This is a genomic window from Candidatus Acidiferrales bacterium (genome assembly GCA_035934015.1).
Lineage (GTDB): Bacteria > Acidobacteriota > Terriglobia > Acidiferrales > UBA7541 > DAHUXN01.
This window is the reverse complement of sequence record DASYYH010000028.1, coordinates 1-90,767: the sequence shown is the minus strand read 5'-3', so window position 1 is coordinate 90,767 and position 90,767 is coordinate 1. Positions and strand designations below refer to the sequence as shown.

Here is a 90,767-nt window from a genome sequence, read left to right as displayed (position 1 = left end):
CGCCCGGAATTGCACCTTGGGGTTGTGCTTCGAAAGCACTTTGGTGATCGCCGCCGTCAGCGTCGTCTTCCCGTGATCGATGTGCCCGATCGTCCCAATATTTAAGTGCGGTTTGCTCCGCTCAAATTTTTCCTTCGCCATCGTTTCCTACCCTCAGTCGAATTCTTTGCTGCCTAGTGCGCCGGTCGTGATGGAGCGGGGGACGGGATTCGAACCCGCGACCATCTGCTTGGAAGGCAGAGACTCTACCCCTGAGTTACCCCCGCCACCTGACTGCAATCCTGGAGCCTGGGACCGGGATTGAACCGGTGACCTCGTCCTTACCAAGGACGCGCTCTACCAACTGAGCTACCCAGGCGTCCACCCGTTCGCTGGCTTTGCGCTGCGCTGCCCCGCCAACGATTCCTTGGATTTCCATCCGCCAAATTTTTCGAGATCGAGCTGTTTCCCTGTCTTCCGCACTTCCGCGCTCCGGCGAGCATGTATGGTGGACGGGGGAGGATTCGAACCTCCGTAGCCCGCAAGGAGCGGCAGATTTACAGTCTGCTGGTTTTAGCCACTCACCCACCCGTCCCGCGAGAACTACGGCGCATGATCCGTTGGTCCCGACCGGAGAACTTCGCAACGCAGAAAGGGCTCGTGTCCAGAGACACCAGCCCGTTCGTTTGTAATACGAGGAATCCGCCGATTTCCAAAACCAAAATTCCGATCCCTCAAAACTCAGCTGGCGGAGGGATTTGAACCCCCGACCCTCTGATTACAAATCAGATGCTCTACCAACTGAGCTACGCCAGCAGAAGCAAACCTGTCGAAGGTATCACATGGGCAATATAATTGCAAGGCCCGGGAACACCCGCGCACGACGCTTGCCACTATGAATTTTATGTTCTTCTTACCATCCAACTTTACACCATTCTCCGGCAACTTTATACTGCAAAATTAATCCATACTCGTCCGCATGAAACGCGCCCTCACAATCATTTTGGTGCTTCTCGCCTTTGCTGTGGCAGGAATTGCTTATTTATACCTTCGCAGCGAAAGAAGAGAGCGCGCGCTGGCGCTCAGCGACGCTTCCCTAGCTGCTCCCAGTCCAACCGCCACGGGCAAGGCAGCCGCCGCCGTCCGTGTTTCCGTGGACTTGGTTCATCAATTACCGCCCGGCGCCACGGCCATCGTATTTGCGAATGTCGGCGCGCTGCGCGACTCTCCCCTTGCCAATGAACTTACTTCCCTCGCCCCATCGGCCGCACAGGATCCCGAGTACACGCAATTCGTCAAGGACACGGGCTTCGATTATTCGCGCGATCTCGATCGCGTGGCCGTGGCTTTGTGGCCCGCGAATTCCCCTACGAGCGTTGTCGCGGTGGCGCAGGGAAAATTCGATGAAAGGAAGATTGAGCGATACGCCCTAACTCATGGCCACGCGGTAAACCAGGGCGACTCGAAAATCCTCGAGGTTCGCGAGGAAGGCTCTTCCCGCACGGTGCGCTTTGTCTTTCTCGCACCGGACGAAATCGCTCTCGCCGACGGTCCGGAGATCTCGTACATGCTCGAGCCAAATGCAAATCGCCTGGATCCTGCCATGTCCCAGCGAATTGCCAAGACTGCCGCGGCGCCGATTTTTGCCGTGGCGCGAACGCAAGATCTCTCCCGACAGCTCGGCATTGACGCAACCCATGACGCGCAGCTCGCTGAGATTCTCCAAAGCATTCAAAATATTTCGATCGCAGGATTGCCCGCCGGCGCAAATTTGAAAATCGCCGCCGCGGCCGAATGCGATTCTACGGTTGATGCTCTCAAGCTCTCCACGACTTTGAATGGCCTGCTGCTGATGGGCCGCATGGCTCTGGCTGATTCGCGCACCCGGCAGGAGATCGGCCCGCAGTGGCCCGCGCTCGATGCGCTGCTCAAAGCCGCAGACATTTCCCACGATAGTCATCTCGTGCGCCTCCACATCCAAATCACGCCCGAAATGATGCACGCCGCGGCCGACTCCGCCTCCAAAGAAGTTAATTCAAGACTCAAATAGTAAGGAATCCCACCGTCAGAAACATCGCGAGGAATCTTCGAAGAGAAATTTCAAATGTCCGGCGCCGCTTGCTTCAGTCACCGCCGCCGGAAATCGCACCACCGTCATCGGCTTGATGCAGATAGCGCCACGGATTCACTGGCGCGTTGTTGATGCGCACCTCGAAATGCAGATGTGGTCCCGTGGCATGGCCGCTATCGCCTTCATACGCGATTACGTCGCCGCGCTTCACGCGCATTCCGACTTGCGCTACATACGCGGAAAGATGCGCGTACCATGTCGTGATTCCAAACCCGTGATCAACAATTACGACTCGGCCATACCCTTCCCGATCCCCTGTCCAAACCACCACGCCATCCGCCGCCGCCCGCACGTCATCGCCATAGTGCGACGCGATGTCCAAGCCCGTGTGAAATTCACCCTCGCCGTCGAACGGATCCAGCCGTTCGCCGAAGCGGCTCGTGATTCTGCCCATCACCGGCCACAGCGAAGGCACAAACGGCGCATTCAAAATGTTGTTTCCGGGAAGCAAACGAACGGTGCCCGTCGAGGCAAGCTCCACGGCGGCTGCATTCTGCTCGAGGAAATTGAACTGGTCGAGTGTCTGTTCGTATGCCGAATTCGATTGGCTTGAGCTGTCCTTCGACCCGAACGGCACCTCTGCGACCGGCGCCAAACCGTAGGCTACGGCAACCTGGCTCGCAAGGGATTGTAAGGAATTCAGTCTCTGGTTCGCGTCCTTCACCTGCGTCTGCAACTGATGATACTGAGCCTTCAGATTGTCCTGGTCGCGCTGCAGTGAGTTATATGCCGCCGCCTTCCAGAGCATCCGCGAATACGAAGCCGTAGCCACAAGCACTGTAATCCCGCCGACAACTGCAAGAATCCCCAGGAAGTGCAGAACATAGTGCGGTATCTGCAGACGCCGCATCTTTCCGGAGTCCGTGGAAGCAATAAAAAATGTGTAATGTTTCCTTCTCATGGCTTGAGTTTAAAAGTCCTGAGCTGCTCTCTGCGCTGGACTGGATGACCGCTGGCCCCTCATAACGGTCTGCGCATGCTCAAAAGCGTTTGAACCGCGAGACTTGGTTCGAAACCCGGCCCGACTATAATTGTGCTACCCCTCGAGAGTCAACCGAAAATTCTCTCTCTTTGAGACAGGCCGCTCGCTTTATCCACCGAATCACCTCTATAATCCGGTGGGCACAATCGTGCCACTGGATAGAATTATACAACGCGCCATGAGCCCCATTTCAACTGGCCTGAAGGACAGGGAAAACACGCTAATTAAAAGACTTACACGCGCGGTTCCTTCCATTTTGGAACGCCATGGACAGTCTGGCATCCCTTTGGGAATCGGCGATGACGCAGCGGTACTGCGCCCCTCAGGAAAGACCGATTGGGTCTTGAGCTGTGATTCATCCCTCGAGGGTATCCACTTCCTCGATAGCGTTCATCCACCTGAGTCGATCGGGTACAAGTCCCTTGCGCGCGCGGTGAGCGATCTCGCGGCCATGGGCGCGCGTCCGCGCTACTTCCTGCTTGCGCTCGCGCTCCCATCCCAAAAGACGCACGACTGGCTCGCCCGATTTGCCCGCGGAATGGCTCGCGCGGCTCGGGAATCGCGAATTCGTCTTGTTGGCGGCGACATTTCGAAAACGCAGCGCGTGGCAATCAGCATCACCGTGCTGGGAGAAATCGCGCACGGTAAGGCCGTCACTCGGGCTGGAGCACGTCCCGGCGATCTCCTCTACGTCAGTGGACGGCTCGGTGCCGCACAGTTGGGCCTCGAAATCGTCCTTCGCGGCTTGTCTCGCCGGCCTTCGCTGAAAAAGCATCTGCGTCCGCATTTCTACCCGCGCATTCCGCTGGACCTCGCCGAATCGTTGGCCCGTGACAGCATACCCAGCGCCATGATGGATATCTCTGACGGGCTTTCGACCGATCTGGCCCGTCTCTGTGCGGCAAGCGGAGTCGGCGCCCGGCTTTGGGCTCCGCAAATCCCCACTGTGAGAGTTCCCCAACTGTTGAAACGTACGAGCCTCACTCCGCTTGAGCTGGCGCTTCACGGCGGTGACGATTATGGCTTGCTCTTCACCGTCCCGCCGAAATCGCTTTCGCGCCTTCGCCGTCTTGCAGCTATGCAGCAAATCACCAAAATAGGCGAAGTCACTCGGGACACAAAACTGAGGCTCATTCGCGCTGACGGCACTCAATCGTTACTGGAACCAGGAGGCTGGCAGCCGTTCTGAAGCTTGCAGGCACGAAGCCAGCTTCGGTCAGGCCGCCGCTGCTGATTCGGATCCCGCCGACTTTGCTGGCGCGAGGGCAATCAGAATAACTCCGATGATAATCAAGGCGAGAACGCCCCACAGCTCACCATACTCAACAAAGCCTCGCAGCGCCTGTACTCCCATGACCGCGGCATGCACAAAGCTCGACCATGCCGTAAATGCAATCAAGCTGCGATTGGCTGATGGATTCCGAACCGCGAAAAGCAAGAAAACGCCAAGGGTCACATAAAGGCTGAGCATCATCGCCAGCGCTGCCTCGTGTTTGAACAACAAGAGCAGTGGGTAGACGCCTGCCACAAAGAGCAATCCAATCAGCACCAGGGCAATCTTCAGTGCACGCTCTCGCCCCATTTTACCTCCTCCGAAGACTTCGGCCAGCCCTCTGCATAACGGTCCTTGAAAGAGAATACGCACTTGACGACCAATTTGTTTAATGAACTGCTGGCGCCGTGTTGGGCTTGCTTGCCGCCTTCACCGGCTGATTGGGAGCCGATGTCGGCACCGGCTTCACAGGCGACTTACGAAAAATCAACGGTTCGCCGCGCCGTAAATGGAAGGCGCGCCCGGCGTGATCGGCGGCTTCCCTGTCGCGTCGGGTCCGCCAGGCTTCGGCTTAGGTGGTTGCGCAGGCTCTTTTGGAGCTTCGCCTTGTTCGCTCAAATCCGCGGGCGGTGCCGTATCCGGCACGTCCACTTCCTCATGCTGAGTCTTTGCGAGGTCTTCGAGCGACTCCACGTTGGCAAAATTTTCGACCGGCATTCCCTTGCTCGCCTGCTGCATGAACTCCAGCCAAATGGGCAGCGCCGCTCGTGCTCCGGTTTCCTTTGGGCCCAGCGAAGTTTTCGGATCGTCATATCCGACCCAAACGCCCGTAGTAATCTGCGGCGTGAATCCGATGTACCACGCGTCCGTGAAATCGTTCGTCGTGCCGGTCTTTCCGGCCGAAGGCCTGTCCAGCGCCTGCGCGCGCACGCCCGTCCCAAAGTGGACGACATCTTCGAGCATCGCCACCATCGTCCGCGCAACCGTCGGCGGAATCGCGTCGGTCACTTTCGGCCGTGCTTCTTCCAGAATCGCGCCGTCGTATGACGTCACCCGGCGAATCATATGCGGCTGGATGTGCACACCGTCGTCTGGAAACACCGAGAACCCCGAAGTGTGCTCGAGCAGCGTCAAATCCGCCGCGCCGAGCGCCAGCGGCAAATACGGCGGCAATGGACTCGTAAGGCCGCATCGCCGCGCCGTGTCGATCGCATTTTGAATTCCGACTTTGTCCAGGATTCTCACGGCGGGCACGTTGCGTGAGTCCGCCAGCGCGCGGCGCAGCGTGATGCGTCCTTCGAACGTGTCATCGTAGTTCCGTGGCGTGTAGATCTGGTCGCCGCTCGTGTAGGACACTGGCTCGTCCAAAACGACGTCAAACGGCGACATACCCTGCTCCAAGGCCGTCGCATAAACGTAAACTTTGAACGAGCTTCCCGTCTGCCGCATCGCCTGCGTGGCGCGATTGTATTTGGATAGCTCGAAGCTGTACCCGCCGACCATGGCCTTGATTTCGCCCGTGGCGTTGTCGATAGTGATTAGCGAAGCTTGCGCCGCGGGAATCTGTTCCAGTTCGACTTTTGCCGTCGCCCCGTTCAAGCTTTCGATGTGGAGATTGGCCAGATCGCCAACGTGCAGCAAATCGCGCGGCGATTTCGCTTCCGTCCATGCAAAGTCCGGAGCGGTAATTACCGCGCGATAGTCTCCAATTTTCGCCACTGCCGCGTTCGCGTCCACTGCGGTGATCAATCCCGTGACGTAATCTCCTGCTTGAATCGGTTCGCGCCATCCCGGCGATTCATAGCTGCGCAGCGTGCCAAGATGCTGCTGAAAAATATTCGGCAGGTTGCCGCGCCAGCCGTGACGCCGGTCATACGCATGCAGCCCGTCGCGCACAGCCTGCACCGCATCCCGTTGCATTTTCGCGTTCAGTGTCGTATAGACGCGCAGGCCTTCCTGATGCACGGCTTCCGAACCGAATTCCTGCTCAAGCTTCTGCCGAATTTCTTCGACGAAATACGGTGCCAGATTGTTGTTCTGCGAATACGTCAATTGCAGGCCCAGCGGCGCCTGTTGCGCTTCCTTGGCCTGCGCGCGAGTGATCTTGTCGTTCGCAGCCATTAAATCCAGCACCAGATTGCGCCGCGCCAGCGCGCGATCAGGATGCAGGACCGGTGAATAAAATGGCCCGCGAATAATCGCGGCCAGCGTCGCCGCCTCGGGCAGCGTTAATTGCCCCACGGGCTTATCGAAATAAAATTCCGAGGCTGCCTCGAACCCATAATTTCCCGCTCCGAGGTAAATCTGGTTGCAGTACATCGTAAAAATCTGCTGTTTCGTGTAATGGCGCTCGATCTGAATCGCCAGCATCGTCTCTTCGACCTTGCGGCTGAATTTTTTTTCGGGCGAGAGAAACAGCACGCGCGCGAGTTGCATCGTCAGCGTGCTCGCGCCTTCGGCTCTTCTTCCCGTAATCAGATTTTTCCATGCGGCTTCCGCCACGCGCGGAAAATCCACGCCCCAGTGCTGCATGAAGTGCCGGTCTTCGGTGGAAATGATTGCGTCGCGAAGAATCTGAGGAATCTGGTCGTAGGTCAGCAGGATGCGCCGCTGTAGCGCAAAGCTTCCAATCGGCGTGCCATCGTCGGCGTAAAGTTCCGTGACGACGTCGGGATGATAATTTTCCAGCTCCTGAATTTGCGGCAGATCGCTGCTGTAAGCGAACAGAAGCCCCGTGGCCGCGCCGAACGCAATCGAGCAGAGAACCAGAATGATCAGCGCGATGCGGCTAAATGCCTTTCCTCCTTCGAGGAGGATTCTTCCCTGTGGCGGATCGCCCATTTCATTTTCATTGTAGCGCATCCGCACAGCGCGGCGCGGGTCCCGCGCGGCACCGTTCTCAATCGTTAAGCTCAGCGACCTCTGCGCCGGAGTACGATTTCGCTCATCCCATGCTCATTTCGGTGGCTCCGTCTAAATTTTCTGTCGACCAATTCACTTTCCGCTTGTGATCACCGCATCCGCTTCGATTTCCACCAGCATGTCTGGCGAAACGAGTCCCGAGACTTCCACCATCGCGCATGCCGGCCGGATTTTCCCAAATACTTCTCCGTGCGCGCGGCCGATCTTCTCCCACTCCTGGATATTCCTGACGAAAATTCGCGTGCGTACGACATGCTCCATCTTTGCGCCTGCTTTTTCGAGCGCCGATTGGATGTTCTTCAGAGTCTGCACCGTCTGCGCGTACGCATCGCCCTTGCCCACAATTTCGCCCTTCGCATTCGTCGCCGTCGTTCCCGACACCCATATCTGCGCGCCCACCTTCACCGCGCGCGAATATCCCACAATCGGCTCCCACGGCGCCCCGCTCGAAATATTCTTCCGTTTCACTTGTTTCTCCCTTTCTCCCACCCTTGATTCAGCAATTTTTCTGCAAGAACTCGTCGCTCAGCTCCGCTGGACTTCGCATCGCAAAGTCCGTAACCTTATCTGTAGCACTCATAGCTCAAATCGAGGTCGCTGCTTCAACATGCTTTGCAAAAACATTCTCGAAGCCATCGGCAATACGCCGCTCATTCGCCTTCATCGCCTGACCAAGGATATCCACGCCGAAGTCTACGTGAAAGCCGATTATCTCAATCCCGGCGGCTCGGTGAAAGACCGCATCGGCGTCTGGATGATTGACGAAGCCGAACGCAAAGGCCTGCTCAAACCCGGCGGGACGATCATCGAAGGCACTTCAGGCAACACCGGCATGGGTCTCGCGCTCGTCGCCGCCGTGCGCGGCTATAAAGTCGTTTTCACCATCACGGACAAGCAGTCGCGCGAAAAAATCGATCTGCTCAAGGCCTTCGGCGCTGAAGTCATCGTCTGCCCCACGGCCGTCGAGCCTGAAGATCCGCGCAGCTACTATTCCGTCGCCAAGAAACTCGCGCGCGAAATCCCGAATTCGTTTTATCCCAATCAATACGAAAATCCCATGAACCCCGAAGCCCATTACAACACCACCGGCCCGGAGATCTGGAAGGACACCGACGGCAAAATCACGCACTTTGTCTGCGGCATGGGCACCGGCGGAACAATCAGCGGCGTCGGGCGCTTCCTCAAGGAAAAAAATCCCGCCGTGAAAATCATCGGCGTCGATCCCATCGGCTCGCTCTACTACGAATTTTTCAAGACCGGCAAAGTCGGCAAGGCGCAAACCTACGTCGTCGAAGGCATCGGCGAAGATATTTTCCCGTCCACGATGAATTTCAAAGTTCTCGACGACATTCTGCAAGTCACCGACGAAGAATCCTTCGTCTGGGCGCGCCGCCTCGCCAAATCCGAAGGCATTTTCACCGGCGGTTCTGGCGGCAGTTGCATCTCCGGCGCTTTGCGCCTCGCGCGCGAATGCAAAAAGGGCGATGTCGTCGTCGCGTTCCTTCCCGATACCGGCATGCGCTATCTCAGCAAGGTTTTTAACGACAGTTGGATGCGCGAGCACGGCTACGTCGAATCAGAAGTCCCGCTCTGCGCCGCCGACGTCGTCCGCTTCAAGCATCAAAACGGCAAGCATCGCGAACTCATCGTCGCGCGCCCCTATCAGACCGTTTTCCACGCCCTGCACACCATGCAGCAGCAGGACATTTCGCAGCTTCCTGTCTTCGAAGAGGAAAATCCCATCGGCACGATTTACGAAGATCAAATTCTCAATCTCGCGCTGCAGGGCAAAGATCTGCGCAAGCTCGTCATCCGCGAAGTGATGGGCGAAGCGCTTCCGCGCGTTCCGAGCGACGCTCCCGTCGAGCGCGTGACGCATCTGCTCAGCCATTCCGGCCCGGCCGTTTTCGTCGAGATGTCCAACGGCAAATTCGAAATCCTCACCAAATTTGATTTGATGGACACTATCGCAGGCCTCATGGAACAGAAACGTTGATGGTAACAATGGCATCCAAAAAGATTAGGTCTCGACTATTGCAAGCGATGCGCCGCAGGCAGTTTGTTCGATTCCACCGACGATTCGAGAAATCGCCTATCTGCGGTTATGTCCTTGATGTCGGTCCTCGCTTTTTTCTTCTTGCACCTGTAAGCGACCGATGCTGGTTTGATGGATTTGAGTGCTTTCGCACTAGCGATGTAAAAGACTTGAAGCGAGATCCGTACGCCGCATTCGTAGAGGCCGCACTGAAGAAACGGGGCGAACGGAAGCCTAAGAAGCCACATGTAAACCTTGCGAGCATCGACAAGTTGATCTTGTCGGCCAGTCTGGTCTATCCATTGGTGACGATCCATCGCGAGCAAGTTGACCCCGATGTTTGTTGGATCGGCCGCGTAAGCGACATGAAACACGGTTACGTCACGCTGCGAGAAATCAGTCCGGGAGCAAGATGGGAATCCGGAACGACGAAGTATCGACTGAGTGAAATTACACACGTAAACTTTGGCGCAGACTACGAAGACGCCTTGTATCTAGTGGGCGGAGAGCCACCTTCATCTTAGCTATGCCTGCGGTCAGGCCCTAGAGAACGCCGGTCTCATGGAACAAAAGCGCTGAGGCACTCATGCCTGTCATCATCTCCCTGCTCCGTGGCGTCAACGTCGTCGGCCGCAATCAAATCAAAATGGATCAGTTGCGCGCGCTCTATGAATCCCTGAAATTCACCGGCTGCCAAACCTACATCAATAGCGGCAACGTTGTTTTCTCCACCCGCGAGCGTGACGTAACCGCTCTTCCCGCGCGCATCGAAAAAGCCATCGAACGCAAATTCGGCTTTCGCCCCAGCATCGTTCACCGCACGGCTGACGAACTTCGCAGCGTCATCGCGCGCAATCCCTTCGCGAAGCGCCTTGAAATCAATCCCAGCAAATTCCTCGTCGGTTTCATGGCAGGCGAGGCGAGCACGGAAGCCTGCGCCAAGCTTCGCGCGATCAACGTCGGCCCCGAGGAGATTCACTTCTCCTCGCGCGAACTCTACATCTATTTCCCCAACGGCGTCGGCCAGGCGGAACTCTCCTGGTCGTCCATTGATCGCGCCATGAAAATCCCCATCACCGGCCGCAACTGGAACACCGTCACCAAGCTCCTTGCTATGGCTGAAGCGCTCGAATCCTCGAAATAATCCGCCATTCTGAGCGAAAATGACGACGTCATTCCTGCCATTACCGGCCTAAATGTTATACTGCCGGTTCGTCTTTCCGGGCTTGCGCAACCCGTAGGGAGCTCACTGCAAAATGAAAATCGAGGAATTCAACGAGCGGCTCCGCGATTCGGTCCTCATCGCCGATGGCGCGATGGGCTCGATGCTCTATGAATTGCTCGGCCCGCAGCGCTGCCTCGACGAGCTCAACTCCACGCAACCCGAAGCCGTTTTCCGCGTGCATCAGGCGTATCTCGAAGCTGGCGCGCAAATTCTCGAAACCAACACGTTCGGCGCCAACCGCCACAAGCTTGCCGCGCTTGGTCTCGCCGACCGCGTCGCCGAACTGAACCACCGCGGCGTGAAAATCGCCCGCGAAGCGCGCGAAGCCTCGCCACACGAAGTTCTCGTCGCCGGCTCGATCGGCCCTCTCGGCATCCAGCGCCACGCGCAGCAGCTTCTCCCTGCGGAGATGGGCGAGATTTTCCGCGAGCAGGCGGTCGCCCTCGAAGAACGCGGAGCGGATCTCTTCATTCTCGAAACATTCAGCCAGCTCGACGAGCTTCTCGCCGCCATCGATGCCATTCGTTCTTTTTCGCGTTCGCCAATCGTCGCGCAACTCACCTACACCGAAGAGGGCAGCACGTTCGACGGCACGCGCCCCGAAGAAGCTCTGGCAAAACTGAAATCGAAGCAGGTTCAGGTCATCGGCGCGAATTGCACCATCGGCCCGCAGCTTTTGCTCCCCGTTCTTCGCGAACTGGCCAATGCTGCAAGAGATTCCGGCTTGCCCTTGAGCGCCATGCCCAATGCCGGATTCCCCAAGCGCGTCGGCGACCGCATCGTCTATCCGAAATCCTCGCCGGGATATTTCGCGCAATTTGCCCGCGACGCCGCTTCGCTCGGCGTGCGTATTCTCGGCGGCTGCTGCGGCAGCACACCCGAACATATTCGCGCCATGGCTGAAGCCATGAAGAATTTCCGTCCGTCGCGTGCTGCGCAGGTCGCTCCTGTGAATGGCGCCGTCGAAGAGACTCTCGAACCGCGTGAGAAAACTCTTCGCCTTGCGACGCGCGAGCCGGAAAGCCGCCTCTGGCGCAAAATTCAGGAAGGAAAATTCGTCGTCTCTGTCGAGATCGACCCGCCCAAAGGAACCGCGACGGATCGCGTGTTTGAGCAAGTGAAACGCGTGATGTCGAGCGGCCACGCTGACGTCATCGACATCAATAGCGGCTCGCACGCGCGCGTCGAAATGGATTCCCTGATGCTCGCCGGAGCGCTCGAGGCGCAAGGAATTGAGACGATTCCCCATCTCACCACGCGCGACGCGAATATCATCGGCCTGCAAGCGATGCTTCTCGGCGCTTGGTCTCTCGGCGGCGTTCGTAATGTGCTCGCCATCACCGGCGATCCTCCATCGCTCGGCGACCATCCGGAAATCAGCGGCGTGTACGAAGTGGATTCCATCGGGCTTGTGAAAGTGCTCGCGCGTCTCAATCAGGGCATGGGCTGGGCCGGAAAAAGCCTCGGCAGCGCCACGAATTTCACCATCGGCGTTGCCGTGAATCCCGTCGCGGAAAATCTAGAAGAAGAAATTCATCGCTTCCACGCGAAGGTCGAAGCCGGCGCGCATTTCGCGATGACCCAGCCGATCTTCGATCCTGCGCACTGGCACGCATTCCTGAAAAAAATCGGTGGCAAGTCGCCGATTCCCGTGCTCGTCGGATTATGGCCGCTCACCAGCTACAAACAGGCCCTGCGCTTGAATAACGAAGTCCCCGGCATCGTGATTCCCGAAGCCACTCTGAAGGAATTGGAATCCGCCGGAGCGGCGGCGCGCGACCGCGGCTTTGCCCTGGCGCGCCGCATGCTCGATTGGGCGCGTTCGGAAATGAACGGCGCCTATCTGATTCCGCCGTTCAAGCGCTACGAGGAAATTCTGGAGCTTTTTTCGTGAATGCCGCCGGGCGCGCGATTTTTCTCGCTCCGCGAATTGCTTCCGCGCATCCAGCGGCCAGTTTTTTCGTGCCCGCCGTTAAAAAAACCAGAATCGCTTCCGCGGCTTGCCCTCGCGCGGAGCTTCTTTCCACTGCGCCGGCTCCGGCAAATAGGGCAGCGGCCGCCCCTCCAGCGCCGCGCGCGGATTGGATTCAAAAAGCGCCCGCGCCATTTCCTCGCCTTTTTTTTCCGCGACCGCTTCGAACGCGGCTTTCAAGCGCAACGGCCGGGTCGTCAGGTTATGTGCGTCGCTGGCAATGAAATGAATCGCGCCCGCATCCAGCAATCGCCCCGCCGCGGCCTGCGCGCGCGAACCGAATCCTCCCGTGATCGCCTGCGCCGTCACCTGCACCAGGCATCCTTGCCGCATCCAGTTCCAAAGCAATTCCCACTGCGAACGAATCAGCGGATTGCGCTCCGGATGCGTGATGATGAGGTGCAGGCCCAAAAGCTGCAATTCGTGAAGCGTTCTGTCGATCGCCGGCGGAATCGAAAAATCGCCGAACTCAACGAGCAGGTAATTTTTCTGATTCAAAGTAAAGCGCAGTGGATCGGCGCGCAGCGCTTCGATGTTTTCGAAGGTCAGATGAAAATCGCAGCCTGTGGCGATCGCCAGTCGCTCGCCCAGTTTTTCCTGCAGTTCCTCGCGCCGTTCGCGCATCAGCTTCGGAGCGAACGCATATGTGCTGTTCGCGTGCGGCGTTCCGATGACGTGCGTCACGCCGTCTTCGATGGCCATCTCCGCCATTCCCAAAGACGTCTCCATCGAATCCGAGCCGTCGTCAAGGTCCGGAAGAATATGGCAGTGAATGTCGATCATGAAATGCCGAAGATAACCCACGAGCGCAAGAATGGAAAGAGTAAGCGCGATTTCAGATTCGAATTGCAGCGCCGCCGCACATGTGCGAATCTTTTTCGTCATGAAAATGCACAGGGCATTTGCCCTTCTCGCCCGAATCCCGCGCAAATGAGAATTCCTCGATGAACGTCTTCCTCTTCACTCTGCTGATCCTGATCTGCTCGCTGGCCGCGGGGTTGCTCGGATCGCTCACCGGCCTGGGTGGCGGCGTGGTCATCGTTCCTCTCCTCGTGCTCGTCTTCAAAGTGAATATTCACTATGCTGCGGGAGCGTCGCTCATCTCTGTGATTGCCACGTCCTCGGGCGCGGCTGCTGCGTACGTCAAGGAAGGCTATTCGAACGTGCGCATTGGCATGCTTCTCGAAGTGGCCACGACGCTCGGCGCGCTCTATGGCGCCTATCTCGTGGCTAAAGTTTCTCCTTCGGCGATTGCCGTCATCTTCGGGGTTGTGTTGATTTTGTCGGCTTATCTGTCGCTCCGCAAGCCGCCAAATATCAGCGACGCTCGGTCACCGGACCGCCTTGCTGCGTGGCTGCGACTGAACGGAGATTATCCGACCCCACAGGGACTCAAGGCCTATACGGTTCGCCGCGTGCCAGTCGGATTTCTCGTTTGCAACGTCGCGGGAATTCTTTCCGGCCTGCTCGGAATCGGCAGCGGCGCTCTCAAGGTTCTGGGAATGGATCAAGCCATGGAAACGCCGTTCAAGGTTTCCACCGCCACGAGCAACTTCATGATCGGCGTGACGGCCGCGGCCAGCGCGGGAATCTATTTTCACCGCGGCTACATTGACCCCTCGCTGGCCATGCCGGTTATGCTCGGCGTTTTGTTCGGTGCGTTTATGGGAGCGCGTATCATGCCCGGCGCGGCCACGCATTATCTCCGCGTGCTGTTTAGCGCCACGATTGTGGTCTTGGGAATCGAAATGCTCGTAAAGGGCTTGACGGGAAAACTCTAAATGGCCGAAGCGAAGCATGGATGGACCGACGAGCGTATGGACAGCACCATCTCGGTGCTTCTCCGCACCGGAGTCATAATTTCGTCCATCGTCGTCTTGGCCGGCGGAATCCTTTATTTATTCGAATACGGACTCCACATGCCGGATTACCGTGTATTTCAAAGAGAGCCCGCGAGTTTGATGTCATTTCACAGGATTCTGACCGGCATTCTTTCCTGGCATGGCCGCAATTGGATCCAGTTTGGACTTGTCTTGCTGGCACTCACGCCCGTTGCGCGCGTGGCTTTTTGCGTTTTTGTATTTCTGAAGGAGAGAGACTGGACTTATGTTTTTCTGACTCTGATCGTTCTTTCCGTGCTGGTTTTCAGCTTTGTCGGAAGATAAAAAACATGTCTGATTGGACCAAACGAATTCAAGACGAGCTTCGCGAAAGCGCCAGAGTGAAAGAAAGTTTTTCCGCTGAACTGCTCGCGCGCATCGCGCGTTTCGCCGAGATCGCCGCCGCGGCGCTGAAGAACAATCGCAAAATGATTTTCTTCGGAAATGGCGGCAGCGCCGCCGACGCGCAGCACATCGCGGCGGAGCTTGTCGTGCGCTTGCATCGCGACCGGCCCGGACTGTCGGCGATTTCTTTGGGAACAAATGCATCCGTGCTGACCGCCGCGGCGAACGACCTCGGCTTTGAAAATGTTTTTGCGCGCCAGATCGAATCGCTCGCTTCGCAAGGCGATGTCCTCGTGGCGCTTTCGACCAGCGGAAACAGCGCCAATATTCTTCGCGGTGCCGAGGCCGGACGGGTGCGCGGCGCTTCGCTCGTGGGCATGACCGGCGAGACGGGCGGGCATCTCGCCTCCAAAGTGGATCTGCTGATCAATGTGCCTTCGCGAAATGCGCAGCGCATTCAGGAAGCGCACATCACCATCGGGCATATCGTGTGTTCGCTCATCGAAGAAATGTGCTTTCCTGCGTCTCGCGCGTGAGGATATTTTTCTGCCTGCGTTAATTCCCTCCTCTGTTAACTGAAACGTATTGCAAATCGCTGAGTCGTTTGCTGTCGAGCCGCAGCGTAGCTAAGGTAGAAGGATGCCGAATGTATCAGAATCCGGTTCCTTGATGCCGGACAAAGGCCGCCGCCGCAGCCTGCGCGTGATGCTCTCTGTGACCCTCATTGTGCGCGGAAAAGGCTCCGACGGAAAAGAGTTCTCGGAAGAGACGAAGTCTCTGGTCGTGAATGCGCACGGCGCGTTGATCCAGCTTCGCTCTGAGGTCAAGGCCGATCAAAAAGTCACCATGATGCACAAAGGCACGAACGAAACGCAGGACTGCAGGATTGTCTACGTAGGTGCGATGCAGGGCGGAAAAGCGCAGGTGGGAATCGAGTTCGCCAAACCATCGCCGCAGTTCTGGCAGATCAGTTTCCCGCCGGAAGACTGGAACGCCGTAGAGGACTAACAGCGTTCTCCCGATTTTGCGCTTGCTCGCCGGAAGTCAATTCCACGCGGAAATTTCCCAGCGGCAATTGCGCGTCCAGGCGAACCGGCGTCTCCACCGTATCGTTTGCGAGCCACAGCGTGAAATGCTCGCCCGGAACTTCGCGGCCACTTTCGAGCAAGCGAATCGTAATTTTTTTCGCGATGTACTTGCCCGCTTCCACGGACACTTCTTCAGTTCCGCCGCTGCGCGCGACCATTTCATAGAGATCATCGCCGTCGTAAACAGGAATGCGCACTTCCGATGCAAGCCGCCAATCCATTTGACGAAGCGAATAAACCGCACTAACAGGATCGTGCGTGCCTTCTGGAACGATGATGCGCGTCCATCGCGCGTCAGAAACGTCGCCGGAAGAAATCAGCTCGGCGTAAGTGTCTTCGGGCTTTCCGGCCTCGTCGAAATGTTCGCGAAAACGAAAACTTGCGAGGCCGGCGAGTCGCGCATAAGAATCAGCTTCGTCATCAACGGGAAAAAGCGCGCGGGCCGGTTCCGCGGTGTGAACGGAGGCTCGAAAGTGCCACGCATCTTCGCCGAAAAAATTCCCGCGATCCACCACGTCCAACTCTGCATACGCTGCTCCGGCGTAACGCTGCCAGTCCACGCGATAGCGAAGCTGCTCGCCGATGCGAAAGAACGGAACGCCGTGAGAATCAGCCGGCGAATGCGCGCGAGCATTTGTAAGCTCGCAGAACAAAAATCCGAAACCGAGAAGGAAGAGAGAAAATAGGAGAACGCGGGCCGCGGATTTGTCACGCGAGGAAATGCGAAACGTGCTGTCGTTCATTTCGGAATATATCCCGGCAAGTCCGCGAGACTGTCGAGCAGCAAATCCGGCGGGCACTGATGCAGCTTGGCGCTGCCGAGGCCGTATGTCACGCCGCAGGCCCACGTGCCGGCGTTCCGCGCAGTGTAAACGTCGACATCCGAATCGCCGACCATCATCATTTCCTGTGGCGCGGCGCCGAAATCACGCAGCAGCGTTGTTAGTCCGATTGGGTCGGGTTTTTTCTTGTCGAAGCTGTTTCCGCCGTAGACGAACCGGAAATACTGGCTCATGTTCAAGCCATCGAGAATGGCCTGGCTGAATTTCACGGGCTTATTGGTGAGCACGGCCAGCGAGCGTCCCGCGAGCGCATCGAGTCCTTCGAGCACGCCGGGATACGGAATAGTGTTATCGAGAATGTGCTGGCGATAGTAATCGAGGAAAAATGCGATGCCGTCGTTGATTTCGCTCTCGGCGGCATCTTCGCCGAGCGCGCGCTTGATGAGCAAAGGAACTCCGCCCCCAACGTAGCCGGCGATCTGTTCGTGCTCCAGAGGCTCGCGGCCCAGATGCACGAGCGTGGCATTCATCGAGAGTACGAGATCGAGCTTCGAATCGACGAGCGTGCCATCGAGATCGAAAGCGAGCGCCTTGACGCCGGATATTTTTTTGCTGTTGTTGGAAACCGTGGACATTTTTGATAGTGGCCTGGAAATGGCTCCCTGAATCTTCCATTGTAGCGAAGCTCGGCGCAGTGCGCTGGCGTTTTTGCGGCGATGTTGGCGGACATTGGAGAGTGGCGTCCGCACTGCTACAATCGAATATTTCCGCGACGCGCGATTTATTCGTCCGAGGAAACGATGGCTGAGATTTTTCCATTCCGCGCAGTGCATTATGACGCTCATCGCGTCGCGCTGGAAAAGGCGCTGACGCAGCCGTACGACAAAATCACGCTGGCGATGCAGGACGCGTATTACGCGGCGAGTCCTTACAATTTGATTTCCATCGAAAAAGGCAAATCGCTTTCCGGCGATTCGCCGGAAAATAATGTTTACACGCGCGCAGCGAAAAATTTGGAAGATTGGCTCGCACAAGGCGTTCTTGTGCAAGACGCCGCGCCGGCGATTTACGCCTATTTTCAAAACTACGAAGTCCCGGGAACCAATCGCCATCTCGAGCGGCGCGGATTCATCGCGCTGGGACGATTGGCGGGCTACGAAGAAAAAATCGTCTTTCGCCACGAACGCACGCTTACCGCACCAAAAGTCGACCGACTCGAATTGCTGCGTCATCTTCGCGCGCAGACCGGCCAGCTTTTTCTGCTCTACGACGATCCCGCGAAGCGCGTTGATGCGCTGCTGCAAGAAGCAGCGAAGCAAACGGCGACAGCAGAGATGCGCGATGAATATGGTGTGGTGCATCGTCTGTGGACGATTTCCGGCGCGCCAACGATTGCGCGAATCACCGCGACGATGGCGGATCAAAAGCTGATCATCGCCGATGGGCATCATCGCTATGAAACCGCGCTGGCCTATCGCGACGAATGCCGCGCGAAGGCCGGGCGCGTCGACCCGGATGCGTCATCCGAGAAGGCGATGTGGACTTGCTTCAACATTCATCAGGAAGGGCTGACGATTTTGCCGACGCATCGCTTGCTGCGAAATCTGGCCAGCTTTTCGATGGAAAAATTCCTCAAGGCGGCGTCGCAGTATTTCAACTGGTACGCATATCCTTTTGCTTCGGCGGAGGAGCGTGCGGAAATCCTCGCCGATTTTCGGCGCGACCTCGAACGCCGCGGGCGCGCTGGACACACGATCGGAGTCTACGGCGGCGGCAAGGCGTTTTTTCTGCTCGTGCTGCGAAATGCGGCTGCGCTCGAACAATTGCTGCCGGATATTTCGCCTGCACAGCGGCGGCTTGACGTTGTCTTGCTGCATCGTTTGCTGCTGCACAAGTGCCTGGGAATCACAGCGGAGAAAGTCGCAGCGGAATCGAACATCACGTATGAGCGCGAAATGGATGCGGCGCTGGCGGCTGTCGATCGCGGCGAGGCGCAGGCGGCGTTTCTGCTCAACGCCGTGGGAGTCAAGCAAGTCGCGGAAATCGCGCTGGCTGGCAACGTCATGCCGCAAAAATCCACCGATTTTTACCCCAAACTGCTGAGCGGGCTGTGCATTTACGGGCTCTGAAGACGATATCCGCAAGGCAACCAAATACGTTGGACAAAGTGCTTATCTCTGTCGATTAGAAACAAGGTCGAGGGTTGTTTTGTTGGAGTTACGGGCGATTCTAATAATTCATAGGTCTGTCGATTAGAACTGCCAGTCGGGGGGAATTTCTCCGCGTTGGGGGAAATTGTGAAGGCTTACGCGCGCCTGCGGCGGATGCGCGGAAGGGTTCGGTTTACGCGGAAGTGGCGAGAACTGAAATCCGATCGATGGTCGCAGGTCAAGCGGGCCGATGGTGAAGGCGGTCGGCCCTACAGAAACAACGCGATTCGGGGAGTCGCGACGGGCGGGGTAAACCCCGCCCCTACCAAAGGCAACGGGCGCGGCAAGCAGCGCGCCTACAAACATAAGAGAGGCAAGGAAATGCGCCGAGGCGAGATTCTTCGGCGCAAAGCGTGCCTCAGAATGACAGATGAAAACCGAAGGCAGAGTACGTTATGCCAAAACGCGGAGACGCCAGCGGCGCTTCGCGCGGGCGCGGCAAGCGGCACCTCGCCACGGTGAGGAAGCCCTACAAACATAAAAAAGGCAAGGAAATGCGCCGAGGCGAGATTCTTCGGCGCAAAGTGCGCCTCAGAATGACAGATGAAAACTGAAGGCAGATTACGTTATGCCAGGACACGGGGGGCGTTCGGCGCAGGCGAACGCGAGTTGGGAGCCGCAGCAGGCACGAGGCGAGATCCTTCGAATTCGCCGAATGCGCTCAGGATGACAACAGAAGCAGGATCGAGTCGCTGCGCACCCTACAAAAAGCGAACAGCAGATTCCTCGTCGGATGCTAATCGCATCCTCACTCGGAATGACAAGTTACGGAGGGATCATGCCAAGATGCGGGGAGGCGAGCGGCGGTTCGGCGGGCGCGGCAAGCAGCGCCCCTACGAACATAAAAAAAGGCAGGGAAATGCGTCGAGGCGAGGTTCTTCGGCGCAAAGCGCGCCTCAGAATGACAGATGAAAACCGAAGGCAGAGTACGTTATCCCAAAACGCGGAGACGCCAGCGGTGCTTCGCGCGGGCGCGGCAAGCAGCGCCCCTACGAACATAAAAAAAGGCAGGGAAATGCGTCGAGGCGGGGTTCTTCGACGCAAAAGCGCGCCTCAGAATGACAAAGGAAAAGCAGAAGGCAGATGCGTTACGCCAGGACGCGGAGGGGACGCGATGGAGGCGGAGGCGCGGCGGAGCCGGGGGCGCGGCGGGGATATTTTGCGGCGACGTAATCATCGAGCAATTTGCGGAAAGCGGCGGCGAGTTCGTCGTACGTGCCTTTCAGCGTGACGGATTTTTCGCCGTCGATGTAAACGGGGCAGCTTGGTTCTTCGCCGGTGCCGGGGAGGCTGATGCCGATGTTGGCGGCGCGGGATTCGCCCGGGCCGTTGACGATACAGCCCATCACCGCGAGCTTCAGTTCCTCGACGCCTTCATACTGCGACTTCCATTCGGGCATTTTGTCGCGAATGTATTGCTGGGTGCGCTCGGCCAATTCCTGGAATGTGGAGCTGGTGGTGCGTCCGCAGCCGGGGCATGCGGTGACGCTCGGCGCGAAGGAGCGCAGGCCGAGAGCCTGAAGCAATTCGCAGGCGGCGTAGACTTCGTCGCGGCGGTCGCCGCCGGGGCGCGGAGTGAGCGAGACGCGCACGGTGTCGCCGATGCCTTCGCTGAGCAAAATCGCCATGGAGGACGCGGACCAGACGAGTCCCTTCGCGCCCATGCCGGCTTCGGTGAGGCCGAGATGCAGCGGCTGATCGGTTTTGCGCGCGAGTTCGCGATAAATGCTGACAAGATCGCGCGGACGGGAAACTTTGCAGGAAATAATGATTTGATCCTTGCGCAGACCGCAAGCGAGCGCGAGTTCCGTGGATTGCAGAGCGGAGATGACCATGCATTCGTTGATGATGTCTTCGGAGGCGAGGCCGAGATTGCGGTCGGTATTCTCCTGCATTTTCTGCATGACGAGCTCTTGATTGAGCGAGCCGCCGTTGACGCCGATGCGCACGGGCTTGCCGTTGTCGACGGCGACTTTGCAAATGGTAGAGAACTGTTCGTCGCGGCGCGCGCCTTTGCCGACGTTGCCGGGATTGATGCGGTATTTGTCGAGGGCCTTGGCGCAGTCGGGATATTTCGTGAGCAGAACGTGGCCGTTGTAGTGAAAATCGCCGATGAGCGGCGTGTCGCAGCCGGCATCGAGCACACGACGTTTGATTTCGGCGACGGCCGCAGCGGCTTCAGGAACGTTGACTGTGACGCGCACGATTTCCGAGCCAGCTTGCGCGAGTTCAAGATATTGCCGGACGGTGCTCTCGACGTCTGCCGTGTCCGTGTTGGTCATCGATTGCACGACGACGGGCGCGCCGCCGCCGACCTGGACTTTGCCGACCTTTACGCCGACCGTTTTGTGCCGCTGCGCGATTGCTGGTTGCATGGAGCCATCCCGGCGAAAAACTGCTTCCGCCGCATTGAATAGAATCATTCTATCGGAATTCAATGGAAGGATGCCAGTCGGCGAGGGTGTTTATTGCGAAACTATTCGCGGACGTGCTGGAAGAGACCGTAGAGGGTGATGCCGAGACCCAGGAAAAAGAAGAGCGGGAGGAAATAGGTGGTCAGCAGGGGCAACAAGGGAGCAAAGGGAACGTTGAATTTGTAGGGGCTGCTGGGAGACAGAAAATAGTCAATGGCGGCGACGAGCAGCATGTAGAAGAGGCCGCGGCGGATCGTACCCCTCTTCTGTGCGTAAGAGCGTGCACCGATCTGGGGCACACCAGGCACCGTTTCATGACAGTGCGGACAATCTCTGAATGAATCAGAGATCTTCCACCCACAAAATGGACATTCGCGAATACCCATATGCCCCTCGATGAGGAAGAGCGCCAAAATACAAGCGCAAAGTACTATGTTCAGGCTAGGTGACGAGTGTCACAGGGTCAAGCAAAGCGCTGGAGAATGACGCGTGAGAGGAAATCCCTGTACGAAGAGACAGGTGCGAGGGAGCGATGCAGACCGGGAGTCGCGCCGGCATTTCGCCGGCTTAGCCGTAAAAAACTCTGCCGAAAAAATCAGTGCGAGCCCGGAGCCACAGGAATGTGGACATCAGCGACGATTTTCTGAAATTCGGGATCGGAACGAAGCGAATCGAAGGCCGGGTCTATGCCGATATAGACCAGCCAGTCATTGCGATCCTCGTCCGCTTTTCGCAGTTGAGCCAGAGCTTCCTGCTTTTTCCCGATAAGCGCATTCAACATGGCCAAATGGTAGGGATTGATCGTTCCGGGCTCGGCCTCTTCGTGCATGGTGTCGATCAAAGCCTGAACAGACGCGTCGAAACCGCCGGTGCGATTCGCTTTCTCGATGATGGCGATGCGAGCAATTTGGCCCTGGCTGCGTAAATCGTTTTCGAGAGCCTGAAGCGCCTGCGGATGCTTGCCATCGCAGGCATAGGCGAGCCAGAGCTTGGTGCTTGCCGACGTGAAATTAGAGTCCTGCTCCAAGACCTTGAGAAACTCCGCTTCGGATCTGGCGAAATCGTGCTGATAGTAGTGCACCCATCCGACATTCGTTTGAATAATGAGCGACAGCGGATTCAATTCCCCGGCGATTTGCAATTGCCGCGACGCTCCGGAGAAATCGCGCTTCGCGGCGAGAAACAAGCCGTACCAGTGGTGTGCATGAGCGTCATTGGGATTGAGCGCCAGAGCGCGCAGAAATTCGGCATCGGCAGTTTTCCAGTCCCAATCGTAATGCCAGAGAGCGAATGCCAAGGCGGCATGGGCGGAAGCCAACGAATCATCGAGCGCGAGAGCGCGTTGTGCAGCGGTCTTGGCTTTGGGTATGGCGTCGCGGCCGGGTACGACGCCGTAATCGCTCAACAGATCGAAGCTATTGGCCAGCCCGGCGTACGCGGGCGCGAAGGCCGGATCCAGCGTGGTGGCTTGCGTGAAATACTCGACGCCCTTGTTCAGAGAGTCTGCCGTGCGCCGGTTTTGCGCGCTGAGGCCGCGAAGGTAGGCTTCGTAAGCCTGGACGCTGACAGGCCGGGCGTTTTCGAGGCGCGCTTGCTCTCCCGGCTGCAAGACGAGCTGGATGGTCTGGGCCACGGCGCGGGCGACGTCGTCCTGCAAAGCGACAATGTCGCGCGCGTCGCGCTCAAAACTCTGTGCCCAGATGTGACGATCATCGGCGGTTTCCACGAGCTGGGCGTTTATGCGCACGAGATCGCCGGAGCGCGCGACGGAGCCTTCCACGACGGCATCCACATTCAACTGCCGGCGGATCTCGGCGATGGGCTGATCTTTACCTTTGTACTGCATGACCGAGCTGCGGGATGTGACGCGCAGGAAACCGAGCTGGGCGATGTCGGTGGTCAGCTCGTCGGTCATGCCATCGGCGAAATAATCCTGGCCCGGATCTCCGGAAAGATTTTCGAAAGGAAGCACGGCCAAAGAGCGAATGCGTTGTTCTGCGACCGGAGGATTCGCGGCGCGATGACGCCAGTAAAGCCATCCCAAAACGAGGCCCGCGCAAATCACGACGATGACAACAGCGAAAACCCGGTCGTGAATTTTCGACTTGGTTGCCGAACCTCCAGCGGTTCGCTGCGGCATAGCGGAAACTGGACTCGCCGGTGGGTCGCCAGTCGGCTCGACCGTGACCGGCGCGATAAAACGGTACCCGCGGCGAGGAACCGTCTCCACAAAACGAGGATTTTCGGCATCGTCTCCGAGCGATTCGCGCAGCTTGCGGATGGCGGTGTTCAGACCGTCTTCAAAGTCGACGAACGTATCGGAGGGCCAGATGCGCTTCTGAAGTTCCTGGCGCGTGACGATCTCGCCGGGTCTTTCGAGAAGCATGGCGAGAACGTGGAAGGGCAGCTCCTGAATTTTGATTTTGGAGCCGCGCTTGCGGAGTTCCTCGAGGCGCAAATCTGCTTCGAAAACGCCGAATCGAGCAATCCTCTGAGGCGATGAGAGAGACATTGGCCAGAAACCGTTAGTCAATTCCTGCAGGTCGGTTGCAGGCCGTGATTCTATCACGAAGGACGCCGAGGGTCATGCGTCCAGTAGAGGCAATAAGCCTTTGAGGCCAGGCCGGTTGCCAGTACAGGATCCGTCGAGCAAATGAGCTTTGGGAGCCGATCCGACCTTGCGGAGGAGCAAAGCAAAATCATCAAGGGAGCTGACGATTTGGAGGGAACCATTCGCGCCGAGGGAATCGATTCGCCACGCTCTGCGAATTCAAGGGCCGAAACCGGCGCCCTTCGGCGCTAAAATGAAGCGGAATTGGCGCCATCCGGCCCGAACCCTATTGCATCTAAAGGCTCTGTGAGCGAAACATCCAATGCGCCTGCGGGCAAGTACTTCAGATGGAGGAATTCCATCCATGGATAAGAACGTGCCGCAATTATCGTACTCGGAGGTGACGCCGAAGGGCGTCTACACGAACCGGCGAAATTTTCTTTTTGGGCTGGCAGCCACAGGAGCCGCGGTCAGCGGATGGAAGAGCTTTTCGCAGTGGATGAGCGGACCGGCGACAGGGTCTGTGCCGGTGCAACTGAGCGGGTTCACGAAATGGGCGGGCAGCACGACGGAGCCCGTCACGCCGGAAAAAGACGTCACCACCTACAACAACTTCTATGAATTCGGCACGGACAAGGGAGATCCATCGGTCAACGCCAGGAATTTCCGCACGACGCCGTGGACCGTATCCATCGAAGGCGAAGTGAAAAAACCGCTCAAGCTGAACATGAACGACATCATGAAAATCGCGCCGCTGGAAGAGCGCATTTACCGGCATCGCTGCGTGGAGGCATGGTCGATCGTGGTGCCGTGGATCGGATATTCACTAAGCAATCTGATGAAGGTGGCGGAACCGACGCCGAAGGCGCGCTACGTGGCGTTCGAGAGCTATTACAACGTCAGCCAAATGCCGGAAGGCCCCAGCGCGGGAATTCCCCTCCCTTACGTCGAAGGCTTGCGCATGGATGAGGCAATGAATCCGCTGGCGCTATTGTGCGTCGGAATGTACGGCGAGACGCTGCCAAATCAAGACGGAGCGCCGGTGCGCGTCGTGATTCCGTGGAAATACGGCTTCAAGAGCGCGAAGTCGCTAGTGAAAATCCGTTTTGTGAAAAACCAGCCATCGACAACGTGGAATATGTCTGCTCCGTTCGAATACGGTTTTTATGCCAACGTGAATCCGCACGTTGATCATCCGCGCTGGAGCCAGGCGACCGAACGGCGACTGGGCGATTTTTTCCGGCGTGCGACGCTGATGTTCAATGGATATTCCGACCAGGTCGCCAGCATGTACACGGGCATGGACCTGCGCAAGAATTTTTAATCGTGAAGCGCGCGCTGAATTCCATCCTGACGAGCAAATGGACGAAAGTGGTTGTGTTTCTCCTTTGCCTCGTGCCGCTGGGAGTTCTCCTGTGGAAGGGCTATCAGGATGACCTGACGGCCAATCCCATCGAATTTGTCGAGCACTGGACCGGCGACTGGACGATCCGTTTCCTGATCATCACTTTGTGCGTTACGCCGCTGCGAAAAATGCTGCACCTGCCGCTGCTGATTCGCTTCCGGCGAATGCTGGGATTGTTTGCGTTTTTCTATGTGTGTCTGCACTTCCTGTCATGGGTCGTGCTGGACCATTTTTTCAATCTTCATGAGATGTGGACGGACGTCCTGAAGCGCCGCTACATCACCGTCGGTTTTACGGGATTTGTGCTGCTGCTTCCGCTGGCGATCACTTCGACGGCCGGATGGATCCGGCGCCTCGGCGGAAAACAATGGCAATTGCTGCATCGCGCGATTTATTTCGCGGCTATCGCCGGCGTGATTCATTATTACTGGCTGGTGAAATCGGACGAAACCAAACCGTTGCAATACGCCTGGATGGTCGGGACTCTGCTTGCGTGGCGCATCGGTTACTGGATTTACAGCCGACGGCAGCGCTCGGGAGTACGGACTCTGCCAAGCAAAGAACCCCCTACTGCAGAAATGGCCTGACGCCGCACTTCGCAGAAAATCGAGGATAAAAATCGCAAACCGGCAGATCCTCGGCCGGCGAATCCGGGCCTCCTCCTGTAACGGCTCTCGCGGCCTTCACGTCTCACACTGGGACAGCTTTTCTCGCGCAGGTCTGCACGCCAAAGACCTGGCTCTTCAGAGATGATTGCGGAGGATGATTGTGCGAAAGATCGGAATTGCTTTCCTCGCGTTGCTGAGCATCTTTGCGGTCCTGCCGGCCACGGCGCAAGCGCCGTCGCAGGCCGACCTGAACGCTATTTACACCATCAAGGACATCGGCTTCAATCATTCACAGGTGATGAACATCGAGAGCTACCTCACCGATGTCTATGGCCCGCGGCTCACGAATTCTCCGAACATGCGCGCCGCCGCGCAGTGGACAGAAGATCAGATGAAGCAATGGGGGCTGGCGAATGTGCACACAGAGCCGTGGCATTTCGGGCGCGGATGGTCGAACGAAAATTTTTCGGCGATGATGATTTCGCCGCGGCCTTATATTTTGATTGCGTATCCGCTCGCGTGGACTCCGGGGACGAATGGGCCGGTCACCGCGCCGGCCGTGCTTGCCGTCATCAATAACGAGCAGGACCTCGAGAAATATCGCGGGCAGCTCAAGGGGAAATTTGTGCTGACGCAAGTGCCACCTGAAGATCCGCTGCATTTCGACCCACAAGCGGAACGTTATACAGACGCGCAACTCGCCGAGATCGCCGCCGAGCCAGTGCCGGGCGAACGAAACACGGACCGCTTCGCGCAATTTCGCGCCATGCGGGCACTACGCGAAAAATTGCAGGCGTTTTTGGCCGCCGAAGGTGCCGCGGGATGGATACAAGCTTCGCGCGGCGACGATGGCACGGTTTTCGTCCAGTCCGGCGGGTCCTATGATCCGAGCGGTCCGGCATCGCTGCCCACCGTAGCGATGGCCAGCGAATGCTACGGACGCATCTACCGCCTGCTGGAAAAGAAAATCCCCGTGACGCTGCAAATCAACATCGCCAACAAGTTTTACGACGACGATCTGAATTCCTTCAACATCGTCGGCGAGATTCCCGGCACGGACAAAGCCAGTGAAGTGGTGATGATCGGCGGACACTTCGATTCGTGGCATTCGGGCACGGGCGCGACGGACAACGGCGCGGGCTCGGCGGTGATGCTTGAAGCGATGCGGATTCTCAAAGAAAGCGGCTTGAAAATGCGCCGCACGGTGCGAATCGGCCTGTGGACTGGAGAAGAAGAAGGCCTGCTCGGCTCGCGCGCGTATGTGAAGGATCATTTCGGCGATCCCACGACGATGCGACTCAAGCCTGAGCAGCAAACACTCGATGCCTACTACAACATTGACAACGGTTCGGGGAAAATCCGCGGCGTTTATTTGCAGGGCAACGAAGCCGTCGCGCCGCTTTTCGCCGAGTGGATGAAACCGTTCAACAATCTCGGCATGACCACGCTGACGATTCGCAATACCGGCGGGACCGATCACCTTTCGTTCAACGCCGTCGGGATTCCGGGTTTTCAGTTCATTCAGGATCCCTTGGAATACGAAACGCGGACGCATCATTCGAACATGGACGTTTATGAGCGCATCTCCGAGCCGGACATGAAGCAGATTGCGGTGATCGTGGCGTCGTTCGTGTATCTGACGGCCAATCGCGACGAGATGATTCCGCGGAAACCGCTGCCGCCACCTTCGACGAGCCCGTTCTGAGAAAATGAGGGGCATAAACGTGAAAAAAATCACTGCGGTATTAATCGTGGAGCGAGTGGAGCCGTGCGTCACATTCTGGGAACGGCTGGGTTTCAAGAAAACCGTGGAAGTGCCTGACGGAGACAGCCTCGCCTTTGCCGCGCTGAGCAAGGACAACGCTGAAGTGATGTATCAGACCTATGCGAGCGTGGAAAAGGATCCGGATGCGCTGAAATCGTTCGCGAAAGGCCCGACTTTTCTTTATGTCGAGGTGGAAAATCTGGAGGATACGATCGCGGCGTTGAAAAATGCGGAGGTGGTGATGCCGGTGCGGACGACGTTCTATGGCGCGAAAGAAATCGGTGTGAAAGATCCGGGCGGGCACATCATCACATTCGCGCAGTTCGCAGCGGCGGCGCAGGGGTAGGCTGCGTATCGCAGCGGCGAGCGAAGGATGGTGGGCCCGCTAGGATTCGAACCTAGAACCAACGGATTATGAGTCCGCTGCTCTAACCGTTGAGCTACGGGCCCGCGCGTATGGCCATTTTATACTGAAACGAGTGGCGAGGCTGCGGAAGGATTGTCGCCGAGCGCTTTGCGAGCTTCGATTCCCGCGAAAGATGCGCCCGAAAAAACCGTGGAAATTGCGCTGATCGAAGAGACGCAACATCACAAATCGCGACGGCCAAAGTGATAGATTGCGATGACGAACGCAACGAATAGATAAAATCCCGCGTAGCCGATCATGGCTCCGCTCGGAATCGAGACATTGGCGAATGGCGAGAAAGGCAGCGAGCCCGCCAGCGGCGTTTGCATTTCGAACGCGGCGCGACGCCAAATCGATTCGCTCGGCATCACGAGGCTTGTGAAGATGCCGACCGCGACCAGGCGGGGACTTTCCGTGAATCCGCTCATTTGCTCGAGCCATCCTCCCATGAACGCGAGACCGTGAAGGCCGAGCACGATGACGCCATTTGTCAGCGTGGAAAACCAGGTGCCGAACATCAGCGTGGCGCTCAAGACCAGCAGGCATTCCAGAAAAACCAGCAGCGCGCCATGAACAGGATTTTCGGGCGCCACGCCGCTCAAACCATAGGCGACGGCGATTGTCCCGCCGAAAGTGAGCGCGACGAACGCGGCGATCATGCCCACAAATCCAACCCATTTGCCGAGAAGAATCTGCCAGCGCGGGACGGGCTTCGTGGCGATCGCATGAATCGTGCCGGAATTGATTTCGCCCGAAATCGTGTCGACGGAAGTCAGGATCGTCATCACGACGGCGAGCAGGTCCACGACGTAAAGCCCGATCATCAACATGGAGCTGAGCACTTCGTATCGAATGAACGGCGCAGTCGAACGCGCGTCGAAATCCTTCATTTGAAAATGCAGCGCAAGCCCAAACAGTAGGAGGAAACCGAGGCCGGCGAGCAGCGCCGTCCACAGAATTTTTTTGCGCGCGGCTTCGCGAAACGTGATTCCCGCCATGACCCAGCAGCCTCTCACAGTCCGCGATCCTCCCCCATGATGCGCATGAAGAGATCCTCGAGCGAAGCGCGTTCCGGCGTGAAGGAATAAACATCCGCGCCGGAAGCGGCGAGATGGCGGAGCACATCCGGAACAATCTCTGCCGAGCGCATCGTGACGATGAGTTGCTCGCCTTCGAGATTCACCGAAGTGGTCCACGCGGCCAGCCCGGCGATTGCCTGCTGCGAAAGCTTTCGCACACGCGCGACGGCGCGCACCTCTTCCTGGCCAAGCGCGCTCAGATTTTTTGCAGCGACTACTTCGCCGTCTTTGAGGAAGGCCACGTTGTCGCACGTGATCTCCACTTCGCTGAGCAAATGCGAATTCAAGAACACCGTCGCGCCGCGTTCGCGCTGCGCGCGAATCACGTCGCGCACCAGCCGGCGCCCCATGGGATCGAGCCCCGAAGTCGGCTCATCGAGAAAAATAATCTCCGGTTCATGAATCAGCGCCTGCGCCAGACCGATGCGCTGCATCATGCCCTTCGAGAAATCGTGAACGTGTTTGTCGCGGTGGGGCGTGAGTCCCACGAGATCGAGCATTTCCGGAATGCGCTCGCGCAGCCGCGCGGCGGACATTCCGCAAAGGCGTCCGTGAAAACGCAGCAGTTCGGCGGGCGTCAGCCAGTCATAAAAACGGAAATGTTCCGGCAGGAATCCGATTTTGCGGCGGACTTCCACGTTTCCGGCGGGCGCGCCGAGCACATAACCTTGACCGCTTGTCGGCTTCACCAGCCCCAGGAGCATTTTGATCGACGTGCTCTTCCCCGCGCCATTCGGCCCTAGAAATCCGAAGATGGAGCCGCGCGGCACGGTGAGCGAAAGCTTGCGCACTGCGACCTTGCGGCCGTATTCCTTGCGCAGATCCTGCGTATGAATAGCGAAGTTATTTGCGGCTGGCAGTTGCGTCTCCCGGAGTCATCATTATTGCAGCGAATTCGCCAGAGAGACGGCGTCGCTCGGATCTCCAAATCCCGTAAGCGAATAAACGATTCCATTCTTGGACCATAGAAGCGCGTAGGTCGGGCCGCGTCTGCCGGCCATGTTCAGCAGCGTGCCTTGAGCGCCGTTGACTTTCACCACTTCATAAGAACGCATGAAGCGCGGAATCGAGACTCCGAGCGTTGCTTGCCAGTTCACTGTTTGCAGGAACTGCCTCGCTTGCGGCGGAGTCATTCCCGCGAGTTCCAGACCGATCTCCGCGAGCTGCTGCAAGTCCAAACCAAGCGGCGCATTTACCACGGGACTTGGGCCTTCGCTGAGCATCACGCAATTGTCGTATTGCATGGTGGAAGGCGGGGGAGTCGCAACATTGGCGGTCGCGCTGGGCCGACCGGGACACGTGCCGTAGCGCGCGTGGACAGTCTTGGGAACTGTCACGGCAACTGTGGCGCCGTCGAGCGATTGCGGCAGAACCAAGTCCGGGCGCCCAGCCTCCTTCAGGATTGCCTGAAGCCGCGTGCGATCTACAGTCAGATTGAAGGCGTGCTCGCCGGCGACGGTGATTTCGGGAGCATCTTTACGGCCCGCGAAAAGCTGCACGGAAAAGCCTGCCAGCTTGCTCGCTGCTGCGGCGTCCGATGCGGGCTGCGCTTTTTCGTTGACGGTCACGGCGACCTTGTCTGAAATCATTTGCGTCACCATCTGTTGCAGCGCCGCATTGGCATTCGGCCCTACAAAATTCGACAGGTCCACGTTGACTGCCTGCGCTTTCCGCATTCTCAGGGAATCGAAGAAGTTTTGCGTCAAACGGCGCGTGCCTCCAAACCCAAACCACGCGGCAAGAATTAGGATGACAATGACGGCCGCGCCGATGGTTCTGCCGCGCGCGGAAGAATTATTCCCCATGCGTACCCCTCCTGGTTTTCACGAAGAGACTACCCCGGCCGTCCCGATCCAGCCTTAAATCAAAATTAATTTACGTTTAGCTTCTCTGTTCCTGCTTTTCCGGATTCACGGTTCGTGGTATGGGTTTGTTCCGTCTCGCTTCGCCGGAGGAATATCATGAAAACAATTACGGGAAAAAACTATTTCGCATTTCTGGCAGCACTATTCGTCCTGACGCTTGGAATGCCCGTGCGCGCAGCCGAGCCTATCGAGCTCGTAGCGAAATATCCGATGCCGGCGGATGTGAAAGGCCGCTTCGACCATCTCAGTGTCGATGTGCGCGGCAATCGCCTGTTTCTTGCAGCGGAAACCGCTCATGAAGTTCTCGTCTTCAACTTGCACACCGGCAAATTTATCCGCGCCATCACCGGCATTGGGATTCCGCATGCCATCTTTGTGCGCGAGGACCTCAACCGCATTTTTATCACCGACGGCGGCGCCGGCGAGGTGAAGATGTACAATGGCCGGACTTATCGCTTGCTCGGCGCGGCAAAGCTCAGGGTCGATTCCGATTCCATCGGCTATGATCCCGCGACGCATTTTCTGTACGTCGTCAACGGCGGCGGCGATGCGCACGAAACTTTCTCCATGCTCAGCGTGATCAATACGAATACGGGAAGGAAAGTCGCGGACATCCAGATTGATGGCGACACGCTCGAAGCCATGGCTATCGCAAAAGGCAGCGCGAAGATCTACCAGAACAATCCTTCAAAGAGCGAAGTGGACGTGATCAACCGCGAAACTCGGAGACTTCTCGCGCGGTGGCCCGTCACGATGGGCAAGCGTAATGTGGCCATGGCTTTCGATGAAGCATCGCATCGGTTATTCGTTGCATGCCGCAGCGGTGTCATCGTTGTTTTCGATAGCGAAACGGGAAAAGAGCTTCAAACCTTGCCTATTTCCACGGGAGTTGACGACCTGATTTTCGATGCGCAATCGAAGAGGATTTACGCCTCGTGCGGCACTGCGCCCGGCGCGCTTTTCGTCTATCACGAGGATGACGCAGATCATTACTCGTTACTGGACAAAGTTAGTTCAGCGCCCGGCGGCAAGAATGAAGTTCTCGCGCCTTCGCTGGGACGCTTGTTCATTACCGTTCCTCCACAGGGCACGGCTCCGGGCGAGGTTTACGTGTACGCGGTTCAGTAATTTAAGGTTGCACCGCAGGAATTTTGTGCAGGGAAACCTCGTGTGCTTATCTCTTTGCGCGAGGCCTGTGCTCTCTCTACTAGGAATCCACTGGCCGCAAAGCTTGCTCTGCAGCCAACCCTAAGCGCTCGCCGCCTGAGTAAATGACGAAGCGCTGGTCACGCAGAAAACCGATCAGCGTCATACCCATTTCGCGCGCGAATTGCACTGCGAGGCTCGAACATGCGGAAACGGACGCGACAACGGGCACACCCGCCATCGCGGCCTTCTGCACAATTTCGAATCCGCCGCGCCCGCTGACCATCAACAGACAATCGGAAAGCGGCTGCTTGCCTTGCATCAGCGCCCAGCCAATGATTTTATCCACGGCGTTGTGGCGGCCAATGTCTTCTCGTTCGAGGATGAGCTTGCCGTTCGCGTCGAACAATCCCGCCGCGTGCAACCCTCCCGTGCGGCCGAAGATTTGCTGTCCCGCGCGCAGCGCCTCCGGAATGCGGCACAAAATTTCCGGCTCGATGCGCAATTGCGATTGAATCGTTTTCACTCCGCGGGCGCGCACCGCGTCGATGGAAGCCTTGCCGCAGATGCCGCAACTCGAAGCGGCGAAAAAATTTCTTCGCGTCTTCTCCAATTCGAGGTCTGTGTTGGCGGATAACTCGACCAAGACGATATTTCCGCGCTCTGCCGCCTTGCATTCCTGCGCATGTGCGATGGACAAAATCTGATCGCGTGTTTGAATGATCCCTTCGGTGAAAAGAAAACCCGCGGCCAATTCCAAATCGTGGCCCGGCGTGCGCATTGTGACGCTCAGCGCGCGCCCATTGGCGCGAATTTCCAGCGGCTCTTCGCCCGCCAGATAATCCTGCGCAGCGCGAACACGGCCAGCGGCCCACTCGTGAATCAGCGTGACATCAATATCGCGCGGGCCTGCTGCCATTGGCTTTCTCCAGCTATTCCTTTCGTGCCTCTACGCGGTCGTCATAGCCTCGGGCACCGTTTCAGCCGCTCGCGATGCCGGGATGATTTCCACGACGGCGTTGTAGTCCGGCACACCGCTTGGATCGAGGCATCCAGCAGCAATAAGAACATTCATTTCGGGCCAGTGGCCCTGCACGCTGCCCGGCTTCACGCGGTCGATTCGTGCGCGTCCGCGAAATTCGCCGCGCTCGTTGCGCACGAGGATGGCATCGCCGTTCGTCAAGCCCAAGCGCTCCGCGTCTTGCGGCGAAATGAAAATATCCTCGCGCGCCGCACCCGTGAGCGGATCCGTTGCGGCGTGAATGATGCTGTTGAATTGCTTGCCACGCCGCGTCGCCAGCAGGAAATGCCCCGGAGGGACGCGTTCTTCGGGCAATTCGACGACGCTGAAATGGGCCTTGCCATCCGGCGTCGAGCAACGATCGGCGAGCAGCCGCGGCCCGCCATACTGAAAATTGTCGCCCTTCTTGCGCAGGTTCCCAATGCCATTGTATGCCGGGCAGACGCGGTTGATTTCGTCGCGAATCTCCTGCGTGTCTTTCCACGAGAAAATTTTCGCAGCGCGCGTGGGATCGGCCTGGCGCGCCACAAGCACTGGAATTCCCCACTCGTCTTTGGTTTCCGGAAGGCGCGGCCCGGGAATTTCCGGGCTGTAGATGACGCGCCTCTCCGTGCTCGTCTCCGTGCCGCCGCCGCGCTGCTCATAACGCGTCCGCGTGGGCAGCAGAAGCACGGTGTCCGCCGGCTCGACGAGCATGTTGGAGCTGACGGCGATGTCCTGATGGATTCGAAGCTTGATATTTCCGACGGCTTTTTTGACGCGCTCCGGTTCCGGGAGCGTATCCACAAAATTTCCGCCGCTCTGCCAGAGGGCATCGATTTCTCCACGCTCCGCTGCCAAGATCATGTGCGCCGCCGTTAGTCCTTTCCATGTCGGCGGCACAAAACCCCAAAGATCCGGCTGCGCCAGACGCTGCGCATTTTCGTCGTTCACGGGCAAGCCCATCGCGTAGGCGGACGGCTGGCCGCCCATCTCCGCGCCTCCCTGCACGCCGCTGTGACCGCGAATCGGCATCAAGCCCGTGTGCGGTCGGCCGATATTGCCCTTGGCAAGCTGCAAATTCACGATCGCGCGCACGTTGTCGCTGCCATAGCGATGCTGCGTGATTCCCATGCTCCAGACGGCGATGGCGTGCCGCGCCTTCGCGAAGGCCTGGGCGAATCGCAGCATGTCGGCGCGCGCCAGGCCCGAGCCGCGCTCAAGGGCCTCCCACGGGAGGCTCTTCACTCTTGCCTCGACGTCGCTCCATCCCGCCGTGCGCTCGGCGACAAATGCGCGGTCCACCCAATTGTTTTCGATCAAATGCTTCAGCACGCCATAAAAGAACGGAATGTCCCCGCCGATGTGGACCTGAAAAAAATCGTCGGCGAAACGCGTTCCGAAGAGCGCGCTCTTCGCCACGGAAGGAACCCAGTAGCGCTCGAGGCCCGGTTCGAAATACGGGTTCACGACAAAAACTTTCGTGCCTTTCTGCTTCGCGTAATAAAGATATTTCGTGCTCACAGGCTGATTGTTGGGCAGGTTCGTCCCAATCAGGATTAGCAGGTCCGCGCCGATCCAATCCGAATAGGAGCACGTCGTCGCCGCGCATCCGACCGTAGCCATCAGCCCGGCCGTGCTCGGCGCGTGGCAGATGCGCGCGCTGGTATCCACATGATTTGTGCCAAAAAATCGCGCGACCTTCTGGTGTGCGTAATACGCCTCGTTGGTCACTCCGCGCGAGGTCAGGAACCACGCCAAGCGCCTCGGATCCGTCTCGCAGAGGCCCCGCGCTGCAATTTTCAGCGCCTCTTCCCACGCAATGCGGCGAAATCCCTTGTCACCGCGCCGGCGAATCATCGGGACGGAAAGCCGGCCGAGCCGCGACAGGTGCCGCGTTCGCATTTTCGCGAGCGCATCGGCGTCTTCCAGCAGGCGCGAATCCATTGCCGGCATGGTGTTCAGCCGCAGCAATTTGAGCCGCAGCGCGCAAAGATGCACGCCATCCATCGTCCAATCATGCATCCCCGTGGTGCCGAGCGAGCAGCCGTCGCAGCAGCCGTCGTTCAAGATGCGCCATGCGTAGCCCAGTTGGTCGCGGTTTTCCCAGATTGTGCTGAGAATTTCCTTGTAGGCGCGAGGATGCCGTTCGTTCAGGCCGTAAGGAACGAGACTCACCAACTCTTTGTGTTTCCCGCCGCCGTTGCTCGTCGTTTCGTTCGCCATAATTCTGGTCTCCGTGCGGCGGAAATACTTCTGCTCGGACTTCGCTGCCTCTGCCTCGCCATATTTGTCTTACCGTGATTCCGCTTCTCGGTCAAGCCGCGGCATTCGCGGCTTTTCAATCCACTTTTCAATGCAGCTTTTCGATCTGCTGCTGCACCTGACTGCGAAACTCCAGAGGATGCGCGACTTTCTGAAACGGCTCAGGCGTTCCGCCGGTGCCGATCACGACGATCGTTCCATAACCGAGCATTCTGCCGAAGAGTGTCTCGCTGACTTCGATGCTTTCCACTTTATTCAGCAGCATTTCGATGGTGGTGCGGCTGGCCAGACCCTTTTTGATGACCACGCGGCGGTTCGTCACGGCCATTTCCGTGGCGTTCCGCCGCAGCATTCCCGCGAAAATCGTCGCCACGCCGCAAAGGAGCAATGCGGCGCCGCCGGCTTCCATCAGGTGCGCGTTCCCAACGGCAATTCCTTTCTGCGTCAGCGCATAAACGATGAGGATCAGTCCCGGGAGCGCCAGGAGCAAGATTCCCACAATCATGTGGCCGAGCATCACGATCCAGTGCAGCCGGGTTTCGTAAATCACCGTTTCGTCCGGGACCAAATTCTTATCGATGTAGCCCATTCGCGCTCTCCTCGCATGCCTGCACAGTTATCCGCCGCAACATCGTAATGAAAAACGGAGATAGTCAAACGCATCGCCGACGATTCGCACGTTTATATCACAGCGCGCAAAAAATTTGAGAGGCAGGGAACTCCAGGACGCAAGAGGCCGCGGAGGCGATGCGACGGGCTATAATTGGCCATTGCTGCGCACCACAAAGGGCGCGGCGAAGTGCAATTCGCCAGATGCGATGGCCGGCAAGATCTACATTTTCGCAGCGGACACGATCCTGATCGCGCATTTGCTTTTCATCAGCTGGGTGATTTTCGGCGCATTCTTTACGGGCAGCCGGCCGCGGTTCGCGATCGTCCATATCCTGACGATCGTTTACGGCATTTTTGCGGAGACCACTCCTCTTGTTTGTCCCCTGACGCTGGCCGAAAATTGGTGCGAAGCTCGCGCGGGCGTTTCGCCTTATCATGGCCCGTTCCTGTTGCATTATTTGGACGCCACGGTTTATCCGAACGTGCCGCTTGCGCTGCTTATTACTGTCGCGGTTTTCGTCTGCGCATTCAATTTGGGCCTCTACGCATGGCGTTTCTGGCGGCGAGGCTCGCTCGGTTGAACTGGCGCGCGGCGCGCTTTTCCGCGCATAATGGCGATTCGCGCGATGCGCGGGAGGAACGAATGGCGGACAAACTTTCAGACTTCGAAAAACTCCGGGCGGAGATGAACGAAGAAATTCTCGACTGTGGCCATCTGGGCATGAAGCGCTTTTTCGCGCTCGACCATCAGGCCTATGAATCTGGCGCGCTGCCGGAAAAGACAAAAGAATTGCTCGGACTCGTCGCTTCCGCCGTGCTTCGCTGCGACGATTGCGTCACGTATCACCTGCTGCGCAGCGCTGAGGTTGGATGGAAGCGCGATGAAGTCATCGACGCGCTCCATGTCGCTCTGATTGTCGGCGGCTCGATCACCATTCCGCACGTGCGCCGCGCCTTTGCGCGCATGCGCGAAATTCCGGCGCTGAAGCCATGAGTAGAAGTGGAAAGACCGGCTCAGTCGAAGGGGAGAGCCGTCTCGCTGTCGTCGATGAAAATTACGCCGACTCCGACGCGATCGTCTTTTCGAGCGGCGTCGCAATGAACCACTGATCCGCGGAGCGCGACGGCGTTGGGTTGTTCGGCCGTGCCGCATTCGACGCGAATGTGGATTTGCGATTGCAGTTGCGGAGCGTGCGAAAGCCACATATAGCCGCCGCGCAAATTCAATTCCTTCATCACGGCGTATTCCTGGAAGCGAGTCCCATCCTTGGCGTGTCCGCTGACCGTGGCGGAAAAATGCACCGGCCGGCGCTGGCCGACGCGTGACTCGCGCAGCTTGAATTCCGCGGTCTTGTCGCACAGATGCACGGCCATGCCGTCTGTGGCAGCCCAGGTATTCGAGAATTCCTGGCGAGCGGCATGCAGATAGCCGTCCACGACGCGATCAGAGGAATCCGGGTCATGATGAAACAGCACCAGATTTTTCACGCCGCATTCACGCGCCAGTTTCACGCTCTCCAGCCAGCTCGAATGGCCCCAGCCTTTTCGCGTGGAAGCGAGCTGCTCGGGCGAGCATTGCGCATCGTTGATGAAAACGTCGGCGCCTTCGGCAAGGCGGCGCAAATTTGCGTCCATTTCCGGGATACCGGGCTCGTTGTCGGTCGCGTAGACAATGGTTCCCGCGGGGGTTTCCAGCCGGTAGCCGAGGCAGCCCTGCGGATGATTCAGCCACTGCGTCTTCACCTTCGTCCCTTTGACTTCAAATTCAGTTCCGCCGGAAATTTCCGAAAATTCGCGGCGGGCGTGCATAAGCGTCAGGTCCACGGGAAAATACGGGCGCGCCAGTTGCGCTTCGAGCACCTGCCGCAGGCTGTCGCGGCCGAGATATTTGGATTGGAAGCTGTAAAAATGAAAATCATTTTGCGGCAAATAAAAGGGGCGGAAAAAAGGGACACCTTGAATATGGTCCCAGTGATAGTGCGTGACGAGAACGTGAGCTTGCTCGGCATGTTCGCCTTCGGAATTCGACCAATGATTTCCGAGCATGCGCAGGCCTGTGCCACAGTCGAGAATGAAGCGAGTCCCGTTTGGCGCGGCGATATCGATGCAGGGCGTATTTCCGCCGTAGCGCCACATTCCGCGGTCGAGCGTCGGAATGGAACCACGCACTCCCCAAAAAGTCAGCTTGGCGACGTTGCGATGCATTGCAGGGGCTTTCGCGCGAGCGAGAAGACCCCCACCCCCGAAACGCGAGAGAAAAAATTCTGAAATCAATTTCATCGTAGGGGCGGCGGAAGGTGAAGTCAAATGCAAGTTGGCTGCGCGTGTCGTGGTGGTGAGCTTGCGTACAGAAGGGTTGTCATCTGCGCGGAATTTTTTTGCGAAGGCTGCGCGCGGCGCGTCTCTGAAGGTAGAATCGCAACATGCATGCGCACGGGCATCACGCTCACGGAGGAGATGCGCACGGGCACGCCGCAGGATCAAGCGCGGTCCTCGCCGGCGCGATGGTGGCGACACTTGCGCTCGTCGTAGCTGAATTTGCGGCTGGCACGCTCGGCCATTCCATCGCGCTGATCAGCGACGGCGTACACAATCTGACCGACATACCAACGATTCTGATTTCCTGGATCGCCGTGCGATTGTCCGTGCGGCCGCCCACGCCGAAAAAAACCTATGGGTACCACCGCTCAGGAATTCTCGCGGCGTTCGTCAATGCGATCGTGCTGATTCTAGTGGCGCTGTATATCCTGATCGAATCTTACACGCGCATGCGCCGGCCATTGGAAGTGCAAACCGGACTGATGCTCTGGGTTGCCGTGTTTGCTCTGGGCGTCAATGGCGGAATCACGCTGGCGCTTGTGCGCGGGCGCGAGGACCTGAACCTTCGCAGCATTCTGATTCACAATTTCGGCGATGCGCTTTCCAACGTCGCGATTTTTGCCGGAGCGCTGGCGATTCGCTGGACGGGCGCGCGCTGGGTGGACCCCGCGATCGGCATGGCCATCGGCGTGATGGTGCTCTGGAGCGCCGTGGGAATCTTGCAGGAGAGCAGCCACATTTTACTCGAAGGCCTCCCGCGCGATTTGCGCCTCGAGGACGTGGCGCAAGCCATTCTTAAAGTGGATAATGTTCAGGAAGTGCACGACATCCACATCTGGACGATTGGAACGAATTTGCAAGCCCTTTCCTGCCATGTGCGGATCCCCGACATGCACATGGAAGAGAGCGAAAAAATTCTGATGGCCATCCAGCAAAGGCTAGCCGGCGAATTTCACATCACGCACACGACGATTCAATTCGAACGCGCAGGACTTCCCTCTGACGCGGGCTACTTCATGCCCGAGCCGATGCGCCATTCCTAGAAACCGGCCCTCCAGACGCCCAGAAAAGCCCCGCTCAGCAGGCTGCAGAAACGCGCGGCGCGACTGACCGCGCTGCCAAATCGCGCTTCCGGCCGGAGGACGGCAGAGCTTTGCCGGTTGCGCGGGATGTGCTATAAACGGTGGGCCGATGGGGATGGAACAACCGCGACGGACGCGCGTCGAGAGATTGTCCAGCGAATCGAAGCGGGCGGAGCCGGCGAAAGCAGGGGTGGATCCGGTGCATGCTTCGGTTTACTGCCCTGTTTGTTATCGGCGACTGGAGCAGCACCGCTGCAAGCTGGTTTGCGATGCTTGCGGATACTATATGTCCTGTTCGGATTATTACTGAGCCGGATGATTCGAGAATGCTTGACTGGGGTGGAGCGTCGCGGAGACGCCGGCAATGAAACTTGAACTGGCCAGGAGGCGAAAAACGTGGCACTGAGAATGACTGATCGAGAAGTGAGCGGGGTCACTGTCGTGGACTTGGACGGACGAATTGTGCTGGGCGAAGAGAGCAATTCGTTCCGGGAGCGGGTGAAGAGCCTGCTGGCGAGCAATCACAAGAAAATCGTGCTGAACATGTCGAACGTCACGTACATCGACAGCGCCGGCCTGGGCACGCTCGTTGCGACGTTCCACAGCGCGCGCTCGCAGGGCGGGACGCTCAAGCTTTCGAATCTTGGGACGAAATTCAAGGAAGTCCTGCAAGTGACGAAGTTGATGACGGTCTTCGACGTCTACGACAGCGAAGCAGCCGCGGTGCAGAGCTTCGGCAAGTAAATAACTCGTATCTTTAGACACCAAGCGGCCCCGGCAAAAAGCTCGGGGCCGCATTTCTTCGCATGGTTCTCCCTGGCTTTCCGGCCTGCCACGGTTGTTCCCAAATCGCCGGTCCTGACGTATAATTTACCTAGCGTCCAACCGTCCCCGCCACTAGGTGGCGTATGAGCTTAATCTGGGATTTAGTGAACAGCTCCGGGCCGTTCAGGGAGCGAAGTGCGCATACGGGTTCGCAGGGGGCATTTTCGGGGGATGGGCGGGGCCAAGACCGCCGAAGTAGCTCACGCCAAAGCATTTACATTCCTCTTTTTGTCTACGGCTATACCGCCGACGACCGGCCCTTTCATCAAGAGACGAATACTTTACAGGTGAATGCCGGCGGGGGCCTTCTGCGGCTGGATGCTCCCGTGCGCTGCGGCCAAAAGCTGTTGCTGACGAACCGAGTCACAAATAAGGAGCAGGAGTGCTACGTCGTCGGACTCGAAAAAAGACCACGGCACTCGGATTTGCGCGTAGGGGTGGCCTTTGAAAAACCGTCCCTGGAATTCTGGAAGACGAGAACATGAGCCTTTCTGTGCGGCTGGGACAAACCTGCTGAATGGCTAGTTCTTGTTCACGGGCAGGCGCAGCCGCGCTTCGCAACCGTGGCCGACTGCGACGTTTTCCAGGCTCAGGCTTCCGCCATGAGCTTCAGCGATTTGCCGGCTGAGAACCAGGCCGATGCCGGAGCCGCTGGGCTTGGTGGTAAAAAACGGCACGAAAAGGTTCGCGGCACTCGGAATTCCCGGGCCTTCGTCGCGGACCCAAACTTCCAGCGTACCATCCCGCGCTTCCCATCCGACATTCACGCCGCCGCCAGTTTCGCTCGCGGCTTCGACGGCATTTTTTACTAAATTGATGAGGACCTGATCGAGCTGGTCCGGATCCGCTTGAATCGTAAGCTCTGGTCCCGCCTGAACGGGGATCTGCATGCGCGGATCCAGCGCCGCGGAGCGGAGAACCCACGGGCCAACTTCCATGGGACGAAATTGCGGCGCGGGAAGGCGCGCGAGGCGCGAATATGCATTCATGAAGCGAGACAAACCGTCGGTACGGCTGGCGATGACGGTAAGTCCGCGGCTCAAATCATCTTCCCAATCCGAAGGACGCTTTGACCTCGCCATAAGGCCGGAAAGGCTTTCCGCGATGGATTTGATCGGCGCGAGGGAATTATTCAATTCGTGGCCGATGACGCGAATCAACCGCTGCCAGGCAAGGCGCTCCTCCTCGCGAAGAGCCTGGCTGAGATCGGAGATAACAACCAACTGATGCGGCTTGCCACCTTCGCGAAAGTTGCCGCGATGAATTTCCCAGCGGCCCATTTTGCCGGGAAAAGCGATCTGCGCGACGTGAGGCGTTTCAACGGTCAGGCAGATTTCCACGCCGAGTTCCTTGGCTGTGCGGCCCAGAGCGCGCTCCGCGGGCCGATTCAGGATGTGCTCGCCGGCGCGATTGAGCAGACGAAGGCGATTCGAAGAATCGAACGCGAAGACAGCGATATCGATCTCCTCCATCACCTTGCGCAGCAGAGCCGTCGCTTCCACGGCGCCGAGGCGCTGCTGATAGAGCGTCTCACCGAGCGCGTTGACCTCGCGCATCACTTCGCCAAGGGCGTCGGGAGTTTCCGCGCCGCGGGCGCGAATGGAAAAGTCACCTTCGTGAAGAGCGGCAAGCATGTTGGACACAGTGCGCAAAGGGAACGTGACGCGGCTCTGCGCGCTGAACGCAAACGCGAGCCATGAGACGACAATCACAATCGTGAGCGTCCATACGATCTTCGGATCGTGCTGGCCGGTCCAAAGAAGGACAAGCCCTACCGTCGATCCGGAAAGCCCCGCGAGGAGGGCACGGATGAGAATGCGGCGTTCGTAGGCGAGAGGCTTCACAAACTATGTTTCTGCAGGCGCCGGTAGAGCGCGCTGCGGCTGAGCCCGAGCGCCTTGCTCGCGTGGCTCACGTTTCCGCCATAGCGGCTCATGGCTTTTTGAATCAAAGCGCGCTCGACGTCCTCCAGGCCCATATCTTCGATGCGTATATTTCCCTCGCGCACGGGACGAAGGCCAAGATCGCTGGCGCGGACTTCCGGGCCTTCGGCGAGCAGCACGGCGCGCTCGACGGAGTGGTCGAGCTCGCGAACGTTTCCGGGCCAGGGATGATCCATCAAAACCTTCATCGCTGTGGGCTCAAACGCCTTGATGCTTTTGCGATATCGCTGCGCGGATTGCCGCAGGAAATGCATGGCGAGGAGCGGGATATCCTCTTTGCGTTCGCGCAAAGGTGGCAGATGAATCTCGATGGTGTTCAAACGGAAAAGCAAGTCTTCGCGGAAGCGGCCGGATTCGACTTCTTTTTGCACGTCGGCGTTCGTGGCCGAGAGGATGCGCACATCCACACGGCGCGTGGTCGAGGAGCCGACGCGTTCGAGTTCGCCAATTTCCAAAGTGCGCAGCAGCTTGGCCTGCAAATTCAAAGGCACGTTGGCGATTTCGTCGAGGAAGAGCGTTCCGCCATCGGCCAGCTCGAAGCGGCCAACGCGGTCAGCTTTGGCGTCGGTGAACGCTCCTTTGACGTGGCCGAAAAGCTCGCTTTCGAAGACGCCTTCGGGCAGGCCGCCGGCATTGACCGTGACAAAAGGCTTTCCCGCGCGCGTAGAAAGCGCCTGAAGCGTTCGCGCAATCACCTCTTTTCCCGTGCCATGCTCGCCGGTGATGAGAATGTTCGCGTCCGAAGGGCCGACGCGCGCAATCAATTCCATCACTGGACGCATGACGGCGGATTCGGCGATGAGCATGGGGCGGCCATCGGCGCGCAACAGGCGATTTTCCGCCTCGAGACGCACGCTGTGGCGAATAGCGTGGGCCAGCTCGATTTGCGTGCGCAAAATGGCCAGCAGGCGCGCATTCTCCCAGGGCTTCTGGATGAAATCCTTGGCGCCGCGGCGCATGGCTTCGACGGCGAGATTGAGGCTGCCCCAGGCGGTCATCACGATGACCGGAAGGCTGCCATCGCGCGTGCGAATTTCCGTCAGCAGGTCGAGCCCTTCCTGGCCGGAAGTCGTATCGCGCGCATAGTTCAAGTCCATGAGAACGGCGTCGTATTCGCGGGTGTCAAGTGAAGTCAGCAATGTTGCGGGAGAAGGAACGGCATCCGTGTCAAATCCTTCGCCCTTGAGGAGCAGCCGCAGCGCTTCGCGGACGTCCGGCTGATCGTCCGCGACGAGAACGCGCCAGCGCTGTGTATCGAGTGAAGTCATTGGTCCAGCCTTCCCAAGAAAACGGAATAGCAACTACTCATAACGCAGAGCCACCAAAGGATCGACGCGCGCGGCACGATGCGCCGGAATATAGCATGCCAGCAATGAGACGAGCCCGAGCAGGCCGATCCCAGCGGCGAGAACAACCGGGTCCGTAGGCTTCACGCCGTAGAGTTGCGAAGCCAGGAGCTGTGTGGTTTCCAACGCGCCACCAATTCCCAATAAGAGCCCAATGGCCGCGAGCAGCATGCCCTGACCGATCACCATGCGCAACACATCCGAAGGGCGCGCCCCCAGCGCCATGCGAATGCCAATCTCGTGTGTTCGCTGCGCGATAGAATAGGCCATGACGCCGTAAGTTCCCACAGCGGCGAGGATGAGCGCAAGAGCAGCGAAGACGCTCATCAGAAACATCAGAAATCGCTGGAAAGAAAGCGCCGTCGAGCGAATCTGATCCATGGATTCGATGTGCCCGGTCGGCAAATCCGGCGCGGCATCGTGAACTGCCGTTTCCAAAGCGTGGCTCAAGCTCAAAGGCGGCTGCGCCGTGCGCACGAGAATCGACACCGGGAACCACGACTGATAACCCTGAATTGCTCCTGAATCCTGCGCAAGAGGAACAAAAACGGTTGGCGGGGCCGGCTGGTCCAATTGCGATTTCACATCGCCCACCACGCCCACAACTTGCCAGGGCTGGCCGCCTTCTATCTCGAGATTTTGTCCGATGGGATCGCTATGGGCAAATTTCTCGCGCACAAATTCCTGATTGACGACGACCACTTTGGCCGCGCCGGACGAATCCGCTGGAGAAAAAAACCGGCCGCGCAACGGCGAAATTCCCAGCGTGCGGAAATAATCCGGGCTTACGGTGCGAATATCAGAGGAGATGCCCGCAGACTGGCCTTCCGAGGGAAGCCAGATAAAGTCATTGCCACCAAAATCGAAGGGCAAGCCTTCGCCCACTACAGCGGCGCTTTGCACGCCGGGGATGGACTGCACTTTGCCCAAAATTCCCTGATAGAAGCGGTTGATTTCCGCAGCGCGCGCATTTTCCTGCGCAGGAGTGGCATTGGCAGGCAGCTGAGCGAAGTGTTGACCCGTGGTCCAGGTATTGAGCACGAGAATCGGGCTTGGATCGAAACCAGGATTCGTGTTCATCAGGTTCGCAAAAGTTTCGATCAGAAGCCCGGCGCCTGCCAGCAAAACGAACGACAGCGCGATTTCCGCCACGGCGAGAGAATTGCGCAATCGGCGCCTGGCCGTCCCGGAGGTGGCGCGTCCAACGCTTTCCTTCAGCGAATTATTGAGATCCGCTTTGGACGACTGAAATGCGGGCGCGAGGCCGAACAGAATTCCCGTGAGAAGCGAAGCAAGAATCGTGAAACCAAGCGCCCAGCGATCGAGGAAAATATCATGCACGCGCGGCAAATCCGGCGGCGCCAGCGCCAGGAGCAAATTCAATCCCCAATCCGCAAGCAACAATCCCAGCGCGCCTCCAATGATGGAAATCAAGAGACTCTCGGTAATCAATTGCCGGAAAAGACGCGCGCGGGTCGCACCCAGCGCCGTTCGAACAGCAATTTCCTTGCTGCGACCTGCGGCGCGAGACATCAGCAAATTCGCGACATTGACACAGGCGATCAAAAGTACAAATCCGATCGCGCCGAAGAGCACGAGCAGGGGCGTGTGATAGCCGAAGGAAATCATCGACCGCAATGGCTGGACGCTCAAAGCTGCATGATTCTTTGGCGAAAAGCGGCGGGACTGGGATTCCTTGACGAACGGGCCAAACGCAGTCCCGAGATAGCTATCGGCTTGCGCGAACGAAATGCCTGGCTTGAGACGGGCAAGAACGACGTAGTTGGTTCCGGCACCCATGGTACGGTCGACCTGCGCTATAGTTGTCCACAGATCTGCGGATGGGCTCCCACCCGGCCCCCACGCGCCTTGAAGGCTGTGAAAGCCACCTGGCATGACGCCGATCACAGTGAAGGGATTGCCGTCGAGCGAAATTGATTTGCCGATGATGCCGTTCTCACTGCCGAATTGCGATTTCCACAAACCGTAACTCAGGATGGCGGTGTTCGGGCCACTGGGACTGTCCTCGTCCGGCGAAAATGTGCGGCCAAGAGCAGGCTCGGCGCCGAGGACACGAAAATAATCCGACGAAACCCGCAGTGCGCGAACGCGCAGCGGCTGCTCTCCACTGGAGAGATTGAAACCCGCCTGAGTCGTCGCAGCCACGTATTGGAAAGGCTCGCTGTGCGATTTCCAGAACGCGAATTCGCGCGCAGTAAAGCCGGAATAATCGAGCTTGCCATTGTAGCTGACAGAAAGCTGCGTAATGCGATCCGGCTGCGGATACGGGAGGGGCCGCAAGAGAACGCCATAGACGACGCTGAAAATAGCCGTGTTTGCGCCGATGCCGAGCGCGAGCGTCAGAATAATCACAGCGGAAAAACCGGGATTTGCCTTCAGCGATCGAAACCCAAAGCGCAGGTCTTGCCAGAGACTATTCACGTCAATGATCCTCCAGAAATGCCGAGGCACGTCCTCTGCCGGAAACGGCCATACGGCAAGTACTGGGATGTCAGCAGTTTACCACAGAATGCAGAGACTCTAGGGATCCGGCACTGTTCGTTTTCGGACAGTTCGTTGGCTAGAATGAACAACGCAAATTGCGGCAGCGTGGCGATCGGCGACTATTCATACCGTAAGGCTTGCATCGGGTCAATTCGCGTCGCGCGTCGGGCGGGGATATAGCACGCCAGCAGCGCGACGGTAAGCAAAATGGCGATGGCAATCAAAGCGGCAATTGGGTCGAGGGATTTGATTCCGAAGGTGAGATTGGCCAGAAGGCGCGTCATGGCGTAACCCCCAACAAGTCCAAACAGAATCCCAATAAGGGCGAGTTTCATACCCTGGCGAATCACAAGGCGCAAAACGTCTGCCGGCTGCGCTCCCAGAGCCATGCGAATACCGATTTCATGCATTTGCTGCTCGACGCCATAGGAGATCACGCCGTAAATGCCGATGGCAGCAAGGGTCAGCGCCAGTGCAGCGAAAAAACTGACCAGCGTGGTATTCAAGGCTTGCGACGAAACCGATTCGGAAAGGAGTTCTTCCATCGAATGCACGTCTGTCACAGGCTGATCTTTGTCGACCGACTGGACCGCGCTCTTGGCTGCGCTGGTGAGCGCCATCGGCGGACCGATGGTGCGAAGCACGATGCGCATGATGCGCGAAGGGGCCTGCACGTAAGGCAGATAGAGTAGCCCGGGCTTCGCGTCCCCTCCGAAGCGGCCCAGCGCAGGATCGTTAACGTCGTTCACGATGCCGACGATGTTCAGCCAGGAATCGCTCACCGCCGGGCGCCACGGAGACGATGTGGATTCCTGCAAGTGCAGGCGGATGCGGCTTTGGAGCGGATCCTCGTTCGGCCAATATTGTCTGGCGAGGGCTTCATTGATGATGGCCGCGCCCGCAGACTGGCTATCGTCCGTGTCTGCAAAATAACGCCCGCGCAGGAGAGGAATCTCCATGGTGCGAAAATAACCGGGAGCAATGATCCGATACTGAGCAACATATTCCAGCCGTGGAGCGAGAGCCGGCCGGTCGCTGATATCGAAATTCGCGAAGTCCGTCCAGGCCGTCAGCGGCAGAAAGTTAATCGCGCTGGCGGAGCTGACTCCGGGCAAGGCGCGCACGCGCGGCGTAAGCTGCTGAAAAAATGTTCGGATCTGGCTTTCATTCGGATAATGGGATTCCGGGAGCCAGACCTGCATGGACAGGACATTTTTCAAATTGAAACCCGGGTCCACGGAAAGCATGTCGTGAAAGCTGCGAATCAACATCACTGCGCCGATCAGCAGGACAAGCGAGAGCCCCACTTCGGAAATCGCCAGGATGTTCCGCGTGAAGCGGCTGCGTACCGCACCGGCGGAACCGCGCCCGCCTTCCTTGAGCGATTCGTTCAGATCGGCTTTTGAAACTTGAAAGGCCGGAGCGAGGCCGAAAATGATTCCCGTGGCAATCGTAGCGCCGAGCGTGAAGAGCAAGACCGGCAGATTGATGCCGATTAAACCCATACGCGGCACCTGATTGACTGCGCCAATGCGGGAAAGGAGAGCCGGCAAGAACTCGAGCGCAAAATGGGCAAGCAAGAGCCCTGCTGCGCCGCCGAGAAAAGCGAGGAGAACACTTTCCGTGAGAAGCTGGCGAATCACACGCGAGCGGCGTGCGCCAAGCGCAGAGCGAATGGACATTTCCCGTTGCCGTGCCGAAGCGCGCGAAAGAAGCAGATTCGCCACGTTCGCACAGGCAATCAGCAAAACCAAACCGACGGTGGCCAGCAAAATGAACATCGAGTTTCCGCCGTGCTGGCTGAGATCCTGGCGCATGGAAATAACCAGCACGCCGGTTCCCTGATTCGTCGCCGGATATTCCATGGAAAGACGGCTGGAGATCGGCTGCAAGTCCGCATTTGCGCGCGCGACAGAGACGCCCGGCTTGAGGCGCCCCAGAACGATCAGAGAAGGATTGTCGCGCCGGATTTCACTCGGCTGAAAGGAAAGAGGCATCCAGAGATCCAGCTGGCGCGCCGTTCCGGTGGTACCGAAGATGTCGAATCCCTTTGGCAGAACGCCCACGACGGTATAAGGCTTGTAATCAATCGTGATGTTGCGGCCGACGATGCGAGGATCGCCTCCGAAGCGCTGCTCCCAGAGCCCGTAACTGATGATGACCTCTTGATCATGCCCGGGCTGCTCCTCATCGGGCCGAAACGTGCGGCCCAGTGCGAGCTTCACTTCGAGCATGTCCAGAAAATCCCAGGAGACGTGAACGCCCCAGAGCTGCACTGGCTCGCCGGCGCCTGTGAGATTGAAAAACCAGGTTTGGTACGCAACCAGATGCTGGAAGACATGGCATTGCGCGCGCCAATCGAGAAAATCCGCGGGCGGCGTCGAGCCGCGTGTCAGTTTGCGGTTGAAATCGGTCGTCCAGACGTCAACTAATTGCTGCGACTCAGGAAATGGCAAGGCGCGAAGAACAACGGCATTGACGATGCTGAAAATGGCTGCGTTGGCGCCGATGCCCAGCGCCAGCGTCAAAACCGCGATCGCCGCAAATCCGGGGTTCTTGCGGAGCAGACGCCAGCCGTATTCCAAATCGCGCCAGAAATTTCCCATTCAGCTTTATTCGATTCCCGGAGAAAGTGAGCGCCAACCGGTCTGCCTCTGACCGATACAGGTGCATCTATATACCATTTAGCAACACAATTTGCCTATTCATTTTAATGGCTGCGGGAGCCGATGGGCGGGTCCAATATGGCCGCAGTTCCGCGGGCGAATGCCAGAGCGCAACTCCGCCAGCCGCAAGGAAATGAGAAAAACAGCAAGGTCTGTGCCTTCGTGCTTCAGTTGATAGCCAGGAGAATCAGCGTGGCGTCGTCTTGAAATTTTTCGCCGCTGAACTCAGCAACGCGGCTTAGGACTTTTTTCTGAATTTCCGCGGCGCTGAGCAAGCGGCTCTGCTGGAGAATTTCGAGCAAACGCGCTTCGCCGAATTCTTCCTCGGTGCCGTCGGAAACTTCGGTTATTCCATCGGTGAAAAGCGCCAGGCGATCGCCCTCCGCCAGCGCAACTTCCTCTTGTTCGTAGCGCTCCTCCTCAAAAATACCGAGCGCCTGGCCGCCAGAGCTCAAGCGGTCAATGGAGCCGTCGCGCCGCAACACAATGGGCGCGTTATGTCCTCCATTGGAATAGAGCAAGCGGCGGGACTGCGCATCAAAAATCGCGTAAAAGAAAGTGATGAAGCGGTCCGAAGCCGTATTTTTCGCGATGATGCGATTGAGCCGCTCGGCCAGGTTCGCCGGCGGGAGGTCCTGTACGGCCAGACTGCGGACCGTGGCCTGAAGATTGGACATCAGGAGCGCCGCGGCGATGCCCTTGCCCGCCACGTCGGCAATAGTCAGCGCGAAGCGGTTCGCATTTACTTCGATCACATCGAAATAGTCGCCGCCGATGCCATGCACGGGAAGCCAGGAACCGGAAAACTCGCACCCGGGAATTTGCGGAATCTCTTTGGGAAGAAAACCCAGTTGTGTGCGCTTGGCTTCTTCCATGTCGCCGGCTGCGCGTTTGAGCTTTTTGGCGTGTTCCTGATCGTCCAGTTTGGCCTTGCGCACACGCTGGCCCTTCTCGATTTCGATTCGCACTGTCTCGAGAAGGCGCGCGTTGTCCCACGGCTTCAGGACAAAATCGCGCACGCCTTCGCGCATGATGGCGACGGCCAGCTCCACGCTCCCCCAGGCTGTCATGGCCACAATCGGCAGCGTGTCGTCAATCATGTGAACTTGCGAGAGCAAGTCCAGGCCTTCTCGTCCGGACGTGGTGTCGCGGGCGTAGTTCAGATCCATGAGAAGCAGATCAAAGGGACGTTGCGAAACAGCAGCGACAACCGCTGCCGGCGAGTTGACAAGCTCGAGCTGGTAGCCCTCGCTTTTGAGCAGCAAACGCAAGGCCTCGAGAATGTCGGCCTGATCGTCGGCGACAAGAAGGCGCAGCGGTTGCGTACTCGTGTTCGAGGACGAATCCGCTGCGGATTTGATTTCAGATTCCACGGCAATGACACCAAGGCAGCTTCAGAGCCAACGCCTGCGAGAATTAATTACATGAAACTAAAACGATTACAAACTCAAGACGCGGGATTTTCGCTGCATTCCGACCGGTAGCGGGACTGCATTGTCCCGATTCCGGACACTATCCTAATTTTGACAAGCTGAAAATCATAGAACACAGAAAACTCCAAAAAGTCGGACGCAGAGAGTGCGCCAAGTTTCAGGCTCGCGTGGCTTGGGATGCGCCATCCACAATCCAGCCGTCGGCCAGTTGAATGATGCGATTTCCGTAGGCGGCCCAGGCTTCGTTGTGCGTCACCTGAATGATTGTGGTGCCTTCATCGTTCAATCGTTTCAGCAGATCCATGATCATCTTGCCCTGACTGGAATGCAGGCTGCCGGTGGGTTCGTCAGCGAGGATCAATTTCGGATTGCCGATGACCGCGCGCGCAACGGCGACCAACTGCTGCTGTCCGCCGGAAAGTTGATTGGGATAGAGATTTTTTTTGCCGACAATTTGAAAGCGGTCAAGAATGTCGGCGACCATGCCGTCGCGTTCGGACTTTTTGATATCGCGATAGGAGAGGGGGAGATCCAGATTTTCTGCGACTGTCAGATTGTCGAGCAGATGGTACTGCTGGAAAACAAAGCCGATGTATTTCTTGTGCAGCTCGACGCGCTTGCGATTGTCGAGCTTGTGGACTTCGTGATTGGCGAAATAAAATTGGCCTTTCCATGCGCCGTCGAGCATACCGATGATGCCCATGAGCGTGGACTTGCCGGCACCGGAGGGGCCCATGATGGTGATGAATTCGCCCTCGCGCATGTCCAGGTTGATGCGACGCAGCACCCAGGTCTTACCGGCGCCAGATTCGTAAAACTTCTCGATATCGATCATTCGAATCACGTTTCATCTCCCGCAAATTCAACGGACCTAATTATAGCGAACCTAAGCAGAGTGCGAAATGTGGCGATTAGAAATGAGGCGATGCTGTGTTTTCAATGACTTACACCCATTTCTAATCGCAGCCGTGTGGCGATTAGAAATTTTGCTTTTTGTTCGCCATGACTCACTTTACCGCACAGGCCGGCAGAGACGCCTGAAACTCAAAACTGCGGGCTGCCAGCCCCTCGTTCGCCGAATGCCGATTTGGAAGCTGCCCAGCTTGCGAACCGGCGAACCGCTTCGTTTGCACTTTTCCCGCGCTACGCCGCCCTAGTGCGATTGCGGCGTGGGGCGGATAAATTTCGAGTCGTCCACGGGCACGTTGTCCTTCACATCTTTGATCACATAGGTGGATGTTTGCCCGTTCGTGTACCACGTAATCTTGTACGGAATATTCACGCCGTCATTCTGGCGGTAATCGGAATAGTCCACCTCGATGGGCAGAGCGCCGAATATCGTGCGATCACGAATCATGCGACGCACGAGCAAACCGGACTGCTGATCGAAGAAGAGAAACTCCAGAATGCCGTCGGGCGCGGTCGCTTGTACGGCCCAAGTCATTGCGTCTCCGATTTTCGCCTGTCCGCGAAGCCGCTTGGACGTGTAACCGTTCAACGCAGCGATTGGATTTATCTGTGCCTCGCGGCTCAGGACAATGGCGTAAAATCCACTCGGCTCAAAAGTTCCCCGGTTCGTCGTGACCCAAGAATGCGTGCCGTCGAATCCCGCGGTCGTAGTTCCCTGCGAACTGCCCATGACGGAATACATTTCGTCTGGAGCTCTTTGATACATTTCTCCAGAGAATGTTTGCCCATTGTGCGTCTCATCCATCTGGAGCACGCGCGTTGTGATCTTATTCAGTGCGTCGGCTCCGCCCTTAGCCTGCGCGAATTTGGCCAGTACAGCGTCCAGCGTGGGAGCACCCGGCGCGAGGCGAGAGAAATCCGGCTCAACCGCTTCCGGAGGCAGAGCGGGAACACCCATGGGCTCATGATGTCCCTGATGGCATGTGAAGCAGCTCACTTCGGGCCGACCTTCGAAATTGTCTTTATTGATCGCGAAAAGCATGGTCATCATCTGGCGCGCGGTTTGCTTTGCGCGCTTATCATCGCTCGGGAAATTGCCCTCGACATGGCAATAGTTACACTCGACACCCAAAGCGGAAGTGATATAGCGCATGCCGGGCAGGAGCTGCGAAGCGGGAATATCCTTGAGGACCTGGATATTCTTGAATTGCTCTCCCGCAGTCTTTTCCGCAGGAGCCGGCTGGGCCATCTGCGATTGCTGCGCTTGAACGCCAAGGCCCATCGCCAGGGCCAGAGTCGCGGCAGCGGCCAAAACCGTGGGATGAATCAGAACTCGCATTTTTGCTACAAATTCTCTCATTTCCAATCTTGCGAACATCTCCCGCATTATGCCCTCCCGGAAGTAGCGTTCACGAACACTGGGCCATCCATAACCAAGACGCATAACCGATGGTCCAGGTTCCCGGCATTCTACCTTTCCGAGAGGATTTCGCGTAGCCCTCCGACGCGACGGTGATTAGGTCAGTTTGAATTTTGACTCCTTGTGTCACGATCCAGAAATTCAAACTAACCCAACGTCGATGCGCGAAAAAGCGTCATTCATAGCGCAAAGCCACAATCGGATCCACGCGCATGGCGCGGCGCGCCGGAATATAGGAAGCAAGAAACGCGACGAGCGCGAGAAGCACAGCGACGATCAAGAAAGTGAGCGGGTCGGTTGCCGTGATGCCGAAAAGCAAACTGGACATCAGTCGCGTGACCGCGAATGACAAAGCGATGCCGACAACCACGCCGATGGCGGCCAGCCACGCTCCTTCGCCGACGACGAGACGCAGGACATCGCTGCGTTGCGCGCCGAGGGCGACGCGAATGCCAATTTCCTGCGTGCGGCGCGTCACTGAGAAAGCGATGATGCCGTAAATGCCGACGGCTGCGAGGGCCAATGCCGCGCCAGCGAACGCCCCGGCAAGAAGCAGGAGGAAGCGTTTCTCCGCCATCCAGCCGCCCAAGGCTTCGGCGTAGGTGGTGAATTCCACGGGAATATTAGGATCGAGCTCGTGAAAAATTGCACGCGCCGCAGGGACAATGGCGCCCGCCGGCAGCTTGCTGCGCAACACAATGGCGGGCGCGCTATTGCCGCCGAGACCGCGCTGGCGATAATCCACATAAACAAGCGCAGGCGCAGGCTTGTTCAGTCCTTCCGCGCGAATGTCGCCGACAACTCCGACAATCGTGAGAGGCTTCAAGATGCCGTCCATGTTGCTGAAGTCGATCGTCTGGCCGACAGGGTTCTGGTTTGGCCACTTTTCCTTCGCGAGCGACTGACTGATTAGCGCGACGTTCGGTGCGTCAGCACCATCCTGCTCATTGAAAAGGCGGCCGCGGATCAATGGAACCCCGGCAGCGCGGAAAAAACCCCCGCTCGTCACAGCGCGATCCCCTTCGCCAGTTTGTTTTGGGTTCAGCGCCATACGTCCCCATTCATCAAAATTCTTGGGCCCTGGCTGGCCATTGAGAATCAAGAACAGGCCGTCGGGAAAGCCATCGGGATCAGCAATGGGAAGCGCGCCGGTTACTCCCGCGGATTCGACGCCGGGAATGGCACGGACTCGCGCCAATGCATTATCGAGGAACTGCGTCTGGCGCACGATATCCGCCTGGGTCATGGGACCATCCTCGGGGACGGGAAGCGAAAACTTCATGACCAGCAAGTTTTGGCCGTCGAAACCCGGACTGACGGAAACCAACCGCAAGAAGCTCCGGCCCAAAAGACCCGCGCCGACCAGCAGCATGAGCGTGGCGGCAATTTCGCCAATCACCAAAGCGCTGCGCGCCCGGTGGCTTCCGCCGCTGTAGCTGCGCGAACCGGCGCTGAGGGAGTCGTTCAAATCCACGCGGCTGGCACGCCAAGCGGCGAAAAGACCGAGGCCCAAGGCGACGATCACCGTCGCACCCACAGTGAACAACACGACGATTCCATTGAGCGCGATGCCCTGCTGCCGCGGCAGACTTTCCGGAAGGATCGCGGGGAGCAAACGCACGGTCCACGCCGCAAGCAAAATTCCCAGCGCGCCGCCAGCCGATGCCAGAGCCAGCGATTCGGCGAGCAATTGCTGGACGAGACGTCCGCGGCCAGCGCCCAGCGCGGCGCGCACAGCCAATTCCTTGCGGCGTGCCGACATGCGCGCGAGCAGTAATCCGGCGACGTTTGCACAGGCGACCAGAAACAACAGAATCACAGCGCCGAAAAGCGTCAGGAGAGAGGTGCGTACGTTCCCGACCATCTCATCGGCGAAGGGAATGACCTCAGCGTCTTGCAGAAAATAGTCGGAGTTTTCTGTTTTCCCGTATTTCGCGTTGATGCGGCGTGCAATGGTGTCGAGATCCGCGCGCGCTTGCGCGAGGGTCACACCATCACGGAGACGCGCGATGCCTTCGCCATCGTGGGATGTGCGGCTGGTTCCCCAGCCGTAGCGTTCCCAGGCGGCCCAAGCTTCCACGCCGGAAGGAAAATCGAATCCCTGCGGCATCACACCGATGACGGGATAGACCGTTCCGTTTACGGTCAGGCGAACCTGGGACAGATCCGCGGCGCCGCCGAGAAATCGCTGCCAGTAGCCATAACTCACGATGATCGCCGGCGCACCGTGCTCGACAAGCTCATTCGGCGCAAATGTACGCCCGCGAAAAGGCTCAACGCCGAGCACCTTGAAAAAATCCTGAGAGATCAAGCCAACGTTCATGCGCGTGGGTTCGCTTCCGCCGGAAACGGATTCGGGAATCGCGGCGAACATGGCCAGCGCGCTCAATGTGCGATTCTGGGCGCGAAAATCGAGGAAGTTCGGATCCGCTGGATGCGCGCGATGGCCGTGGGCTTCGAGTTCCCACACGGTCACGAGCTGCTGGGGATTCGGATACGGGAGCGGACGGAGCAAGATGGCGTCTACGACGCTGAAAATGGAAGTTGCCGCGCCGATGCCCAGAGCCAGCGTGAGAATGGCCATGACAGAGAATCCAGGATTTTTGGAAAGCGTGCGGATGCCGAAACGGAAGTCCTGCCAGAAGTTGTTCATCGCGCCGCCTCCCCTCTACGCACAGACACACCCCCGGCCTTAGAACCATTGACCGGGGAAAAAGGTCTGTTAACGCTCTCTATTAGACCGCTTGTGTGCGAGCGTGCGTGGTTTCTTCGACGATGCGCCCGTCAAACAAGTGAATCGAACGATCGGCCACGCCCGCGAAGCGCGGATCGTGCGTCACCATACAAATCGTGGCGCCTTCGCCGTGCAACTGACGGAGCAAATCCATCACCGCTTCGCTGTTCTTGGAGTCCAAGTTTCCGGTAGGCTCGTCCGCCAGCAGGATGGAGGGCTGGCCGACCAAAGCGCGCGCGACAGCGACACGCTGCTGCTGACCGCCGGAGAGCTGCGACGGGTAGTGCTTCATGCGATGAGCCATGCCGACACGCTCGAGCACCTGCTGAACGCGCTGCTTGCGCTCGGCGGAGGCCATGCTGCGATAGGTCAGCGGCAGTTCGACGTTTTCGAAGACGGTGAGATCGCCGATCAGGTTGAACGCCTGGAAGATGAAGCCAATTTCGCGATTGCGAATGCGCGTGCGATCCGAAAGAGAAAGATTCGCGACGGGCTGATTGTTGAGCGTGTAATTGCCATCGGTGGGCGAATCAAGCAGGCCGAGAATGGAAAGCAGAGTTGATTTGCCGCAGCCCGATGGACCGGCAATAGCGAGGAATTCACCGACTTTTATTTCGAGATGGACACCGGCGAGGGCGTGGGTCTCGATTTCATCGGTAAAGAAGACCTTTGTCACGCCATCGAGATGAATGAGGGCTTTCTCCGGGCTGTTCATACCTTTCTCCTTTACCTTCAAATAGTAATACTAGTGGATGCGAATTCGCGGAAAATTGTCGTAAGCCGACATGTCGGAAAGAATGACGACGTCGCCGACTTTCAGACCTCGCAGAATCTGAACATCACTGACCGAGGCTTTGCCAATCTCGACATTCACAAGTTCTGCTTCCTTGCCGTCGGGCGTTTCCTTAAAGAGCCCGACCTGGCTATTTTGATCGCCGTGGACGGGGCGGCCGACGTGGAGGACGTCTGTCAGTTTGTCGATCAAGATCGTGCCCTCGACGCTCGAATTGGGAACCGCGCCGGCGGGCAGCGGCCCATCCAGATGGACGTCGACAGTACGGGTTCCGTTAGCAACGGCAGGATCGATTCGAATGACATGGCCGGGAATCAGGCCGTTATGGGTGTCGACCGAGGCGCTCTGGCCGAGGCGAACGTCGCCGACTTGCGTTTCGGCAATCTGCAGAGCGGCCTTCAATTTCGATTGCTGAGCAACGGTGGCCAATTCCGAGCCGGGCTGCATGTCCTGGCCAACCTGAGCGGGTTCATCTTGCAGCACGCCATCAATGCCAGCGCGCACGGTCAGGGCATTCACTTCACTTTGGTACAAGTCCACTTGCGCCTGATCCTGAGAAACGACCGCTTCCTGAACAGCCAGTTGCGACTGGACGGATTTCTCGAAGTCGTCCACCTGCTTCTGCGCCAATTCGTCTTCCGATTTCAATTCGACGGCCGCGACCTGGGATTTCTCGGCAATGACCTTCGCGACGACACCAACCTTGTATCCGGCTTGGTCGGCCTCCGCCTGCACTTCGGCCTGGCGGTATTGCGAGCGTACTCCTGCGGCCGTGGAGCGCAACGACATCAAATTGTTACTCACAGACGCTTGCAGGCTGCTCAACTGCGCTTGCGCGGATTTCAATTGATAGCGCGCGCTGAGAAGTTGCTGCTCCAGCGTAGGATTGGTCAGAACCATGATCACGGAATCGGGTTTGACCGGCGCGCCGGGAAGAATCAGGCGCTTCAAAACGCGGCCATCGGTGTTGAGAGTAATCTGGGTAATCGTTTCCGGGACGAGAGTGCCCAGACCGCGAACTTGCAGGAGCATATCTCCGCGCTTAACCGTGTCCGTATAAATGACGGAGCCATCCACAGTGGGCGGGGCGGGCTTGAGCCTGGATAGGCCCCATGTAACCAGAGGCACCAAAACAACCACCGCCGAAATATACATAATCCGGCGCATCCGCTTTTTTCGCTTAACTTCTGGCCGAACAATGTCCAAGGTCGCGTTCTCCTGGCGTGGCTAGTCGCAATTGGCATGCCGCCATGTCCGCCAATTAACTCTTTCAATCTCTTGAAATTACAATAATTATACGCCTTGCTCTGGAATACTGCACGCCCGATTGTGGGACTCGCTCGTCCCACAAGCGAACACACAATCAGAGACTTTCTGATCGCCTCCAGCCCCGGCGTAACTGAAGAATCTGGAACTTTAGCTCGAGCAGTGTGTTAATTGCATCCGAGGGGGTATGATTCGAGCACAGTTCCGTTTTGGGCTAAACCTTGATATCTATACGGCTGTATCTTGCATCTAAGCCAAGCGATTGGGGCGTTCCTGCGGCGCCGCCGCTTTTCGGCGGAAAATTTGTCACGGATATGAAACATGGATGGACCGAAACTGGAAGCGCAGTAAAAAACTTTGATATGAGTCGCGCGTCTTAAATAATCAACCTGCAGTCCGAGGAGGAGCAGAGTGAGTTTCGATGAATGGAATTTACCGCGAGTGAGTTCGATCTTCGCCAAAGCGGGACGCTTCGTGATGAATCACCGGGTGGCGGCCAGTTTCACGCTTTCCGCTCTGTTGCTTGCCGGCGCGATTCTGCCGCTCCTTGGACAGCAACAGAAGCCGGCTGTTCGCGAGGCCCGCAAGGGCGAGAATGAGCGCGACTCCGCGCTGCAAATCCGCAAGCGCGCCCAGTGGTTCTTCCAACAGCGCGCCTATCCTCTCGGTTACATTCCGGCGGATGCCCGCGTCAAAGCCTTGCGCCAAAAGGCGCAGATGCGTCAAGCAAATGGGACGTTCATGGGCCGCTTTGCAGCTTCACCGTCGCTGGCAGCAGAAGGTTCCACAAAGACTTTCAGCAATTCGCCGGTCGCGATCAGTTCCACGACGTGGACTCCATTGGGGCCCCAGCCAACTTCCAGCGATTTTTTCGGTTTCACGTCGGGACGCGTGAATGCCCTCGCCGTCGACCCGTGCGATGCGACGGGCAATACAGTCTATGCCGGAGGAGCGGAAGGCGGCGTCTGGAAGACTACGGATGGAGGCAGTACGTGGGCGCCGATGACGGACAATCAGATTTCCATTTCGACAGGCTCGCTTGCCGTCGACCCTGTGGCCGCAGATTGCACAGGCGGCGCGCCCAGTGCGGGCGGCCACACGGGCGCGATCTATTACGGGACTGGCGAAGAGAATTTTGCCTATGACAGCTTCTACGGCGCGGGCGTATTGATTTCGCATGACGGCGGGACCACGTGGGTGAAGGACAATACATTCGTAATCGAAGCGGGGGGAATTCCACCATCGATTACGCCGCAAAGCAGCCAATTTGCAGGCCCATTCATCGGAACGATTTCCGTGGATCCGGCGACGAGCGGAGCCACACAAGTTCTTCTTGCCGCGGTCGAAGGAATCAGCGCGCAATCGCACTCGGGCATCTGGCGCTCGACAAATGGGGGCGCGAGTTGGACGCTGGATCCGCCGAGCTCCTACTCCGGCGATAACGGCCAGTATGACAACGCGACCAGCGTGGCATTCGATCCCAACGACAGCACGGGAAATACTGCGTTCGCAGCTCTTGGGGTTCCCTTCTGCACGGGGAGCGGCGGCACATGCAGCTCAGCAAACCCGGAAGGCAATAACGGCGTTTATAAATCCACGGATAATGGCATGACCTGGACGCGACTGGCGGGCCTCGATACCGCCGCCGCCAATGCGGGACTAAGCAAATCAAACTACGGACGCATCACTATCGCCGTGGGACCGTCGAGCCCGGCAAGCAGCCCATCGAACACTGAAGTTGTCGTGGCCATCGCAGACATCACGACTTCGTCGAAGAACCTTCTCGGACTGTTTAAGAGCGTAGATGGCGGAAATACGTTCGCGGTAGTCAACACGGGCACTGCTCCCATATTTTGCAACGCGCAGTGCTTTTACGACATGACCGTCAGCATTGATCCCAGTAATGCAAACATAATTCTGCTGGGCGGAGGCCCGGCGGCGCTGGGCAAAAATTCAAACGGGGGCAACAACAGCGTCCAGTGCGGCCAAGTCCCGGCGAATTCCGGCGTTTCCGATGTCCTCATCTCGACGGATGGCGGAACGACATGGAACGATGCCAGCTGTGACAATTCCTCAGGAGCATTCATTCACGTGGACACGCACGCATTTGCCTTCGATCCGAATGGCGCAGTCTACGTGGGCAATGATGGCGGCGTCTGGGGCTCGCCGAGCGGAGGAGGCAGCGTGCTGGCCGGGAATGGAGGCCAGACCTGGAACGACCTGAACGGGACGCTGAATCTCACGCAATTTTATCCGGGTAGCTCGATCTCTCCGTCCAACCCGGAAATCGCTTTCGCCGGGGCGCAGGACAATGGCACGCAGCAATTCAATCCGGCGGCAAACGGGAATCCATCGAACCCGCAAGAGTGGATTGATGGAGCGGTGTGCGGCGACGGCGGATGGACGGCGATCGATCCTTCGACGCCAAGCACGGTTTATGCGGCTTGTGAAGCGATCGGGCAGTTTGGCGAGATGAACAAGAATCAATCCGACGGTTTCGTTGGCACCGGGCAATTTTCGAACTGGATTGGGCTGGAGACGCCGGCCATGGACGCGGACAACGCCAATTTCGTTCCGCCCATGGTTGTCGATCCTTCCGCGCCACAGAACGTTTACTTTGGAACGAGCCAGGTGTGGCAATCCACGAACGGAGGAATTTCCTGGGCGTCGATTTTCAACACGGCAAGCGGCACAGGCTGCGCCAGCGGATGCGTACTGACGGCAATGGATGTAGCGCCGAATTCGTCCAGCACGATTTACGGCGGCACGGACACGGGCGCGATCTTCGTGTCGACCAACGCAACAGCGCCATCGCCGACGTTCAGTGAAATCAGCACAACCAGCATGCCGCAGCGCTACGTCACAGCCATTACAGCAAGCCCGATGTCTTCCACGACGGCGTTCGTCGGCTACTCGGGTTTTTCGAGTTGTTTCGGTTGCGACGGCCTCGGACATCTTTACGTGACGACGAATGGGGGACAATCCTGGACGAATATTTCTGGCAATAATTTGCCAGACACGCCGGTGAACGACATCGTCGTCGACCCGAACGACCTGACCAATAGCACGCTCTACATCGCGACGGATGTGGGCGTGTTTATCACTACAGATGGTGGAATAAACTGGGCAGAGCTTGCTCCGGGACTTCCGCAAGTGGAATGCACATCGCTCAAGCTGAACGAGACGGCGCGCGTACTGCAAGTCGGCACGCATGGCCGCGGCGTATGGGATTTGCAACTCGGCGGACTGCCAGCAAGCGCACTGACGCAAATTTTCCCGACAAGTACGACCGTCGGGACAAGCGTCACACTGACGTTGAATGGCCAGGGCTTTCCTGCGACTCCGACGGTGAATTTTGGGACGACCCCTCTGACACCAACCGCCGCGAGCGCGACGCAAATTACGGTCACGGTCCCAACGACGGCACTCGCCAGCTCTGGCGTCGTGCCCGTCAGCGTTTCGGGAGGAGTGCAAAATTCATTGAATTTCAGCGTCGAGGGGCCGCTGCCGGTTCTGGGCAATGTGGTTACGAGTCCAGGGAACTCGCAGACGATTACCGCTGGTACGGCAACCAATTTATTGGTGACGGGCAGCAATTTCACCGCGAATACGGAGTTGCTGTGGACTCCTATTACGCAAGGCCTCACGCAGAACGGCATCACGACAGCGCTGGCGCAGAACTCGAACTCACTGAGCTGCAGCGGTGGAAACTGCCAGTTTACGGTGACGGTGCCGGCGGGTCTCTCGTCCATATCTCTGACCAAAACTGTTCCTGTGACGCCGGTCAATCGCGGACCATACGGGCCGGGAGGCTATTGGCTGCTTGCCGCGTTTTGCGCGGCTATCCTCGGCCTGCTGCTGCTCATCAATTTGCCGGCGAAGCGGCGGCTCGTGCTCGGCGCAACGCTGACAACTGTATTTCTGCTGGCTCTGATCGGCGGATGCAGCAGCTCGGCGCCTCCGAACAATGGCGGGCCGCCGCCAACCAGCGTGACGATTTTGACGAACGCTTACAATCCGGCACCGGGCGGAGGACTCTCCAACAACAATGTAAACCTTACTGATCAGTAGTAGATTGGCGTCACACAGGGGCGGGCAGGAATGCTCGCCCCTTTTTGTGCCCAGAATCAGGATGCCGACATCTGGCGCAGAACGTACTGAAGAATCCCGCCGTGCTGGTAATACGCGGCTTCGACGGGCGTATCGATTCGCGCGACAGCGGAAAATGTTTTTTCCTTCCCGGCAGCGTCACGGGTGCGCACGCGGACAATTTTTCGCGGCTTGAACTGGTCTGCGAGGCCTTCCACTTCGAAAATTTCGTGGCCCGTGAGGCCGAGCGATTTGGCTGTCTCGCCATTCTGAAATTCCAGCGGCACGACGCCCATGCCGATCAGATTGCTGCGATGAATGCGCTCGAAGCTTTCCGCCAGCACGGCGCGAACGCCGAGGAGCAAGGTTCCTTTGGCGGCCCAGTCGCGCGATGAACCCGCGCCGTACTCTTTGCCGGCGATCACGAGGAGCGGAGTTTTTTCGGCGCGATATTTTTCCGCGGCGTCGAAGATGGTCATTTTTTCGCCACTCGGCTGATGCAGCGTCCAGCCGCCTTCGGTTCCCGGCGCGAGCAGATTTCGCAGACGTATGTTGGCGAAGGTTCCGCGCATCATGACTTCATGGTTGCCGCGGCGCGCGCCATAGGAATTGAAATCCTTCGGCTGCACACCATGAGCGATCAGATATTTGCCCGCTGGACTATCCGCGGGAATCGAGCCGGCCGGCGAGATGTGATCGGTCGTCACGCTGTCGCCGAGCACGGCGAGCACACGCAAGCCGCGCAAATCCTCGATGCGCGCGGGCTTCGGCGGCATGTCCTCAAAAAATGGCGGCAATTTGATGTACGTAGATTTGGCGTTCCATTGATAGAGATCGCCTTCGGGGACGGGCAGGGCGCGCCAGCGATTGTCTCCGGTAAAGACGTCGCGATATTCTTTGCGAAACATTTCGCTGGTCAAGGAAGAGCGCATCAGCGTCTCGACTTCCTGGGGCGAAGGCCAAATGTCGCGGAGATAGACGGGCTTGCCGGACGGATCGGTGCCGAGCACATCCTTTTCCATGTCGAAATCCATGCGCCCGGCGAGCGCATACGCCACAACCAAAGGCGGCGAAGCCAAATAATTGGCGCGGCAGAGCGGATTGATGCGGCCCTCGAAATTTCTGTTGCCGCTCAGGACGGAAACGGCAACGAGATCGTTTTCCTTGATGGCTTTGCTGATCGAATCGGAAAGCGGGCCGCTATTGCCGATGCAGGTCGTGCAGCCATAGCCGACGAGATGAAAGCGCAACTCTTCGAGATAAGTCATCAGGCCGGCTTTTTTCAGATAGTCGCTCACGACCATCGAGCCGGGCGCGAGGCTGGTCTTCACCCAAGGCTTCGATTTCAGCCCATGCTCGACAGCCTTTTTCGCCAAAATTCCCGCGCCGAGCATCAGCGACGGATTCGATGTGTTTGTGCAGCTCGTGATCGCTGCGATCACCACGGAGCCGTCGCCGAGTTCGAAGCGGTCGCCATTATTTTGCACGCTTGTGTGTTTCGGAGCGGCGGTCAGCGACTTTTCGAATACTTCTTTGGCCTGTGTCAGCGGCACTTTATCCTGTGGGCGCTTCGGTCCGGCGATTGTGGGGACGACATCGCCCAGATCGAGTTCGAGCGTATCGGTGAATTCCGGGTCGGGCGTTTGATCCGTGCGAAACAGGCCCTGTTCCTTCGTGTACGCTTCCACCAAGCGCACTTGCCCCTCATCGCGGCCGGTGAAACGCAGATAGGCGAGCGTTTCGGCGTCGACCGGGAAAAATCCCATTGTCGCGCCATATTCCGGCGCCATGTTGCCGATGGTGGCGCGGTCGGGAAGCGTCAGGCTCGAAAGGCCTGTGCCGTAAAACTCGACGAATTTTCCGACGACGCCTTTTTTGCGCAGCATCTGCGTGACGGTGAGAACCAAATCCGTCGCCGTCGCGCCTTCATGCAAGCGCCCGTGCAGCTTGAATCCCACAACTTGTGGAATCAGCATGGAAAGCGGCTGGCCGAGCATCGCCGCTTCGGCTTCGATGCCGCCAACGCCCCAGCCGAAAACGCCAAGACCATTGACCATGGTCGTATGCGAATCCGTGCCTACCAGAGAATCGGGATAAGCCCATTGCTTCCCGTTCTCCTCACGGCGGAACACGACGCGCGACAAATACTCAAGGTTCACCTGATGGCAAATTCCCGTGTCCGGCGGCACAACCTTGAAATTTCGGAAGCTGTTCTGTCCCCAGCGCAGGAATGCGTAGCGCTCCACATTGCGCATGAATTCCAATTCCGAATTGAATGCGAAGGATTGCGGCGTGCCGAATTGGTCGACCTGCACGGAGTGGTCAATCACCAGCTCGGCGGGAAAGAGCGGATTGATTTTTTTCGCGTCGCCGCCGAGTTTGCTCATAGCCTGGCGCATCGCCGCAAGATCCACGATGGCGGGCACACCGGTGAAGTCCTGGAGCAGCACGCGCGCGGGGAGAAACGAAATTTCCTGGGAAGGCTCGGCACGCGGCTCCCAATTCGCCAGCGCGGAAATATCTTCGGCATGAACGAATTGACCGTCTTCCTGGCGCAGCAGATTTTCGAGCAAAATTTTCAATGAAAACGGAAGGCGTGAAATTTTTCCCTTGCCCGTTCGTTCCAGCGTTTCCAGTCGAAAAATTTCGAAGGATTCATTTGCAACTTTGAGCGTAGAGCGTGCATTGAAAGAATTCTTGGGCGCGGCAGCCATGACGGAACGTCTGCTCCTCTCCGAAACATTCTATGATAACGCAATCATCCGTCCGCGCTTTCGGAATTTGGGGGCCGCGCTGCGCATTTGTGCCACGAGCTTGGTGCATGCCATAATTTTGATGGCGCGGATGGAATGAAAGTTCTTCTGATTTCGACCTACGAGCTTGGACGCCAGCCATTTGGCCTGGCGTCTCCTGCCGCGTGGCTGCGCAAACGCGGCGACGAAGTCGTTTGCCTGGACCTCTCCCGCGAGGAATTCAACGAAGTCTCAGTCCGCAATGCGAACTTGATTGCATTTTATGTCCCGATGCACACCGCGACGCGCCTGGCGACGGAAGCGCTGACCATTGTGCGCCGCGTCAATCCCGAAGCGCACATTTGCTTTTTTGGACTCTATGCACCGGTGAACGAAGCCTGGTTGCGCAAGCTCGGCGTACAGACGATTCTCGGCGGCGAGTTTGAACAGGGATTCTGCGACCTGGCGGCGCGAGTTGAAGCGGGAGACGCGCACGGCGCGCAAAAAGAACCAGTCGTTTCCCTCGCGCGGCAAAAGTTCGTTGTGCCTGAGCGCCGCGATCTCGTACCGCTGGACAGATACGCCAGGCTGACGCTTCCCAGCGGAGAGAGCCGGACCGTTGGCTACACGGAAGCGAGCCGCGGATGCAAGCATCTCTGCCGCCACTGCCCGATTGTGCCAGTATACAAAGGCGTTTTCCGGATTGTGGATCGCGACGTGGTGCTGGCGGACGTCCGCCAGCAGATTGCGGCAGGGGCCAGGCACATTACGTTTGGCGATCCCGATTTTTTCAATGGTATTGGGCATGCGATCCCGCTCGTGAAAGCGCTGCACAATGAATTTCCCGCAGTAACCTACGACGCCACAATCAAAATCGAACACTTGCTGAAACACGCGGAACACTTGCCCCTTCTCCGCAACACTGGCTGCCTGTTCGTCACCAGCGCAGTCGAGTCCGTGGATGACGGCGTTCTCGAAAAGCTCGAAAAACATCACACGCGCGCTGATTTTCTGAGCGTCGCGGCACGATTTCGCGAGATCGGCCTGACTTTGCAGCCAACCTTTATGCCTTTTACGCCGTGGACGACGCTGGAAAGTTATCTGGATCTGCTTGAAGTTCTGCGCGCGAACGAACTGATAGAAAATGTCGCGCCCATTCAGTTGGCCATCCGGCTGCTGATTCCCGGAGGCTCGCTCTTGCTCGAACTGAATGAAGTGCGAGAGATCGTCGCGCCATTCGACGAGCGTGCCATGATCTACCCCTGGAAACATCCCGACCCGCGCGTGGATGCGCTTTGCGAAGAACTGCAGCAGATCGTTCACGCAGGAGAAAAAATCGGCCGGCCACGCTGGCGGATCTTCGAGCGCGTCGAGGAAGCGGCACGGCGCGCTACGGGCGCGAGCGAAATTGCGAAGCAGCAGCCTGTTCTGGCGTCTCGCGCGACGATTCCATACCTCACGGAGCCCTGGTATTGTTGAGCCGAGCCGACCGGGGACCAGTTGGCCCCCATCGCGAAGATAAAGAAAGCGCTTCGGCAGTCGGACGCATTCGTGTGAAATTTCGACGCGAGAGCCATTTCTTGGAAGCGAATCCAACATGAGGGCAGCGCGGAAGAAATTGCTCATTCTCGCCAGCAAGCTCGGTTATCAGACGCGCGGCTTTGCCGAAGCCGCCGATGCGCTCGGCGTCGAAGTTCAATTCGCGACCGATCGCTGCCACAAACTTGACGACCCGTGGAGCGACGGCGCGCTGCCGCTGCATTTCGAGAATCCCCCAGAGGCAGCGAATGAAATTGCGCGGCAGTTCGCGCAAAATCCGCCGGATGCGATTCTCGCGCTAGGCGACCGCCCGACGCCGGCGGCTGCATACGCAGTTCGCGCACTAGGTTTGACCGGCAACGATCCCGTGTCCGTCGAACGCTGCCGAAATAAACTCGCGCAACGCGAGACGTTGCGAGCCGCGGGGTTGCCTGTCCCCGATTTTTTCTCTTTCGCAATCAACGAGGCACCCGAAAATGTTCTCCCGCGCGTCAAATTTCCGTGCGTCGTCAAACCGCTTTCGCTTGCGGCGAGCCAGGGCGTGATTCGCGCAGACGATGGGGAACAATTTCGAAATGCGGTTTCACGTATTCGAGCACTGCTTGAATCTCCGGAGATTCGCGTGACGCGGGAATCTGGTCTCGATCGTTTGCTCGTGGAGCGATATGTCCCTGGCGCGGAAGTCGCCGTCGAGGGTCTGCTGGATTGCGGCGATTTGCGGATTCTCGCCATTTTCGACAAACCGGACGCGCTCGAAGGCCCGTATTTCGAGGAAACGATTTACCTGACGCCGTCGCGACTTCGGGACGCGGACCAATTCGCTTTGCGCGATTGCGCGGCGCGCTCCGTGCGAGCTCTCAACCTCACGCATGGCCCCGCGCACGCGGAGTTCAGGATCAATGAAGATGGCCCGTGGGTGCTGGAAATCGCGCCGCGCCCTATCGGCGGGCTTTGTTCCCGTGCGGTTCGCTTTGGCCCGCGACGGATTTCGCTCGAAGAACTTCTTTTGCGCCACGCGCTGGCACTCGGAGGAACGGATGCGGAGCGCGAGACGGAAGCTTCGGGCGTGATGATGATTCCCGTGCCACGAAGCGGCATTTTCGAAGGCGTCGAGGGGCTGGATGCAGCCGAAGACGTATCGCACGTAACAGAAATTCGCATCACGGCACGGAAGAGAGATTACGTGGCGGCGTGGCCCGAAGGCGCGAGCTATCTTGGATTCATTTTCGCGCGCGCCTCGTCGCCTGCGGATGTAGAAGCGGCCCTGCGCGAAGCGCATGCCAGGCTGAATTTCGTGTTTTCTCCGCGACTGCCCGTTGAACATCCTGTGAGCAGAAAATTCTCCGCGTAGCCGGCGGAAAATTCCCAAGAATGCGTGCAAATCGATTCGGATTGAGGCGGAAGAATTCGGCCAGAACGGTTTTTTAGCCCTTGGATTTTTGCGGGACGTAACCGGGCGGCAATTGTGCGCCTTCGCCGAAAAAAAACTTTTCCATTTGCTCTTCCATGATTTTCTGCGAACCGGAATCAAGAGGATTCAAGCGGTATTCGTTCATCAGCATCTTCGAATATTCGATCCACATCTTCCAGCCTTCTTTGGAGACATTTTCGTAGATGCGTTTCCCCAGTTCGCCCTTCCACGGCACGCGATCGAGGCCGGGCATTTCGCGGCCGAATTTCACGCATTTCACCATGCGCGTTCCGGCAGGCGCCGGCGTTTGTTGTGGTTGGGGACTTTGACACTCGTCAGCCATTCACTCCTCCGAACTCTTGTGTCTGCACATTGACGATACTTCTCGAAGATACTGCAAATCCACGCGAAATCCTAGAGGCAGAGAAAACAGGAACGATCGCGAGTTGCGGCGATCCCAGAAATAAATAAAAGCTCAGTCCGAGGAGAGCTGGTCGTCAACAGACGGAGGGACGATGACGAATTGCAGCCGGTTGTGCGGTCCCACGCGGTATGCACCTGCCAGCTGCTCGCGCTGGCCATTTCTGTTCTCGAAAATAACCGGCCTCTCGATGACGAGCGAACTTTTGCCAATATGCACGACGGCGTCCCCCGCGGCATCGAGCGTGATTCCCTGCGTGCCATCGAACTCCAGGGCGATGTCATCGGTTTCGGCGCCGGGTGACAGATTCAACTGAAATCCGATCTTCTTTTGATCGCCGCGGAATATCACGTCGACGCCGGGATAAAGGCCGCGATAGGCCACGGCGCTGGAGCTGGCACTTGCGCGTGAGGAAGAAAGATTTGGACGGGAAGGATCAAATGGAATCATTCTTGTCGGAGGATTGGAATTCGCAAAACGCATTCGCAGCACGCTGGCATTGGCGCGCACAACAATGATTTTGCCACGCGCCGAAGGACCAGATGTCTGCGCTTCCTGATGAAGCACCACATCGGCTTCTTCGCTCGTCAGGAAAATGCTGTAATTTGCTGCGCGCGCGAGAAACTTGACCTGCGCGTCCGTCTGCCCATGATTTTTTTCGAAGCGCAACTGCGCGTTTACTTGATTTGATGCTGCGCGTGTGTGGTTCTGTGCATTGACGCAGGCGGAAGGAATCAATAGGAGGCCGGTTGTTGCAAAGCAAATCGCCGCTATGCTGCCTCGCCAAGACTTCAACTCATTCCAAATCGCCGTAACGGATTTTTGCATTTTTCCCCCGCTTACTTCCCAGTCCACTACCGCTGTGCGCTATCTGCGTCGCTCGAGTTGCCCCCGTTTGCCAACTGCAATGTATTGCAGTTTTATGGATCGAAATCGCCCATCTGGCCGCGTCAAGGCCCCGCAAGCTATTGATCCGCTTATAATTCCGTCCCCTGTAAACTGCGCCCCTCTATTAACTATGCAAGAGCCTTGCCGATGAGGTTGAGCCTTGCATTCCGTCCGTGGAGACATGTATGCGGATCCTGGTGACCGAAACGAAAAACGCATGGCCGAAGTCCTGCCGTCGGGGCTGGAAGAGGAGATCTACTGCCTTTTATTGGTTTACGATGGAATCTTCGCTATCAGGATCACGCAAGAGGTTCGATTTGACCTGGTTTACTGGACGTGATGCTCGTTGGCGTGGACGAGCGCAGCCGGAGCGATTCACACTTGCTTCGCTTTTCAACGGTTCTTGGGCTAATCTTTCGGCGGGAAATCAGCGCACCTGCTACAATCCCGTAAAGATGCGCCCGTAGCTCAGTTGGATAGAGCGTCTGCCTTCTAAGAAAGCAGACGAAAATTCTAAAAGCTTTGCTGAGCGTCGCTTACAGGTTCTCTCTCCCGAACTCCCGCCCTCAGTTGTACCGAACTTATACCGAGAGTTCCCACCGAGAACTGTTTGCTCGCACGTTGACTGCCGCTCTCCGAGGTTTGGTTATTTTTCACCTTCTCTCCTCAACGGAACGTCGGAACATTCCTTCGAAACCCTCCGGATCTGTAATGTGAATGAATTCAAGATATGCCCTGCCGAGATTGCTATCACCCGCTCTTTTCATCAAGCGGGTTGTTGAAGACAGCAGCGTCATACAGGAAAAGAGCGCATCAGGTAGAACCTGCCCGCAGACGTTGCTTGACGGCTTGACGAACTTCACGACCATACCGGGATCCTGCTTTTGGTACTGAATGTGGTTAACAAAGGCGAAGCCATTCGGGTGACAGTACTCGCTCAGAAGGCTGTACTGGTCTGTCGCAGGCCGCCCGCTTTGATTCTTTCGTGCTCGCTGGAACAGCTCGTTAACACACGCGATGACTTTTGCGATATGAGGCCCCTCTCTGATTTTGGTAGGGTTTGCCACGCCTGCCGCCCTTCGTTGCTCATTCGCATGGCGGCTACTCCCGCTGACGCTCGCAAGGAACTGCCAAGTCCCTTCAAAGTCCTCGTTGGCTAAATGCTGAAACACGTGCTTTTTCACGTAGTACGCGTGGGCACCCATTTCAAACATCCCCCGGACGCAGAGGAACACGGCAGGAAATTGGCTCGCATCGAAAAGCGTTAGCGCCGACCGTAACATTTCCCGAAATTGGCACAAAATGCTGTAGCCATAAACCCTCACCGCCCAATAGGCCAATTCCTTGCTTGCTGGTTGCCCTTGAGACCCCGCAGGCTTGGGTAGGTCTGGAGTCTGAACCGCATCTAGGGCTGCCAGAGTTTCCCGGAGTTCAGTGACGACTTTTGTCGTATCTGAGAAAGGATTCACGGTTCGTCCCAATCCTTCCGGCAGCAATCCCCGCAGGAGCGGTTCTCTATGCGCGATAAAGCACCCGCTTCCGGCGTGGGGTGTGCCGAACAGAATATCTAAGCCTCAGCAATTTACGCGAACTAAGGCTTTCGCCACTTGTCACGCGAACCGCGATTCGTATCGCGGACGCGTTCAACGTGGATCGCGGCGTTGGGGTCAATCTCCCGTGCTCTCTCAATAGCTTCTGCCTGCGTGTTGCGAACGTCGCTGGCCCTCTCCGAATCCGGCCGACGTATTGCGTAGTCGCCCTCTTCCCGCCGTTCAACGTAAAGTTCTTTCTTTGACATTTTCTAAGCTCCTGAAAAAATGATGACAGCAAACCTCAAGCAAAGGCTGTGCCACGAGCCGCCTTCACCTTTTCGCACGAAACGTGGACCTTACGGCTACCGCCGTCCAACGAGGGGGCATTGATCAAGTGCCAAGAGGTTGTCGTTCCAATACCCGTCGGCGTGCGTGCGCAAATACGGCGCTCGCCCCGCTGGACGAATAACTCCCACATCCGAACGCTTGCCAGTTTTCTTATCCAGCACAAAAAACGTGTTGCTTCCGGCTTCGATGCTAGCGATCACCTGCTCCCGCGTCCACTCCCAACCAGCCTGCGGGTTCCCCAGGTGCGTGATATGTTCGTGGGGACTGAGTGGGTGGGGCTTGGTGATGCACGTAACTCGCACATCTGCCATCTGAGTATCCTTTCAGAGCTTACGCTCCTAAGTTTTGGTGTAAACTTAAAACTGACGAGAGCGTATACTGCCCGTTGATTACGCTGGCGTCACCAATAACTATACGTAAGCGTCTATAGCAGTGTCAAGGGGGCTAATTGGCTGAAATTTTTGCCGACAGACTTCGTGCTGCTCGTGAACTGCGTAAGATGAGTCAATCCGAATTGGCCGAGAAGAGTGGCCTTCTACCGTCCGCTGTCTCGCACTTCGAAACTGGCCGCCGCTCACCATCATTCGCAAACTTGAAGGCACTGTCCGACGCCCTGAACGTGACGACGGATTACCTGATCGGTAGAACTAACGAGCCAGAAGTCTCCAAGTCAGTTGCGATGAAGCTGCTACGAAGCGCTGGCAGGTTGTCGGCTGAGGACTTGGATACGCTTACTCGGATGGCCGACGTCATGGCGAAAAAGCAGGGTAGAAAGGAATAGCCTTGGAAAAACGTGACTTCTGGCGGGCTGAGGCCCAAGCGGCGGAAGTCTTAGCGAAGAGGAAAATTGCGGCTCTCCCTGTTGATCCGTTTGGGATCGCCGCAGGAGAAGGAATCGTTTGCGAGACGTTGAAAAGTTCCGGCGTATCCGGGTGCCTATGTGGTGCTGGAAACACTTTCACTATCTTTTACAATGATTCCATCAACAGCGAAGGCTTCCGCAGATTCACTGTCGCACATGAACTCGGTCATTATTTTCTGGAAGGCCATTACAAGTACATTTTCTCCGACGGTAACTCTCGGCACGTGTCTGACAGTGGCTATTCTTCCGACGATCCAATCGAACGCGAAGCCGATGCATTCGCGGCGGCGCTGCTAATGCCGCCGGAACCGTTCAAGACGGCGTGCGCTCGCGTAGGGCCGGGGTTCAAAACCATAGAGACGCTCTCAGAGAAATGCGTGAGCTCGCTAACGGCCACCGCGATTCGCTACGCTGATTTGAGCGATGATCCCATCGCCATAATCGGTTCCTCAGACAACCGCGTGCAGTTCGCTTTCTTGTCTGCTCCGCTCAAACAGAGGCGCAATCTGATTTGGCCCAAGAAGAACTCCGGTGTGCCCGAGGGCACGGCGACGCATAGTTTCAACCGAGATCCGAAAAACGTCACTCGGTCCAGGCGAACGATTTCACGTGCGCTGATGGATGTATGGTTCGACTGTGGCGGCACCGCCTATGTCAGCGAGGAGGTAGTCGGGCTCGGATCCTCATATGGTCTGACTCTCACCATTTTGGTCGCCGACCCACAGCCGGACCCGGAGTACGAAGAAGACAGCGAAGAGGACAACTTCGAAAACATGCTTCCTTCCGATCGTTGGCGGCAGCCACGCAGGGACGAATAGTGCGGTGTGCTGTGCGCTGCTTCGTGAATAATAATAGTAATTCGTGTATGATGACGGCCGGGCCGGAGAGGAGTTCTCTATGGCGAGTCCGAAAGTCGCAGCCTTAACCCGCCAAGATATCATCAAGGCGGCTCGAAACTTCAAGTGGAACAGACGTATGCCCAAGTGGACCGTCGTCATCGACGGGAAGGAATTTCCTGCAAGGCCGCTCGTCCTTGATGCCGCCGACGTTCCACCTAACGACGGCACAAACTCGCATCAGGCCGTAGCGTTGTTGAAGGATCGTGGCTTTGAAACACGCTACGAAGGGAGGCCGGTCTGAGTTGTCACGAACGCATCCGTTCCGGTAATATAGGCGAATAAAAGGCGAATACTGGAAAAGGCCATGGAGCAGGTCTCACAACTCGCAGGGGTTACGGACTGGCACAGGGCGCTGGGCTTGCTACCGGTACATCTCCGCGAGAGTCCCGACAATGGCGAGAGATACGTGCTCATGAACGGAACCACGGGGAACTTCTGCTTAGACTTCGTCGGTGGTGTAGACCGGCCCTCACGCTGTTCCGCCGCGTGGTCATGCGACGTCGGGCATTACATCACATGCTTTGGCGACGCGGTAATCGTCAATCGATGGGATAGGCAAACCACAGAGGAAAGCTACTCACGCCGTAGTGTGGTCCAACAGCTCCACGAGTTTCATCGTCATCTTGAGAAGACAGCACCAGATCGGTCCCAAAGCATCGTCGCGCACGTACTTCGCATTTTTCGCCAAATTAGATCTGCTCTTCAAGAAAAGACTGCGGGCCTCCGTTCGCTCCGCGTACTACTACATCTGCTGGCCTCTGCGGCAACAGGACAATACCGCCTAGTTGAAGGAGACCTTCAGGTATGGGGGCTGACTGATGAGATTCTCGATTCCTCCCGGCAACTCGCAGATGCCACATGGCTTCCTTTGTACAATGATCTATCGGGGATTGGTCGTTATCAGATCATCCGCCCTGACTTCGATTTAGTTCTTCGCCATGCCTCCGGTGCTATCTTCCAAGAGGCGCACATTGAAGTCGAGATCTCGCCCACTTACTGGTTTCCTGGCTTCGAACATCCGGGAATCGTTAACCCCAAAGCCGTTCCGGCCGAAACGGGAATTTACTTCACGCCCCCCGCACTCGCGCGAACGCTAGCAGAGGAAGCGACAAGGGATATCAGTGACCTAGGAGGACGACCCCTCTTTTTATTCGATCCGGCGTGTGGCTCCGGCGAACTACTCAAAGAGTGTCTCCGTCTCTTGAGGCTACGAAAATATCCGGGGCCTATCCGGTTGCTCGGCTGTGATAGATCCCCCGCATCTGTCGATATGGCGAGGTTTGTTTTGGCTTGGGAAAAGAGAGTCTGGCCGCCAGATCAAGTCCAAATCGAGATCACCCAGCAGGATTCCTTGTTGGCCGCTCGCTGGCCTGATTCAGTCGACATCGTCGTGATGAATCCACCGTTCAAGTCTTGGTATCTGATGGATAACCAGGAGCGAGAAGCCGTTACACATTTTCTTGGCGCCTCAAACAAGCCAAACCTGGCAATGGCATTTGCGCGCCGCGCCATCGACATCATACGTGACGGCGGGACCCTCGCCATGATTGCTCCAAATTCTCTGCTGGAAGGGTCGTCTGGTGGTGGTGTTCGGGAAGCGATCGCCGGCACGTTAGTTCCTCAATTAATCGCCCGGCTTGGAGACCAGAGTGTTTTTGCGCGGGCGCTTGTCGATGCTGGAATGTATGTGGGAAGACGCCACCCTGCTAGCGCCCTGCCGACTGCCATTTTGTGGTCAGACTCCCGCCCCGGTTCGCTCAACAGGGCTCTGCGCGGCCTACGCAGATGGCGCGGTGCGGAACCTGAACCGCTTCTGGAGGAAGGATTTTCAGTCTACGACCGGGAAGATATTGGACGAACTGGTGCTCCATGGGTGGCGCGGGGATACGCGGCTTGGACAACTTTCAAAAGTCTGCACCGCACCAAGCGAACTATAGCAGCGAGGAAGTTATTCGATATCAAACAGGGCGTCCGACTGGGCAACGATGTTTTCATTGTGGCGAAAGAGTATGCTCAGAAGCTCCCGAAAACTGAGAGGAGATTCTTTCGTCCGGCAGTCATGAACGTGTCCATTTCAGACGGAAAACTCAATGACAACTATTATGTCTTCTACCCTTACAGTACCGGCTTGCCAAATATCAACAGCGAAAACGAGCTCCACGATTACGTGCCAACTTACTTCACTGAGTACCTGTCGCCCGCAAAAGGAAGACTTTCCAAACGGAAGAGCCTCCGAAAAGCCGATCTCAACTGGTGGGACTTGCTCTGGCACCGCTCTTGGCAAGAACAAAGGGTTCCCAAGATCGTTTCAAAGTATTTTGGGGGGATTCGGTCCTTTGCGTTCGATCAAACTGGCGACTTCGTCGTCGTAGTTGGCAACGCATGGCTCTTGGAAAAAGGCGCAGTGGCAATGCCGGTTACCGACGAAGAAGTTTTCTTGGCCATTCTCGCCTACTTGAACAGTGAAATTGCGTACCAACTTCTCCAATACGTATCGATTCAAGTTTCGGGAGGCCAATGGGACCTGTCGAGGAAATACGTGGCAAGCCTGCCGTTGCCGCATGTCTCGAAGCTCGGCCAAGCTGACCTTAATAAGCTAGTCCAAATAGGTCTAAGAATCTCACAGGGCAAGATTGACCGTTGGGCCAACGTAAACGATTCGGTTCTCTCTGTACTAAACGGGTGACATATGCCGGATGGTGTTCCCTACAACGAAAGACTCCTTCAGTCTCTCGAAAAAAGTCTAAGATCTTCGTTCAATCAACCTTTCCTAGGCCTTACAAGACGCCCCAGCAGAGCAGGAGCTAGCTTCAGCGTATCTTTGAACGCTGACGAGAGGATCGTCGAAACTGACGAGGGGGCACAACAACCTCTCATGCATATCCGCTTATCCGATGGCCAAGAAAGCACCTTCTACTTTACATTCCTCGCCAGGTTCGAAATCGGAGCCAATCGCCACACGTTGCAGCATGCTACGCTTCTGGTACTCCAGGACCTCTTTGCTGGTGAGATTACCCCTTTGTTCCGGGCCGAATGGGACCAAGCCGCAGCATCGGACCCAACATCCGAACATGCACAGCCGCACTGGCATTTTGTGCAGCGCCCCGAGCACATCGAGGCAATTGTTCGGACTGTAATCGCTCGACCAGCAGAATTCGTCCCCGAAGGACAAAGTGACATCTTCTCTGGACTCGTTGACTGCGGCAGAATTCACTTTTCTATGGCGTCGCTGTGGGGAAAAGGCCAACCTTTCAGTCACAAACAGCTCTTCCAGGGAACAGACTTTTCAGAATGGTTCGCGAACCTGACAAAGTACGTCGCTGGTCAGATTTCCTATGTGGTTTCGAAGGTACCTGGTGCAATGGTTGTACGGGATTTCGTGCCGGAGTAATCATACGGTTTAGCTCTGTCCCAAGCGCTGACCCGTCTCCGTCGCTGCCTGAACCTTTGCTGTTCTCCTCCGCTCCGAGATTGTCGCGTTCCGGCGTGTAATTCGTCCGCCTACGGTCTTCACTAGCACGCTTCGCGCCACCAAAAAGCAGTGTCACTCAGGCGTGCGGCCCGTTCCGACCTGGACGCGCCAATCTCTTCGCTTCTGTCCCCTGTTTTGCGTCCTCGCTCCCCCGGCTGTGGGTGAAGGGAGCAAGGACTCCCTGAAACAGGAGGACAGGAAAAATGAAAGTCGAACAAGCAAAACAGATCGCAAGCAACGCAATCGAGCAACTCCGGCAAGCCCTAGAAGCGGGCCACAGTGAGCGCCTCAAGGACTATCTCGCGGCGATGGCGCGCTTCCGGCGCTATTCGTGGGGCAACATAATGCTTATCGCATCGCAGAAGCCGAACGCCACGCACTTGGCAGGCTTTCACGCTTGGCACAAGATGGGCCGCTTCGTGAAGAAGGGCGAGAAAGGCATCCTGATTCTCGCTCCAGTCATTCGGAAAAAGGCCGAGAACAACCGCGAAACCGAGCCGGACGAATCCTCAGTCGCAGTTGGATTCCGCGCGGCCTACGTGTTCGATATCAGCCAAACGGACGGCCAGCCGTTGCCGGAAATCGGCAGCGTGAACGGCGACCCACGTGAATATCGTGAGCGGCTTGCGAAATTCGTCGCCGAGCAAGCCATCGCGCTCGAATATTCCGGCGAAATCGCGCCTGCACGCGGCACCTCGTCAGGCGGCAAGATCACGTTGCTGACCGGCCAGTCACCGGCTGAAGAATTCGCGACTCTCGCGCATGAGACGGCGCATGAGCTCATGCATCGCGACGAACGCCGCAGCAGCACAACCAAGCGAATCCGCGAGACCGAGGCCGAGGCCGTCGCTTTTGTAGTTTGCAGCGCAATCGCCCTCCAGACCGGAAGCGCCGCGCAGGACTACATCGGCTTGTACGGCGGCGATGCCAAGCTCCTTGGCGAAAGCCTCGAATACGTGCAGCGAACCGCAACGCAAATCCTGAATGCCATCGGCGCGGATGATTCATCCGCGCCGCCCGCCTAGCGGCGGGCGCACCCTTGCACAAGCATAATTCCTCAATGGGTACACAGCTACTTATTGTTCTGCCCTTGAGTCCGATACTTTTCCAACGTAGATTTGAGCACGCCGTCAATCCTTGCACCCCGGCGCTGAAACCCTAGTTCAGGCAGCAGTTCGTCGATGATTTCTTCATCAGTCCGAAGACGACCGTCGGATTCAATCCAACTGATCATCGCCCTGAGTTCCCATTCAGAATAGCCTGTGATCGTTTCGCGCTTTGAGATATTGGGGCGTGGACCTCGGCTCCGGTCCTTGACACGCGGCGAAATCGCCCAAGTTGGTACCGGCGCTGACGCCTTGGCAGAGTTCCTGGAATTGGCGGCGGCGACCGCATTTTCATAAGCAGCCAACGCGCGGGTCACTTCGTCGTCCTTGCGCATGAACCAGTCTGTCGACCAAATCCGATGGAATTTCCATCCTAGGTTCTCTAGCTGCTGTTGTCGCAAACGGTCGCGATCCCGTGCGGTCGGACTGGAATGATATGAGGCACCGTCGCACTCAATCGCGAGAACGCATCTTCCGGGTTGCTCTGGGTGCTGCGCGACGAGATCTATACGGTAGTTGGAAGCACCAACTTGAGATAAGAGAGGCACACCCTTTGACTGGAGCACATCAAAAACCTCTGCCTCGAACGAGTTCATTGGAAATGCGGTGGAAGCAATGTCCCCTAATCTCTTGCCGCCACTAGCAGCATATTCGAGATAGTGGCGAAGTAATTCCACTCCTGTACCCGGCTTAACTTTTGCCATGTCCATGTCCAGATGGCTGAAGGAGGAAACCAGTGTCATTCGCTGACGGGCCCTTGTTACCGCAACATTGAGTCGTCTTTGCCCCCCAATAGATAACAGCGGGCCAAATCTAAACGGAAGATTTCCCCCTCGGTCCTTCCCATAACCCACGGTTAGAATGATGGCGTCGCGCTCATCTCCCTGAACCCGCTCTAAGTTTTTGACAAAGAATCGGTCTTCAGCGTTCGGGTCGAAAAAGGGGGCCAGTTGAGGCCTTTGCGCGAGCGCCTGATCTAGAGCTCGCTGCACGCGGTCTGCGTGCCGGATTCCCATTGCAATAATCCCCAAGGACTCGCTGGGCCTGTTTTCCGCGTGTTCCAGAACGAGATCGACCACTTTTTGGACCTCTGCCGAGCAACTCTCTTCCTGTCCATCTAGGCCGAGTGGCTGTTCGACCAGAAAATGCTGGATAACAGGCGACCCTCCGGGTCCTGGAAATGTAACCAATCGATTCTGATAGATGTGGTAGTTAGAAAAACTGATTAGAGTTTCGTCTCGACTTCGATAGTGCCAATCGAGATACCACGACGGCATGAACGCATTTGTAGTGTCGAGAAGACTTTCATATCCTTCGATGGCCGCGTTCGATTCGTCGTCTGCCAATTCATCTTCCTCTGCTGCCGCGAAAAAAGTCGTGGGGGGTAATTGCCATCGGTCGCCGGCGACGACCAGGTGCGTTCCCCGCATGATTGCTGGGATCGCATCTTCCGGTAAAACTTGGCTTGCTTCGTCAAAGATCACGAAATCGAAATGCCGGTCCGCGTCTAGCAGTTGACTGACAGAAAGAGGGCTAGCCATCCAGCAAGGGCAGACTGCCGTCAGGACGTGCCGCGCGTCAGAAAATAACGCGCGAAGAGGTCGATGCCTGCGCTTCTTCTCAGCCTCAGATCGGATGACGTACTCTTCGGATTTGTGTTCATTCATAGCTGCTATTGCTCGCTCGGCGTATGCTCTTCGCACCCGCGATGCAGCGATTCGAATCCGTTCTTTGTCCAGCGCTTTAAATTCTTCCACAAAGCCATCTTGGGTTCTCCCGTTGAACCCAGCGATCTCCGGGTCCTCAAACTGGGCAGCTTCCAAACAGGAGGAATACCAGCAGAAATCAAACGAGGCGATAAACCGCTCTCGGTCTAGTTTTTTCTTGCGAAGCTCTTCGACTAATTTCCCAACTCCTGAACTCTCAAGGCCACGCTCCACTTCGCACAGTTTAGGCAGCCTCATTGGCGTCAGCCGGTCTTTGGCAAGACCATCAAGGGAGGTTGTAAGCTCGACGAGTGGTACCGCATCAAACTGCCTCTGTCCGATGATAGAAGCCAGCGCTGCGAGATCGGCAAGCGCAAGCTTTAGCTTTTTGTGTGCCTCCGAATGACCCGCTACCCGCTGAGGCGAAGACGAATAGCCGCTTAGTAAAGCCCATCTGATTCGCTGGTCGTCAGCAGCGCTCAATTCGGCCGACAATTGAGCGCTCTTGGCCTTCCCCGCGGTGCGATATGTGAGAGCCTGGCTGCGCGCTCGCCGGTAGTCACCGCTCGTGCACCAACTCCATACCGCTTTGAGTCCTCCGCCCCCGCCAGCCGCGAGAGCGCGCACCATTGCCTGGATATCCTGTTTGAAAATCTCGGACGTATATGAGTCAAGCGTCGTTCGAACAGCGTCAAGCAAGGAATACGTTTCTTGCGCCTCTTTCACTGTCGTCGGAATTCGAAAGCCCACTGCTTTCGTCACCTCTGCCATAGATTCCATGAAGGCTGGCCAGGTCTCCGAACTCAGTCGCGCTACTAAATCCAGAGCATACTGAGCCGCAGTCCCATCGTCGAGCTTCACGCCATTCCAAGGCGAAGGGTCGCACCGGAGGAAGAGAGAAGAAAGCCCTCCCGCCTCTCTCAAGAGATCACGGACCTTCCCTGGCCCAGCTTTTTCGATTTTAATTAGTTCAGGTCCTCGCCACCTTGTCTCGGCCCCCGCTTCCGTCTGGAGTCGAAGTAGCATCCCTTGGAGTTCATAGACCGACATATCGCTTGGCTTACGCCTTCGATGGAGACTTTCGACGTGGCGGTTCAGCCGATCCCGGCGCTCCACATACCGCTGGTGCATTCCGTCGCAGTCAACAGGCAGAGCCTGCCGAACAGTATTCAAGGCTGCGGCAACCTGCTCCATTACGCGCTTAGGCGACACATCTGCCCCGTGCAGATCGATGGCAATCTTCTCCAACCCGACTTGTTGGAGCCTTTTCAGCACCACCTGTAGCGCAGCTCGCTTCTCGGCGACAAACAGCACACGCTTTCCCGCAGCTGCCAGGCTAGCCACCAAGTTCGCGATGGTCTGGCTCTTTCCAGTACCGGGCGGCCCGTGAATGACAGCGCTTTGCCCAGCCAAGACAGCCGCTATAGCCGACTGTTGGCTCGAATCCGCGTCCAAAATTAGGAACTCAGACTGAGGAGGGACTTTGTCGAATTCACGGGGATCTGGGCTCTGTGCCTTCGCACCAATCGACTCTTTTGCTTCCGTATCACCTGAAAGCGCAGCAATAAGATCACTGGATACGAGTTGTTCCGAACCTCCCTGAAGATCTCGCACCATTGCCATCTTCTGAAAAGCAAAATTACCGAGAACGGCAACATCCCGTATCGTGAATTCCGGGACCGATGTGCATGCTTCCTTGAAACGCTCGTATACAGGCGACGGGTCAAAAACCTCTTCTTCTTCATGCCCCTGCAATAGAGAGAGCACCTCATCTGGCGAGATAACTACTCCGAACTCGGTCTCCAGCACATGCAAGAGAACAAGGTTTGTTTGCACCGGACCGCCGCGATGTATGGAGAGCGAAGTCCCAGCATGTCCTTTCATTTCGAGCGCAACTGGCAAGAGAAGAATCGGGGACTCTGTATTTCGCCCTCCGTCAGCTGCCTTCCAGGTCGCCATCCCGAGAGCTACGAACATCGTTGCGAGCCCTTTTTCTTCCTGGTTCGCGAGGGCCCTCCGCCAGATTCCCAAAGCTTTTAGGATCAAATCGTCGTCAGAGATATTTCCAACCAAACTCTTTAGTGGAACCGTCTCGCCGCGCAGTAGAGCTGCCCAACGCTCGCTGCTTTCAAGCGATAGACTTAACGTTCCCCATTTGAGGGACCGGTAATAGAGGAGATTGTTGCGGCGGGATAGATCGATTAGCTTCTTGATCCAGGCCTGACGAGCCTTTTCGACAGATTGCCGTCTCTGCTCGCTGATTTCCAAACCCATGCCTTTTGCCAACGCCGCTGGCCACGCCAATCAGTAATGCTTAGCAGCGAATATATCACGCCAGCAACGCTGCCTTTGGAACTGCGTCTCCCGTTGTGCCACTCTGTCACGCCCGTTAGCAGCGCCTTCTCCCCCTGTAACATCGCTTGACCTTCGCCTCAACCGAATGAACTGACGCGGTACATTTTTCTCTTTTCTGCCGGGCTTTGCTTGGGCGCTGCTTCGGGAGAATTCCCACGCCCGCAGTCCCGTAGCCGGGATGCGAAGAACGCACTTCGCGGCTTCTGCTTTCCCGGTTCCTCCCGAACCGCGCGGGTCCCTCCCATAAAGCAGCCGCTCGCTTTGGGAGTGGTCTCCACTCGCTTTCGGGCGCCCCAAGCAAAAGGGGCAGAAAAAGGAGATTCGAAAATGTACCTCAATTCAGTTCAGATCATCGGTTTCATCGGCAAAGACCCGGAGAGACGGCAGGCGCGTGCGAACGATGCGGCGTTCACGGTGGTTTCGGTCGCCACGCAGCGGTCGTGGAAGAACGCAGACGACGAGTGGGCCTCAAGAACCGAATGGCATCGCGTGGTCGCTTGGAACAGCCTGGGCGAGCGCGTTGCGGCATCGCTTCACCAGGGCGACCACGTGTTGGTTGAAGGCACGCTCGTTAGCAGCACCTACGAGCGCGAATACGGCAAAGGCAAGAAGGCCACGACCGTGAAGCACACGGTCTGGCAGATTCGCGCCGACTCGATTCGCAAGCTGAATCGCGGCGAGAAAGAGCCGGAGGCGCTCGCTTCCGGTTCAGCCGCCCCATCCGAATCGCAAGGCCGACCAACGACATCACAGGATATTCCGTTTTAGCAGCTACTTTCATTTCGGGCCTCGGCAGACCCGCCGAGGCCCATTTCGTTTGGGATGTAAGCAAGCTTTTTTGGAACGACGATATATAATCCAGCCGAATGGCGGACGATCTTCTTCTGAATTCAATTCAACATCAAGACCCGGAGCCGCGCAGCCGATGGGACACGGTTGCGCTGATTATTGCTGCGCTTGCCGCCGTTTTCTCGGCGGTAACTCAGGCTCAATCCCATCCCGTATATGCAATCGCGTTTCTAGTTCTAGTCGCGATTCCTGTCGCATTTTTATGTTATAGGCCGCTGTCCGCATGGATCGCCAGGAACAAATCATCTTCACTTCGAAACCGAGTGGCGCGAAAAGCGTGGCCCGAAGTCTTGCGTTTTGAAAAACGCTTTGCAGAATTCATTAACACCAATGATTCGCGCAATCTGCGAACGATCATCAATGATCTTGGTGGACGGAACGATCAAGAACTTTTCAAGGTCTGTCCACCTGACTACATCAGCACCTTTTATCCGATGTTTTCGAGTCGGCATCTTCTGTTGAAGCATATCGACGAGCCGGATTTCCGCATCGCAGTGAATGAGCTGATTGCAGTGATCGCCTCGTATAACATGGAGTATGTCTTGAAACCAATGGAACGACTCAAAGAAAGTCCTCGGTTCACGCAGCTTGCTCCAAACGATAGGAAATATCGCGAGGCTGCAATCGAGGATTTCCGCGAAAGGTGGGTGCGGTTCCTAGATGACCTCACCGAATTCGTGGCAGCACGCAATAATGATTTCGGGTACGAGCCTTACCACCAAGCGATTCCCGCTTTTTTCGAGCGCCCGAGAAAGCTTTCCCTGTAATTGAAATCGGGTGGAACAGCTTCTCTGCGTGCTGGTAATTGAATCGTCCTCAGAATAGAATTCGGATGCTTCCAACAACCTAGTAACGCAGGGGTAAAGCCTGGAATGGCGCGAGGAAAAGGGAAAAACGGCGGCAATAGTCACTCGAAGAAGCGTCCCATTGAGCGATACGAGCACACGGACAAGAAACGCATCAACAATCCGCCAGTAGGACTCGTAACGCCGGAGACCGATCCGCCGCTGCCAACTCACAAGGTTTACGATTACATCCAGCCTGTCCCAGACGTAAAGCCGCGCGAAGAACTGAGCTATGACCCGCATCTTGACCCGCAGCTTGTCTGGGCCGGGAAGAAAGAGCACGCGTCGTTCGAGGTGCCCACCGTTTCCCTCCACGTCCACGAAACAATCGATCCGCGCACGATTATTGAAGCCGTCCGCAAACGGAACGGCAATGGCCATCCAGTTCAGCCATCGCTTTTCGAGCGGCCCGAGGAAAAAATGCCGCTGCGCGATGCTATCGAGTTCTATCGCCACGCGCACGGATGGTCGAACCGGCTGATCGCTGGCGATTCGCTTCTCGTAATGAACTCGCTGCTCGAAAAAGAGGGAATGGCCGGGCAGGTCCAGATGATTTACATAGACCCACCATACGGAATCAAGTACGGCTCAAATTTTCAGCCCTTCGTCAACAAACGCAAAGTCCAGGACGGTAAAGATGAAGATTTAACTCAGGAGCCTGAGACTATCCGCGCTTTTCGGGATACTTGGGAGTTGGGCGTGCATTCATTCCTGACGTATCTGAGAGACCGTGTTCTGCTAGCACGCGAACTCCTAAACGACACCGGCTCAATTTTCGTTCAAATCGGTGATGAGAACGTACACAGGGTTCGATCAATACTCGACGAGATTCTCGGCCCCGACAATTTCATTGGACTTCTGAACTTCAAATCGATGATGCCTCTGGAATCGGGGCAGATAGAAAGTGTTTTCGATTACCTCTGTTGGTACGCGAAGGACAAAACGAAACTCAAATATCGAAACCTGTTCACTCCCAAATCAGTCGGAGAGGGGTCGGAATTCGTCTTTGCGGACTCTGACGGGAACGGCTTTCGCAGGCTGACAGCTGATGAAGTCCGCGATTTCAAAGCAACCGCCGCAAAGTTCAGCGTATTCAAACGCTCTGATTTAGCATCTTCGGGTTACACGCCCTCGTGCACCTTTCCCATCGATTTCAACGGGAACGTCTTTGAAACAAGTGGCGGAAAGAGCTGGCGAACAACACCGAACGGCATTGAAAAACTGAAATACGCGAACCGTTTATTCGTTCTGGGCGGAAGGCTCTACTACAAGATGTACCTAAATGACTTCGCATACGGCTCGCTCACGAACTCATGGCAGGACACAATTGAATTTGGGAAAAGAATCTTTGTTGTTCAGACTACTCCAACAGTAATCGAACGATGTCTCCTCATGACAACTGATCCGGGCGATTTGGCTCTCGATCCAACGTGCGGCTCAGGGACGACTGCTTACGTTGCCGAGCAATGGGGACGCAGGTGGATCACGTGTGATACCTCCCGCGTGGCAACTACCTTGGCCAAGCAACGTCTCATGGCCGCTGAATTTGATTATTACGAACTGGCACATCCTGAAGAAGGGATTGGTAGCGGCTTCCATTACAAAACTGTCCCGCACGTCACCCTTAAGTCCATCGCGAACAATCCTGAAATCCGCGAAGGAATGACGCGCGAGCAGATTGACTCGGCCATTGCACGCTATGCCGACCAGGAAACACTTTACGATCAGCCGTACAAGGATAATTCTCGTGTGCGCGTCACCGGCCCATTCACGGTTGAAGCCGTTCCCGCTCCCACCGTGCGTTCGCTCGAAGACATCGAAGATGACGCGACCGCAATTCGGACTTCTGGAAAAGCGCAGCAATCAATAGCCGATTTCCGTGATGCAGCCACGCCTTTGCTTGATGCCTCTGTATCGCGCAAAGGTGCCACATTGCGACATACGGAATGGCGTGATGAATTGCTCAAGACCGGACTCCGGGGCAAGGGCGGGCATCACATTGATTTCTCCCGCGTCGAACCGCTGGCCGGAACGCGCTGGCTCCACGCCGACGCGGAAACCAAAGGCGCGAAGCCCGAGCGCGTAGTCATTTCGTTCGGCCCCGAGCACAGCTTGCTGGAACAGCGGCAAGTGGAGTTGGCGTGGGAAGAAGCGCGCACACTTAGTCCCAAGCCCGCCATTCTCGTATTCGCCGCCTTCGAGTTCGATCCCGAAGCCGCCAAAGACATTGACGGCATGACCAAAGAAAAAACCGGAATGACCTTCCTGACGGCGCAGATGAACGCGGACTTGCTGACCGAAGACTTGAAGAAGAAGCGTGCCTCCAACCAGGGCTTTTGGCTCGTAGGGCGTCCTGATATTGAATTGCGCGAGATCGTCAAAGCAGACAGCAAGGGCAAATGTGAAGTCGAAGTTCGCGGATTCGACTATTACGACACGCGCAGCGGCACTATCGAATCCGGCGATCCATCGAAGATCGCCATGTGGCTACTCGATACCGATTACGATGGCCGAAGCCTTTACCCTCGGCAGGTTTTCTTTCCGATGGCCGATGACGATGAAGGTTGGGCGCGCCTTGCTCGCAATCTAAAAGCCGAGATTGATGCGGAACTCATCGAGAAATATCGTGGGACTACTTCGCTACCGTTCGAGGCGGGACCCCACAAGCGAATCGCTGTGAAGGTTATAGACGACCGAGGAATCGAGAGCCTGAAAGTCGTGGATGTGAAGTGAGTACGGAAACCCAAGTCGGCTCTGCAACGATAGACAAGCTCATCATCAATTCCCCTTATGAAGAACCGCGCGAGCACTGGCGTTATGACCGAGAGACGCGGCTATTCACACGTGAGCCGGAGCGACGGAAAGCCGGATATGTCCGCGCATCCGAGAAGTCGCGGGCCTTCGATGATCCCGGCGTTTTTACGGAACTTCCTTTGGTGAATCAAATCCGTCCCCGCGTGAAGGCTTGGCGCGAGGCTGACTATGCCGGTGCAAGCGGAATCAGCAAACGGCTCTTACAGCACTGGCGCGATATGGAGCAGCGCGACGCGAACCGCCGATTTTTCTTTTGCCAGCTTGAGGCCATAGAAACGCTGATATGGCTGACCGAAGCCCCCGCATCGGAACGAGTCGGAATTGAAGTTCCGAGCGATGGCGGGCCGTTCCCCAGGCTTTGCTGCAAGATGGCAACAGGCTCAGGCAAGACGATTTTGATGGCCATGCTGATTGCGTGGCAGGTGCTCAACAAGGTCACGTACCCTCAAGACAAGCGCTTCTCGAAAAGCATTCTTCTCATTGCTCCGGGCCTGACCGTAAAGAACCGTTTGCAGGTGCTGGTTCCGGGCACGCCAGGAAATTACTACACGGAATTTCAAATCATCCCGCCGGGCCTCGAAGACAAACTGCGACAAGGACAGACTTGTCGCGTGCTGATTCGCAATTGGCACAAGCTCGACTGGGAAAGCGAAGAGCAGGTTGCAAAGAAGCGCAGCGTAGACAAACGCGGAGCAAAAAGCGATGAGGCTTACGTCCGCGATGTGTTGGGCGAGATGGCGTCCGCACAGAATCTTATCGTCATCAATGACGAAGCTCATCATGCGTGGCGCGTGCCGCCGAAATCGCGCGTTGCTGGTGTTTCAAAAGAAGAAGTGAACGAAGCAACGAAATGGATCGGCGGCCTGGAACGGATTCATAGATCGCGCGGCATTCTCACCTGCTTTGACTTGACAGCTACACCTTTTGCTCCTACCGGCAGGAAGAGCGGGCAGGAAACGTTGTTCCGATGGATCGTAAGCGATTTTGGATTGAATGATGCGATTGAGTCGGGGTTGGTCAAGACGCCCCGTGTCGTTGTACGTGACGACGGAAAGCTCGATGCCAAATACAGGTCGCGCTTCTATCACATTTATAACGACCCAGAAGTGAAGACCGATGTAAACCGAAAGGCCGAGCCGCAGGCCCCGCTGCCCGGCTTAGTAAGCAACGGCTACTACTTCCTCGGGAAGGATTGGCTCGAAGCCGCCAAGAAGTGGAAGAAGGACAAACAGCCTACGCCGCCCGTAATGATTACGGTAGCAAACACGACGCATACAGCCGCGCGCGTGGAATTCGCGTTCACGCATAAACGCATCAACATTGAAGAGCTTTGTGACCCTGAAAACATTCTCCACATCGATTCGAACGTGCTGAAACAAGCCGAAGAAGAGGATGAGCCGGTACAGCTTGGACTTAGCGGAGTCGAAGACGAATCAGAAGAAGCCAATGGCAACTCGAATGGCAGCCGGCCTGAAAAGAAACTCTCGAAAAAGGAAAAAGCAGAATTATTGCGTCGGCAAGTCGATACCGTGGGACTTGTCGGACAGCCGGGACAAAACATTCAGAACGTAATTTCAGTCGGAATGCTTTCAGAAGGTTGGGATGCCAAGACTGTCACCCACATCATGGGCCTCCGCGCTTTTACCTCCCAATTGCTCTGCGAACAAGTCGTAGGACGCGGACTCAGGCGCACGTCATACGAAATAGACAGCGAAACCGGTCTGTTCCAGCCTGAATATGTAAACATCTTTGGCGTACCGTTCACATTCCTGCCGCACGAAGGCGGCGGCGATGAACCCCCTCCGCCTCCACCGGCTCCCAAGACAAGAATCGAGGCGCTGTCCGAGCGCAAAAGATACGAGATCACATGGCCGAACGTCGTGCGCATTGACCATGAATACCGACCCACACTGACTCTCGACCTGGAAAAAGCAAAGCCGCTCGTGCTCGACGCGTACGAGACTCCCACATTGGCTCAGATGGCTCCGACGATTGACGGCAAGCCGGACCTGAGACAAATATCGGAAATCAGCTTGCGTGAGCTAGGGGAACGATTCCGCACGCAGAAGATCATATTCTCCACCGCAAGCGACATCTACGAGCAGATGAAAACGACTTGGAAGGGCAGTCGCGAATATCTGCTTGCGCAAGTAATCCGGCTCGTCGAAAAGTACATTGAAAGCGACAAGTTGCGGATCGAGCCGTCTCTTTTCAATCGAGACCCTCTGCGCCGCAGGATCATAATCACACTGCACATGAGCACCATCGCCGAACACTTGAAGCAGGCCATTCATTTCGACAATACAAAGGCGCTCCTTCCGATATTCGATACAGAGAGGCCCATACGTGCGACTGGCGACATGCTGCCCTGGTACACGGGCAAACCGTGTGAGCACGTCGAGCACTCGCATATCAACATGTGCGTTTTCGACAGCCGATGGGAAGCGAGCGAAGCGTTTGAGCTTGACCGCAGCTCGCACGTAGCTGCTTGGGTGAAAAACGACCACCTCGGATTTGAAATCACTTATTCATTCAGGGGCATTATTCGAAAATTCCGGCCAGATTATTTGGTGCGGCTTGCGAGCGGGAAAATGCTGATTCTCGAAGTCAAAGGACAGGACAACCAGGAACAGCAAACGAAGAGAGAGTTCTTGTCAGAGTGGGTGCGGGCCATCAACGCGCAAGGTGCGTTCGGCACTTGGGCAGCCGATGTTTCCCGCTACCCCAGCGATATTCACGAAATTCTCCAGCGGAACGGCCTATAGACTTACCGCTTGCGGAACGAGATCGTTATTGAATCGCGCTTCGCAAATGGCAAAAGCGTTCTCCAATCTCCTGCCTGTGACGTTTGCGTGAGGATTTCCCATCCGTCGTTGAGCATCTTCGCGATGTGGTCATCCATTTTGTGCAGATTGAGCAACCCGCGCTTGTAGTACGTTCCGAAGAAGTTTTTCTGGTATGTGAAGGACTTCACTTCCATGGCCCACCTCCGTTCCCGAATCCAGCCGCCAGATTCTTGTCCATTTTGAGGCTGCTCTATAGTTCTCCTTTTCTTCGCCTATAATAGCATCCATCGACGCTCGGAGTCGCTCTACAAATTCTGTTAATCGCCTGTAAGGTTTTGCCCATTTCTGGGCTTCTATATTTGTGGAAGCAGAATTTTGACGCTTAGGGCGGAGGACGAGAGACGGCTTCCTTGTAATCGCTTAACCGCGATTACATTTAGGCCAATCCGTGCTCCGGCTCGCGTCGCGCCGTGCCAGTAGACCCAAAGATGTTATTGAACCAATACATCGCGATGCCTTATTATCATCGATTCACGAACGGTCCCATGTCTCGCCGAAAGCGCAGCATCCTGTTGGTTTCCATCGGCACTGGCATCATCGCAGGCCTAATCGTTCTTTACGTTGTTCGGCGTTCGCCGCGGACTCCGTGGGGATCACATTCACAAAGGGCTGTCGGGTCCCAGCCAAACGACATCCGAGGCTTGCTCGCCAAGGCAAGTTACTTTTACTGGCTTCACAACCTTCCAGCCGCCACGCCTCTTTACGCACGGGCCGAAGAGCTTGCCATACAAGCTCACGACGAGCGTGACGCGCTGTATGCGAAGGTTGGTCTAAGTCGATCCTCTGACGGGATGTCCTTCCCGCAGCTCTCTGCCTTCATCGCCGCCCAATTGAAGACTCCTCTCGTTCAAAACGACGAGGAACTGCGCCTTTGGTGCCTGGGTGTAAAGGGCGACGCCGATGATGAAGTCAACGCCGCCGCCGCGAAGCAAGACTGGCAACAGGCTCTGAGCCTCGCCCAAAAGCTCGGACAAAAGGAATGGGCTAATCGCGCAAGCGGAGAGCTAGGGCTAGTCGGTTTCCTGCAGGGCGACGTAAGCCGCGCGAGCACCCTAATGGGGAAAGCGCTCATGACAGCCTCGGCGCAAGCAGACTCCGGCACTGAGCTTCGATATCTAGAAATCATCGGGAACGGTTTCAATGCGCTCAATCGAACCTCAGAAGCCATGTTCTTCTTCAATCGAGCCATTGCAATCGCAAACGACGACCACGATGTCGGGACTCCGTTTATGGCTTATGAAGGAAAGGCTGAGGCGCTTGCCGCCTTGGGGAAAATGGGTGAAGCAGAATCCTTGATGCAGAATACTCTCGCTCAAGCGCAGAAACAAAAAATGATCGAGCATCAGGGTCAGGACATGCTGATCCTCGGCGAATTCGCGAGGCGGTTAAACCACAAAGCGCAAGCCGAAGAGTATTTTCGAGAAGCTTTCGAATCCGCGTCACGCATGGGCCTCCCTCGCGTCGCGATGCAATCATCCTTCGACTTGTCAAATCTGCTCCAGGATCAAGGTGATCCGCAGGGAGCTGAGGATGCACTCAATAAAGGTCTTCAGATTAGTCGCACCGTGGGGGACACGTACTATCTCCCTCGCGCCTTGGACGCACTCGCGCAGCTCAAGGAAAAGACCGGCCAGCTTCAACAAGCTCATAGCCTCTACACGCAAGCCGAGGACGCGATTGACGGAATGCTCCTTCGCTTTCCGGGAGCATACTCTGAGAGTTCGCTTCTAAGCACGATGAGCGACACCTACCTCGACGATTTTGAGCTTTCAGCCAAACAAAATGATGTAAGCGCCGCGTTTGATGCCATCGAGCGCGCGCGAGGACGATCGATTCTCGACAATATGAGGAGCAAGGCGAACCGAACCGTGGATTCCCCGGCCAATTCTGCGGTCCAGCAACAAATCTCCAAAATTCAGTCCCAATTACTCGACTCCAACGATCCAGCGGCGAGGGCAACACTGCTCGAAAGTCTTACTGAGGAGGAATACAAGCTCAACTACATTGACGAAGCCCTCAGCTCAGAACAGCGCAGTGTTACGACCCATCCGGTTGCGCTCAAAACTGCGCAAGCAAGCCTCTCGAATGATGAGGCAATTCTGGAATATGTCCTTGCAGACCCAACCTCCTATTGTCTCGCGCTAACTCGAACAGCGTCGGCACTGGTCCGCCTCCAAGCCGGTCGAAAACGAATCGAAACGCTAACCTCTCAATATGTTGCCGACGTGATGCAGGGCAAAAGCGGAACTCAGGAAGCAGAGGAGCTCTACGCCTTACTTCTCAAACCAATTCCCGAATCTCTGCGGCTGACGCGATTGATCATCGTCCCTGACGGTTCCTTGCATAACGTAGCCTTCGACGCCCTTGTCGGACCTGACGGCCGATACGTTCTTCAATCACACACAATCAGCTATGCCCCATCGGCAACTGTTCTCGACTTCTTACGGAACCGCCAGCGGGCTCACCAGCCGCAAATGGCGTTCTTGGGAGTCGGAGATGTCCCCTATGACATGGAAGGACAAACCCACGGATCAGGAGCAACCGGAGGGGTCGTTCAGACTGTCTCGCGCGGCGTTTACGATATTTCGGGCGCACATCTGTACCCACTTCCCGAAACACGCGCCGAGCTGATCTCGGCAAGCCAAGCGCTCCAAGACCCAAAGCAAACAGTTCTGTTGCTCGGCGATAGAGCCACGAAAGCCGACTTTACATCGGAGCCGTTGGCTCAGTTCAAAATCATTCATTTCGCCGTTCATGGAATCTCGACTCCCAATTTCCCCGAGAGAGACGCGCTTGTTTTAGGTCGCCAGCCCAATTCCACAGATGACGGCCTGTTGCAGGTTCGCCAAATTGCGCAACTCAAACTCAATGC

At 57.1% G+C, this 90,767-nt stretch carries 70 protein-coding genes and 5 tRNA genes; 34 read left to right on the top strand and 41 right to left on the bottom strand.

From position 1 onward, the window contains the following. From VGR81_14770 to VGR81_14750, 5 genes are all read right to left on the bottom strand, one after another. Positions 1-141 (bottom strand): GTP-binding protein (locus tag VGR81_14770; protein ID HEV2290199.1); only part of this gene is annotated, 141 nt, incomplete at its 3' end. Positions 142-191: 50 nt separating this feature from the next. Then, positions 192-266, bottom strand: a tRNA-Gly gene (locus VGR81_14765). A 16-nt stretch (positions 267-282) separates the two neighbouring features. Then, positions 283-358, bottom strand: a tRNA-Thr gene (locus VGR81_14760). 127 nt (positions 359-485) lie between these two features. Then, positions 486-574, bottom strand: a tRNA-Tyr gene (locus VGR81_14755). Between the two features lie 148 nt (positions 575-722). Then, a tRNA-Thr gene (locus tag VGR81_14750) sits at positions 723-795 on the bottom strand. 163 nt (positions 796-958) lie between these two features. Here VGR81_14750 and VGR81_14745 point away from each other — a divergent pair. Next, positions 959-2,029 carry a hypothetical protein gene (locus tag VGR81_14745; GenBank protein HEV2290198.1) on the top strand — a complete coding sequence of 357 codons (1,071 nt, stop codon included), beginning with the start codon at positions 959-961 and terminating at the stop codon, positions 2,027-2,029. Between the two features lie 73 nt (positions 2,030-2,102). On the opposite strand, the gene VGR81_14740 is transcribed toward VGR81_14745, so the two are convergent. Then, the gene (locus tag VGR81_14740; GenBank protein HEV2290197.1) at positions 2,103-3,011 is read right to left on the bottom strand and encodes a M23 family metallopeptidase; all 909 of its coding nucleotides are present in this window, start codon (positions 3,009-3,011) and stop codon (positions 2,103-2,105) included. 259 nt (positions 3,012-3,270) lie between these two features. Between VGR81_14740 and thiL the strand changes: the two genes are divergently transcribed. Further along, positions 3,271-4,281, top strand: a complete 1,011-nt coding sequence (gene thiL / locus VGR81_14735) for a thiamine-phosphate kinase (GenBank protein HEV2290196.1) — start codon at positions 3,271-3,273, stop codon at positions 4,279-4,281. Between the two features lie 27 nt (positions 4,282-4,308). Here thiL and VGR81_14730 read toward each other — a convergent pair whose 3' ends face one another. The 3 genes from VGR81_14730 to VGR81_14720 all read right to left on the bottom strand — a co-directional run bounded on the left by VGR81_14730 (position 4,309) and on the right by VGR81_14720 (position 7,755). Then, entirely contained in the window at positions 4,309-4,674 is a 366-nt protein-coding gene (locus VGR81_14730; GenBank protein HEV2290195.1) for a DUF6632 domain-containing protein, read from the bottom strand. Positions 4,675-4,851: 177 nt separating this feature from the next. Next, positions 4,852-7,206, bottom strand: coding sequence for a PBP1A family penicillin-binding protein (locus VGR81_14725; GenBank protein ID HEV2290194.1), 2,355 nt, complete (start codon positions 7,204-7,206; stop codon positions 4,852-4,854). Between the two features lie 153 nt (positions 7,207-7,359). After that, positions 7,360-7,755 carry a RidA family protein gene (locus VGR81_14720; GenBank protein ID HEV2290193.1) on the bottom strand — a complete coding sequence of 132 codons (396 nt, stop codon included), beginning with the start codon at positions 7,753-7,755 and terminating at the stop codon, positions 7,360-7,362. A 139-nt stretch (positions 7,756-7,894) separates the two neighbouring features. Between VGR81_14720 and VGR81_14715 the strand changes: the two genes are divergently transcribed. From VGR81_14715 to VGR81_14700, 4 genes are all read left to right on the top strand, one after another. Then, positions 7,895-9,283 (top strand): pyridoxal-phosphate dependent enzyme, encoded by a 1,389-nt coding sequence (locus tag VGR81_14715; GenBank protein HEV2290192.1) that lies wholly within the window; start codon positions 7,895-7,897, stop codon positions 9,281-9,283. 209 nt (positions 9,284-9,492) lie between these two features. After that, positions 9,493-9,846: a hypothetical protein gene (locus VGR81_14710; GenBank protein ID HEV2290191.1), complete on the top strand. Its 354-nt coding sequence runs from the start codon at positions 9,493-9,495 to the stop codon at positions 9,844-9,846. Between the two features lie 62 nt (positions 9,847-9,908). After that, on the top strand, positions 9,909-10,466 hold the full coding sequence (locus tag VGR81_14705; protein HEV2290190.1) for a DUF1697 domain-containing protein: 558 nt from the start codon (positions 9,909-9,911) through the stop codon (positions 10,464-10,466). A 112-nt stretch (positions 10,467-10,578) separates the two neighbouring features. Continuing rightward, on the top strand, positions 10,579-12,441 hold the full coding sequence (locus VGR81_14700; protein HEV2290189.1) for a bifunctional homocysteine S-methyltransferase/methylenetetrahydrofolate reductase: 1,863 nt from the start codon (positions 10,579-10,581) through the stop codon (positions 12,439-12,441). A 78-nt stretch (positions 12,442-12,519) separates the two neighbouring features. Here VGR81_14700 and VGR81_14695 read toward each other — a convergent pair whose 3' ends face one another. Next, complete coding sequence (locus VGR81_14695) at positions 12,520-13,404, bottom strand: CpsB/CapC family capsule biosynthesis tyrosine phosphatase (protein HEV2290188.1); 885 nt, start codon at positions 13,402-13,404, stop codon at positions 12,520-12,522. A 59-nt stretch (positions 13,405-13,463) separates the two neighbouring features. Here VGR81_14695 and VGR81_14690 point away from each other — a divergent pair, with 59 nt between their 5' ends. The 4 genes from VGR81_14690 to VGR81_14675 all read left to right on the top strand — a co-directional run bounded on the left by VGR81_14690 (position 13,464) and on the right by VGR81_14675 (position 15,752). Continuing rightward, complete coding sequence (locus tag VGR81_14690; protein ID HEV2290187.1) at positions 13,464-14,300, top strand: sulfite exporter TauE/SafE family protein; 837 nt, start codon at positions 13,464-13,466, stop codon at positions 14,298-14,300. After that, positions 14,301-14,684, top strand: a complete 384-nt coding sequence (locus VGR81_14685) for a DUF1634 domain-containing protein (GenBank protein ID HEV2290186.1) — start codon at positions 14,301-14,303, stop codon at positions 14,682-14,684. It begins immediately after the preceding gene. 5 nt (positions 14,685-14,689) lie between these two features. Next, positions 14,690-15,280: an SIS domain-containing protein gene (locus VGR81_14680; GenBank protein ID HEV2290185.1), complete on the top strand. Its 591-nt coding sequence runs from the start codon at positions 14,690-14,692 to the stop codon at positions 15,278-15,280. A gap of 103 nt (positions 15,281-15,383) precedes the next feature. Next, the gene (locus VGR81_14675) at positions 15,384-15,752 is read left to right on the top strand and encodes a hypothetical protein (GenBank protein HEV2290184.1); all 369 of its coding nucleotides are present in this window, start codon (positions 15,384-15,386) and stop codon (positions 15,750-15,752) included. Here the strand turns inward: VGR81_14675 and VGR81_14670 are convergent. After that, entirely contained in the window at positions 15,712-16,575 is an 864-nt protein-coding gene (locus tag VGR81_14670) for a DUF3108 domain-containing protein (protein ID HEV2290183.1), read from the bottom strand. The genes VGR81_14675 and VGR81_14670 overlap by 41 nt on opposite strands. Then, positions 16,572-17,249, bottom strand: a complete 678-nt coding sequence (locus VGR81_14665) for an HAD-IA family hydrolase (protein HEV2290182.1) — start codon at positions 17,247-17,249, stop codon at positions 16,572-16,574. Before VGR81_14665 ends, VGR81_14670 begins: the two co-directional genes overlap by 4 nt. Positions 17,250-17,414: 165 nt before the next feature. Here VGR81_14665 and VGR81_14660 point away from each other — a divergent pair, with 165 nt between their 5' ends. Further along, positions 17,415-18,743, top strand: coding sequence for a DUF1015 domain-containing protein (locus VGR81_14660; protein ID HEV2290181.1), 1,329 nt, complete (start codon positions 17,415-17,417; stop codon positions 18,741-18,743). A gap of 1,169 nt (positions 18,744-19,912) precedes the next feature. Here VGR81_14660 and ispG read toward each other — a convergent pair. The 3 genes from ispG to VGR81_14645 form a co-directional block, all read right to left on the bottom strand. Beyond that, a complete protein-coding gene (ispG, locus tag VGR81_14655) occupies positions 19,913-21,199 on the bottom strand; it encodes a flavodoxin-dependent (E)-4-hydroxy-3-methylbut-2-enyl-diphosphate synthase (GenBank protein HEV2290180.1) in 1,287 nt (428 codons plus the stop codon). 101 nt (positions 21,200-21,300) lie between these two features. After that, positions 21,301-21,537 carry a hypothetical protein gene (locus VGR81_14650; GenBank protein HEV2290179.1) on the bottom strand — a complete coding sequence of 79 codons (237 nt, stop codon included), beginning with the start codon at positions 21,535-21,537 and terminating at the stop codon, positions 21,301-21,303. Between the two features lie 296 nt (positions 21,538-21,833). Further along, the gene (locus tag VGR81_14645) at positions 21,834-23,750 is read right to left on the bottom strand and encodes a winged helix-turn-helix domain-containing protein (GenBank protein HEV2290178.1); all 1,917 of its coding nucleotides are present in this window, start codon (positions 23,748-23,750) and stop codon (positions 21,834-21,836) included. Between the two features lie 403 nt (positions 23,751-24,153). Here VGR81_14645 and msrP point away from each other — a divergent pair, with 403 nt between their 5' ends. From msrP to VGR81_14625, 4 genes are all read left to right on the top strand, one after another. Continuing rightward, positions 24,154-25,113, top strand: coding sequence for a protein-methionine-sulfoxide reductase catalytic subunit MsrP (gene msrP, locus VGR81_14640; protein HEV2290177.1), 960 nt, complete (start codon positions 24,154-24,156; stop codon positions 25,111-25,113). A 2-nt stretch (positions 25,114-25,115) separates the two neighbouring features. Continuing rightward, on the top strand, positions 25,116-25,781 hold the full coding sequence (locus VGR81_14635; protein ID HEV2290176.1) for a protein-methionine-sulfoxide reductase heme-binding subunit MsrQ: 666 nt from the start codon (positions 25,116-25,118) through the stop codon (positions 25,779-25,781). A gap of 181 nt (positions 25,782-25,962) precedes the next feature. Beyond that, positions 25,963-27,507: a M20/M25/M40 family metallo-hydrolase gene (locus tag VGR81_14630; protein ID HEV2290175.1), complete on the top strand. Its 1,545-nt coding sequence runs from the start codon at positions 25,963-25,965 to the stop codon at positions 27,505-27,507. A gap of 19 nt (positions 27,508-27,526) precedes the next feature. After that, a complete protein-coding gene (locus VGR81_14625; GenBank protein ID HEV2290174.1) occupies positions 27,527-27,913 on the top strand; it encodes a VOC family protein in 387 nt (128 codons plus the stop codon). Between the two features lie 28 nt (positions 27,914-27,941). Here the strand turns inward: VGR81_14625 and VGR81_14620 are convergent. From VGR81_14620 to VGR81_14605, 4 genes are all read right to left on the bottom strand, one after another. Further along, positions 27,942-28,017: transfer RNA gene (locus tag VGR81_14620), tRNA-Ile, on the bottom strand. A 138-nt stretch (positions 28,018-28,155) separates the two neighbouring features. Continuing rightward, positions 28,156-28,989, bottom strand: a complete 834-nt coding sequence (locus tag VGR81_14615; protein HEV2290173.1) for an ABC transporter permease — start codon at positions 28,987-28,989, stop codon at positions 28,156-28,158. After that, the gene (locus tag VGR81_14610) at positions 28,986-29,843 is read right to left on the bottom strand and encodes an ABC transporter ATP-binding protein (protein HEV2290172.1); all 858 of its coding nucleotides are present in this window, start codon (positions 29,841-29,843) and stop codon (positions 28,986-28,988) included. The genes VGR81_14615 and VGR81_14610 overlap by 4 nt, the downstream gene beginning before the upstream one ends. 90 nt (positions 29,844-29,933) lie before the next feature. Next, positions 29,934-30,857, bottom strand: a complete 924-nt coding sequence (locus tag VGR81_14605; GenBank protein ID HEV2290171.1) for a hypothetical protein — start codon at positions 30,855-30,857, stop codon at positions 29,934-29,936. Between the two features lie 156 nt (positions 30,858-31,013). Here VGR81_14605 and VGR81_14600 point away from each other — a divergent pair, with 156 nt between their 5' ends. Continuing rightward, on the top strand, positions 31,014-32,045 hold the full coding sequence (locus tag VGR81_14600) for a YncE family protein (GenBank protein ID HEV2290170.1): 1,032 nt from the start codon (positions 31,014-31,016) through the stop codon (positions 32,043-32,045). Between the two features lie 79 nt (positions 32,046-32,124). On the opposite strand, the gene fdhD is transcribed toward VGR81_14600, so the two are convergent. From fdhD to VGR81_14585, 3 genes are all read right to left on the bottom strand, one after another. Further along, the gene (fdhD, locus tag VGR81_14595) at positions 32,125-32,982 is read right to left on the bottom strand and encodes a formate dehydrogenase accessory sulfurtransferase FdhD (GenBank protein ID HEV2290169.1); all 858 of its coding nucleotides are present in this window, start codon (positions 32,980-32,982) and stop codon (positions 32,125-32,127) included. A 30-nt stretch (positions 32,983-33,012) separates the two neighbouring features. Next, a complete protein-coding gene (locus VGR81_14590; GenBank protein ID HEV2290168.1) occupies positions 33,013-35,289 on the bottom strand; it encodes an FdhF/YdeP family oxidoreductase in 2,277 nt (758 codons plus the stop codon). Positions 35,290-35,416: 127 nt separating this feature from the next. After that, positions 35,417-35,917 (bottom strand): PH domain-containing protein, encoded by a 501-nt coding sequence (locus VGR81_14585; protein HEV2290167.1) that lies wholly within the window; start codon positions 35,915-35,917, stop codon positions 35,417-35,419. A 115-nt stretch (positions 35,918-36,032) separates the two neighbouring features. Here VGR81_14585 and VGR81_14580 point away from each other — a divergent pair, with 115 nt between their 5' ends. Together VGR81_14580 and VGR81_14575 are read left to right on the top strand one after the other, a co-directional pair. Continuing rightward, positions 36,033-36,521, top strand: coding sequence for a DUF2784 domain-containing protein (locus tag VGR81_14580; protein HEV2290166.1), 489 nt, complete (start codon positions 36,033-36,035; stop codon positions 36,519-36,521). Positions 36,522-36,583: 62 nt separating this feature from the next. Then, positions 36,584-36,934: a carboxymuconolactone decarboxylase family protein gene (locus VGR81_14575; protein ID HEV2290165.1), complete on the top strand. Its 351-nt coding sequence runs from the start codon at positions 36,584-36,586 to the stop codon at positions 36,932-36,934. 20 nt (positions 36,935-36,954) lie between these two features. Here VGR81_14575 and VGR81_14570 read toward each other — a convergent pair whose 3' ends face one another. After that, complete coding sequence (locus VGR81_14570) at positions 36,955-38,145, bottom strand: MBL fold metallo-hydrolase (protein ID HEV2290164.1); 1,191 nt, start codon at positions 38,143-38,145, stop codon at positions 36,955-36,957. Between the two features lie 218 nt (positions 38,146-38,363). Here VGR81_14570 and VGR81_14565 point away from each other — a divergent pair, with 218 nt between their 5' ends. Together VGR81_14565 and VGR81_14560 are read left to right on the top strand one after the other, a co-directional pair. Then, positions 38,364-39,302, top strand: coding sequence for a cation diffusion facilitator family transporter (locus tag VGR81_14565; protein ID HEV2290163.1), 939 nt, complete (start codon positions 38,364-38,366; stop codon positions 39,300-39,302). 447 nt (positions 39,303-39,749) lie between these two features. Further along, positions 39,750-40,085 (top strand): STAS domain-containing protein, encoded by a 336-nt coding sequence (locus VGR81_14560; protein HEV2290162.1) that lies wholly within the window; start codon positions 39,750-39,752, stop codon positions 40,083-40,085. Positions 40,086-40,687: 602 nt separating this feature from the next. On the opposite strand, the gene VGR81_14555 is transcribed toward VGR81_14560, so the two are convergent. The 10 genes from VGR81_14555 to VGR81_14510 form a co-directional block, all read right to left on the bottom strand. Continuing rightward, positions 40,688-42,010 (bottom strand): ATP-binding protein, encoded by a 1,323-nt coding sequence (locus VGR81_14555; GenBank protein ID HEV2290161.1) that lies wholly within the window; start codon positions 42,008-42,010, stop codon positions 40,688-40,690. Further along, complete coding sequence (locus VGR81_14550) at positions 42,007-43,377, bottom strand: sigma-54 dependent transcriptional regulator (GenBank protein ID HEV2290160.1); 1,371 nt, start codon at positions 43,375-43,377, stop codon at positions 42,007-42,009. Before VGR81_14550 ends, VGR81_14555 begins: the two co-directional genes overlap by 4 nt. 33 nt (positions 43,378-43,410) lie before the next feature. Next, positions 43,411-45,897 carry an ABC transporter permease gene (locus tag VGR81_14545; protein HEV2290159.1) on the bottom strand — a complete coding sequence of 829 codons (2,487 nt, stop codon included), beginning with the start codon at positions 45,895-45,897 and terminating at the stop codon, positions 43,411-43,413. Between the two features lie 182 nt (positions 45,898-46,079). Continuing rightward, on the bottom strand, positions 46,080-48,566 hold the full coding sequence (locus tag VGR81_14540) for an ABC transporter permease (protein HEV2290158.1): 2,487 nt from the start codon (positions 48,564-48,566) through the stop codon (positions 46,080-46,082). Positions 48,567-48,793: 227 nt separating this feature from the next. Then, positions 48,794-49,999 (bottom strand): SpoIIE family protein phosphatase, encoded by a 1,206-nt coding sequence (locus tag VGR81_14535; GenBank protein ID HEV2290157.1) that lies wholly within the window; start codon positions 49,997-49,999, stop codon positions 48,794-48,796. 217 nt (positions 50,000-50,216) lie between these two features. Then, positions 50,217-50,894, bottom strand: a complete 678-nt coding sequence (locus VGR81_14530; protein HEV2290156.1) for an ABC transporter ATP-binding protein — start codon at positions 50,892-50,894, stop codon at positions 50,217-50,219. Between the two features lie 318 nt (positions 50,895-51,212). Beyond that, the gene (locus VGR81_14525; GenBank protein ID HEV2290155.1) at positions 51,213-52,307 is read right to left on the bottom strand and encodes a c-type cytochrome; all 1,095 of its coding nucleotides are present in this window, start codon (positions 52,305-52,307) and stop codon (positions 51,213-51,215) included. Positions 52,308-52,563: 256 nt separating this feature from the next. Further along, on the bottom strand, positions 52,564-55,041 hold the full coding sequence (locus tag VGR81_14520; GenBank protein HEV2290154.1) for an ABC transporter permease: 2,478 nt from the start codon (positions 55,039-55,041) through the stop codon (positions 52,564-52,566). Between the two features lie 82 nt (positions 55,042-55,123). Next, positions 55,124-55,837 (bottom strand): ABC transporter ATP-binding protein, encoded by a 714-nt coding sequence (locus VGR81_14515; protein HEV2290153.1) that lies wholly within the window; start codon positions 55,835-55,837, stop codon positions 55,124-55,126. Positions 55,838-55,867: 30 nt separating this feature from the next. Further along, positions 55,868-57,082, bottom strand: coding sequence for an efflux RND transporter periplasmic adaptor subunit (locus VGR81_14510; protein HEV2290152.1), 1,215 nt, complete (start codon positions 57,080-57,082; stop codon positions 55,868-55,870). Positions 57,083-57,592: 510 nt separating this feature from the next. Between VGR81_14510 and VGR81_14505 the strand changes: the two genes are divergently transcribed. After that, positions 57,593-61,252: a hypothetical protein gene (locus tag VGR81_14505; protein ID HEV2290151.1), complete on the top strand. Its 3,660-nt coding sequence runs from the start codon at positions 57,593-57,595 to the stop codon at positions 61,250-61,252. Between the two features lie 56 nt (positions 61,253-61,308). Here the strand turns inward: VGR81_14505 and acnA are convergent, their stop codons facing one another. Further along, positions 61,309-63,984 (bottom strand): aconitate hydratase AcnA, encoded by a 2,676-nt coding sequence (gene acnA / locus VGR81_14500; protein HEV2290150.1) that lies wholly within the window; start codon positions 63,982-63,984, stop codon positions 61,309-61,311. 135 nt (positions 63,985-64,119) lie between these two features. On the opposite strand from acnA, the gene VGR81_14495 reads away from it, so the two are divergent. Together VGR81_14495 and VGR81_14490 are read left to right on the top strand one after the other, a co-directional pair. Next, positions 64,120-65,481 carry a CUAEP/CCAEP-tail radical SAM protein gene (locus VGR81_14495; protein ID HEV2290149.1) on the top strand — a complete coding sequence of 454 codons (1,362 nt, stop codon included), beginning with the start codon at positions 64,120-64,122 and terminating at the stop codon, positions 65,479-65,481. 118 nt (positions 65,482-65,599) lie between these two features. Further along, entirely contained in the window at positions 65,600-66,892 is a 1,293-nt protein-coding gene (locus VGR81_14490) for an ATP-grasp domain-containing protein (GenBank protein HEV2290148.1), read from the top strand. Positions 66,893-66,965: 73 nt separating this feature from the next. On the opposite strand, the gene VGR81_14485 is transcribed toward VGR81_14490, so the two are convergent. After that, complete coding sequence (locus VGR81_14485; GenBank protein ID HEV2290147.1) at positions 66,966-67,295, bottom strand: oxidative damage protection protein; 330 nt, start codon at positions 67,293-67,295, stop codon at positions 66,966-66,968. A gap of 132 nt (positions 67,296-67,427) precedes the next feature. After that, the gene (locus tag VGR81_14480; protein HEV2290146.1) at positions 67,428-68,201 is read right to left on the bottom strand and encodes a hypothetical protein; all 774 of its coding nucleotides are present in this window, start codon (positions 68,199-68,201) and stop codon (positions 67,428-67,430) included. 277 nt (positions 68,202-68,478) lie between these two features. Between VGR81_14480 and VGR81_14475 the strand changes: the two genes are divergently transcribed. Next, complete coding sequence (locus tag VGR81_14475) at positions 68,479-68,601, top strand: hypothetical protein (GenBank protein HEV2290145.1); 123 nt, start codon at positions 68,479-68,481, stop codon at positions 68,599-68,601. A 313-nt stretch (positions 68,602-68,914) separates the two neighbouring features. On the opposite strand, the gene VGR81_14470 is transcribed toward VGR81_14475, so the two are convergent. The 3 genes from VGR81_14470 to VGR81_14460 form a co-directional block, all read right to left on the bottom strand. Beyond that, entirely contained in the window at positions 68,915-69,730 is an 816-nt protein-coding gene (locus tag VGR81_14470) for a hypothetical protein (GenBank protein HEV2290144.1), read from the bottom strand. Between the two features lie 122 nt (positions 69,731-69,852). Beyond that, on the bottom strand, positions 69,853-70,059 hold the full coding sequence (locus VGR81_14465) for a DUF2188 domain-containing protein (GenBank protein HEV2290143.1): 207 nt from the start codon (positions 70,057-70,059) through the stop codon (positions 69,853-69,855). Positions 70,060-70,155: 96 nt separating this feature from the next. Next, entirely contained in the window at positions 70,156-70,452 is a 297-nt protein-coding gene (locus VGR81_14460; protein ID HEV2290142.1) for a DUF3892 domain-containing protein, read from the bottom strand. A gap of 472 nt (positions 70,453-70,924) precedes the next feature. Here VGR81_14460 and VGR81_14455 point away from each other — a divergent pair, with 472 nt between their 5' ends. From VGR81_14455 to VGR81_14435, 5 genes are all read left to right on the top strand, one after another. After that, complete coding sequence (locus VGR81_14455) at positions 70,925-71,821, top strand: ImmA/IrrE family metallo-endopeptidase (GenBank protein HEV2290141.1); 897 nt, start codon at positions 70,925-70,927, stop codon at positions 71,819-71,821. A 157-nt stretch (positions 71,822-71,978) separates the two neighbouring features. Beyond that, a complete protein-coding gene (locus tag VGR81_14450; GenBank protein HEV2290140.1) occupies positions 71,979-72,143 on the top strand; it encodes a hypothetical protein in 165 nt (54 codons plus the stop codon). A 171-nt stretch (positions 72,144-72,314) separates the two neighbouring features. Next, positions 72,315-74,588 (top strand): N-6 DNA methylase, encoded by a 2,274-nt coding sequence (locus VGR81_14445; protein HEV2290139.1) that lies wholly within the window; start codon positions 72,315-72,317, stop codon positions 74,586-74,588. Positions 74,589-74,723: 135 nt separating this feature from the next. Then, entirely contained in the window at positions 74,724-75,293 is a 570-nt protein-coding gene (locus tag VGR81_14440; protein ID HEV2290138.1) for a hypothetical protein, read from the top strand. A gap of 284 nt (positions 75,294-75,577) precedes the next feature. Then, on the top strand, positions 75,578-76,399 hold the full coding sequence (locus VGR81_14435) for an ArdC family protein (protein ID HEV2290137.1): 822 nt from the start codon (positions 75,578-75,580) through the stop codon (positions 76,397-76,399). 47 nt (positions 76,400-76,446) lie between these two features. Here the strand turns inward: VGR81_14435 and VGR81_14430 are convergent, their stop codons facing one another. After that, positions 76,447-80,490 carry an AAA domain-containing protein gene (locus VGR81_14430; GenBank protein ID HEV2290136.1) on the bottom strand — a complete coding sequence of 1,348 codons (4,044 nt, stop codon included), beginning with the start codon at positions 80,488-80,490 and terminating at the stop codon, positions 76,447-76,449. 378 nt (positions 80,491-80,868) lie between these two features. Between VGR81_14430 and VGR81_14425 the strand changes: the two genes are divergently transcribed. The 4 genes from VGR81_14425 to VGR81_14410 all read left to right on the top strand — a co-directional run bounded on the left by VGR81_14425 (position 80,869) and on the right by VGR81_14410 (position 87,814). Beyond that, positions 80,869-81,309, top strand: coding sequence for a single-stranded DNA-binding protein (locus tag VGR81_14425; GenBank protein ID HEV2290135.1), 441 nt, complete (start codon positions 80,869-80,871; stop codon positions 81,307-81,309). Between the two features lie 344 nt (positions 81,310-81,653). Then, the gene (locus tag VGR81_14420; GenBank protein ID HEV2290134.1) at positions 81,654-82,157 is read left to right on the top strand and encodes a hypothetical protein; all 504 of its coding nucleotides are present in this window, start codon (positions 81,654-81,656) and stop codon (positions 82,155-82,157) included. A gap of 105 nt (positions 82,158-82,262) precedes the next feature. Beyond that, positions 82,263-84,968: a site-specific DNA-methyltransferase gene (locus VGR81_14415; GenBank protein ID HEV2290133.1), complete on the top strand. Its 2,706-nt coding sequence runs from the start codon at positions 82,263-82,265 to the stop codon at positions 84,966-84,968. Continuing rightward, on the top strand, positions 84,965-87,814 hold the full coding sequence (locus VGR81_14410) for a DEAD/DEAH box helicase family protein (protein HEV2290132.1): 2,850 nt from the start codon (positions 84,965-84,967) through the stop codon (positions 87,812-87,814). Before VGR81_14415 ends, VGR81_14410 begins: the two co-directional genes overlap by 4 nt. A 2-nt stretch (positions 87,815-87,816) precedes the next feature. Here VGR81_14410 and VGR81_14405 read toward each other — a convergent pair whose 3' ends face one another. Next, entirely contained in the window at positions 87,817-88,029 is a 213-nt protein-coding gene (locus tag VGR81_14405; protein HEV2290131.1) for a hypothetical protein, read from the bottom strand. A gap of 351 nt (positions 88,030-88,380) precedes the next feature. On the opposite strand from VGR81_14405, the gene VGR81_14400 reads away from it, so the two are divergent. After that, positions 88,381-90,767, top strand: a 2,387-nt coding sequence (locus tag VGR81_14400; GenBank protein HEV2290130.1) for a CHAT domain-containing protein, incomplete at its 3' end; no start/stop codon positions are given.

What these genes read in the sequence shown, in the direction of transcription:
- VGR81_14745 (HEV2290198.1), top strand. Translation starts at nt 959, where the DNA reads ATGAAACGCGCCCTCACAATCATTTTGGTGCTTCTCGCCTTTGCTGTG.
- VGR81_14740 (HEV2290197.1), bottom strand. Translation starts at nt 3,011, where the DNA reads ATGAGAAGGAAACATTACACATTTTTTATTGCTTCCACGGACTCCGGA.
- thiL (HEV2290196.1), top strand. Translation starts at nt 3,271, where the DNA reads ATGAGCCCCATTTCAACTGGCCTGAAGGACAGGGAAAACACGCTAATT.
- VGR81_14730 (HEV2290195.1), bottom strand. Translation starts at nt 4,674, where the DNA reads ATGGGGCGAGAGCGTGCACTGAAGATTGCCCTGGTGCTGATTGGATTG.
- VGR81_14725 (HEV2290194.1), bottom strand. Translation starts at nt 7,206, where the DNA reads ATGGGCGATCCGCCACAGGGAAGAATCCTCCTCGAAGGAGGAAAGGCA.
- VGR81_14715 (HEV2290192.1), top strand. Translation starts at nt 7,895, where the DNA reads ATGCTTTGCAAAAACATTCTCGAAGCCATCGGCAATACGCCGCTCATT.
- VGR81_14705 (HEV2290190.1), top strand. Translation starts at nt 9,909, where the DNA reads ATGCCTGTCATCATCTCCCTGCTCCGTGGCGTCAACGTCGTCGGCCGC.
- VGR81_14700 (HEV2290189.1), top strand. Translation starts at nt 10,579, where the DNA reads ATGAAAATCGAGGAATTCAACGAGCGGCTCCGCGATTCGGTCCTCATC.
- VGR81_14695 (HEV2290188.1), bottom strand. Translation starts at nt 13,404, where the DNA reads ATGACGAAAAAGATTCGCACATGTGCGGCGGCGCTGCAATTCGAATCT.
- VGR81_14690 (HEV2290187.1), top strand. Translation starts at nt 13,464, where the DNA reads ATGAACGTCTTCCTCTTCACTCTGCTGATCCTGATCTGCTCGCTGGCC.
- VGR81_14685 (HEV2290186.1), top strand. Translation starts at nt 14,301, where the DNA reads ATGGCCGAAGCGAAGCATGGATGGACCGACGAGCGTATGGACAGCACC.
- VGR81_14680 (HEV2290185.1), top strand. Translation starts at nt 14,690, where the DNA reads ATGTCTGATTGGACCAAACGAATTCAAGACGAGCTTCGCGAAAGCGCC.
- VGR81_14675 (HEV2290184.1), top strand. Translation starts at nt 15,384, where the DNA reads ATGCCGAATGTATCAGAATCCGGTTCCTTGATGCCGGACAAAGGCCGC.
- VGR81_14670 (HEV2290183.1), bottom strand. Translation starts at nt 16,575, where the DNA reads ATGAACGACAGCACGTTTCGCATTTCCTCGCGTGACAAATCCGCGGCC.
- VGR81_14665 (HEV2290182.1), bottom strand. Translation starts at nt 17,249, where the DNA reads ATGTCCACGGTTTCCAACAACAGCAAAAAAATATCCGGCGTCAAGGCG.
- VGR81_14660 (HEV2290181.1), top strand. Translation starts at nt 17,415, where the DNA reads ATGGCTGAGATTTTTCCATTCCGCGCAGTGCATTATGACGCTCATCGC.
- ispG (HEV2290180.1), bottom strand. Translation starts at nt 21,199, where the DNA reads ATGCAACCAGCAATCGCGCAGCGGCACAAAACGGTCGGCGTAAAGGTC.
- VGR81_14645 (HEV2290178.1), bottom strand. Translation starts at nt 23,750, where the DNA reads ATGTCTCTCTCATCGCCTCAGAGGATTGCTCGATTCGGCGTTTTCGAA.
- msrP (HEV2290177.1), top strand. Translation starts at nt 24,154, where the DNA reads ATGGATAAGAACGTGCCGCAATTATCGTACTCGGAGGTGACGCCGAAG.
- VGR81_14605 (HEV2290171.1), bottom strand. Translation starts at nt 30,857, where the DNA reads ATGGGGAATAATTCTTCCGCGCGCGGCAGAACCATCGGCGCGGCCGTC.
- VGR81_14600 (HEV2290170.1), top strand. Translation starts at nt 31,014, where the DNA reads ATGAAAACAATTACGGGAAAAAACTATTTCGCATTTCTGGCAGCACTA.
- fdhD (HEV2290169.1), bottom strand. Translation starts at nt 32,982, where the DNA reads ATGGCAGCAGGCCCGCGCGATATTGATGTCACGCTGATTCACGAGTGG.
- VGR81_14590 (HEV2290168.1), bottom strand. Translation starts at nt 35,289, where the DNA reads ATGGCGAACGAAACGACGAGCAACGGCGGCGGGAAACACAAAGAGTTG.
- VGR81_14585 (HEV2290167.1), bottom strand. Translation starts at nt 35,917, where the DNA reads ATGGGCTACATCGATAAGAATTTGGTCCCGGACGAAACGGTGATTTAC.
- VGR81_14575 (HEV2290165.1), top strand. Translation starts at nt 36,584, where the DNA reads ATGGCGGACAAACTTTCAGACTTCGAAAAACTCCGGGCGGAGATGAAC.
- VGR81_14570 (HEV2290164.1), bottom strand. Translation starts at nt 38,145, where the DNA reads ATGCATCGCAACGTCGCCAAGCTGACTTTTTGGGGAGTGCGTGGTTCC.
- VGR81_14565 (HEV2290163.1), top strand. Translation starts at nt 38,364, where the DNA reads ATGCATGCGCACGGGCATCACGCTCACGGAGGAGATGCGCACGGGCAC.
- VGR81_14560 (HEV2290162.1), top strand. Translation starts at nt 39,750, where the DNA reads ATGACTGATCGAGAAGTGAGCGGGGTCACTGTCGTGGACTTGGACGGA.
- VGR81_14550 (HEV2290160.1), bottom strand. Translation starts at nt 43,377, where the DNA reads ATGACTTCACTCGATACACAGCGCTGGCGCGTTCTCGTCGCGGACGAT.
- VGR81_14540 (HEV2290158.1), bottom strand. Translation starts at nt 48,566, where the DNA reads ATGGGAAATTTCTGGCGCGATTTGGAATACGGCTGGCGTCTGCTCCGC.
- VGR81_14530 (HEV2290156.1), bottom strand. Translation starts at nt 50,894, where the DNA reads ATGATCGATATCGAGAAGTTTTACGAATCTGGCGCCGGTAAGACCTGG.
- VGR81_14525 (HEV2290155.1), bottom strand. Translation starts at nt 52,307, where the DNA reads ATGCGAGTTCTGATTCATCCCACGGTTTTGGCCGCTGCCGCGACTCTG.
- VGR81_14520 (HEV2290154.1), bottom strand. Translation starts at nt 55,041, where the DNA reads ATGAACAACTTCTGGCAGGACTTCCGTTTCGGCATCCGCACGCTTTCC.
- VGR81_14515 (HEV2290153.1), bottom strand. Translation starts at nt 55,837, where the DNA reads ATGAACAGCCCGGAGAAAGCCCTCATTCATCTCGATGGCGTGACAAAG.
- VGR81_14510 (HEV2290152.1), bottom strand. Translation starts at nt 57,082, where the DNA reads ATGCGCCGGATTATGTATATTTCGGCGGTGGTTGTTTTGGTGCCTCTG.
- acnA (HEV2290150.1), bottom strand. Translation starts at nt 63,984, where the DNA reads ATGGCTGCCGCGCCCAAGAATTCTTTCAATGCACGCTCTACGCTCAAA.
- VGR81_14495 (HEV2290149.1), top strand. Translation starts at nt 64,120, where the DNA reads ATGAAAGTTCTTCTGATTTCGACCTACGAGCTTGGACGCCAGCCATTT.
- VGR81_14490 (HEV2290148.1), top strand. Translation starts at nt 65,600, where the DNA reads ATGAGGGCAGCGCGGAAGAAATTGCTCATTCTCGCCAGCAAGCTCGGT.
- VGR81_14485 (HEV2290147.1), bottom strand. Translation starts at nt 67,295, where the DNA reads ATGGCTGACGAGTGTCAAAGTCCCCAACCACAACAAACGCCGGCGCCT.
- VGR81_14480 (HEV2290146.1), bottom strand. Translation starts at nt 68,201, where the DNA reads ATGCAAAAATCCGTTACGGCGATTTGGAATGAGTTGAAGTCTTGGCGA.
- VGR81_14475 (HEV2290145.1), top strand. Translation starts at nt 68,479, where the DNA reads ATGGCCGAAGTCCTGCCGTCGGGGCTGGAAGAGGAGATCTACTGCCTT.
- VGR81_14465 (HEV2290143.1), bottom strand. Translation starts at nt 70,059, where the DNA reads ATGTCAAAGAAAGAACTTTACGTTGAACGGCGGGAAGAGGGCGACTAC.
- VGR81_14460 (HEV2290142.1), bottom strand. Translation starts at nt 70,452, where the DNA reads ATGGCAGATGTGCGAGTTACGTGCATCACCAAGCCCCACCCACTCAGT.
- VGR81_14450 (HEV2290140.1), top strand. Translation starts at nt 71,979, where the DNA reads ATGCCCAAGTGGACCGTCGTCATCGACGGGAAGGAATTTCCTGCAAGG.
- VGR81_14445 (HEV2290139.1), top strand. Translation starts at nt 72,315, where the DNA reads ATGAACGGAACCACGGGGAACTTCTGCTTAGACTTCGTCGGTGGTGTA.
- VGR81_14435 (HEV2290137.1), top strand. Translation starts at nt 75,578, where the DNA reads ATGAAAGTCGAACAAGCAAAACAGATCGCAAGCAACGCAATCGAGCAA.
- VGR81_14425 (HEV2290135.1), top strand. Translation starts at nt 80,869, where the DNA reads ATGTACCTCAATTCAGTTCAGATCATCGGTTTCATCGGCAAAGACCCG.
- VGR81_14415 (HEV2290133.1), top strand. Translation starts at nt 82,263, where the DNA reads ATGGCGCGAGGAAAAGGGAAAAACGGCGGCAATAGTCACTCGAAGAAG.
- VGR81_14405 (HEV2290131.1), bottom strand. Translation starts at nt 88,029, where the DNA reads ATGGAAGTGAAGTCCTTCACATACCAGAAAAACTTCTTCGGAACGTAC.